Origin of the sequence: Lactiplantibacillus pingfangensis, from assembly GCF_005404945.1 — a bacterium.
GTDB classification, from domain to species: Bacteria; Bacillota; Bacilli; order Lactobacillales; family Lactobacillaceae; genus Lactiplantibacillus; species Lactiplantibacillus pingfangensis.
Window position 1 is genome coordinate 1 of the sequence record NZ_BJDG01000013.1, and the last position, 87,628, is coordinate 87,628.

Annotated in this window: 75 protein-coding genes and 2 tRNA genes; 31 read left to right on the top strand and 46 right to left on the bottom strand. The window is 44.0% G+C overall.

Annotation, left to right across the window (positions count from 1 at the left end; all coding sequences use genetic code 11):
* The first annotated feature begins 78 nt into the window (after positions 1 to 78).
* From FFM74_RS07365 to FFM74_RS07390, 6 genes are all read left to right on the top strand, one after another.
* Complete coding sequence (locus tag FFM74_RS07365) at positions 79 to 1,182, top strand: YncE family protein (protein WP_137625989.1); 1,104 nt, start codon at positions 79 to 81, stop codon at positions 1,180 to 1,182.
* A 518-nt stretch (positions 1,183 to 1,700) separates the two neighbouring features.
* Positions 1,701 to 1,961, top strand: coding sequence for a hypothetical protein (locus FFM74_RS07370; protein ID WP_137625990.1), 261 nt, complete (start codon positions 1,701 to 1,703; stop codon positions 1,959 to 1,961).
* A gap of 85 nt (positions 1,962 to 2,046) precedes the next feature.
* The gene (locus FFM74_RS07375; RefSeq protein ID WP_137625991.1) at positions 2,047 to 2,688 is read left to right on the top strand and encodes a VTT domain-containing protein; all 642 of its coding nucleotides are present in this window, start codon (positions 2,047 to 2,049) and stop codon (positions 2,686 to 2,688) included.
* Positions 2,689 to 2,720: 32 nt separating this feature from the next.
* Positions 2,721 to 3,401: a response regulator transcription factor gene (locus FFM74_RS07380; RefSeq protein WP_137625992.1), complete on the top strand. Its 681-nt coding sequence runs from the start codon at positions 2,721 to 2,723 to the stop codon at positions 3,399 to 3,401.
* Between the two features lie 418 nt (positions 3,402 to 3,819).
* The gene (locus tag FFM74_RS07385; protein WP_137625993.1) at positions 3,820 to 4,515 is read left to right on the top strand and encodes a response regulator transcription factor; all 696 of its coding nucleotides are present in this window, start codon (positions 3,820 to 3,822) and stop codon (positions 4,513 to 4,515) included.
* 211 nt (positions 4,516 to 4,726) lie between these two features.
* Positions 4,727 to 7,279, top strand: a complete 2,553-nt coding sequence (locus tag FFM74_RS07390; protein WP_137625994.1) for a YfhO family protein — start codon at positions 4,727 to 4,729, stop codon at positions 7,277 to 7,279.
* A 97-nt stretch (positions 7,280 to 7,376) separates the two neighbouring features.
* Here the strand turns inward: FFM74_RS07390 and FFM74_RS07395 are convergent, their stop codons facing one another.
* Positions 7,377 to 7,712 carry a winged helix-turn-helix transcriptional regulator gene (locus FFM74_RS07395; protein WP_137625995.1) on the bottom strand — a complete coding sequence of 112 codons (336 nt, stop codon included), beginning with the start codon at positions 7,710 to 7,712 and terminating at the stop codon, positions 7,377 to 7,379.
* Between the two features lie 121 nt (positions 7,713 to 7,833).
* Here FFM74_RS07395 and FFM74_RS07400 point away from each other — a divergent pair, with 121 nt between their 5' ends.
* Entirely contained in the window at positions 7,834 to 8,559 is a 726-nt protein-coding gene (locus tag FFM74_RS07400; protein ID WP_137625996.1) for an SDR family oxidoreductase, read from the top strand.
* A 974-nt stretch (positions 8,560 to 9,533) separates the two neighbouring features.
* Here the strand turns inward: FFM74_RS07400 and FFM74_RS07405 are convergent.
* A complete protein-coding gene (locus FFM74_RS07405; RefSeq protein ID WP_223877192.1) occupies positions 9,534 to 10,097 on the bottom strand; it encodes a Crp/Fnr family transcriptional regulator in 564 nt (187 codons plus the stop codon).
* Between the two features lie 99 nt (positions 10,098 to 10,196).
* On the opposite strand from FFM74_RS07405, the gene FFM74_RS07410 reads away from it, so the two are divergent.
* Positions 10,197 to 10,787, top strand: a complete 591-nt coding sequence (locus FFM74_RS07410; protein ID WP_137625997.1) for an NAD(P)H-dependent oxidoreductase — start codon at positions 10,197 to 10,199, stop codon at positions 10,785 to 10,787.
* Positions 10,788 to 10,886: 99 nt separating this feature from the next.
* Here FFM74_RS07410 and FFM74_RS07415 read toward each other — a convergent pair whose 3' ends face one another.
* Complete coding sequence (locus tag FFM74_RS07415) at positions 10,887 to 11,210, bottom strand: hypothetical protein (protein WP_137625998.1); 324 nt, start codon at positions 11,208 to 11,210, stop codon at positions 10,887 to 10,889.
* A gap of 121 nt (positions 11,211 to 11,331) precedes the next feature.
* Positions 11,332 to 12,639: an NCS2 family permease gene (locus FFM74_RS07420; protein WP_137625999.1), complete on the bottom strand. Its 1,308-nt coding sequence runs from the start codon at positions 12,637 to 12,639 to the stop codon at positions 11,332 to 11,334.
* A gap of 476 nt (positions 12,640 to 13,115) precedes the next feature.
* On the opposite strand from FFM74_RS07420, the gene FFM74_RS07425 reads away from it, so the two are divergent.
* Entirely contained in the window at positions 13,116 to 13,859 is a 744-nt protein-coding gene (locus tag FFM74_RS07425) for a MurR/RpiR family transcriptional regulator (RefSeq protein WP_137626000.1), read from the top strand.
* Between the two features lie 160 nt (positions 13,860 to 14,019).
* Positions 14,020 to 15,507 carry a glycoside hydrolase family 1 protein gene (locus FFM74_RS07430; RefSeq protein ID WP_137626001.1) on the top strand — a complete coding sequence of 496 codons (1,488 nt, stop codon included), beginning with the start codon at positions 14,020 to 14,022 and terminating at the stop codon, positions 15,505 to 15,507.
* Between the two features lie 679 nt (positions 15,508 to 16,186).
* Here FFM74_RS07430 and FFM74_RS07435 read toward each other — a convergent pair.
* Entirely contained in the window at positions 16,187 to 16,717 is a 531-nt protein-coding gene (locus FFM74_RS07435; protein ID WP_223877193.1) for a MarR family winged helix-turn-helix transcriptional regulator, read from the bottom strand.
* A 134-nt stretch (positions 16,718 to 16,851) separates the two neighbouring features.
* Between FFM74_RS07435 and FFM74_RS07440 the strand changes: the two genes are divergently transcribed.
* From FFM74_RS07440 to ppx, 4 genes are all read left to right on the top strand, one after another.
* Positions 16,852 to 17,661: a LicD family protein gene (locus FFM74_RS07440; RefSeq protein WP_137626002.1), complete on the top strand. Its 810-nt coding sequence runs from the start codon at positions 16,852 to 16,854 to the stop codon at positions 17,659 to 17,661.
* Between the two features lie 198 nt (positions 17,662 to 17,859).
* Positions 17,860 to 19,389, top strand: a complete 1,530-nt coding sequence (locus FFM74_RS07445; protein ID WP_137626003.1) for a Ppx/GppA phosphatase family protein — start codon at positions 17,860 to 17,862, stop codon at positions 19,387 to 19,389.
* Position 19,390: 1 nt separating this feature from the next.
* On the top strand, positions 19,391 to 21,547 hold the full coding sequence (locus FFM74_RS07450; RefSeq protein WP_137626004.1) for an RNA degradosome polyphosphate kinase: 2,157 nt from the start codon (positions 19,391 to 19,393) through the stop codon (positions 21,545 to 21,547).
* Between the two features lies 1 nt (position 21,548).
* Complete coding sequence (gene ppx / locus FFM74_RS07455; RefSeq protein WP_137626057.1) at positions 21,549 to 22,502, top strand: exopolyphosphatase; 954 nt, start codon at positions 21,549 to 21,551, stop codon at positions 22,500 to 22,502.
* Between the two features lie 1,405 nt (positions 22,503 to 23,907).
* Here the strand turns inward: ppx and FFM74_RS07460 are convergent.
* Together FFM74_RS07460 and FFM74_RS07465 are read right to left on the bottom strand one after the other, a co-directional pair.
* On the bottom strand, positions 23,908 to 24,339 hold the full coding sequence (locus FFM74_RS07460) for a universal stress protein (RefSeq protein WP_137626005.1): 432 nt from the start codon (positions 24,337 to 24,339) through the stop codon (positions 23,908 to 23,910).
* A 2-nt stretch (positions 24,340 to 24,341) separates the two neighbouring features.
* On the bottom strand, positions 24,342 to 25,928 hold the full coding sequence (locus tag FFM74_RS07465; protein WP_137626006.1) for an Nramp family divalent metal transporter: 1,587 nt from the start codon (positions 25,926 to 25,928) through the stop codon (positions 24,342 to 24,344).
* Between the two features lie 121 nt (positions 25,929 to 26,049).
* Here FFM74_RS07465 and FFM74_RS07470 point away from each other — a divergent pair, with 121 nt between their 5' ends.
* Complete coding sequence (locus tag FFM74_RS07470) at positions 26,050 to 26,715, top strand: metal-dependent transcriptional regulator (RefSeq protein WP_137626007.1); 666 nt, start codon at positions 26,050 to 26,052, stop codon at positions 26,713 to 26,715.
* A 181-nt stretch (positions 26,716 to 26,896) separates the two neighbouring features.
* Positions 26,897 to 28,294 (top strand): DHA2 family efflux MFS transporter permease subunit, encoded by a 1,398-nt coding sequence (locus FFM74_RS07475; protein WP_137626008.1) that lies wholly within the window; start codon positions 26,897 to 26,899, stop codon positions 28,292 to 28,294.
* 70 nt (positions 28,295 to 28,364) lie between these two features.
* On the opposite strand, the gene FFM74_RS07480 is transcribed toward FFM74_RS07475, so the two are convergent.
* The 4 genes from FFM74_RS07480 to FFM74_RS07495 form a co-directional block, all read right to left on the bottom strand.
* Positions 28,365 to 28,568 carry a hypothetical protein gene (locus tag FFM74_RS07480; RefSeq protein ID WP_137626009.1) on the bottom strand — a complete coding sequence of 68 codons (204 nt, stop codon included), beginning with the start codon at positions 28,566 to 28,568 and terminating at the stop codon, positions 28,365 to 28,367.
* Between the two features lie 97 nt (positions 28,569 to 28,665).
* Positions 28,666 to 29,088 (bottom strand): Spx/MgsR family RNA polymerase-binding regulatory protein, encoded by a 423-nt coding sequence (locus tag FFM74_RS07485; protein ID WP_137606199.1) that lies wholly within the window; start codon positions 29,086 to 29,088, stop codon positions 28,666 to 28,668.
* 211 nt (positions 29,089 to 29,299) lie between these two features.
* Positions 29,300 to 29,371 (bottom strand) — tRNA-Asn (locus FFM74_RS07490).
* Positions 29,372 to 29,470: 99 nt separating this feature from the next.
* Positions 29,471 to 30,253, bottom strand: coding sequence for a hypothetical protein (locus tag FFM74_RS07495; protein WP_137626010.1), 783 nt, complete (start codon positions 30,251 to 30,253; stop codon positions 29,471 to 29,473).
* Positions 30,254 to 30,572: 319 nt separating this feature from the next.
* On the opposite strand from FFM74_RS07495, the gene glpK reads away from it, so the two are divergent.
* Positions 30,573 to 32,084: a glycerol kinase GlpK gene (glpK, locus tag FFM74_RS07500; protein ID WP_137626011.1), complete on the top strand. Its 1,512-nt coding sequence runs from the start codon at positions 30,573 to 30,575 to the stop codon at positions 32,082 to 32,084.
* Between the two features lie 49 nt (positions 32,085 to 32,133).
* Here the strand turns inward: glpK and FFM74_RS07505 are convergent, their stop codons facing one another.
* From FFM74_RS07505 to FFM74_RS07515, 3 genes are all read right to left on the bottom strand, one after another.
* Complete coding sequence (locus FFM74_RS07505; protein WP_137626012.1) at positions 32,134 to 32,682, bottom strand: TMEM175 family protein; 549 nt, start codon at positions 32,680 to 32,682, stop codon at positions 32,134 to 32,136.
* Positions 32,683 to 32,686: 4 nt separating this feature from the next.
* Positions 32,687 to 33,439: a nitroreductase family protein gene (locus FFM74_RS07510; protein ID WP_137626013.1), complete on the bottom strand. Its 753-nt coding sequence runs from the start codon at positions 33,437 to 33,439 to the stop codon at positions 32,687 to 32,689.
* A gap of 127 nt (positions 33,440 to 33,566) precedes the next feature.
* Entirely contained in the window at positions 33,567 to 33,875 is a 309-nt protein-coding gene (locus tag FFM74_RS07515) for a hypothetical protein (RefSeq protein ID WP_137626014.1), read from the bottom strand.
* Positions 33,876 to 34,904: 1,029 nt separating this feature from the next.
* Between FFM74_RS07515 and FFM74_RS07520 the strand changes: the two genes are divergently transcribed.
* Positions 34,905 to 35,924 carry an aldose epimerase family protein gene (locus FFM74_RS07520; RefSeq protein ID WP_137626015.1) on the top strand — a complete coding sequence of 340 codons (1,020 nt, stop codon included), beginning with the start codon at positions 34,905 to 34,907 and terminating at the stop codon, positions 35,922 to 35,924.
* Between the two features lie 38 nt (positions 35,925 to 35,962).
* Here FFM74_RS07520 and FFM74_RS07525 read toward each other — a convergent pair whose 3' ends face one another.
* Positions 35,963 to 38,587 carry a YhgE/Pip domain-containing protein gene (locus tag FFM74_RS07525; RefSeq protein ID WP_137626016.1) on the bottom strand — a complete coding sequence of 875 codons (2,625 nt, stop codon included), beginning with the start codon at positions 38,585 to 38,587 and terminating at the stop codon, positions 35,963 to 35,965.
* 167 nt (positions 38,588 to 38,754) lie between these two features.
* Between FFM74_RS07525 and FFM74_RS07530 the strand changes: the two genes are divergently transcribed.
* On the top strand, positions 38,755 to 39,336 hold the full coding sequence (locus FFM74_RS07530) for a TetR/AcrR family transcriptional regulator (RefSeq protein WP_137626017.1): 582 nt from the start codon (positions 38,755 to 38,757) through the stop codon (positions 39,334 to 39,336).
* A gap of 171 nt (positions 39,337 to 39,507) precedes the next feature.
* Here FFM74_RS07530 and FFM74_RS07535 read toward each other — a convergent pair whose 3' ends face one another.
* From FFM74_RS07535 to cdaA, 5 genes are all read right to left on the bottom strand, one after another.
* Entirely contained in the window at positions 39,508 to 40,320 is an 813-nt protein-coding gene (locus tag FFM74_RS07535; protein WP_137626018.1) for a Cof-type HAD-IIB family hydrolase, read from the bottom strand.
* 282 nt (positions 40,321 to 40,602) lie between these two features.
* On the bottom strand, positions 40,603 to 42,426 hold the full coding sequence (glmS, locus tag FFM74_RS07540; protein ID WP_137626019.1) for a glutamine--fructose-6-phosphate transaminase (isomerizing): 1,824 nt from the start codon (positions 42,424 to 42,426) through the stop codon (positions 40,603 to 40,605).
* A 1,152-nt stretch (positions 42,427 to 43,578) separates the two neighbouring features.
* On the bottom strand, positions 43,579 to 44,937 hold the full coding sequence (glmM, locus tag FFM74_RS07545; RefSeq protein WP_137626020.1) for a phosphoglucosamine mutase: 1,359 nt from the start codon (positions 44,935 to 44,937) through the stop codon (positions 43,579 to 43,581).
* Positions 44,938 to 44,962: 25 nt separating this feature from the next.
* Entirely contained in the window at positions 44,963 to 45,943 is a 981-nt protein-coding gene (locus FFM74_RS07550; RefSeq protein WP_137626021.1) for a CdaR family protein, read from the bottom strand.
* On the bottom strand, positions 45,940 to 46,782 hold the full coding sequence (cdaA, locus tag FFM74_RS07555) for a diadenylate cyclase CdaA (RefSeq protein ID WP_137626022.1): 843 nt from the start codon (positions 46,780 to 46,782) through the stop codon (positions 45,940 to 45,942). The genes FFM74_RS07550 and cdaA overlap by 4 nt, the downstream gene beginning before the upstream one ends.
* A 183-nt stretch (positions 46,783 to 46,965) precedes the next feature.
* Here cdaA and FFM74_RS07560 point away from each other — a divergent pair, with 183 nt between their 5' ends.
* Entirely contained in the window at positions 46,966 to 47,637 is a 672-nt protein-coding gene (locus FFM74_RS07560) for a DUF1361 domain-containing protein (protein WP_137626023.1), read from the top strand.
* Between the two features lie 541 nt (positions 47,638 to 48,178).
* Here FFM74_RS07560 and FFM74_RS07565 read toward each other — a convergent pair.
* The 4 genes from FFM74_RS07565 to FFM74_RS07580 all read right to left on the bottom strand — a co-directional run bounded on the left by FFM74_RS07565 (position 48,179) and on the right by FFM74_RS07580 (position 52,932).
* Positions 48,179 to 48,688 (bottom strand): MarR family winged helix-turn-helix transcriptional regulator, encoded by a 510-nt coding sequence (locus tag FFM74_RS07565; RefSeq protein ID WP_137626024.1) that lies wholly within the window; start codon positions 48,686 to 48,688, stop codon positions 48,179 to 48,181.
* 140 nt (positions 48,689 to 48,828) lie between these two features.
* On the bottom strand, positions 48,829 to 50,964 hold the full coding sequence (locus FFM74_RS07570; protein ID WP_137626025.1) for a cation:proton antiporter: 2,136 nt from the start codon (positions 50,962 to 50,964) through the stop codon (positions 48,829 to 48,831).
* A gap of 39 nt (positions 50,965 to 51,003) precedes the next feature.
* Positions 51,004 to 51,906 carry a UDP-N-acetylmuramate dehydrogenase gene (gene murB / locus FFM74_RS07575; RefSeq protein WP_137626058.1) on the bottom strand — a complete coding sequence of 301 codons (903 nt, stop codon included), beginning with the start codon at positions 51,904 to 51,906 and terminating at the stop codon, positions 51,004 to 51,006.
* Between the two features lie 123 nt (positions 51,907 to 52,029).
* Positions 52,030 to 52,932, bottom strand: a complete 903-nt coding sequence (locus tag FFM74_RS07580; RefSeq protein ID WP_137626026.1) for a Gfo/Idh/MocA family protein — start codon at positions 52,930 to 52,932, stop codon at positions 52,030 to 52,032.
* Positions 52,933 to 53,004: 72 nt separating this feature from the next.
* Here FFM74_RS07580 and FFM74_RS07585 point away from each other — a divergent pair, with 72 nt between their 5' ends.
* Together FFM74_RS07585 and FFM74_RS07590 are read left to right on the top strand one after the other, a co-directional pair.
* The gene (locus FFM74_RS07585) at positions 53,005 to 53,760 is read left to right on the top strand and encodes an exodeoxyribonuclease III (protein ID WP_137626027.1); all 756 of its coding nucleotides are present in this window, start codon (positions 53,005 to 53,007) and stop codon (positions 53,758 to 53,760) included.
* A 66-nt stretch (positions 53,761 to 53,826) separates the two neighbouring features.
* Positions 53,827 to 54,363: a 3'-5' exonuclease gene (locus FFM74_RS07590; RefSeq protein ID WP_137626028.1), complete on the top strand. Its 537-nt coding sequence runs from the start codon at positions 53,827 to 53,829 to the stop codon at positions 54,361 to 54,363.
* Between the two features lie 641 nt (positions 54,364 to 55,004).
* Here the strand turns inward: FFM74_RS07590 and FFM74_RS07595 are convergent.
* The 4 genes from FFM74_RS07595 to FFM74_RS07610 form a co-directional block, all read right to left on the bottom strand.
* On the bottom strand, positions 55,005 to 55,520 hold the full coding sequence (locus FFM74_RS07595) for a GNAT family N-acetyltransferase (protein WP_137626029.1): 516 nt from the start codon (positions 55,518 to 55,520) through the stop codon (positions 55,005 to 55,007).
* A gap of 5 nt (positions 55,521 to 55,525) precedes the next feature.
* The gene (gene tsaE, locus FFM74_RS07600) at positions 55,526 to 55,987 is read right to left on the bottom strand and encodes a tRNA (adenosine(37)-N6)-threonylcarbamoyltransferase complex ATPase subunit type 1 TsaE (RefSeq protein WP_137626030.1); all 462 of its coding nucleotides are present in this window, start codon (positions 55,985 to 55,987) and stop codon (positions 55,526 to 55,528) included.
* Between the two features lie 155 nt (positions 55,988 to 56,142).
* On the bottom strand, positions 56,143 to 57,123 hold the full coding sequence (gene pta, locus FFM74_RS07605; RefSeq protein ID WP_137626031.1) for a phosphate acetyltransferase: 981 nt from the start codon (positions 57,121 to 57,123) through the stop codon (positions 56,143 to 56,145).
* A gap of 22 nt (positions 57,124 to 57,145) precedes the next feature.
* A complete protein-coding gene (locus tag FFM74_RS07610; RefSeq protein ID WP_137626032.1) occupies positions 57,146 to 57,838 on the bottom strand; it encodes a uracil-DNA glycosylase in 693 nt (230 codons plus the stop codon).
* Positions 57,839 to 57,953: 115 nt separating this feature from the next.
* On the opposite strand from FFM74_RS07610, the gene FFM74_RS07615 reads away from it, so the two are divergent.
* Positions 57,954 to 58,823: a Cof-type HAD-IIB family hydrolase gene (locus tag FFM74_RS07615; protein WP_137626033.1), complete on the top strand. Its 870-nt coding sequence runs from the start codon at positions 57,954 to 57,956 to the stop codon at positions 58,821 to 58,823.
* Between the two features lie 25 nt (positions 58,824 to 58,848).
* Complete coding sequence (locus FFM74_RS07620) at positions 58,849 to 59,412, top strand: LURP-one-related/scramblase family protein (protein WP_137626034.1); 564 nt, start codon at positions 58,849 to 58,851, stop codon at positions 59,410 to 59,412.
* Positions 59,413 to 59,503: 91 nt separating this feature from the next.
* Here the strand turns inward: FFM74_RS07620 and FFM74_RS07625 are convergent, their stop codons facing one another.
* Genes FFM74_RS07625 through FFM74_RS07635 form a run of 3 tightly spaced genes read right to left on the bottom strand, consistent with a single transcriptional unit; the run spans position 59,504 to position 62,162 of the window.
* Positions 59,504 to 59,989 carry a GNAT family N-acetyltransferase gene (locus tag FFM74_RS07625; RefSeq protein ID WP_137626035.1) on the bottom strand — a complete coding sequence of 162 codons (486 nt, stop codon included), beginning with the start codon at positions 59,987 to 59,989 and terminating at the stop codon, positions 59,504 to 59,506.
* On the bottom strand, positions 59,990 to 60,724 hold the full coding sequence (locus FFM74_RS07630; RefSeq protein ID WP_137626036.1) for an amino acid ABC transporter ATP-binding protein: 735 nt from the start codon (positions 60,722 to 60,724) through the stop codon (positions 59,990 to 59,992).
* A gap of 1 nt (position 60,725) precedes the next feature.
* A complete protein-coding gene (locus FFM74_RS07635) occupies positions 60,726 to 62,162 on the bottom strand; it encodes an amino acid ABC transporter substrate-binding protein/permease (protein WP_137626037.1) in 1,437 nt (478 codons plus the stop codon).
* 289 nt (positions 62,163 to 62,451) lie between these two features.
* Here FFM74_RS07635 and FFM74_RS13880 point away from each other — a divergent pair, with 289 nt between their 5' ends.
* Positions 62,452 to 62,607, top strand: a complete 156-nt coding sequence (locus FFM74_RS13880) for a helix-turn-helix domain-containing protein (RefSeq protein WP_223877194.1) — start codon at positions 62,452 to 62,454, stop codon at positions 62,605 to 62,607.
* A gap of 123 nt (positions 62,608 to 62,730) precedes the next feature.
* Complete coding sequence (locus tag FFM74_RS07645) at positions 62,731 to 63,285, top strand: cysteine hydrolase family protein (RefSeq protein WP_137626039.1); 555 nt, start codon at positions 62,731 to 62,733, stop codon at positions 63,283 to 63,285.
* Positions 63,286 to 63,898: 613 nt separating this feature from the next.
* Here FFM74_RS07645 and smpB read toward each other — a convergent pair.
* The 13 genes from smpB to rpoN all read right to left on the bottom strand — a co-directional run bounded on the left by smpB (position 63,899) and on the right by rpoN (position 80,178).
* Complete coding sequence (smpB, locus tag FFM74_RS07650; RefSeq protein ID WP_137606227.1) at positions 63,899 to 64,369, bottom strand: SsrA-binding protein SmpB; 471 nt, start codon at positions 64,367 to 64,369, stop codon at positions 63,899 to 63,901.
* A 30-nt stretch (positions 64,370 to 64,399) separates the two neighbouring features.
* Positions 64,400 to 66,802, bottom strand: a complete 2,403-nt coding sequence (gene rnr, locus FFM74_RS07655) for a ribonuclease R (RefSeq protein WP_137626040.1) — start codon at positions 66,800 to 66,802, stop codon at positions 64,400 to 64,402.
* 16 nt (positions 66,803 to 66,818) lie between these two features.
* Positions 66,819 to 67,574, bottom strand: a complete 756-nt coding sequence (locus FFM74_RS07660) for an alpha/beta hydrolase (RefSeq protein WP_137626041.1) — start codon at positions 67,572 to 67,574, stop codon at positions 66,819 to 66,821.
* Between the two features lie 49 nt (positions 67,575 to 67,623).
* Positions 67,624 to 67,860 carry a preprotein translocase subunit SecG gene (gene secG, locus FFM74_RS07665; RefSeq protein ID WP_137606230.1) on the bottom strand — a complete coding sequence of 79 codons (237 nt, stop codon included), beginning with the start codon at positions 67,858 to 67,860 and terminating at the stop codon, positions 67,624 to 67,626.
* Positions 67,861 to 67,960: 100 nt separating this feature from the next.
* Entirely contained in the window at positions 67,961 to 69,505 is a 1,545-nt protein-coding gene (locus FFM74_RS07670) for a ClC family H(+)/Cl(-) exchange transporter (protein ID WP_171000682.1), read from the bottom strand.
* 8 nt (positions 69,506 to 69,513) lie between these two features.
* Positions 69,514 to 70,416 carry a hypothetical protein gene (locus FFM74_RS07675; RefSeq protein ID WP_137626043.1) on the bottom strand — a complete coding sequence of 301 codons (903 nt, stop codon included), beginning with the start codon at positions 70,414 to 70,416 and terminating at the stop codon, positions 69,514 to 69,516.
* A 197-nt stretch (positions 70,417 to 70,613) separates the two neighbouring features.
* Entirely contained in the window at positions 70,614 to 72,356 is a 1,743-nt protein-coding gene (gene spxB / locus FFM74_RS07680; RefSeq protein WP_137626044.1) for a pyruvate oxidase, read from the bottom strand.
* A gap of 651 nt (positions 72,357 to 73,007) precedes the next feature.
* Positions 73,008 to 74,336, bottom strand: coding sequence for a phosphopyruvate hydratase (eno, locus tag FFM74_RS07685; protein ID WP_137626045.1), 1,329 nt, complete (start codon positions 74,334 to 74,336; stop codon positions 73,008 to 73,010).
* A 75-nt stretch (positions 74,337 to 74,411) separates the two neighbouring features.
* Positions 74,412 to 75,170, bottom strand: coding sequence for a triose-phosphate isomerase (gene tpiA / locus FFM74_RS07690; protein ID WP_137626046.1), 759 nt, complete (start codon positions 75,168 to 75,170; stop codon positions 74,412 to 74,414).
* A 26-nt stretch (positions 75,171 to 75,196) separates the two neighbouring features.
* Entirely contained in the window at positions 75,197 to 76,399 is a 1,203-nt protein-coding gene (locus FFM74_RS07695; protein ID WP_137606235.1) for a phosphoglycerate kinase, read from the bottom strand.
* Positions 76,400 to 76,513: 114 nt separating this feature from the next.
* Positions 76,514 to 77,536, bottom strand: a complete 1,023-nt coding sequence (gene gap, locus FFM74_RS07700) for a type I glyceraldehyde-3-phosphate dehydrogenase (RefSeq protein WP_137626047.1) — start codon at positions 77,534 to 77,536, stop codon at positions 76,514 to 76,516.
* 56 nt (positions 77,537 to 77,592) lie between these two features.
* The gene (locus FFM74_RS07705; RefSeq protein WP_137626048.1) at positions 77,593 to 78,621 is read right to left on the bottom strand and encodes a sugar-binding transcriptional regulator; all 1,029 of its coding nucleotides are present in this window, start codon (positions 78,619 to 78,621) and stop codon (positions 77,593 to 77,595) included.
* A 216-nt stretch (positions 78,622 to 78,837) separates the two neighbouring features.
* Entirely contained in the window at positions 78,838 to 80,178 is a 1,341-nt protein-coding gene (gene rpoN, locus FFM74_RS07710; protein ID WP_137626049.1) for an RNA polymerase factor sigma-54, read from the bottom strand.
* 83 nt (positions 80,179 to 80,261) lie between these two features.
* Between rpoN and FFM74_RS07715 the strand changes: the two genes are divergently transcribed.
* From FFM74_RS07715 to FFM74_RS07725, 3 genes are all read left to right on the top strand, one after another.
* A tRNA-Arg gene (locus FFM74_RS07715) sits at positions 80,262 to 80,333 on the top strand.
* A gap of 324 nt (positions 80,334 to 80,657) precedes the next feature.
* Positions 80,658 to 81,248, top strand: coding sequence for an ATP-dependent Clp endopeptidase proteolytic subunit ClpP (clpP, locus tag FFM74_RS07720; protein WP_137606239.1), 591 nt, complete (start codon positions 80,658 to 80,660; stop codon positions 81,246 to 81,248).
* 122 nt (positions 81,249 to 81,370) lie between these two features.
* Positions 81,371 to 81,862: a hypothetical protein gene (locus tag FFM74_RS07725; RefSeq protein WP_137626050.1), complete on the top strand. Its 492-nt coding sequence runs from the start codon at positions 81,371 to 81,373 to the stop codon at positions 81,860 to 81,862.
* 131 nt (positions 81,863 to 81,993) lie between these two features.
* Here the strand turns inward: FFM74_RS07725 and FFM74_RS07730 are convergent, their stop codons facing one another.
* Positions 81,994 to 83,646 carry a peptide ABC transporter substrate-binding protein gene (locus FFM74_RS07730; RefSeq protein WP_137626051.1) on the bottom strand — a complete coding sequence of 551 codons (1,653 nt, stop codon included), beginning with the start codon at positions 83,644 to 83,646 and terminating at the stop codon, positions 81,994 to 81,996.
* A gap of 409 nt (positions 83,647 to 84,055) precedes the next feature.
* Here FFM74_RS07730 and FFM74_RS07735 point away from each other — a divergent pair, with 409 nt between their 5' ends.
* On the top strand, positions 84,056 to 84,727 hold the full coding sequence (locus tag FFM74_RS07735; protein ID WP_171000681.1) for an MmcQ/YjbR family DNA-binding protein: 672 nt from the start codon (positions 84,056 to 84,058) through the stop codon (positions 84,725 to 84,727).
* Positions 84,728 to 84,808: 81 nt separating this feature from the next.
* On the opposite strand, the gene FFM74_RS07740 is transcribed toward FFM74_RS07735, so the two are convergent.
* Entirely contained in the window at positions 84,809 to 85,378 is a 570-nt protein-coding gene (locus FFM74_RS07740; RefSeq protein ID WP_137626053.1) for a TetR/AcrR family transcriptional regulator, read from the bottom strand.
* A gap of 163 nt (positions 85,379 to 85,541) precedes the next feature.
* Between FFM74_RS07740 and FFM74_RS07745 the strand changes: the two genes are divergently transcribed.
* Positions 85,542 to 87,278, top strand: coding sequence for an MFS transporter (locus tag FFM74_RS07745; RefSeq protein WP_137626054.1), 1,737 nt, complete (start codon positions 85,542 to 85,544; stop codon positions 87,276 to 87,278).
* Positions 87,279 to 87,628 lie beyond the last annotated feature (350 nt).

Here is an 87,628-nt window from a genome sequence, read left to right on the forward strand (position 1 = left end):
TGGACATACAAAAATCCCTCCATGATAATCAGATGAATTATAGTATTTCATCTGACAACCATAGAGGGATCATAACATATGTCAAAAAGAAAACTTTTTCTAATCAGTCTCATTGTCATCTTGATCGTCGCTAGTATTGGTGGCGGCTATTGGTGGACGCATCGCAGCACCGATGATCCTAGCCATCAAGTTTATGTCGATAGCACTAATATTTCACCCGCCATTTCAACCACTAAAACTTTCTATCAAAGCTTTATCGCGGCCTATCCGCAACTAAAATCAGCCATTGATCACGACTCGGAGCCTAATACTTACGCGGTTCCGGGACTTATTCAGACCAAAACATTACGCGCCGGCACCAAAACGGTTGGCAAAGCGACTGATATGGACCCACAAGGCTTGGCAATCACACCGAAATACTTGATTATTTCTGCCTATAGCCGGAGCAAAAAATACAATTCCGTGCTCTACTTTATGGATAAGAAAACAGGGCAATATGTTAAACAGATCGTCCTGCCGACAACCTCGCACGTTGGTGGCTTAGCCTATGATCCAATCAGCAAGCGGCTGTGGGTTGCAACGCAACGCGGGTTATCACAAGCCACGCTGTCCGCCTATAATCAGGCGACATTAGCCAAAGCCAGCTTTAAGTCCTCACATCAAGCCACAAAATTTGATCACGTGGTCGCGTTACCGAATATCCCGCGTTCGTCGTTTATCGCTTATCACAACAACACGCTGTATACTGGGTATTTCTCTCAAGCCAGCCAAGGCAAGTTTATTAGTTATCCCTTGTCAACAAGTGGCATGCCACGTTTAAGCAGTCGTTCCGATGTGGATTTACGTGGCAAGCATCTCTATGACAGTTCATATACGACCAACAAGCAGCTCCAAGGCGTGACCTTTTATGAAGGCCAGATTCTCTTTTCACAATCGTTTGGTAACGCGCATTCTAACTTATTAACTTTCGACAATGACGGTCAAAAGACTTGGTTAGATTTTGACCATGATGACATGCTCAAAAGTGTTGCTTTACCACCTTATATGGAACAAGTCGCTGTCGATGGCTCTGATTTGTATGTGTTATTCGAATCCGGCTCATCACATTACCGCTCACAAAAGCTAAGTATTCATGCCGATCGTATTATCAAGCTGAATTTAAAAACGCTCTTAGGGCAGTAAAGCTTTCGATCTGGATTCGGTTTGCCACTTCCGGTCGCCACTGATTACATTTTTAAAATCAAAGCGCCAAAAACAACTGATACAAACATTTAGACAATTCAAAATAGTAGCGGATCATTACTTGAATTTTTTCAAGTATAATGATCCGCTACTATTTTTAGCCTTCATGAAAAAAAAGTAACTGATGACTCTTTCACAACGCTGTGTACATTATTAGAGACGAGTTAACCAAACTTACCAGCACAACATCTTCACTTTTCTCCATTAAGCCTGGTTAACAGTCGCTTAGCTGTAGGTTGGGACTGATCGCATCGGTCGCGAGGGCCAAGACGTGCCTGGCTTGGACCGGTCCCACGACCGCATGTGATCAGTCCCAACCGGAAGCGGCAATCACCAATGAATTTTGCTATCAAGTTAATTATGAAAAAAGCTTAGATAACCTTCATTTTTCAGTACTGGCAAGCCTTGCCGTCACTCACTATACTCAAGTTACTTGAAAACGAAAGGTGGTCATACGAATGCTCATCGAAAATGAAACTCCGGCATTAACGATTATTGCTGCACAAATTGTGAAAGTTTTCTATCCGTTCATCCTAGCGCGCACGGAAACTGGTCAATACTTACACTTACAACTTTCTGATCGTGAACAACAAGACCCACTGTTTTGGGACAGCCTCCGCAGTATTTTACAGGCTCATCTGTGGGTCCCGATTGGACAACATTACCATCAACTACTTGATGATGGCTGGCTGCAGCCGACCACGGTTACCCCTGTCTGAGAAATCCTCAGGAATTTTTCACTTGTCGTAAGGGGCAAGCTTCCGCGCCAACCAGTATGCTTAATAAAAAAAACGAGGTAATCCCATGACAACAATTTTAGCCATGTTCTTCCATTTAAATACGATTTTACCCCAACTCATTGCCAGCTTCGGTAATTGGATCTATGTCGGTCTGTTCTTACTCATTTTTATTGAAACTGGACTAGTCGTCTTCCCGTTCCTGCCTGGTGACTCAATCTTATTCCTATGCGGCTCATTAGCAGCCATGGCCAGCGGGTCCCTCAACATTTGGGTTCTAGCCGCCACCCTCACACTCGCCGCCATTCTTGGTGACTTATGTAATTTTGAAATTGGCAAACGCTTTGGCGCTTATGTTTTAAATAACAATCGGCTCAAACGTTTCATTAAGCCTAAATACGTCCAAGACTCACAAGAATTTTTTGACCGTCATGGGAGCTTGGCAATCTTTCTAGGGCGCTTTGTCCCAATCATTCGGACCCTAGTGCCATTCACTGCTGGCATGAGTGCCATGCATTATCCAACTTTTGCACGCTACAACATCATTGGTGGGATCAGTTGGATTGTCGTCACGCTTGGCGCTGGCTTCCTATTCGGCAATATTAGTTTCGTCCAACAACATTTCGAACTAATCATGCTCGCAATCGTCTTCATCTCTTTGATCCCTGTCGGCATTAGCATGCTGAATCGACGCAAAACGGTTGAATAACCACAATTTTTTAAAGTAAAAGAGGTCTACGGATGGCAAAAATATTAATCGTGGCCCAACAAGATCCGCTACTAAATCAGCTCATTAGCTATTTACGGCAAAATCATTTCGGCCTCAAAACAATGACCAACAACGCTGACGCGACGCGACTCGCTGAACGTCACCCCGGGAGTTTTAGTCTCATTATTTTAAATTGGCAAGGTGCCAATTCAAAAACCTTGTCACAAATTCAGCGCCTTCGGCAGTCGCCAACCACTGCCATCATGGTCGTGACGACCATCACGGATACCGCACAAAAGATTGCCGTCTTAACGGCTGGAGCAGATGATTTTGTGACCGAGCCACTGAGCTTACTCGAGTTAATTACTCGTGTGCGGGTCCTACTCCGTCGTCAATCCGGCGTGCAAACAAGCGGCAGTCAATTTCGATATAGTGATTTACTCATTGATACTAAAACGCGCCAAGTTTGGCGCAATGGTGTCTTGATTCAATTAACCCAACGTGAATACCAATTATTATTAGTATTGGTCCAGCATGCGGAGGTTCAGTTAAGTCGTGCCGACTTACTAGCCTTAGCTTGGGGCGCCGACTTTACCGGTCAGCCCAACTTGATTGATGTCTACATTCGCTACTTACGCCAAAAATTAGCCCTGACTACCACGCACCAACTGATTAAAACGGTGCGTGGCGTGGGCTATTGCTTACAAGCTTAGCCAAAAAGGCGCGCATCTTTCGCGATGGGCGCTTTTTGACTGGCGTCAGCAACGGTCGCTCCCAAACCAAACTCGTGGTAAACGCGCCGTCAGTCAGAAACGTTGTCCCACGGCCGCATATTATCAGTGGCAACCGGAAGCGACAACTTTTAACTACAGACTAAAAAAGAGCCTGGTTTTCCTTCCCAGACCCTCAAAGAACCGGCTATTATGACTAATAATGGCTGATCACTAGCAATATTGCGAGTGACTATATTGCTAGTATAAGAAGTTGTCAGTTTGAACGCCAGTGCAACTTTCTGAAACTTTTCTGAGATTTTCTTAGACTGTAACCAAAATTTAGTAATTGGTTATAGTTGTCCCATTTCATAATTATCACTATACTAAATACAAATAACTCAATCAGAGGTCCAATCGAATGCCAAAAATTTTATTAGTAGATGATGAAGCCAGTGTCGTTGACTTTTTACAGCAAGAATTAGTTTTTGAAGACTATCAAGTCGTCACTGCAGCAGATGGGCAGGCGGCCTATGACACGTATCAACAACAAAAAGATAGCTTGGATCTGATTATTTTAGATTGGATGCTACCTAAGATGGATGGACTCGAAGTCCTACGTCGCATCCGTAAACACGATGAGATTCCGGTGATCATGATGACTGCGCGTGACTATGTCAGTGATAAAGTTGCCGGGCTTGACGGTGGTGCAGATGACTACATCACCAAACCTTTTGATACCGAAGAACTGCTAGCCCGCGTTCGCGTCATTTTGCGACATGAAGAACGCCAGCAGAATGTCAAAGAAGTTTATCAATTTTCAGATCTAGAACTTAATACTAAAGCTCGGCAAGTTAAACGAAATCAACGGCTCGTGCAATTAACCCAACGGGAATATGACCTGTTACTCGCACTGCTCAAAAATGCGCCAGAAACCTTGACGCGCGATGAGTTGTTGGACCAAGTGTGGGGTGTGGATTTTGAAGGCCAACCGAACATTGTTGATGTCTATGTCCGTTACTTACGCCATAAAATTGATACCGAAGCTGATTTTAAATTGATTCACACTGTTCGCGGCGTTGGTTACTGCTTACGCGATGATCACCATACGTCATGATTCCAGAAATTAACCCGACTTAACAGACTGACTCGCTTCAAGTTATCGCTTGTCGCGAGCCAGTTTGGCGTTAAAGTAGTAATTCCAGCTAATCGTTAGTATTATTCTGAAAAAAAATCAGAAACTTCTCGTTTTACCTGAGTGGTTACGCGTCACGATAGTTCGTATACTAGGACTATCGTAATTAAACTGTATCGGAGCTGAGCGACAAATGTCAAAATCGAATCAAACGAAACGTTGGCTCGTGCCAATTGTGGCCGGACTTGCTGCTCTTGTGATTATGTCTCTTGTTTTTGCAATCAAAGACATCACCCCATTTGGCAATCATAATTTACTTTTCAGTGACCTTGGTGGCCAATATTTATCTTTCTTTACCGCATATCGACACGCGCTTTTAACGCATAGTTTTCAATTGTATTCCTTCTCCCAATCTTTGGGCGGCAACGCCTTGCCAACAATTGCCTACTATTTATTAAGTCCGTTTAATTTGCTCATTTTACTTTTTCCAGCGGCAAATATCCCAACCGGCTTAAACGTCATTATTCTCGTAAAAATCATGGCAATTGCCATCACAATGACTAGCTTCCTACAGACGCATTTTCAAACCCGTCGCTGGTCAATCGCCATTTTTGGCGTCGCCTTTAGCTTATCCGGCTTTGTGGCCTTAAACTATTTCACGATTATGTGGTTAGACGCCCTAATCTGGTTGCCACTAGTGATCAAGGGGTTAGAACGCCTCGTTAAAACCGGTCACCGTGGGCCATTTTTCTGGTGGCTATGGGTCAGCATCGTGACCGATTACTATCTCGGATACATGACATGCCTGTTTGTCGTTTACTACTTCATCACCCAATTGATCACCATGAAACAACCCGGAGCGTCCTTTTGGCAAACGGTCAAAACTCAACATCGGTTAATCATCCGCGTTGTCACAACTGCCGTACTCAGCGGTCTCAGCACGCTATTCGTCTTAATTCCAACCGGTTTAGGTATGTTGCAAACCGCCAAATCGAGTGTTCAATTGAGTTATTACTTACCATTCCCACAGTTTGGCCTTGGTATTTTTAGTCAACTGGGTCTGGGGGCAAATAATTATATGACGCGCCTATCGCATGCCCCAACTATTTTCAGTAGTACATTGGTTATCTTGCTTGTCTTAGTCTACTTCGTCCATCCGAAAATTAGTCGTCAACATAAATGGCATAACGGCGGCTTGCTCGTTGCCCTATTGTTGACGATGGAAATCAACACGTTGAATACCATTTGGCACATGTTCCAACGGCCAGCCGGCTTTCCGTATCGCGAAGCCTTCTTTGTCAGTTTCGTCTTAGTGATGATTGCTTGTGAAGCTTGGCTCGCCCAACCGGAAAAAATCAATCGGCGTTGGCAATGGTTATTACCAACAATCTTAGGCGCCGCTTTAACGCTTGGTTGGTTGTCTCGGCACTGGTCTTCAGCACCGTTGGCGACATCCACTTGGCTGTTGAGTCTTGGCTTTGTCCTCGTCACCGCCAGCATTCTCTTTATCACCAATCGGCGTCTGCGGGTCATCCTCTTAGCTGGAACCGTGGCAACCGAATTAACCGCCAATGGGGTCTTGAACATGCAGTACTCACCACTCGGCAACCAGTCGACATTTGTCAAAGCGTACAAAGTTGAATACCGGCAAATGCACTCAGTTAATGATCCAGATGGCCAATTGTACCGGGTTGAAAATGATAACACCTTGATTAATCAAGCTTACAATTACAACACGAAGTATCGTAATTATAATGATCCAATGTTGTTTAACTTCCATGACATTACTTATTACAGCTCAACTTTTGATAATCAGACACGGGTCATGCTGAGATCACTTGGCTTATTCAGTAAAAATGTTCGGCGTGTCAGTTCAGAAGGTTTAAATCCGGTCAGTGCGCTCTTGTTAGACATCAAGTACGATGTCACTTTGAGTCAAAATGGCCAGTCAACGACCGAAACGCTGAGTCAAAACGGCTTAGGCTTTACGGCCACGGATGCGTTCGCTAACTTAAATCTGCATCCTAGTTCCGCGATTACGAATCAAGAGAACATCCTGCAAAGCTTGATTCCAAGCAATAGTCCCTACTTTGCTAAACCGACTGTCTTGAGTGACCAGGTCAAAGTTGATCCTAAGGCGACCACTTATCACGACTTGCATACCGTTAAATTACGGGTGAACACGTCTGGCGACTTGTACTATGATGATACCGCCGGTCAAACCAAGTATTCAACGATGCGCGTGAATGGCAAACTTATCCCAAGTAAGTTCAATGCTGACGGTGATGTGACGCTTCGAGATCTAGGTTCCTTCAAAAAAGGCACGGTTGTAACCTTGACCGTCAAACGCACAAGTAAGACTTTGGGCAGCAAAGTTCATCTGGGGAGCCTCGATGCCACTAAATTCATCCGGCTTACTCACAGCTTGAAAAAAGAAAGTTTCACACCGACTTATCATGTGACTGGCACCCAAACAGTTGTCAGCGGCACGGTTAATAACCAATCGAATCAACACTGGCTTTACGTTGCCATTCCGGCTGATAGCGGTTGGCAAGCGAGCGTCAATGGTCAATCCGTCACGACAAAGACCGTCCTTGGCGGCATGCTAGCCGTCCCAATCACTGCCGGTCAAAATCAAGTTAAATTGGTTTATCATGTACCAGGCTTCCGAGCCGGACTAGCAATTTCCGCGGCAAGTCTACTCATCTTTGGCGCAGTCGTCTACTTCCGTCGTCAAAACAACTAAGTTTCAACCGCGAAAAAAGGTGCCCCCGCAGCCAATTCTGGTTGCAGGGGCACCTTTTCTGATTTCTTGATCACATTCTAATCTTCAATTTGACCGGCTAATCCGTTTCATCGCATAACACCGTCGTCAAGTGATCCCGGTCAACGTGGGCGAGGCCCCAATCACAAATTGTATCCAACACTGGGATCATCGAGTGACCATTTTCAGTTAATTGATAGGCCACATGCAATGGCTGTTCGTGAAAGTCATGGCGTTGGACTAAGCCATCCGCTATTAACTGTTGCAACTGCTCGGCCAAAATTTTATGCGTGACATTCAGTGTGCGTTGCAGCTGGTTAAACCGGCCTTCACCGTCAGCCAGCTCATATAAAATCAAAATTTTCCATTTACCACGGATCATTTGCATCGTGGCATCAAATTCATTTGCGTACATCTCGACCCTCCATGACCTAGTTACTAAAAAGTGCGTACTAGGCAAATTGCCAATTCAGATTATACTTATCTCTTGTATTCGTCAAATCAGACAATTTAATTAAAAGGAAGTTTAAACTCAAATGAAATCATTAATCGTTATTACCGGTGCAAGTTCCGGGTTCGGAGCCGAAATGGCCAAAGTTTTCAACGCTGACCAACACCCCTTATTACTACTTGGCCGCAATACGGCTAAAATCGCGGCCTTAAATCTGGCTGGTGACGTCTTGATTAAGCATGCCGATGTCACTAATCAAGCGGAATTACGTGATGCCATCGCAGCCGCCGAAGCGCTTTATGGGCCAACTGACTTGTTAATCAATAACGCCGGCGTGATGTTGCTCGGCAATGTTTGGCAACAATCCCCCACCGAATGGCAAACCATGCTCGACACTAACGTCATGGGCGTCTTAAACGGGATTCAACTTGTCTTACCACAAATGACTGAACGGCAACACGGCACAATTATTAACGTCTCTTCAATTGCTGGTTTTAAAGCCTTTCAAAATCATGCGGCCTACGTTGCCAGTAAATTCGGCGTCCACGGCTTAACGGAAACAATCCGCCAAGAAGTCGCGGCTAAAAATGTGCGACTCATGCTAGTTGCACCTGGCGCAGCCGAAACGAACTTACTCACCCACGTCACCGATGACCACGCCTTGACTGAATATGAGGCTTGGAAACAAACTATGGGCGGGGTTACCCTTGATCCAAAGCACGTTGCCGAAACCGTTAAGTTTATGTACGACATGCCACAAGAAGTCAATATCCGTGAAGTCGACATCGCTGCGACCCGGCAAGACAGCTAAGGGATAATAAAGTATCTAATATTTTAATTTTTAAATAACAGCGCCACAAAACATCAGTCAGCCATTACTTGAGAAACTGTTTCAAGTAATGGCTGACTGATGTTTTTTTAGATTTCTAACTGAAGGTTGAAAGGACAAAAAAGCTCGTAAATACTGGCATATCGGCAACAGGCACTTCAGAATTAGTGGTGATCCCGCTCCGGCAGGCAGAAATCGCTGTGCTATGGTGGGACGGTCGCAGCCATAGTGCGGTCTGCGACTTCGATTTAAAGCCGATAACCCACGTCTTTAAATCGCCCTGTAAGATTAGGCGGCCAAGACCCGCCGGCCAATCTTACCGACACAGCACAACGATTTCTGCCTGCTTCCGCTAAACCTAACCTAAAAATAGCTAAATTAGCTGGAAGTCGCCACTGATAGCATCAGTCGTTAAGGTAGCATTGGCGACTGGAAGCGGCACTGTCAACTAATCTTCATGTCCTAATCATTGACATGGCAGTAGTTATTAGCAATTTTGATCTTTCAACCTTTAGATTTCTAAGAAAAAAGCTTGTCAGTATCGAACACGTTGAAACTAGACTCGTGGTGAGCGCACTGTCAGTTAGAATCGTTGTGGAATATAGAACAGTTTCAACCATCATACGATCTGAGGCTTCGGCACACCATTCCTGTCCGTCTCTGCTAAACTTAATATCTGCAGGTTGGGACTGATGCCATCGGTCGTGAGGGTGGCGTTACATCGGCCGCTTTTTGCCGACGTTACCCCACGGACGGTCCGGTACACTTGCGATATTTGCAAGGGTTCCGGGCGAGGACCAAGACGTGTCTGGCTTGGTCCGGTCCCACGACCGCATGGCATCAGTCCCAACCAGAAGCGGCAACTATTAACTCATCTGCATAATCCACTTATCGACACATCGATACCTACTAGTGAATTTCATTTTTTAACAAGGTCACTCTTAGTTTAGATTGTTTCATTTCAATCGCGCCCGAATCCGACTCAGTGATACTGGTGTAATGCCCAGATAGGACGCGACTAAATGCAGTGGTACTCGCTCCAGAATTTCCGGTTCATTTTCAACTAAATTTTGATAGCGTTCAACGGGCGATTTTTCAAGTTGTTCAAAGAAAATATTGCGATAATTGATGAACCGCTCACAAACAAATTGCGTAATTTCTGGCTCAATTTCCGGATAAGTTGCGCGTAGCCACTCAAAGTCGGCCTTACTTAAGACATATAAGTCGCTATCCTCAAAACAAGTTAGCGCAAACCCACTAGGTTGATTGAGATAGAAGCTTTCAAACGAAGCCACAATCTGATTTTCAAAGAAGAATTGTAAGGTGACGTCGCGGCCATCAGAACTGTGGGTGAGTCGGGCTGCCCCACTGACAATGAAATACAAGTTTTCCGCAACCTCCCCCTCAGCCAACAACGTTGTTTCTGACGACACATTTTGGCGGATAAAATGCGGCTGGATAGTCGCCCAATGCGCGGCCATTGCCGGAAATTGGTGTGCAAAATAATCGGTTAAAGCCATCGTCAATCCCCCTTTGTTTACGACTTAACATATGTTAATGCCGCGTTCCTGATTTGTCACTATACTACCATTATTAACTAACGAAAGAAGTTTTGACAAATGAAAACAGTGATTATTTTTGACCATCCGTACACGGCAACCGCAGGCAACAATGTCCCCCACCATCGATCCTTTCTGGCAGCATTACTCAAAGTTGTCAGCCATCAACTGGCTCAGGCCGGTGATGACATTGACTTAATTGATTTGCACGCCGATCACTTTGATCCGGTCATGTCTGCCGCGGATCTCACCAACTGGCGCCGAGGTTTGCCAATCAATCCACAAGTTGTCGATTACCAACAACGCTTGCTTGACGCGGATCATCTCATTTTTATGTTCCCCGTTTGGTGGGAAGTCATGCCCGCCATGACTAAAGGCTTTTTAGACAAAGTGTATGCCAAAGGCCAGCTCTACGATGCCAAATCCATGCAAACAAAACTGGTCAAGCAACCAAAAATTGACCTGATCACGACCATGAGCACCCCAAATTGGGCCTATCGCTTATTGTTTGGCGCACCACTCGCCAAATTACTCTTTCGGGGTACCTTTCTCAAAACCCGACTTTGGCACTTCAAATGGCATAATTTTTCACAAGTTGACAAGAAAACCATAGTACAACGACAAGCCATCCTCAGTCATTTCAAACTTTAACCTAATTACGAATAGGCTAACAAAAAAAGGATTAGCCATCAGCTAACCCCCAAACGTCCTCTCAATCAAGTCACCTGATTGAGGGCGTTTTTTGTTTTCTTATTGAACCGTTGCGAAGTAGTCCTTGATTTTCGACGCTAAGACGTTCCGACCAGTTTCAGCGTACAAATCGTAATCGTCAAACATGACAGTTGTCGTATCAACATCCTTATAGCCGGATTTCAATCTAGCCGGCACAATATTCAATGCCTCCGGATCAAAAGTCACGTTTTCACCCTTAATCGCAATCGTCTTGACCACATAATCTGAACCTAATGCTGTCTGCAGTTTTCTCCGGTTAACTGCATCCATTGTCTCTGGCGCCATGCTAACATAGCCAAACCCGAGCGTCGAAATGACGTAAATATTCACCTTTTTTGACATCTTAATCATCCCCTCGTTGGGCTCATTATACACGCTTGTGAAAACGTTTACAATATCATTTAGCGCAAAAAAATCACAGCTTAGGTTAAGTTACCCCAAGCCGTGATTTGACTGATTATCGTTAAATATTTAAGATCCAGAGATAGATGATAAAGACGAAGAATAACACATACATGAGTGGATGGATTTCCTTAGCATGCTTCGTTGCCACCATCGTGATCACATAGGTGATAAATCCAAGTGCAATCCCATCAGAAATACTATAAGTTAGTGGCATGCCAATTACCGTTAAGAAAGCTGGGACGGCAATTTCAAACCGTTCCCAGTGGATTTCCTTTAAGGATTCCGCCATTAAGACCCCGACAATAATCAACGCCGGTGCAGTGACCTGACTCGTCACCACATTCAATAGTGGTGAGAAGAAAAGTCCTAAAATAAAGAGTAATCCGGTGACGACCGCGCTAAAACCAGAACGACCACCAACCGCAATCCCCGCTGAAGATTCAACATAGGCCGACGTTGGTGAAGTTCCAAGGACAGAACCTACTAACATGGACGTCGAGTCAGCCATCAAGGCTTTACCAACACGTGGCATCTTATTGTTTTTCATAAAGCCAGCTTGTTCCGCTAACCCAACGAGCGTTCCAGCCGTGTCAAAAAACGTGACCAATAAGAAGGTTAAAACGACAATGACCAGTTGAACACTATTAATATCACCAACATGGGTCAAGGCCACGCCAAAGGTTGGTTTTAATGACGGTGCTGCTGAAACCCAATGGGCTGGCATCTTAATTAGGCCAGTCGCCAAACCTAAGATTGACGTTAAGACCATCCCAATAAAAATACCACCAGGCACTTTGCGGCTCATCAAGATCAGCGTCACAATTAGGCCAAAAATGGTTAACCAAGTCGTGCCCACCGTTAATGATCCTAAGCTCACGACCGTTGATTTGTTAGGCATGATCAAGCCACCGCCACGGAGTCCAATAAAGGCGATGAAGAACCCAATCCCAGCAGAAATGGCTAACTTCATATCGCGTGGAATCGCATCAATAATCATTTCCCGCAATTTGAACAGCGTGATAATCATGAAAATAACGGAAGCAACGAAGACGCCGGCTAAAGCCGTCTCCCACTTGACGCCCATCCCGATAACGACGGAATAGGTAAAGAAGGCGTTAACCCCTAGCCCTGGCGCAATGGCAATTGGGTACTTTGCCACTAACCCCATCAATAAACACCCTAACGCTGAAGCTAATGCCGTTGCGGTAAAGACAGCCCCTTGACTCATTCCTGATGCCCCTAAGACACTTGGGTTAACAAAGAGAATGTAAGCCATCGAGACGAAGGTGGTCAACCCGGCCAAGCTTTCGGTCCGTAGGTTGGTTTTTAATTCTGAAAAATTAAAATATGCCGCAATTTTACTCATGATTTCCTCCAGATAATTTAAATAATAGCAAATGCACAAATGTAAATGTTCGTGTTTTCTATATTTATCATAGTTATTATCATATCATCGGTCATAGTCAAAAGCAATATCCGAACACTATCAAATTAAAACTAATTTTCTGTCTATTTTTAAATCTGTCTCGCTAGCGTTAAACTGTAAGTGGTTACATGTCGATTATCATTAAATTACTTTGGGGATGATTAAAATGGCAAGTTCCAAATTTAGTGCAATTTTCTTTTTTATTTTATATTCAGTGTTACTCTTTTTGGTTTTGACGATGCACAATATGGCCGCGATGATTATCATGGGAATTGGGATGTTCCTCGAAGGTTGCGAGGGACTCTACTGCAACTTTTTTAAACATTAGCGAAGACCAACGCGCGTGAGAATGTCACCATCCTCACGCGCGTTTGTGTATAATTAATGTAATCGCTTTACTAAAGGAGTTTTTTGACATGGCATTTTTCGGTTATAACGACGCCAAAACCTTGGTCGGCGTGGATGTCGCAATCTATGACTATATTTTGACCCACGAAAGTCGCATCCCATTGATGCACGTTCGTGATCTCGCAACCGGTGCACACGTTTCTAATTCATCCGTGATGCGCTTCGTCCAAAAAATGGGGTATAGCAGCTTCCCAGAATTTAAAATTGCCTGCCATAAACAATCACTAGAAACCTCGTCGGATTTAGAAACTGGTGTGCAATTACTGACAGCTGAAACTTTTCCCAGTACCTTACAGCGCGACTTAGACCTAGTCGCCCAGACAGTTTTAGCCGCAAATAACGTGATTTTTACTGGTACCGGTTCCTCAGCTAATGTGGCCGAATATGCCAGCCGTTTGACTTCAACACTTGGTATCAACAGCTTCCCAGTAACTGATCCCTACTACCCACTCATTCCACAACTTAAACAAACCAGTAAAAATGTCTTAATCACCTTGTCCGTTTCCGGTCAGGCCGCAGAAGTGCTTGGAATGTTACGTCAATTTCAAAATGACGCTACCACGACATTGATTAGTATTACTGGTCATCGCGATAGCCCGATTGCAAAGTTAAGTACTACCGTTCTCACGTATCATACTACGGAACGCCGCATTCATGGTCACTACGATTTAACTAGTCAACTACCGGCAATGACCATTGTAGAGGCCCTTGCAAGGACGATTCGACGGCAGGCACAACTGCCACATCATTAAATACGCCCTAATCAGTGCAAAATAGCTGGTCTGTTCCAACCTGATGGTACAACTTGTCAAAAGCAGCTAAAGGCCTAGGAAACAACTTTGTTAGCGCTTATAATTAGGCCATCAACTGACATTAGATTCATCAACATTAACGCATGAAAGGCGGGCAATTATGGCATTTAAAACGAATTTTCTCTGGGGTGGCGCAACCGCAGCCAACCAATTTGAAGGCGCATACTTAACGGATGGTAAGGGGCTGAGTACGGCCGACGTCATGACAGCTGGGGCCTATGATCATCCTCGGCAAGTCACTTGGAAAAACCCAATCACTGGTGAAACCGGTGCTACGGACTTTGGCTTCTTTACGGACAAACGCCAAGTACCAGTTGGCACTATTCCCGCGGTTATCGCCGACAACTACTATCCAAGTCATACCGCTACTGATTTTTATCATCACTACGCTGAAGACATCAAGTTAATGGCCGAGATGGGGTTCAAAACTTTCCGGCTAAGCCTCAATTGGTCACGGATCTTCCCAAATGGTGATGATGCAACGCCTAATGAAGCTGGCCTCGCCTTTTACGACCGCGTCTTTGCAGAATGTCAAAAATACCACATTGAACCATTAGTCACGTTATCTCATTATGAAACACCGTTAAATCTCGCCATCAAGTACAACGGTTGGGCTGATCGGCAGTTAATCGGTTTCTTTGTCAACTATGCCAAATTAGTCATGAACCGTTACCATGATCAAGTCAAATACTGGTTGACTTTTAACGAAATCAACTTGATGGATAACGCACCCTTCTTGGCCGGTGGTGTAATTGACGGCTCACCACAAAACCGAGCTCAAGCGGCACATAATCAATTTGTTGCGAGTGCCCTAACCGTTCAAGCCGCCCACGCGATTGACACAACGATTCAAGTTGGACAGATGCTTGCCTACAGTCCGTTATACGCTTACACGGCCGATCCAGCTGACCAACTTAAGGTACAACTGCAACAACAAGCTACACTTTTCTATAGTGATGTCCAAATCGGTGGTCATTATCCAAACTATCGTCTCAATCAGTATGCTCGTGACGGTATCAAGTTAGATGACCGTCACGAAGATTATGCCTTGCTAGCCAAGTACCCAGCAGATTTCTTAAGCTTCTCTTGCTACGGTTCTAATACCGTCACGACCCATGAAGATAAAGGCAACGCGGCGGGTAACTTTATGACTGGTGTCAAGAATCCCTATTTGGAAACCAATGCTTGGGGTTGGGCAACCGACCCCGACGTGCTACGGATTGCGCTGAATACCCTCTTCGACCGTTACCATAAACCATTATGGATTGTGGAAAACGGGATTGGTTGGGCCGATGAGCTCACAGCCGATCAAAAAGTCCATGACGATTATCGCATCAAATACTTGCAAGCAAACTTAAGCTCAATGCGCGATGCCGTCACGATTGACGGTGTCGACCTCATGGGTTACACCATGTGGGGCTGCATTGACTTAGTTTCCGCTGGCACGGGTGAAATGAAGAAACGTTACGGCTTCGTTTACGTTGACCGCGATGATCGTGGTAACGGCAGTTTGAAACGCCTGCCAAAAGATTCCTTCTACTGGTACAAAAAAGTTATTGCCAACAATGGTTCAGATTTAAGCCACTAACTTGGTGTTGATTGACTAGTCCCGTTGATCCTTCTGACCTTTTGGACAATGCGCACCAGCCTGTAAGACTTAGCCAGTCAGACAAGTTGGCCTAGTAGTTAACACCATGCCTAAATAGTTAAGCAGCCCATTCAATCAAAAATGGACTGCTTTTTTAATTGGTTAAATTACCATTCCGAGTTTACTTGCCGCTACCACACTTAATTCATTGTGCCCAACTCATGGCCGCTTGTCGTTAAAATAAGGCTGACGGCACAAGCAGGTTACTGAAGATTGAAAGAACAAAAGGACTCGTAAACACTGTCATATAGGCAACAGGCACTGCCAAATCAGTGGTAATCCCACTCCGGCAGGCAGAATCGCTAAATCTAGTCTAAAAACGGTTAAATTAGCTGGAAGTCGCCGCTGATAGCATCGGTCGTGAAGGTGGCGTTGGGTCGGCATGTTTCTTGCCGGCGTTACGCAGCGGACGGTCCAGGACACTTGCGATTTGTGCAAGTGTTCTGGGCGAGGACCAAGACGTTCTTCAGGCTTGGCCCGGTCCCGCGGCCGCATGTTATCAGTGGCGACTGGAAGCGGCACTATCAAGTAATCTTCATGCCCTAATCATTGATGTGGCAGCAGTTACTAGCGATTCTGATCTTTCAACCTTTAGCAGGTTACTGAAAAGTGACCCAAATCACCGGTAATGTAAGTCATCGTCACCAGTTTGACTCAATTGCATGACTTGATTACTAATTGTTTCCATCATCGTTAAGGCTTCATTAATTTGCGATTCCCCCAACTTATCCACCCACTTGTCAAAATGCGACGTAATCGCCGAACTGACAATTATTTCAACCCGTTGGCCGGCCTCCGTCAAATGTAAATAGAGCCGCCGGCGGTCTTGTGGATCTGGGACTTGAAACACGTAATGTTGCGCTAATAGCGCCTTAATTTGGCGTGAAATTGCACTTCTGGTTACTTGTCGTTGCAACGCAATATCATTTAACGTTACTGCTTCCGTTGTCGCAATTCGCCGTAAAATCAGAAATTGCTCAAACGACAGCTTATTTTGATTCAATGGCCAAGCAACCAAATCCGCCATAATTTTGGTTGTATTTTGATAGGCCTCAAAATAGTTGTTTAATAATTTGCTCAAATCAGCATTTGTCATTGCACTCACCATCATTTCAAATTTGCCTTCATAGCATTTTTTAGAATATAACATGCCTTTAACCAATTTGCACAGAATCACCCGCACATTCCCCGGATTTGCCTATGTAAAGCATCCTGCCTAACAATTCAGGCTTACAAAGTGTATGATAGACAGTGAGGAAACGCTTACGAAAAGGAGCTGAGAAAATGTCTCTTTCACCCCTGCATCAAGTCGAATTAGACCTCATGCAAACCGTGATTAATATTTGTGACACGGAAAAAATCGACTACTTCCTAATCGGTGGTTCATTACTTGGCACCATTCGTCATCGAGGTTTTATCCCCTGGGACGATGACATTGATATTGGCATGCGTCGGAGTGAGTATCAACGCTTTATTACCGTTGCCAATCGCTACCTTGATCCAAATGAGGACTTTCTTCAAACTGGTGCCAGTGATCCCGACTACGGCCTCAGCTATATGAAGTTGCTAGACGTGAACACCTACATTGAAGAAAAAAATAACGTTAATAATGCCTTTAAAGGTGTCTTTGTCGATATTTTTCCCTTTGACAAAATTCCAGATGATGAGGCCCTCCGTCGTTCCCAACTGATGCATTATAAGTTGGAAGACGCCGCTATCTTATTACGTTTGAACTACAACTTTGTCAAAACACCGTTGCGACACATGCTGAAAAAGAAAACCGCCCAACAATTGGCGGAAGTCAATGCGTTGAAGCAAGATCGTGAAGGTTATATGCGACTTTACGAACAATCCGATTCACGCACTTACAAAAACTTGGCTTCACAATATGATTACGACAAGGAAATTTTGTCACATGCAGAATTAACTGACCTGGTGGACGCGCCTTTTGAAAACATCACCGTTAAGATCCCACGAGCCTATGACGAAATTTTGACGCGCATGTATGGTGATTACCAACAATTACCGCCAGTTGATCAACGAGTTGAAAAACATCTGAACAAACTAATTATTAATAATCACGAAATTTTGTAGACAGCACTAGTGCGGTTCAGAAACGGCTCGTTTGTTGCTGAACTGCGCTTTTTTTAGTGTTAACCAAATCTTTACAGAGATAAAAAAATTTTTACGCCTTTTTGATGGAAATATACAGCCTTTTGCGTATGGTAAACTGGAGTAGCTTGTTTTTTTACTTTTCCAATACATACCATAAGACTTGAATGGGGGATTAACATGGCAGCAAAATTATTTGGGATTATGATGATCAACGTACAGAGTATTGAGCTTTCCATCGTCAATTTGCGCACACTGCGACAGGTCGAACGGGTACGGTCAGACGTCTCATTAGGCGAAGATATTTACGATCAACATACCATTGACTACGACTCGGTTGAACAGGCAACACAGGCCTTAACAGGCTTTATTCAGATCATGCATGACTATGGCGTTAAAGATTATCATTTATGGGGATCATGGTCACTGTCATCTGCGAACAATGCTGATTATATTCAGGACCAGTTATTTGTCCGCACTGGTTTAAAAATTGATTGGCTTTCTAGCAGTCAGGAAACATACTTACGATCGGCGGCAGTCGCCGTTCATTTTCCAAAATTCAAACAAATGATTGAATCACCAACTTACTTATTAGGGATCAATTCTGGTAGCGTTGGGATTTCGCATTACGACCACGGCACCTTCGCCTTCTCACGCAGTTTACGATTGGGACCCGTTCGAATTGCCGAAGTTCTGGAAGACTTACAATCTAGTGTGCCGAATTATGTTGAAGTCTTGGACGACTATATTTCTAGTCAGATTTCCGACTTTGGCCGATTTCTACCAGCAACGCGTCAACAACCTAGTAACGTTGTGATGTTGGGCGTGGCCCCTTTCTCCAACTTATTCCAACGGCAACAGTCTAAGGCTGGCGTTGAAGAACTGAGCAAAGCCGACTTTAAGACGCTCTACGCCGACGTGATTAATGCCTCCGACCAATACTTGATGGATAAGTACGAAGTGGACGAAAACGACGTCCGCTTGATTATCCCAGAACTTTTATTAGTCAACGAATTATTGCAGCTGACCAATGCTGAAACCATTTGGCTTGGCAACGTGACCGCCTTAGATGGCCTCATTATTCAAGAAGCCGTCAAACTTGGTTATAAAAAATACAACTTTAACGATCAAATCGTGACGGCTGCTAAAAACTTAGCCGACCGTTACAATGTTGAACCCAAGCACAGAGACTTAGTCACCAAGTTTTCAATGCATTTATTTGATCAACTCAAGCCCTTGCATCACTTAGGCAAGCGTGACCGCTTACTCTTACAAGTTGCGTCAATCGTGCATGATGTTGGGAGTTATATTGATCCGCATCAACATTATATGCACTCAGATTATATTTTACGGGCGACCGAGTTAACTGGGCTGACGAACGCTGAAAAGCAAACGATTGCCACGATTGCCCGTTATCACAGCGCACAAACGCCGTCTAAAGATATTAAACATTTTGAACATATGAGTTTGGAACAGCGTCTCGTTGTCTCTAAGTTGTCGGCAATTTTACGGCTAGCGGATGCATTAGATGACGGTCGCCAGCAAAAGATTAGCAAGATTTCAGTTTCCATCAAAAATCCACAAGTCATCATCACTTGTTATGCGCATGACGATCTGTTTTTAGAGAATTGGGTTTTCTCACAAAAATCAGAGTTTTTCAAAGAGGTCTTCGGACTAACACCAGTTATTAAACGTCGGGGGGTACGTTAGGATGAACTATCAAAAAGAGAGTTATTATACCAATCGTGAATTAAGTTGGATGGACTTCAACTATCGCGTTTTGGACGAAGCCCGCGACAAAGACAATCCATTGCTTGAACGGGTGCGTTTTTTAGGCATTACCCAAAGTAATCTGGACGAATTCTTTACCGTCCGCGTGGCGTCACTACGAAAGTTAGTTTCTGTGAACTATACCAAAACCGATTCCGCGGGCTTAACACCGGCCGATCAAGTGGCGGCAATTAGTGACCAAGCGCATGAAATGGTCAAACGTCAATACAACACCTTGAACCGCTCATTATTGCCACTGCTCGAACAACACGATATTAAGTTATTAACGATGCCCGAACTGACTGAGGAACAATTTAACTTCGTCAAAAACTATTTTGATGACGAATTATACCCCGCTTTGACACCAATGGCGGACGATTCCTCACGGCCGTTTCCCTTTATCGCCAATAACACCTTAAATATTGCCCTACGTATTTATAAAAATGGCAATAAAAAGGAACGAAAATTTGCCACCGTCCAAGTTCCTGATGTCTTTCCACGCGTCGTGGTCCTGCCTGGCGCAGAAAACCGCTTCATCTTGATTGAAGATATTATTAAAGCCTTTGTGGGCTCACTTTTCATCAACTACACCGTCAAAGAAACCAGTGCCTATCGGGTCATTCGCGACCTTGATTTGGACGTGGCTGAAGAAGATACTTCCGACTTATTGAAGGAAGTTCAAAAACAATTAAAAATGCGTGAACGTGGTAAAGTGATGCGGCTTGAAGTTGAAAAAACGATGAGTAAACATCAACGCACCCGTTTGGCGAAAGCCCTTGGAACCACTGAGAGCTCACTTTATGTCGTGAATGGCCCGCTTAACTTGACGTTCTTATCCAAATTAGTCAAATCAATCACCGGTCATGAAGACTTAAATTATCAAAAGTACCAGCCTTACTATCCGGCCGTTTATCGTGAAAAATCAATTTTCGACTTGATTAAGGATCACGATATTTTAATGCAATATCCTTATGATGATTTTCAGCCAGTCGTCGACTTTATTCACGAAGCCGCCGAAGACAAAAACGTGTTAGCGATTAAGATGACCCTTTACCGTGTTTCGGCGGATTCTCCGATCATCAAATATTTGGGGCAAGCGGCTCAAAATGGCAAGCAAGTAACCGTCTTAGTCGAAGTTAAGGCTCGTTTTGATGAAGAAAACAACGTGCATTGGGCGAAGAAGCTGGAAGAAATGGGTTGCCACGTCATCTATGGGCTAATCGGCCTGAAAACCCATTGTAAGTTAGCCCTAGTCGTTCGGCGCGAAAACGAAGGCATCAAACGTTACATGCATATGGGAACTGGGAACTATAACGATGTGACCGCCCACTTCTATACCGACCTAGGCCTATTTACCGCCGATACCGATATGGGCATTGACGCCTCCAACATTTTTAACATGTTGTCAGGTTATTCGGAACCACCATATTTCCACAAATTGCACATTTCGCCAGACGGCATTCGGGAGTTTATTAACGAAAAACTCGACGCCGAAATTGCGATTGCCAAAGCTGGTCGGCCGGCGGTAGTCAAAATGAAAATGAACTCACTTTCTGACCCGCAGATTATTAGCAAACTCTATGAAGCTTCACATGCGGGCGTTAAGATTCAGTTGATTATTCGGGGTATCTGCTGCCTGCGGACTGGCATCAAGGGAATTTCCGATAACATTGAAGTACACTCAATTATTGGCCGGCTGTTGGAACATAGTCGTATTTATTACTTCAGTAATGATGGCGAGCCACAAATTTATTTATCGAGTGCCGATATGATGACCCGTAATTTGAATCGACGGGTGGAATTACTTTTCCCACTACTGCAATCAGAAATCAGCGATCGCGCCATGACCATTTTTGACACCATGTGGCATGATACGGTGAAGACTCGTATTTTACAGGCTGATAATAGCTATCAGAAGTGTGATCGGCGTGGCTTGCCATCACTGGATTCACAAGCAAGCTTCATGGCTGATGCGGAAAAACGCGTAGCGGCAGATCATCCAACGCCAACCGCAACCAGTACTGCGCATCAGTTTATTCCAATGATGAGCCCTAAGAATGAACCAAATACATTCAATGACGATGGCGGTGAACATTAATATGGAAAATTTTGCCGTAATTGATTTAGGCTCAAATTCTTGCCGGATGACCATTACCCAAGTTCAAGAAGATGGCAGTTATCAGGTTACCCATCGACTCAAGGAAATGGTTCGACTCTCTGAAAATGAGGATGAGACGGCAACCCCAACCTTGCACCCGGAAGCAATCGAACGCACGATTGCCGCATTACAATCTTTTAAAGCCGTTTACGAAAAATTACCGAATTTAACTTTAAAGGCAGTCGCAACCGCAGCAACGCGTAAAGCCAGCAATCAAAAAAAGTTTTTGAAACAGGTCAAAACCGCCGTTGGCTTAGATATTGAAGTCATTCCTGGAACCAGTGAAGCCTATTATGACTACGTCGGCGTGGTCAACACCTTACCGACCACCAACTGTGTCATGATGGATACTGGCGGTGGCAGTTGTGAACTTGTGTTGATTGTCAACGGACAGGCGAAGAACCTCATTAGCCTTCCGATTGGCGCCGTAAGTTTATCCGAAAAATTTGGACTAAATGATCAAATTTCGGCGAGTGCCCTCTTTGATGCGATGACTTTCGTTGATAAATTATTTAATAGTGTGTGGTGGCTTCGAAACGGACTCAACTTGCCGCTCGTTTGTCTTGGCGGCAGTAATCGGACCCTCGCCAAGATCAATCGTCGCAAGAGCAACTTCTTGAACTTCGAAGATATTCACGGTTATCGGTTGCGCGATGAAGCCATCTATCAAACCTTCAATGAAGTTTTGGCACAGGATGCTGCCGGACGTGCTAAGATTCCTGGCCTTGCCAAGGATCGCGCTGACATTATCGTCGGTGGTATGATTCCCGCCATCATGCTGATGCGCTTTTTAGATTCCGATCGCATTATCTTCTCACAAAATGGCTTACGTGAAGGCATTTTATTTGAACATTTGACCTCACTAGCCGAACAGAATAGCAAAGTTCCAGAATAGCCAGTCGATAACTGACTGCTGGGATTCGATGTTTTTTAAAATAGACGCTGGCACAAGCAAATTGTGCCGGCGTCTATTTAAATTATCATGATAATCGTCGGCTGTTGTCCCCTCACAGGTAATAATTAACTTTTCGATGTCAAAAACACCAAAACACTCCCATACTCGTAACGATTTCACTTGTATTCGCTATGACTATTTAGCAAAGCGCTACACTACTAGACTCGTTGTGCTATACCAATGTTAGTAAGCTTCAAGCTTTTCTCGGTTTGCTCTAAATTCATTACTTGTTTAGTCTTTTATATAAATTGATTCTCGAATAGTGCTAATTTCCGCCTACCGGGGGCTTCGTTTGGGGCTGGAACGCCATGAACCATTTTTGAGCCAAAGGGCGGTCTCAAAAGCTGGTTTTTGACTAACCGTGGACAAAATCACCACGCTAAGTCAAACGCCACGGCTGAGCCCCAAACGAAGCCCCCTCACGGCTAAAGATGTGCATTGTTTTGAATGACCAGTCATCCAAAAATTTTGACTAGGTGCCAACCGAACTAATCGAGGCTTAACCCCAGAACTAACACCAACTTAAGTCGTCACAAAGTTATTTGTCCTTTAGCTTTTCTTCAACCCTGCTAAAATTTGTGACATGGAAGACCGATTCTCTCTATTTGATGCGTGGCAACTCAATCAGAGATGCAGAGGCTTCTTTGTCAACAAATCTTCCTACCGAGAAAAATTTCATACTAACCCTATGCTAGCTGTAGGTTGCTGCTGATTACATCGGCTGAGAACCAAGACGTATCTGGCCTGGCACGGTCCTACGACCATATGACATCAGCAACAACAGGAAACCGCAACTTTGCGTCCATTAAACACCAGACTGACGGTTGAAAGGTTAATACTGGCTATCAATTCTAATTTAACAAGGTTTTATAAGTGAAATATTAATTACGGCGCTCAAAGAAAATATTCAAGATAGTTCTAAACATTCCTAACTGATGCCATTATTTTTAAGAATCAAATCAACTGTTTTTTAGTCTTTTATCTTGATAAACATTATCCTAGCTGGAGGGCGTCGCTGATTGCATCAGGCGTGAAAGTCCCGTTTGAGCGGCGTTTTTTGCCGGTCTTACAGGACGGACGGTCCGGGATAGTTGCGCCTTTCGCAACCATTCCGGGCGAAGTCCGCATGTAATCAGCGACGCCCGGAAGCGATAACGTTAACTTTTTTTCATTGCCAATGTACTAGTACGATCGCATGCTATCAGTGGCAACCGGAAGCGGCAACGTTGCTCACTCCCAATATTTTAGTCCAAAATAAAACCGCAACACCAAGCGTTTAGCCTGATGCTGCGGTTTAGTTCTTATGAAACTTAATTGGTACCTTCCCGTCCACTAACCTAACCCTTTAGCGAATAACGAGTACCGAAATTGGTGAATATTTAGCCATGTACGCGGCTTGACTACCGAAGCGTCGTGCAATGCCCTTTTTGGCAATTGATCCGATAATCAGTAAATCTGGTTGTAAATGTGGAATGACATCTTTTACGATGGTTTCACCAGGTTCGCCTTCAGCAATAATGCTCTTAACATGTTTTGCGCCGGCATCTTGGGCTTGTTTCTGGTATTTCAAAAGATGCTTTTGAAGCTCATCTCGTTCACCATGCACATAGTCCTTATTTAGAGCCTGATAAACATTCATTTCATCATTTTCCAAAATTGAGACAATAATTAATTCTGCATCGGTTTGAATCGCTTGCTGAATCGCGTATTCAAATGCCAACATGGCATCTGCTGAATCGTCAACCCCGACTAAAATCCGTTTAAAAGTTGTACTCATCTTTATTCACCATCCTTGGCTAAGGCAGCTTGTTGGGCAGCGTAACGTTTGTTGCCACGTTGTAAATCATAAACGGTCCAAGCAAGTAACGCTAAAATAGCCGCAACTAAAACATAAGCAATAATCTTTGAAAGAGTTTGTTCGCCAGCCGATGGATTATCCCCAAAGAATCCTAAAATGGCATCAGGCAAGCCAATCATGTTCAAGACCGTCAAACCGATGACTGATAACCAGCCTAAGCCTTTAATAATAAACGAGTTCTTAAAGCGATTACCCATTTCAACTTTACTGTCGGTCATCATCAATAATGGCAACATTGAGAATGGTAAGGCGAAGGCTAAGAAGACTTGCGAATTATTCATCAAATTATTCAAAGCCGTATGCTCATCAATCGCACTCTTACCACTTGTTAACATGACACAAATTAACACTGGAATAACTGAAATCAACCGGGTCACTAATCGACGTAACCAGAGTGGCATCCGCATGTGGACGAAACCTTCCATGATCACTTGACCAGTCAAGGTCCCAGTGATGGTCGAGTTTTGACCAGAAGCTAGTAAGGCAATCGCAAACAATGCTGAAAGTAAGCCAGACTTAGCAACGCCAATCAAAATACCATTACTTAACATTGACGTATTTGATAAAGCTTCATATAGACCGAAGAATGACGGGTCTTTAACCGCACCACTCTTGAAAACTGCCACACCCATGATTAAGAGTAAGGCATTGACGACAAAGGCAAATGTCAATTGAATATTTGAATCCCAAGCCGCAAACTTAACCGTCCGAGCCACATCTTCTTCATCACTGTGGTCGATCTTCCGAGTTTGTGAAATTGCGGAATGTAAATACAAGTTATGTGGCATAACCGTCGCACCAATAATCCCTAATGACCCGGATAATGGTGTCATTCCGGCTACGCTACGCGATGTCGAGAAGGTTTCAGCCGTTGGGACTAACCCTTTAATCACGCCACCCCAATCAGGGTTAGAAAGCGCAACTTGATAAACGAATACAAATAGAATGACAAGAATTAAACAAACCACAATAGCTTCAATTTTACGGAAACCAATTTTGGTCAATAATAGCAATACTAAAACATCAAAAACAGTAATGAACACCGCAACGACTAACGGAATTCCGAATAATAAATATAACGCGATTGCCGCCCCAATGACTTCCGCAATATCGGTTGCCATAATGGCAAATTCAGTCAGGATCCATAAAACAATCCCTAGTGTCTTACTGGTTCTGGCCCGAATCGCTTGCGCCAAATCCATCTGACTCACGATTCCAAGTTTAGCTGCCATGTATTGCAGCAACATCGCAATCAAACTTGAAATTAAGATGACAGACATTAACATGTACTGATAGTTTTGACCACCAGTGATTGACGTGGACCAGTTACCTGGATCCATGTAACCAACTGCGACTAACGCACCAGGACCAGAGTAGGCAAATAATGTTTTCCAGAAATTAAGGTTCTTGGGTACTTCGATTGACCCATTAATTTCTTCCAATGATGGGCCATTCGCATATTGAATTAGCTTATGCTTTTGGCCACTTGTAGCGTTTTCTTTGTTCAAGTAAAACTCCCCCTTTGTTTTGTTTGAATTAATTGAACAGTTGTTATTGTACTATAAATCATATAAAATGGAAATGTTTTTTAGGTGTGCCTAGAAAAAAGTTATCTTTGGGGGTTAATGTATGCGTGACAGTTTTAGCAATTATTTGAAAACCATTTATGAAGCAAGTTTTACAAAATCAATCACAACTAACAAGCAAGTTGCAACCTTGATGGGGGTATTACCGGGGTCTGTAACTGAAGCCGTTAGTAATCTCGTTGCCGCTGGTTTAGTTAATCGGCAAAAATATCATGGCATTTCTTTGACCGCGACCGGCTATCAAGAAGTCTGCCAGTTGATGTATCGCTATCGCCTCTGTGAAGTTTGGCTAGACCAAACCATTCACTTGCCGTTGCCGGCCATTCCAGAACAAGCCTGGTTGATGGCTGCAATTGATAACGCTGCGTTACTACAACAATTAGCGTTCAAGTTAAATCAGCCATCGCGGAGTCCCTTTGGCGGTAAACTAGTTTTACAAACCTTTGAACAAGCGTCTGAATGGCAATCTTTAGAGACCATTCTAGTTGGGCAAACAATTGTAATTGAGAGTTATTTGGAAAATCCCAGCACGATTCGCTACTGCCTACACAGCCAAATTGCGAGCCAACAAGTTTTTAAGTGTATTGGTCAAGCAACCGATATCGAAATGATGACCTTGTTAGATTCCCAACAACGTGAACTGCTGATTAGTACGGTGGTTGCCCGTCACATTTACGTGTCACTGATTGCCGATCACGACGCTTTTTAAAATTTTACTTACGTCAAAATCACCGATTGCGTTATACTTGATTAGTAATCAAAAAAATCAAGGTAATTGTTAATCAGATGCTTGTATATCTTTCAAACGGCCGCCGAGTTGTTCTCCGAGGGAAAAGTATCGTTTCAGTCATTGGAACGACCTTTGCCTTGAACAACTGGAGGTCTTTTTTATGTCAACTCGTTCAAAGTCAAGTCAATCCGCAACTAACCTTGCCATTTTTGGTGCAGCTGGACTCGCCTTTTGTGGCGTGCTTGTTGAAACTTCGATGAACGTCACTTTTCCAACCTTAATGCGTCAATTTCACGCGCCACTAGATACGGTTCAATGGGTTACTACCGCCTATTTACTGGCAGTCGCCGCAACGATGGTCATTGCGGCCTTCACTCAGCGTCGTTTTCAGTGGCGGACAATTATTAATGTGGGTGGGACTGGCTTTGTCCTTGGTGGCTTACTTTGCGCCACCGCACCAAATTTAGGGATCCTGCTCACCGGTCGCATTATCCAAGCAATTGGTACCGGCTTTTCATTGCCACTAGTTTTTGCTCAGATCATGACGCAAATTCCATTTGAGCAACAAGGCAAATATACCGGTACCGCCGGCATGTTAATTGCCTTAGCACCATCGCTTGGGCCAACCTATGGCGGTCTAGTCACGCAGCTGCTTTCCTGGCGCCTGATTTTCTGGATTACCTTACCAATTGGTCTGATTGCTTGGCTAGTCACGGCGAAACATATTCATCACCCGCACAAACCAGTAGCAATCGCTTTTCCTTGGGGACAATTTTTGTTAATCGTAGCCGCGTTAAGTTTAATGACCTTAGGCTTTAACAACGCTGGGACTAAGGGATTCTCAGCAGTGAATTGTTGGTTACCCTTGTTACTAGCAGGCATAGCACTCATTAGTTTTCTCATGAGTGCGGCTAAAAGTTCCCAGCCACTCATTAATATTTCAATTTTCAAAAATGGCGCTTTTAATCAGGCACTGGCAATCTATTTTTTAATTCAATTTATCCAAATTGGCTTAGCCTTCTTATTACCAAACTTTACCCAGTTGGCACTTGGCAAAAACGCCTTAATCTCAGGCCTGATGCTGTTAGCCGGTAGCTTAACCTCGGCCGTCTTATCGCCATTCACGGGGAAGTTTATGGATCGGGTGGGTATCGTCGTGCCATTAAGACTTGGCACTGGCTTCTTGCTATTAGCGACGTTATCGTTTGCGTTACTTGCTAAACAACTATCCATTCCAATTATCATTGGCTTATATCTCGTTTATCAAATTGGGTTCAGCCTGATGTTCAACAATACGCTGGCATATGGCCTGCAGCAATTGTCACCCGCCCGACTTGGTGACGGCAATGCGGCTTTCAATACCTTACAACAATATTCTGGTTCACTCGGAACAGCGCTCATGGCCGCGTTACTTGCAACCGGGGCAAAACTACTGCCACAGGCTGCCACGGTTACGCAGACCACTTTGGGCACGCAATTGGCACTCTGGCTATGTTTTGGTCTCATCTGCTTAGTCACACTGATTGCTTGGCTGATCAAGCCTGAAAAACAAAATTAATCAAAAAAGGTTGCTTGGTGGACTGGTTTTAACCAGTCATACCAAGCAACCTTTTTAGTTACCGCGTTATTTATTTACCGTGTTGTTCGTCTTGATCCTTTTTCCAACTATTGGGACTCCAAAGTTGGCCTTCCATCGACCCACGCAAACTTTCAATTTCAGCTTGTTGGTCTGCGATCACCTTCATAATGCCAGTGAGTATCGCGTCATTATCATCATTTTTTAACTTTTTCAGCTCAGTAATCGCCCACGCTGATTGATCTTGTTCGCTCATCATCAAAAACTCCTTTAAGTTAATCCAATCGTCTTAGTGCCTAACTTCACAGTGATAAAAAAGGACCCCAGCACTAACCGGGATCCCACGACGCGCATTAACCAACTGCTTGTTGGTCGTCATCGTATAGTTTTTGTTGAATTTGACGTAGTTCTGACTTACGCACTGAACGTGGCAAAAATGCCCGAATGTCTTCTTCATTGTACCCGATTTGTAAACGGCGACCATCATAAATGATTGGCCGTTTTAAAAGTTGTGGTTTTTCAACGAGCAAATCTAATAACTGGTTAAAACCGAGATCTGACAAGTCGATGTGCAATGCCTTGAAGGCTTTAGAACGCGTTGAAACAATGTCCTCGAAGCCATTTTCTGTTAGCCGGAGGATTTGTTTCAATTCATCGCGATCTAGAGGGTTCGCAATAATGTCGCGTTCATTGAAAGCAATGTTGTTAGCAACCAACCATGCGCGTGCACTACGGCTTGACTTGCTAGATGTTGAATAATATAAATTTACTGTCACGATGAATTCCTCCTAAGTTTGCAGTAAGCAGTTTTATTACTTACTTTTATATAGTAAGTATACGTTGTTAGTCAAGAATAGTCAAGGTTTGTCAGACAATTTTTTATGATGATTGTGTGACTTAAGTTTGAATAAATTCAAAACTAAACGACTGGCGACAAAAGCGGTATCTCAGTGACGAGATACCGCTCAAACCGCTTTGACTCACTAACTGCCCAGGCTGGGATCGAACCAGCGACCTCTTGATTAACAGTCAATTATTCTACCGCTGAACTACTGGGCAATTTTGCTACTCAATAGTTATAACACAGGCACCAAGTAGAAATCAATCATTTTTCTAATTTATTTTTAATTTGTTCACAGAGATTACTAATCTATAATCCTAGAGTGGGTATAGGCCGAAGCAAGACATCACTGTAAAATCATCTTTATTAATCACTTTCTGAATCGTGCTTCTAATGTCATACTCACTTAAGCTTGACCGTAAATCAAAGTAATAATCACCCTTGTCATTGTGGACAGAAAGCAACCATTTGCCCAATTCGTCAAACTGCTCGGTATCCGGCTCGCCCTGCTGATGGCGAAACATAACGTGAAAAGTGGGTTTCCAAGTACCCTCATCATTACCAGTCAGTTGCACCAACGCACGTACTTTTCGATGTAACCGTATCGCCGCGATAATGCTAGCAGTGACTAATAAACTAATAACCACCGTCAGGATCGCAAGACTGCTTAAAAAAATCGTGGCTGGAATCATCACGCGGGTTTGATTGGCGAGGACAATGGCCAGGCTTAACATCAACCAAAACCCAACCACCGCGCCATTGACACAATTCAAGGCATAATCTCTAGCTTGGCGAGTGACCTTTAAGCGATAATTATTGTCCGATTTCACAATCCGATCCTTGGCTGTCACTAGTGAATAGGCGACCGCAAATTTGTTGTGTTTAAACCGGTAACTCGCTAACGGGTGAAAGGACTCGGACATGGCCGTCAACGTCTCCGCTGGCAAATATTCTGATAGAACCCGGCCTGACTGGTTGCTAGCTTTGAATTGATAACGGCAACCGTCAATTTGAGTCAGCTGCAGTCCATTTTGGGCTTGCTGATTTAACCAGTGGCTTTCCGCTGCAGAACCTTTTAAAAAGAAACGTGTTTTTTGCATACACAGGGCCTCCATAACTTTTAAAGTTCACTCATTGGAAGTCCATTATAACTGGATTGGTCTATTTTTCAATTGGACACAAGTTTTTGTTAACTATCGAAACAAACCGCTAATTATTCGTAAGCCTGTTTGGTTGACAATGGTATCCCTTTCAATTTTAAAAAAATTGGTATAGTTAAAATTTATTAAAGAATTCAATTGTTAAATTAACAATTACCCTTAACCGATTATTCACAAATTTATGAAAGCATGCTACTATCAAACATAATGTTAACGATTTCAATTAACTCAAACTGCTTATAGATAGAAGGAAAACTGTATGACTGCCGAATATATCATGGCAATCGACGAAGGCACGACAAGCACTCGTGCCATTATTTTTGACCACGCTGGTCGCGAAGTCGCCGATTCGCAACGTGAATTTCCGCAATACTTCCCCCAGCCCGGCTGGGTTGAACACAATGCTAATGAAATTTGGAACGCCGTTTCCTCGACAATTGCCAACGTTTTTATCAACTCTGGCATCCATCCAAGTCAAATCAAAGGGATTGGGATTACCAACCAACGTGAAACCACCGTCGTCTGGGATAAACACACGGGACTGCCCATTTACAACGCCATCGTCTGGCAATCTCGTCAAACGGCACCGTTAGCCGATCAATTAATTGCTGATGGAGCCGGCGACTTAATTCACAAACACACTGGTCTCGTGACCGACGCCTATTTTTCTGCGACTAAAATTCGTTGGATTTTAGATCACGTTCCTGGCGCACAACAACGCGCTGAAAATGGTGACTTATTATTTGGCACAATTGATACTTGGCTAGTCTGGAAACTGACTGGTGGTGCCGCCCATGTCACCGATTATTCGAATGCGAGCCGTACGATGTTATTTAATATTCATCAACTACAGTGGGATGATGAAATTCTTAAATGCCTCAATATTCCTCGAGCAATGTTGCCAGCAGTTCGTTCAAACTCCGAAGTATACGGCATGACTAAAGACTATATTTTCTATGGTAGCGCCATTCCAATCAGCGGGATGGCTGGAGATCAACAAGCCGCATTATTTGGCCAAATGGGCTTCGAGACTGGGATGGTTAAGAACACCTACGGAACCGGTGCTTTTATTGTCATGAACATTGGCGAGCAGCCGCAACTTTCCGATAATAACTTATTGACCACGATTGCCTATGGTCTTGACGGCAAGATTACTTATGCCTTAGAAGGCTCTATTTTCGTCGCTGGTTCCGCGATTCAGTGGTTACGAGACGGCATGCAGCTCGTTGAATCTGCGCCGGATTCCGAAGCCTTGGCACGGGAATCTCATAATCACAATGAAATTTATGTCGTCCCCGCCTTTACCGGACTTGGCGCACCGTATTGGGATTCCACCACTCGCGGAGCCGTTTTTGGCTTAACCCGTGGTTCGACGCGAGCCGACTTTGTCAAAGCGACTTTACAATCACTTGCCTATCAATCCCGAGACGTCATTGACACGATGAAAAATGACGCCAATATCAATATTCCAACCTTAAAAGTTGATGGCGGCGCTGCTCGAAATGACTGGCTAATGCAATTTCAAGCGGATATTTCCAACGTTGAAATCCAACGGGCGGCCGACTTAGAAACGACTGCACTCGGCGCTGCCTTCCTAGCTGGCTTAGCGGTTGGCTACTGGTCAGACTTGGACGAGATCAAAGCCGCCCACCAAGTGGGAGATCAATTTTCACCACAGATGAGCGCCGCTGAACGCGAAAACCTTTATGCCGGTTGGCAAACCGCCGTTAAAGCGGCGCAGTTGTTTAAACACACACCGTATGAAGCCTAATAAAAACAGTAGTCAACACTTGAGCAATTTCAAGCGCTGACTACTGTTTTTATTTGGCCGGTTTTGGTGCAAACCAAACTAAAATATTGACCAACAATCCTAAAAATAAGAATGGTGGGTAGAAAAACGTCACAACTAACGTAATCGTATTGATCACAAACGATAATCGTTCCGACTGCAATAAGTTGCCCATATCCGTAATGTGATTCAATTTCACGACCTGGCGACGTAACAAAGCGGTGACGATATTATATAACACCATGTTCAGGACATATAGCACCCCAGCCACTCTTGAAAAGATGTCCGTCCCAAACCATGCAGTCGTCGCCGGCAACAATGACGCAAAGAATAATAATAAAATATTCAACCAAATCGTCTGGTTGTTAATGACTTTGACCTCACTGAACATGTAATGGTGATTAACCCACATGGTCGCAATAAAAATAAATGTTAACACATACGCACCAAATTGTGGTGCCATCGCAATGAGGGCCTGCCATGAATGGTTATCATTCGGCAAATGAATTTCTAAAACCAAGATTGTCAAAATAATAGCGATGACAGCATCCGTAAATGCCTCAAACCGTTCCTTTTTCATGCAATTAATCCCCTATTTCTGGTAAAAATCCCTGTCGGCGAGCAATCGTCAAAAAGTCCCGCCGCTTGGCAGCGGTTCCCAAGGCTTCACGGGTCATATCCGCTAAATGTTCATCGCGGGCCTGACTGCCACGTTGTTGATAGTAAGTATGCAGCCGCGCATCAAATTTAGTTAGTTCAGTTTGATAAGTAATTGGTTCAGCATAATGATCTTTAAATAGGACTGCCTCTAAGCCTAAACGTGGCTTGGACTCCGGTTGTGTGGCGGGGTAGCCAATCTGCAACCCGAACACCGGTAAGGTTAAAGCGGGTAATTTTAGCAAGTCAATCACCGCCTGAGTATCATTGTTGATTGAGCCTAAAACTACGCTACCTAAGCCTAGACTTTCAGTGACCATTACCATGGCTTCCGTCATTAAGGTAGCATCTTCCACACTGCCCATAAACCGATCCAATTCCGTTAGGGCACGTTTGGCAGTCGGGGTTGCCGCTAATTCAGCATTACGGTGCTGATCGGCCAACACAACTAGTAACCGTCCTTGGGTCGCCACCGCAGACCGCGTCGTAATCTTAGCAAGTGCCTCACGAGTTGCTGGCACGGTCACTTCAATCAAACTATACGCCTGTAAATATTGACTCGTTGGTGCATGTTGCGCCGTCGTAATGATTTTAGCTAAGATTGCGTCCGATACCGGCGCTGTCGTAAAATTTCGGTGCGTTCGGTGCGCCATTAAAATGTCACTCACTGAAGCTGTCATAACTTAATCCGTCCTATTCTTGAATAAATTAGCCACTCTTGGCATAACAATCAATCTTGATTTACCATACCACGTTCATCAAATCAGCACATAAAAAAAGCACCAGTTCTAACTGATGCCAATTGTTTTAACCAATATGGTTTTCCTTTAAAATCATGTCTACTTCTGCTTGCATGTCTTCGGTCTTAGTCCATTCTTCCCAATGATCCATCGACTCGTCTGGAATCTCAAAATTTTCATTGATATAGGCCTGATATTTTTCAACATGGGTTGAGTGCGGGATGTTCAATTGTAAAATTCGAACCTGCTTAATAAACCCACGTTCAGCAGCCAGCTCGGCACGACCGTTCATGACCATGTTGCCGATTTCCATATAAGTTGTGCCATCGTTACGCGTAATTTCCTGAATCAAATCCAAGACTTCATGATTTTTCAAAACAAATCCCTCACTTCATTTTTAGTATAGCTGGGGATACGGCGAGTGTCAAAAGTTGGTGACGGCAAGTAAGTGTCAAGTTTTTCTCGGTTTTCTCTAAACTCATTACTGATGGGCCTTTCATTCCCTTTGCTAATTGAATAGTGAATGACAGCTGATTTCCGCCTACCGGGGGCTTCGTTTGCGGCTGGAACGCCATGAACCAGTTTTGAGCCAAAAGGCGGTCTCAAAAGCTGGTTTTTGACTAACCGTGGACAAATCACCACGCTAAGTCAAACGCCACGGCTGAGCCCCAAACGAAACCCCCTCACGGCTAGAAACGTGCCTTATTTTGACTGCCTCTTTGTCACGCCCATCAGTTGTTAATAATCACATAATGTGTGGTCATTTAGGACTGCGGCAACACTAGCTATTTTTGATATCGCAGTCTCAAATACTTTGACGATGCATTTTCACAAAATTCAGCAGTGCACAAAAAACCACTATCCAAAGATAGTGGTCGGCATAAGAGAGAAAGAGAATTGATTAGAAGGTAACTAAATACCTTACAAACTAAGGATAATCGAAATTGTAAGCGTTGTCAACAGTTAGCAAAAATAAATACTTAAATTATTTGGGTTTAATGTTTAACTTGATCTTGCGACGCCCAATGTCAAATTTCATGCGACAATCATCATATTTAGTCGCCCTTTCACAACAGTTTTCAGCAGTACTGAGATTAATTAGTTCAGTTAACATTAACTAGTAGTCCCAGCTAATTACACAATCCGCCTTAATTCTTGCAAACTACATATTATAAATTAAATATACAGTTAACATTTTATTGTTAACGGCGATTTAATTGCGGTGACTTTCGACTGCCCGATAACCAGCACATATCCTTGTCCCACTGCTTCAAACGGCGTACTTGTGATAAAATTTACAAAACAATCGCTCATCAGCTATGTAATCGTTCGCATTCGCGTCAATAATGAAATATACTAATAGTATCAGCAGAATTGTCAGGCATGCATTGGAGTGAGTGAATCTATGAAGATAATTGAGCATCAGGCAAACGGGATAAATTATTACACATTAGTGAACAATCATCACATGAGTGTGACGATCATGGATTGGGGCGCCACGGTCACCGCGATTAAAACCCATGACAAAGATGGGCAGTACGCCAATGTCATCTTAGGTTTTGATGACGGTGAGGACTACATTACTTATCAATCGTTTTTTGGCGCGACGATTGCGCGAGTCGCCGGCGTCCTTAAAAATGCCCGTTGGCGTGGTCATGATCTCACCCAAAACTTTGGTGAGCACAATTTGAATGGCGGTAACATGCCCCAAATTTCCTTTGAACCTTGGTTCCTTGAACGCAAATTGCAGTCATCCGAACAAGTCGGCCTCGTCATGCAATATATCACGTTAGACGGCGAAAATGGCTTCCCGGGCACCATGACAATCACAGCCGACTTTATTCTCGACAATAACGGAAAATTTACCATCAGTTACACCGGTAAAAGTGACAAAGCGACACTCTTCAATCCGACGAACCACGCCTACTTCAATCTCAGTGGTGACGCTGAGCGTTTAATCGATCATCAAATTTTAAAAATCAACGCCGATGAATATTGCGCGCTTAACAAACACGGCATTCCAACCGGCAAATTACCTTGGGTCACCGGCTCACCGTTTGATTTCCGAGAACGCACTGAAATTGGGCCACAAATCTCCCACATTAAGGGAGGCCTGCACCACGGATTCGTCCTGAATGACACACCTTATCCACAAGTTGAATTATTGGACCGTGTTAGTGGCCGCAAAGTCACCTTACGGACTAATGCCAAGGCCATCGTTGTCTCCAGTGCGACCAACTATCGCGATGATCGTTATCGTTTAAATGGCGGGAAACCGATGCGCTCACAATTGGGGCTCTCTTTACAACCTCAGATGTTACCTGATGCCATTCATCACAAGGAATTCGGTAATATTATTATTGAACCCAATATTCCAGTGACGTATCAAACTGCCTATCAATTTTCAAATATTTATGATGTCTAACAGAAAACGGACTGGCAAAATGCCGGTCCGTTTTTGTGTTAATCCGTTGTTTCGGAGTCAAAATCGATGGCTTTAATTCGCCCATGTCGCCGCGCATAGAAGCCCATGCTGAAGACTGAAAAGGCTAAAGCGACGCCAATCAGCACAGCCAGCTGTGGCCAAGCAGTATTGCCAACCATCAGCGTATTACGTAAGCCACTCACCGCATAGCTCATTGGTAGCCAAGGATGAATAGTCTGGAAAAAGTGGTTAGACAACTGAATCGGATAGGTCCCCGCAGAACCCCCAAGCTGTAGGACGAGTAGAATCATGCTAAAGAACGCTCCGACCTTACCAAAGACAAGGTTTAACCAATACACGATGCTCATAAACGCAACGGCAATACTGAGCAACATGCCAAAGGTCGCCCACGGATGCAAAGGTGCTAGCCCATCAATTAAGATTAACAAGCTCTCAATCAAGACGGCTTCACCACACGCAAAAGCACCCAAGATTGAAACTTTTCCCGTCCACCAACGAAACCCATTTTTCGGATATTTCCGTGGCGTATACATATCAAACATCATGTTAAAGGCCAAAGCCCCGACAAATAGTGAAACCGACATCATATAAGGTGCCATCCCAGTCCCATTATTACGCGCATCATCCGTGTCATGACTCGCAGTCGTGGTCGGCTTGGCGAGCTGATTGTAGGTAAGCTGGGTCGGCTTAACTTTTGATTTTTGACCAGCCGCAGTTAACTTAGTCGCCAATTGTTGGTTTCCTGCTTGAACTTGCGTGAGTCCAGTTGCCAACTGTTGACCGCCATCAGCAAGTTTAGTCGTGCCCGTCGTCAACTGAGTGGTGCCCGCGAACAATTGACTCGCACCGTTGGTTAACGCCATCCCTTGCTGGGCCAAGGTCGTGAGGCCACTAGTTAAGCTAGCCGTCCCTTGCGTCAACGCCGTGCCATTTTGGCTCAACTTCTGCGTGCCACCAGCCAACTGCTGATTGCCACTAACTAATTGACTCGTTCCTTGCAGCAAACTCGAACTTCCGCCACTTAGTTGCGCGGTGCCATTGGCGAGGCCGGTCGCACCGGTCGCCAATTTTTGCACACCGGTTGTCAATTGTGGCGTCTGGGTCGCTAATAGTTGCACGCCTTGGTTCAGCTTCTGAAACCCTTGGGTCGCTTGTTGCAATTGCGCCGTCAGATCTTGTGAGCCTTGACTCACGGTCGCCAGTTTGGCAACTAGGGCTTGCTGAGTGGCTTCATTGCTCGTGAGGGCCTGTTTCAGCGCTTGCAGTTGCTGTGTGGCATGATTATCCTGACTAGTCGGCAATGCCGTCACAGCCTGATCTAGTTGTTGCAGGGCAGTCGTGATAGCCGTTGAACGATCATCATCTTGATTGGCGGTAACCGTCGCCAGGATTGCTGTTTTCTGGTCAGCATCCAAATGTTGCGCATCCGCCGTTGCCGCGACTTTCGTCACCAGATCGTTACGATTCTGACTAGCCGTCACCGCAGTTTTAACTTGCGCCATGGCAGTTTGAATCGCCGTTACTTGGGCACTTGACTCATTTTTACTGAGCGATTGTCCAAGTTGGGTCAACAATTGCGGAATCGTTGTCGTTTGCGTTGACGTGACACCCGCAGACTGAAGCTGGGCCAAGCTTGTCGTCAATTTCCCACTACCCGCACTTAACTGCTGCAAACCTTGCGCCAACTGTTGACTTCCCGTCGCCAAGCTTTGCGTACTCCCGGATAAGGTGGTCGTTTTTTGATTCAGCGTCGCTAAATTTTGACTCAATTGTTGCGCACCGGTATTCGCCGCATCAACGCCAGTCACATAGCGTTGTGTGCCACTCTGAACCGTCTGGGCACCGGTCGCGAGTTTTTGCGCCGCTGTGTTGGCCTGTTGTACCCCGGCCGTATAAGTTTGTACGCCACGATTTAACTGCTGACTGCCATTCAACGCTTGGTCAACACCTGTTAAATACCGATTTAAGCCGGTCGACAGCTGCTGACTGCCATCAGCCAACGTTAAACTACTCGTGGCTAACTGGTTAAGTCCAGTCGTCATTTTTTGGTCCGCCGTCACCGCAGTTTGACTACCGGTGGCTAATTTCTGATTGTTTTTGCCGGCTTTAGTGACGCCAGTGCTTAGCGTCTTAATACTGGCAAACATCGTCTTAGCATACGTTTGCGTCACTTGGTTGGCAACTTGTTGGGCCGCAGTTTTCGCGGCTGTCGCGGTCATTTTTGACGCTGTATAGTTGTGTCCTGCACTCGTGGTATAGTGTAAAACCATTTTTTTCGGTCGCGATTGCATTAAGGTCGTCGCATTCTTCGAAAAATCACTTGGAATCGTGATGACCATATAATACTTGCCATTTTTCAATCCTTGATTCGCCGCTTTGGCACCCATCAATTTGAAGGCCATGTCATTAGATTTCACAAGTTTTTTGGATAATTGCTTGCCCGCCGCCAAATGAGTGCCTTGATAAGTGGTCGCGCGATCATGATTCACCACGGCAACTGGTAAATCTTGTAACTTACCATATGGGTCCCACATTGATTTTAAAAATGTCACCGCATAAATTGATGGAATAAACCCAATCACAATTAAAACGATCAACATTAATTTGTGTCGCCATAAATACAGCCATTCGGCCTTGATCATGTTACAACCCCCTGTGTTTGTGCTATGCTTTTGCTGAGATAATCCTCAGCTGTGGTCATAGCATACCGGCATCGCCCGGTGAATACCACAACAGCACACAGAAAAATGAGGATTAAGCCTCAGTTACGCCACATCTGGGGTCTAACTAATTAAGGAGAATGAAAAATATGCCTAAAATTGATCGTCGGGTTGCCCGGACTAATCAAGCACTGCGCGAAGCTTTCCAACAGCTTGCGGTCACCCATAACTATCGAGACATCACGGTCAAACAACTCACGGAAGTTGCCAATGTGAATCGTAAAACCTTCTATTTACATTTTGATTCCATCGATGACTTAGCCGAAACGTTTGTCCACGATAGCGCCGAACAAATTTTAAAAGTCATTAACCAAACCGATATTAAAAAAAGCTTAGCGACATCAGGCATAATTTTTGACCAACTTGCTTACTTTTATAACCAAGCACGCGATTTTCATCGTGTCGTTCTGTTGAATGATGATTACAGTTTTCTGGCGCGAAAGGTACAAAACGAAGTCGCGCATGGGCTAACTGCCAACTTACAGACTGCGTATCATCTGTCTAAAGTCGATGCCCTCGTCTGTGCCAACTTTCTCATTCACAATATGATGACCTTCTTTCGGCTATTTTTCACCGGCCAACTTGATTTAACCCCGGCCGAATTCAAGCAACATTTAATTTCATTAAACTCATATGGCGTTCACCAATTTTTTTATCCAAATGAGCACTAACCGGTTGCAAGGACAAAAAGAAACATGCACCGGACTGCATCCTAAACTAAGCTCGTGATGAGCGCCGCGTCAGTCAATGAAAATATCCAAAGAAGTTCAAAATATTGCTTTAACAGCGCTAAAAAAAACACCTAACGATTTTTTCGTTAGGTGTTCGCTTATATCAGTTGCCTACGACAGCACGAGTTTTTGAATCATTTTTAAAACGCCGTCATGCTCATTGTCTAACTCAGAAACCTGATCAGCTACCGCCTGGACACTCGCAGTGGCGTTCACCATCGCGACGCCCTGCCCCGCATATTGCAATAGTGGCTTGTCATTATCACCATCACCGAACGCCAACAGTTGATCTTCGGTTAATTGCCACCGTTGCATTAGCCACTGGATTGCGGGTAATTTTCCGACTCCCGCAGTGACGAGATCAATCACACCGTAGCCACTATCATGAGCCTTGAGACGTCCCTCAAAATACGCGTTCAATTTGGCGACTTTTTGTGCCGCGTGAGCCGGCGTTGCGGATACACTTATCTTTTTAATCGTATCGGTCACCGCACTAAAATCAGTCACTTGTTGCAGGTTATCATAGAACTTTTCGGCGGCAGTAATCAATGCCTGTGGCGCGCCAATCTCAGTATATGAGCCATGTTCACCAACCATGATCAAATAAGATGACTTTAGCGGCTCTTGTTGTCGATCAACCGCCACAAACTGAGCCAATTCTGAGGCTGATAAGCTCCCATCAAAGACCTGTTCGTCATTCACATAAATAGAAGCGCCATTTTCGGCCACCATCACCAAGTTATCAGCCGTCACTTTGGCAAACAATTGTTTTAAATGCGCATATTGATTGCCAGAAGATAACACCAGCCGAATTCCTTGTTGTTTTAAAGCCATTAACGTCTGTTGCAACAAGGCTTGATTGTAAGTTTGATCACCATGTAATAGGGTGCCATTCAAGTCCGTTGCGATTAATTTGATTGCCACTCAAGCCACTTCCTCTATCTTTTTATTCTGATTCATTATACGCGCAAGTCGGCTAAAAACACCAATCGGGCTAACAAAAAAAGAGTCCAATTCAGACTCTTTTTCAGCTCCAAATATTTATTGTCGAAACGTGCAACAAAAGGCACGAATGCAACAGAGCTACGGTAACCAAACGATTTAAAGCCCAATCATCTGGTTCCCTAGGCTATGCTCGGTAGCAAACCGCCTTTTGTCCCACTCTCTCGTAACTCCCCATAAGTTACCTATCATTTACCCTAATCTTTATTCTACCGTGACACTCTTGGCCAAATTCCGTGGCTTATCAACATCTAAGCCCTTGTTCAAACTTGTGTAGTAAGCCAATAACTGACCAGGAACCACACTGAGTAAGGCGGTCATTCGTTCATCAACCGTTGGTAACACGACTGTGTCATCCGGTTTTGCTAAAGCGTCTGTGACGATGGTAATCGTCTTAGCGCCCCGAGCAGCAACTTCTTGCAAGTTTGACCGCGTTAACCCGGCCGTCTTTTGCTGGGTAATAATCCCAATAACCGGCGTATCCTTTTCAATCAAGGCAATCGTCCCATGCTTCAATTCACCCGAAGCAAAGCCTTCTGCTTGAACATAAGAGATTTCCTTAAGCTTCAAAGCCGTTTCCAACGAAACCGCATAGTCTAAACCCCGGCCAATGTAAAAGGCATTTGGCGTGTGTAATAACGCACTCTTAGCTAATTTGTCGAAAGTTGCTTTTTCATCGACAAGTGCTTGCATGCCATTCGCAACTAAGGCTAATTGTTGTTTAACATCAAAGTCTTTGGCTGCGGTCTGGTTATCCGCTTCACCTAAAGCTTTGGCCAAAATCGCTTGTAAGGCAATCTGAGCAGTATAGGCTTTAGTAGACGCAACCGCAATTTCAGGGCCAGCATGTAGCAACAGCGTATAAGTTGCTTCCCGTGATAACGTTGAGTTAGGCACATTGGTAATCGTCAAACTTGGAAATTTTTGTTCGTTGACGTTCAATAAGACTTCACGGCTATCGGCCGTTTCACCTGATTGCGTCAAGAAAATGAAGAATGGCTTCTTTGAAAGCAATGGTTGGTTATAAGCAAATTCAGATGACACATGGACTTCAGTTGGCACTCCGGCGAGTGATTCAAAGAGTTTAGCCCCCACTAAACCAGCATGATAACTCGTCCCAGCAGCCACAATGTATAAGCGGTCTGCTGATTTGATTGCCGTCAACAAGTCGGCATTAATGACCGGCGTCCCATCATCATTCAAATAAACTTGTGATAACTTTCGCATCACATTTGGTTGTTCGTCGATTTCTTTTAGCATGTAGAAAGGATAAGTCCCTTTGTCTGCTTGCGCAGCGTCAATATCCACATGGAATGTCTGACGTTGCACTGCGTCGCCAGCTTGATCCGTAATCTTGATCTCATCGGGCTTAACGACAACAATTTCACCGTCATGTAATTCCAAGAAATCTTTGGTTTGATCTAGCATCGCCAAACTATCAGAACAAACGACGTTGAATCCATCACCAACACCGATTAAGAGTGGGCTCTTATTTTTGGCAACGTATAAGGTATCAGGATCTTCTTTATCCATCAATAAGAAACCGTATGATGAATGGCCTAATAAACTTAACGTTTTCCGGAAGGCCGACAACGTGTCTAGCCCTTCCTTTGTCACAAAGCGGTCAACCAATTGAACGATAACTTCGGTGTCCGTCTGTGAAGTAAATTGAACATCACTTAAATAATCTGATTTTAAATCTTGGAAGTTTTCGATGACACCGTTGTGAACTAAGAAGAAGCGCCCATCGGCTGAAACTTGCGGATGCGCATTAGCCACACTTGGTTCACCATGAGTCGCCCAACGTGTATGTCCGATCCCAGTCGTGCCATGGACATTGGCCGTCGCACTAACTTCTTTACGCAAGTCGTCAATCCGACCCTTTTCTTTGACCAAATAGTCTTCGCCATTCTGATCATTAACATAAATACCCGCTGAATCGTACCCGCGGTATTCCAATCTTTGTAAGCCATTTAATAAAATCGATACTGCATTATCATTACCGGTAACTCCAACAATTCCACACATAAGTTAATCTTCCTTTACTTGTTTGAATTGTTTCTAGCTGCTTGGTCAATATATCTGGCACTAGTCTCACAACTAGCTTTTGTAACTGACCTGTAGAGTGCAGTCCCTGACATCACCCGTCGATTGTCGATAAATGTCATCCTCGTCAACTTTAGAATCTAAAGTCCTGGCGCTATTCCGCTTTAACCAATTAAGAATTGGTCGTTTTTCACCTCTGATTGGTATATTTCCTAGAAACAGTATTACTTTAACGTTACAATCGTAAAAAGTCAACAATATTCTGTATTGGTATAGACGTTAATTCGTATATATACCAATATAGAATGTAAGCAAAACAACCAACTGAGACATTCTGGTAGCGTCCGTAACTATTTGTTGAGATGACTAAAAGTTGCATGCACAAAATGAAATGTGAACAAGTCCATATCAGCGATGGTTGCTTCTAAACTAGACCCGTGATGAGTGAGTGCTCCGTCAGACATAATAACTGAAGGTTGAGTCGTCCAAGACGTGCCTGGCTTGGACCGATCCCACGACCGCATGTTATCAGCCTCAACCGGAAGCGACAGCTGTCAACTAGTCCGTAAGTGCCGATTAGTTGCGCAACGGATTTTATTTTTTAATTAAAGGTTGAAAGGCGGCTAGTGGCTATTAATCCCAGTGTAACAGTAGTGACATATGAAATATTACTCACAGATAGCTAATGAAAGCATTGAGAAAGTTCAAAACACCACCGACTGGCTCAATGATTTTCAAGAATCAAATCGCCTGTTTTTGATGCCGGTTACTTTATAACCATTAACCTAGCTGGCCGGTGTCGCTGATTGCATCGGACGTGAAAGTCCCGTTTGAGCGGCGGCTTTTTGCCGGTCTTACGGGACGGACGGTCCGGAATAGTTGCGATTTTTGCAACCATTCCGGGCGAAGGCCAAGACCGCTCCTCAGGCTTGGCCTGGTCCCTCGTCCGCATGTAACCAGCGACACCCGGAAGCGACAGCTTTGACTTTTCTCGTTATCAATATACTGATACGACAGCATTTATTAGTTATTATCGTCTTTCAACCTTTAGTTGCTTAATTAAAATTGCACAAAAATGGCCGAACCAGGAAAATCATCCTAGTTCGACCACTATTTGGTTAACTTTAATTGTAATTAAGCTTCGACGCCAACTTCATCGCGGACAACGTCGACAATGCGATCAACATAAGCATTGACCAATTCGTTAGTCTTAGCTTCCGCCATAACCCGGAGTAAGTCTTGCGTCCCTGAAGGGCGAACTAAGACCCGACCATCACCAGCCATTTCGGTTTCAACTTCACCGATTACGGCTTTAATTTGGTCATTGTTCAAGGCCGCTTGCTTATCTTGGACCTTCACGTTGACTAATTTTTGTGGATAAGTGGTGACTTCATCTGCTAATTCAGATAACTTCTTGCCAGTTTCTTTCATGACATGCAGTAATTGAATCCCAGTTAACATCCCATCACCAGTCGTATTGAAGTCTAAGAAGACCACGTGACCTGATTGTTCGCCACCAAGATTGAAACCGTCTTTGAGCATTTCTTCGACGACGTAACGATCCCCAACTTGGGTTTGTTCGCTGTGCAAGCCAGCAGCTTCCAAGGCTTTGTATAAGCCAAGGTTACTCATTACCGTTGTGACCACCGTATCTTTTTTGAGTTTACCGCGTTCCGCTAAGAACTTCCCACAAATATACATGATCTTGTCACCATCAATCACGTGACCCAATTCGTCAACCGCGATACAACGGTCACCATCGCCATCAAAGGCTAAACCGACTTGCGCACCCTTTTCAACGACGAATTTTGACAAGGCTTCTGGATGTGTTGACCCCACACCCTTATTGATGTTCAGACCATCAGGTGACGTTGCCATGGTGTCAAAATCAACATTTAAGTCAGCAAAAATCCGTGAAACCAAGTTACTGGTTGACCCGTTAGCCCCATCAACAGCCAAATGAATTCCGCTCAAATCATCAGGAATCGTTTGTTCCAAAAATTGAGAATACTTCAAATTACCCTCTGGAAAATCAGCCACCGTCCCTAAACCTTCAGCGGCTGGGCGTGGTAAATCATCGGTTGGTTGTTCCAATAAGGCTTCAATTTCTTCTTCCTTGGCATCGGACAACTTAAAGCCGTCACCACCAAAGAACTTAATGCCGTTATCTTCAACTGGATTATGTGAAGCAGAAATCATCACACCGGCATCAGCATCTTGAATCCGAACCAAATAAGCCACACCAGGTGTCGTAATGACGCCTAAACGGAGCACTTCAATTCCGGCAGATAATAGCCCAGCAATCAATGATTCTTCTAACATTTGACCAGAAATTCGCGTGTCACGTGCGACTAAAACTCGTGGTTGCGTGTCCTTGTCTTTGGCATGTTCCGTTAAGACATAGCCACCAGCACGACCTAAACGAAAAGCCAATTCGGGTGTTAGCCCAGAGTTCGCAATCCCACGGACACCATCAGTACCAAAATATTTCATCGTTTCTTTACCTCATTTCAGATTTTCAGTTACTCTTAACTGTAATTTTCACTTTGATTGACGTTGGATTAATCGAAGAAATGCCATCTTCGTCGGTATTTGAAAGATCAACCGTCTTCGTGGTCGTCGCGTTAACATCCGTAACATCAACGTCAACCGGCAATTTATCCAATTTAGCCAATGCGGCCTTCGTTCCCATGACGGTCACCGACTTCGTATCCGTTGAAAACGAATAACTTGTATCGGCCGACGTCTTACCGCTAGCCTTGAGATCGACCGGCACATCTTTCTTCGCCGCGGCTGCCGTAATTGGAATATAAACGGAAGTCGTCGATGGCGTCAAAACCACATTCAAGGTTTGACCATTCGCATCCAGCGCTTCAATCATCGCTTGTTGGTTCACGGATTTTTTCAAATTCTTTTCCGTATTAACCACTGCCACCACTTTGGCAACCTTGCTAACCTCACTCACAGCCCCCGTCACTTTAACCGAAGCGGTGCCTAAGCGTGCACTGCCAACTTCGTAACCAGACGCCACGTTGGCGTTATTAAAATCAGCACTGACTTTATAAGTTGCCGTTCGCCGTGGTTGAATATTAATATGAATATATTTTTGATCTAGCGTATAACTTAATTCTTTATTCAACCCGTTGACTTGAACTTTCACACTGTGACGACCAACCGATAAATCCGACAAATTCGCATAAACTTTAAAATTTTGCGTATTCGCGGTGGTCGTGACTAATGCTGCCGGGCCCTCAATCGTAATTTTAACATTTTCGGGATAGCCCGTCACAAAATACTTCGTGCTATTGACGTTCAACTCTAAGGGCGCACTAATGGTCACTTTGCGGTTGGAAGTCAGCGTTGTTTTAGACGCATTATTTGTTAAAACACTCGACGTCGTGTTATTTGTTTTCATTGAGCTAACATAAGCAAATAATGCCAGTGCACAAATCAAGGCCAATAGTCGCATTGACCAGGCGCTATCCATAAATTTTTTCACTTACGTAGCCCTCCTCCAAAGATATGTGCAAACCAATTCTGAATCGCATTTTGCTTCGTCTCATCTTCTGGTGTGAGCAAGATTTGACGGAAGTAGCGCAAGTAGTTTTCACGGGTCATGCCACGCATTAATTCGTTATCTTTGGTAATGGAAACTTCACCAGTTTCTTCGGAAATGACGATGGTTAATGCATCCGTCACTTCACTAATACCGACAGCGGCTCGATGTCTAGTGCCTAACTCCTTTGGAATCAAGTTACTTTCAGACAAAGGCAAGTATGCCGCTGCGACTTTAATTTGATTGTCTTGGATAATGACCGCACCATCATGTAAAGGTGTGTTTGGAATAAAAATATTAATCAGGAGCTCGCCAGTAATGTCCGCATCAAGGGCGATCCCAGTTTCAATATAGTCTTCCAAACCAGTATCCAGCTTAATGGACATGAGGGCGCCAATTCGCCGTTTAGCCATGTACTGAATCGCTTTGTCCAATTCATTGATCATCCGCTCTTCATCTTCATTTTGCCGCTTACCACGGACAAAAATAGAACCGCGACCGAGGTGTTCGAGTCCCCGCCGGATTTCCGGTTGAAAAATGATAACGAGCGCAATCACACCCCAATTGATAATCTGATCCATGATCCACGAAACTGTATCTAGACCAATGAACACACTCAGAATTTTGACAACGGCAATGACAACGATACCACGGAACAACTGCACCGCTTTAGTCCCTTGCAACAAGACAATCAATTCATAAATGACGAACCAGACCACTAGAATGTCAAGGAGCCGGACAAAGTTGGTCACTGTCAACAAATCGCTCCAGTTGAAGTTCATAATCCCCCTCCTTGTGAAAAATATTTACTTTCACATTATAGCACGGGGAACTCTTAGCGTTGACCCATTTTAGAATGGAAGCCGTAATTTCCTGGATTATTTGCATTAATATTAAACTTGCGATTATTTAATATAGATTGGTTAATATTTCTGTTAAAATAATGGTGAAAGTGTGGTGATCAAATGACCCGGTTACAGCGTTGGCTCGTGCGGCTCTTTTATTGGGGCTTTATTGGTTTCGTGGCGTTAACCATCCATGATTCCTTTTCATTTTTATTGCTCAATACCTTACTTGCTTATATTCCGATTGAATTAAGTTTCTGGCTGACTAAGCGGCGTTCAACATTGCTGTTTTGGATCATCGTCGTCATTTGGTTACTCTTTTATCCGAATACGCCGTACTTATTAACAGACTTGTTCCATTTAAGCTTATTAAAGCCATACGCAATCAATGGTTTACTAAAATTCAATCTGAGCATGTGGCGTGACTTCGCCTATTTAGTCGCGCCCACCGTCGTTTCAATCATTATTGGCACCTACACGGTTGACCAAATTGCCCAAGAATTGCAGCGGCGCTTACGGCTCACGAAACTGCCGGCTGGTCGAACCCTAATCAGTATCGCCCTGTTCCTGTTCGCAAGTATCGGCGTTTATGTTGGCCGCTTCATGCGACTTCATACGATTTATCTTTTAATTACGCCACAATATGTCTTGGAGCAACTCGCAGAAATGTGGTCAAACAAAATGCTCGCCTTCGTCCTACTGATGTGGTTATTACAATTAGTCATTTACGGTGCTTGGCGATTTACAACCACTCCCACTAGTGAAAAAGACAAGTCATCTGACCAGCCTTGACCGTTTAATTAACGGAGACTGTTGATTTAGGCTTGTAGTGAGCGCTCCGTCAGTCAAAATCGTTGTGCTAGGCGGGACAGTCCCAACCAGAAAACGGTCTGTGACTTCGATTTCAAGCCGATAGCCCACGTCTTGAAATCGCCCAGTGATTAGGCGGCCCAGAACGCCGACTAATCTTACCGACACAGCACAACGATTCCGCCTGTCTACGCTAAGCTTAATAGCTGAAGGTTGGGACTGATAACATCGGTCGTGATGGTCGCGTTGCATCAGCCGTTTTTGCCGACGTTACGCCACGGACGGACCGGGACACTTGCGCTTTTGGCAAGGGTTCCGGACGAGGTCCAAGACGTCCTTGGCTTGGACCGGTCCCACGACCGCATGTTATCAGTCTCAACCGGAAGTGAAATCCGTATGGACCTGATTATTGACGCAGTGGGGCTTACTCGCGAATTTCATCTTTCAACCTTTCCTTTAAAATAAATACGGCAGTGAATTGACGTTTTCGTCGACTCACTGCCGTATTTGTTGTTGAGTTGCTTTAAAGCACTTTAGGATCACTATATGTCGAATGTGCACTCCGTTTATCATGGAGACCGCTGAAACCACTAAAGCCCATTTCAGTCGCTTTCTTCTCCGCATCCGTAATATAACGTAGCGTATCATCCGCCCGCTTTTCACCATAAACTTGTAACCATTGATGGAACCGTTCATCCGATGCCGAACTAATGGCTTGCTCAACCTTTAAGCCCGCTGGTGTTAACGACAAATATTTAATCCGTCGATCACTGGCATTAGTCGTTTGATCAATATACTTTAAGTCGAGTAAGACATTAATTTGCCGCGCAATTGCACTTCGTGAAACACGTTGGGCATTGGCAATTTTAACCAGTGTCAACGGTTCCTTCGTTGTCGCAATCATCTGCATCACAATATAAGCCTCGAAAGTGATCTTATACGGCCGTGTTGGCACTGAGACAAAGTCACCAATGTATTTCAAAATATGCATATAAGTTTCAACGAATTGTTCGTGGATCTCTGCTTCTGTCATATGACGTCCCCCCGCTAGGTTTCACCTAATAATCCCGTTTATTACTTGGCAATTAATTGCCAGTTCTAATCATTCACTCTAAATACTATTCTAACCTTATTATAACCGAGAAGGCTTGCAATGCAATATAAAATAATTTATTAATCGTCGTCTGCTTCCAGATCATTCAACATCAGTAAGTTTTCAGAATAGTTAATGAACTGTCGGAGTTTCGAGGCGGTGCGTAGACTAATTTGTCCACTTTCTAATAAATGTTGTACACCGGCACGTTCTGCACCTAAACTTTTAATTCGGAGTGCTTGCAATTGTCGCTCATAATCGGCTCGTGACAAACTATGATCCGCCTTTGCGCTCTCAATCCGGTTGCGATAATGAACAATCAAGTGATATAACGCCTGACGGTCAAATTGTTGTTCGTCGACACCGGTCTGTTTTAAATATTGTGACAACGATTTAATCGCTGCTTTGGAAGCCACACGTTGAATCGCCAATTGTTCCGCACGAAATTTATCACTATCGACTGGCGTTAACCAAATTCGTAGACTCTGCATGCCGCGTGAAAGCATTAACCGTAACGAACGCAGTGTTGGTAATCCGGGTTTATGTGCCGCTTGTGACAGGCGTTGTTCGCGCCGCTCGATCCGGCGTAAATAAGCTTGTGCACCTAATTTAGACGTCTCCCCGGCAACGAGCATCTCTTTAACCGCCTGCCGCTCACCAGCTAAGGCAACTAAGCGCAACTGCATTTCATCCGTCAACATTGGTTGCAGTTCATCGGCTGTCTGTGAGGCCACTTCTAAACGCCGAATTTGAAATTGTTGATCCAAGATCAAATCATACGCAGCCCGTTGATTTTCAGGACGTCGATGCTCTTCAATATTTTGCACGGCCAGTTGTAACACATAGATCCGTGCTTGCTTATAAGTAAATTGTTGGGGCGTCGCTTCGGCAGTTACGTCAGCTGCTTCTGAATCATCAGCGACAACCACCGTGCCATCTTCATCAAGACTGGAGCCACGGGTCATGAATGGTAATGATTTAGCTGCCATCAACGGCAAGATGCCAGCGGCCGAAACCAAGCTGACAATAATCACCCCAGCGGCAATGAACAAGACTAACGACCGTTCCGGGAAGGCCGCACCAGTGGCAATCACAGTTGGAATCGTGAAGACCCCAGCCATCGTGATCGCCCCACGCACGCCAGATAACCCAGATAGCGTGGCAATTCTTAAACTTGGTTTGGATTTTTCGTGATTCCGCAACCAAGTCATTAACATATAGCCATATGTCCAGGCCACCCGAATCAATAATAAAATTCCCCAAACAATCAGCACATCAAAAATCGCATGTAACGTATTAGTATGGTTGCCTTCGATAGTTGCTTGCGTCGCAACGGGCAACTCAATCCCAAGAATCAGAAAAACAATACCGTTTAACAAATAAACAATAATATTCCAAACTTTTTCCGTGACTAACCGCAGTTCGGGGGCATCCTCCGCTTCATGTGACCCTTGCACATGTGCGAGAACCCCGGCCGCAACCACCGCGACAACCCCCGAAGCGTGAAACCATTCTTCAGCCACAAAATAAATCGCAAACGGTGTCAAGATTTGTAACACCACGTTGAACACTGTGTCGTTGATTCCTTCGCGCCGTAAAATATCGCGAATCAATTGAATAATCGTAATTAAAGCCAACCCAACCGCTAAACCAACTAAACTGATATAAAAGAAATCGCCGATTGCTTTGCCAAGGACAAAACTCCCTGTGACCGCTGCGGCCAAAGCATATTTAAAACCAATCAAGCCACTGGCATCATTGATTAAGCTTTCGCCACTAACCAAATGCAAAATTTCTTTAGGCAATTTGACTCCCTCAGAAATCGATTGTACCGCCATTGGATCAGTTGGCGAGAGAATGGCAGCTAAAGCAATACTAACTGCCAATGGAATCGTTGGAATCAGAATATGAATCAAAAATCCGCCTAAAATAGTGGTGATGAATACTAGCACGATTGCGTTGGCAAAAATTGCCCCGCGAAGTTCCCATAACTCTTGTTTTGGAAACTGTCTGCCATCGTTGTACAGCATCGGTGCAATAAAGACTAGCATGAACCAGTCCGTTTGCAACTTAACTTGTACATTTAATAATAAAGCCACTCCTAGACCCAGCCCGACTTGGATTAAACTGACCGGGATTGCGACTAGATAGTGGCTCAACACATTCGACAGCAGCACTAAACATGCCAATAAAATCACTAATTCGATGATCGGCATTAAAGTGTTGCCTCCTTTGTTCAATATAATTTGAAAGTGCTATTTGACATCCTCGCCGATGATCCGAACTTCGGTCTCAAGGTGAACGCCAAAGGTTTCATAAACAACTTTTTGCACATAATGAATCATATCCATGTAGTCGGTCGCCGTTGCATGATCGACATTAATAATAAAGCCAGCGTGTTTCTTGGAAACTTGCGCGCCGCCAATTTGATGTCCTTGTAGACCGGCATCATGGATTAGTTTACCAGTAAAGTAGCCGGTTGGTCGCTTGAAAACACTCCCACACGATGGCCACTCTAAAGGCTGCTTCGACGCCCGGAGTGTATTGAGCTCATCCATCCGAGCTTGGATCGTCTTCTGGTTACCGGGTTTAAGCTTAAAGGTGGCCGTAACCACGGTGTCATCGTAATCTTGGACCGTACTGTGACGATAACCGAATTCAAGGTCGGCATTCGATAATGTTTTTAAATGCCCTTCGCGCGTTAAAACAGTGACTTCTTCAATGACTTCACTCATTTCACCGCCGTAAGCGCCAGCATTCATAAAGACTGCACCACCGACACTGCCAGGAATACCGGCTGCAAATTCAAGCCCCGTGAGACTCGCCTGACAAGCAACCTTAGTCGTGGCAATTAACGCCGCACCGGCTTCGGCCACCACTTCAGTTTCACTGGCATGAATCTGGGCCATTTTGGTCAAAATAATCGTCAAGCCACGAATGCCACCATCCTTAACGATTAAATTGCTGGCATTCCCGATTATGGTGATTGGCATTTCGCGGGCATCGGCAAATTCAATCAAACTTTTCGTTTCACTGATTGACTTAGGAAATGCCACGTAATCTGCGGGACCTCCAGTTTTAGTATTCGTATAATGACTCAGTGATTCATCTTTTTTAATTTCAATGGCTGGAAAACTGGCCAACACATCTTGGGTCATGGGTAAAGTTCCTTTCATGGTTCAATTTTACAATTATTTTAAGGACGGTACGCTCAATCCCCACTCGTTATCGTCGAGATAAGGTCTAAAGTAACCGTTAGAGTGTTTTAATGATAGCACTTTTTAATCGCTTAATAAATGACGGCACACCGCGTGACTCGTAATGGCAGATGTGGGATCAACTGGATTAGGACCGTGCGTGGCGACTGCCGTCAAGAACGCCCGGATTAGCGGGGCAAAACCGCGCTTTTCTAACGTTTGCGTCCAATCTGGAAAAATCGTCGTTTGCGTTTGCGCAGTTTGATAGGTTGTTAAACTGCTCAAATTATTGACCACGGCACGTTGTAAACTAGCTTGCACCGTTGACGTTTCCAAGTTGATCCCACCACGCATATTGGTCACAACTTGTAACTGCTCATGGGCGGTTTGGGCTGTAAAGTAGCCTTGCGCCAATTTGCCGTCAGCAGTCGCTACAATTCTGCCGGTCGTTGTCACTAATGGTTCATCTAATAAGTATAACCCAGTATCCACACTATGAATCATCAGATCAAATACAGCGGTTTCCACGTCTTGATCACTCGTTTCACGAACCTTCTCGGCCATGATCAACCGTTTATCAGGAATCGCCTTTAATTGTTGATTAAGCGGTGCAAAGCGCCGATTAAAGCCACAAGTTAAGAGTAAGTGCCGCGCAGCCGCCAAGTCATATAAGCCCTGAACTTCCTGCAAATCCATCGAAACCGGTTTATCAACATACACATTAATATCGGCAAGCAGCAACTTTTTGATGATACTGGCATGGGTCGCAGTCGGCGTATGCACAAAGACTGCGGCCGGCTGTGTCGCCATCAGCTCATCTAAAGTCGCATGCGTGTGCGTAAACCCATATTCTGCGGCCAACTGCTGCCTTTTTTCTGGATTGCGCGTCGTCAGATGAAACTCATACTGGTCTTGCATCGCCGCCATCACGGGCAGATAAGCCTTTTGTGCGATATTTCCTAAACCAAGCACACCAATTTTTATCATGTGAAATCCTCCAATTTAATGCATCGAATGCGGTACAATTGACCTATTAACAAATAGAAAGGCGTTGACATAATGAAATTTATCTCTTGGAACGTCAATGGCCTGCGTGCCGCGGTAAAACACGGCTTCGTCGACCGTTTTAATGAACTTGATGCAGATGCGTTCTGCCTGCAAGAAACTAAGCTGCAAGCCGGTCAAATTGCACTCGACTTGCCAGGCTATCACCAATACTGGAACTACGCCGAACGAAAGGGTTACTCTGGCACCGCGATTTTTACCAAAAATGAACCGTTGCGCGTTGCTTATGGGATCGGCGTCCCCGAGCACGATACCGAGGGGCGCGTTATTACACTAGAATACGCGGATTATTACCTGATTACTTGCTACACACCTAATTCTGGCGGCGAACTCAAACGCCTGGCCTATCGCCAAACTTGGGAAGACGCCTTTTTAGCTTATATTAACGGGCTTAACGCGGACAAACCTGTGATTTTCTGTGGCGATTTAAATGTCGCTCACGAAAACATTGATCTTAAAAACTGGCAAAGTAACCACCACAGTGCCGGATTTACGGACGAGGAACGTGGTAAATTCAACCAGTTGCTCGCTAGTGGCTACACTGATACGTTCCGTCATTTTTATCCAGACCAGACCGGGATTTATTCCTGGTGGAGCTATCGGGCACATGCCAGAGAAAACAATTCTGGTTGGCGGATTGATTATTTTATCGCCTCTGAAAAATTGAACGATCGCTTGTTAAACGCCCGCATCTTAACCGATGTGATGGGTTCCGATCACTGTCCGGTTGAACTCGACATTCGAGTCTAAAACTTGAATTTTACGACTAATCCAAGTACGATTAGCCCATAATATTTAGAAATGTAGGTGAACTGGTTGAATTTTGTCGCCATGGACTTTGAAACCGCCAGTGCCAAGCGTGATAGCGCTTGTTCATTGGCGCTCACCATTGTTCGTAATAATCAAATTGCGGATGAATTTTATACCTTGATCAAACCTGAAACGGACTTTTTCTGGCGTAACGTTCAGATTCATGGTATTCATGCCGAAGATGTCGCGGATGCGCCAAAGTTTCCAGCAGTCTGGGAGCATATCCAACCGTTTTTTCAACGGGACCGCCTGGTGATTGCGCACAATGCACCCTTTGACACCGGCGTCTTACGCCAAACATTGGCCCATTATGGTATTGGTGCCCCAGAATATCTGTCGATGGACACCGTCAAAACAAGCAAAAAATTCTATCCTGAATTGCCTAATCACAAGCTTGACACCATGTGCCGCGCACTAGATATTGAGCTTCAGCACCACCACAACGCCCTCGATGATAGCTTGGCCTGCGCCAATATTCTCATCACCGAGGCCGAGCAATTCGGTGCCGAACAACTCAAACCTTTCGTTCGCGTCCAAGGTTAATCAAAAGTGAGTCAAACAGCTATTAATGGCGGTTTGACCCACTTTTTTAGTCATTAACTTGTCGCTTCCGGTTGGGACTGATACCATGCGGCCGTGGGACCGGGCCAAGCCAGGCACGTCTTGGTCCTCGTCCGCAACCCTTGCAAAAACCGCAAGTGTCCCGGCCAGTCCGTGGTGTAAAATCGGCAAAAACGGCCGATTAACGCCACCATCACGACCGATGGCATCAGTCCCAACCTTCAGCTAATTAACAGCTTTTCAATAGCTAACTAGGCGTATCAGAAGTCGTAGACCGCACTCGTACTGGGCCTGTCACAACACCACAAACGACATAATACTCATGGACAATAGTAACAAGTAATATAATTTTCACACACTGTTTAAGAATTTACTGTGTCACTCACAACTTTGAAGGCTACTACCGGCTAATGATCTTTAACTAGCTGTATGCCGTCGCAGATGACATCGGGCGTGAAGGTCTCCGTTAGTCTGGCGTCCTTTGCCAGTCTTACGGAACGGACGGTCCGGGATAGTTGCGATTTTGGCAACAATTCCGGGCGAAGGCCAAGACGTTTCTCAGGCTTGGCCTGGTCCCACGCCTGCATGTCATCTGTGACGGCTGGAAGCACACTATTGGCCTTTCAAACATCCAAAACCATGTCAATCGCGGCAACCTTTTTGCCAGTCGGATCAATAACATTATAACTTGCAGGCGTTACTTGTTTGAATCCAAGATGTTGGTAGAGCTTAGTCGCGCGCTGATTGCGGAGTTGCACCGTCAACACTAATTGACTTAGCGTACTAAAATCTTGGGCCCAGTGAATCACTTCTTCCACCAGCGCCGTGCCTAAACCTTGACCCCAGTACTTTTTTAAGACTGCGACGCCAACTTCACCTTGTTGCTTAATTAAGTCGTCCGTTGCTTGCACCGTCCCGACACCAATCAACTCATTTCCCAGCGCCGCCACAAAAATCGTATTGGTCGTCGTTCGTGTAATTTGCTCAATTTGACTGCGTTCATCGGCTTCACTTAATTCCCCTAAACCATCATCAATCGTAAACGTATTTGACTCGGCTGCTAATTGCATCAGTAAGGTTAATAATTGCGCCGCATCGGATGCTTCCGCTGGGCGGACATCGACAACTTCTGCTGTCATGCTTGTCACCCCTCTAATTTATCAACCAACTTTTGATAGTGCGTCCCGTTTGGTTCAAACTTAATCGTACGCGTCTCATCTTGATCCGTCGTCCGACTAAGCGTGATCCGCAAATAATTATCTGGTAGCAACGCCTGCATAAATTCTGACCATTCGACAACGCTAACGCCATCGCCATCAAAATACTCATCTAAACCAAGGTCTTCCGCCCCGCCATCTTCCAAGCGGTAAATATCCATGTGATACAGAGGAATCCGACCTTCTTGATACTCACGAACTAAGGTAAACGTCGGGCTTTTAATCGTCTTTTCAATGCCCAAGCTTTTGGCCAAACCTTTACTAAAGGTCGTCTTGCCCGCGCCTAAATCACCATCTAATAAAATTAAGTCACCCGGCTGCACTAATTGGCCAAGTTTGGCACCAAGCTGCATGGTTTGTTCCGGGGACGTGACTGTCACTGCTTTCATGTTAATTCAGCCATCCTCCATTCAATTTGCCTTCAGATTGTGGTGGCGTGCTTGTTGCAACCATCACAGTCTGAAATTCCTTCTATCATATTATAAAAAAAACGCGAGAAACTTCAAAGACCAAGCACTGAAGTTTCTCCCGCTTAACAAACTAATTAGGCTTCTAAGCCTTGCGCTGCGGTGATAATCGCAACTTTATAAACATCTTCTTCGCTCGCGCCACGTGATAAGTCAGAAACTGGTTTATTCAAACCTTGCAAGATTGGGCCGACAGCTTCAAAGTTCCCAAAACGTTGGGCAATCTTGTAACCAATATTTCCTGATTGTAGTTCTGGGAAGACAAAGACATTAGCATGACCGGCAACTTTGGAACCCGGCGCTTTTTGCAGCCCAACTTTTTCAACAAAAGCAGCATCAAATTGCATTTCGCCATCAATGGCCAAGTCTGGTTCAGCGGCCTGCGCTTTGGCTGTGGCTTCTTGAACCTTGGTCACCATATCGCCCTTGGCAGACCCTTTAGTGGAAAAGCTCAACATGGCAACTTTAGGATCGATGTCAAAGATTTTGGCTGTATGCGCACTTTGAGTGGCAATTTCAGCTAATGTATCAGCATCTGGGTCAATGTTAATGGCGCAATCTGCAAAGACATAACGTTCGTCACCCTTTTGCATGATGAAAGCCCCACTAATTCGATGTGAACCTGGCTTGGTTTTAATAATTTGTAATGCTGGGCGCACCGTGTCACCGGTTGGATGGACCGCACCGGAAACCATCCCATCAGCCAGTCCAAGATAAACTAACATGGTGCCAAAGTAATTTTCATCTTCAAGCATTTTAGCTGCTTGTTCAGGCGTGTTCTTACCCTTGCGCCGTTCAACTAACGCATCAAGCATCGCTTGCTTGTCGGTCGCTGGATAAGTCGCTGGATCAAGAACTTGCACACCGGTTAACGCCACGTTTAATTCCTTGGCAACAGCGGCAACTTTTGCTTCAGGGCCAAGCACGATTGGTTTCACTAACTCATCCGCAGCTAAACGCGCGGCGGCACCGACAATGCGTGGTTCAGTACCTTCTGGGAAGACAATGGTTTGATTCTTACCGGTAATTTTCTTTGCTAATGCTGTAAATAAATCCATGAAATAGCCTCCAATAAATTAATTAATCTTTAACACTAACTTCTGCTGGCAATTGCCAATTAATCGGCTGTTCACCAAACGATTCCAACGCCAAGTTGGTTTTGGAAAACGGCTTTGACCCAAAGAACCCGCGGTAAGCTGATAACGGACTCGGATGTGGTGCCTGTAAGACCACGTTGCGCTCGGTATCAATCAAGGAAATCTTTGAACGCGCCGCTTTACCCCAAAGGATAAAGACTACCGGCGTCGGCCGCTCTGAAAGACGTTGAATCGCAACATCCGTCAGGCGTTCCCAGCCTTTACCGGCATGTGAAAAGGCAACACCATTTTGGACCGTCAACACGGAGTTCAACAACAGCACCCCTTGCTTCGCCCAAGCTTCCAAATAGCCGTGGTTAACCGGCTGACAACCGACATCATCTTGCAATTCTTTATAAATATTCACCAACGATGGTGGCACTTGTACCCCTGGTAGCACAGAAAAGCTTAACCCATGGGCTTGATGCGGACCATGATAAGGATCTTGACCCAAAATAACGACCTTTGTGTCAGCAAACGGCGTCCATTCAAAGGCCTGAAAAATATTATACATATCGGGATGAATATTTTTCGTCCGATACTCGCTTTTCAAAAACTCGTGTAATTGATGGTAATAGGGTTGCTCAAATTCCGGCTCAAGCACGTCCCACCAATCAGTGTGAATAAACGCTTTCATCCTTAACACCTCTAGCATTATTGTAGCATACTCAAAACCGCTAATGATAATAATTCTGAATTCACTTTCAAACATGGTAGAATGTAACTATTAAGACAACTAAGGATGTGACAACATGATTTCGATTATCGCTTCTGACATGGATGGAACGCTTTTGAATAATGAAATGACCGTTTCTGACTTCAACGCTCAAGCCATTCTCAAAGCGCAGCAGCAAGGCGTTCATTTTATTGTCTCCACCGGCCGCCGCTACTCCGAAGCTCAGCCATTGATTGCCGCGCAAGGCATTACGGCGCCACTAATTACTTTAAATGGCGCCGAAGTGTACGATGCTTCCGGCAAAATGCTCGATATGGTCCCAATCACGAAAACCGTCGCGCGTGCCATTTTCCATACGCTCTCTTCACAAGGCTATTATTATGAAGTGGTCGGAAATGATGCCGTCTATTCTAACAGCAAAGCGAAACGGGTCGAACAAATCGCCCATTTATTAACAAATTTAAATCCTGACACTTCTTTTAAAATCGCCGTTTCATTGGCTACGGCTCGGTTGGAACTAATGGATATTAGTTACGTCGACGATTATAGTGAACTGCTTGATGATCCTAAAAACCACGTGATGAAGATTATTGCGTTTAGTCAAGCGGGACCAGAAAAATTAAAACCATTGTCCGATGACTTATTGGCAAAACATTCTTCAATCAAAATCACCTCATCATCGCGCTCTAACATTGAAATTAACAATATCAATGCGCAAAAAGGCATCGCCGTTGAGCGTTATGCCAACATGCTCAATACCCCGATGAGCAATGTGATGGCCATTGGTGATAACAATAATGACGTCTCAATGTTGAAATTAGCCGGGACGAGCTATGCCATGGGTAATGCCTCGACAGAGGTTAAGCAGTTGGCAACTCACATTACGGACACTAACGTCAACGATGGCGTCGGTAAAGCCATTTTGGCAGTGTTAGCCGAACAATAAGTTAACCGGGAAATGAGGGTTTGACATGCGTAAATTATATTTCAGTCGCAATAGTTTTGCTAAAGGGGCCCGCATCGTTCGCGACGACCATGGTCAGTCACACTATTTACTCGTCGGTCGTTGGGGCCGGCGGCAAGATGCGCTCAGCCTCTACGCCATTCAGGGCGAACTACTTGCCGAAATTAAACAAACCTCACTCGGTCTTTTGCCGAAGTTTGATTTGTACTACAACCGTCAAAACGTTGGCTCAATTAGTAAAACACTTGGCTTCTGGCACGAAATGATTTATGTTCGCAAGCTCCGTTGGATTATTATGGGGAGCTTAAGTAATGAAAATTATCGCATTTATCATGGCACGGAACTCGTGATGACGATGCGTCCAGTAGTCACGACCAATGGCGAAGCCTTCGAATTAGCAATTACCGATGAAGCTACGGAACCATTGTGCATTTGCATCGCCGCCATCCTGGATCATTGGCAGAAACCTACCAATCGTGAACAATCACGCGCACCACAAGAAGGTTACGGCATGACCTTTGGTGAAAGTAACTATACGTTGCATCCGCACCACAAATTGCCACAAACATAAACACGATCTAGCCTTCAGCGAGCGATTCGCTGGGGGCTTTTTTTGATAGTGCAAAAAAATCGACCCCCGAATAGCAGGGTCGATTCATTAACTAGCCTAGTTGATAGGCTTGTTCAGTTAAACTCATTTTTGAAGTCAATTTGACCTGATAAGGTGTTTCTACCGCGACAAAGCCTTGTGTTTCATAAAAACGTCTTGCGGCTTGATTGCTGGCAAGGACAGCCAACATGATCGGCGTCGGCTGTGCTAAGCGCGCGATGGCGGCCTGAATCAGTCGTTGACCAACGCCTTGTCGCTGAAATGCTGGCAAAACGTATAGTGAATAGATTTCCTGCCGACCAGCCCAAGTTGCTGGCCGCGCTGGTCCAAACGCACAGACGCCGACGACTTGATCGGCTTCAAACGCTAAAATGGTTTGTCGCCAGCGTTTTTGTGGTTGCCAAGTCGCCGTTGTGAGTTGGGCGAGATACGCCGCAGGAAGCTGAGTCACATACGTTGCCCGCCAAACGGTAAGATACAACTCAGCGACGGCTTCAAAGTCATCTTGAGCCGTCGCTGGTCGCAACCTGATTGTCATTTAGACGTTAATCACTTTATCTAAGAAATCTTGTAACCGCGGACTCTTTGGATGATCAAAGACGTCCTCAGGCTTGCCGCTCTCTTGAATCAGCCCGTCTGACATAAAGACGACACGATCGGCCACTTCTTTAGCGAAGCCCATTTCATGCGTCACCACAATCATCGTCATCCCATCCGCGGCCAACTTTTTCATGACATCTAAAACATCACCGACCATTTCGGGATCGAGGGCGGAAGTTGGTTCATCAAACAACATAATCTTGGGTTTCATTGCCAAGGCACGGGCAATCGCAACCCGTTGTTGTTGCCCACCAGATAAAGAATTTGGCATCGCATCTGCCTTGTCAGCGAGACCAACCGTTTTCAATAAGGCATGGGCGGTGACATCGGCAGTTTCTTTGGACTCTTTGTTCAACTGAACCGGCGCCAAAGTAATGTTTTGCATCACACTTAAATGTGGGAATAAGTTGAAATGTTGAAAAACCATCCCAATATTTTCACGAACCAAGTTGATGTTGGTTCCTTTATCGGATAAGTCGTAGCCACTAATGACGATTTGGCCTTGCGTCGGCACTTCCAAATCATTCAGGCAGCGTAAAAAGGTACTCTTACCAGACCCAGAAGGACCAATCATGCAGACAACTTCATTATCTTCAACTTCTAAGTTGAGGCCTTTTAACACTTCATTGTCGCCATAACTTTTGTGTAAATCTTTAACAATTACTTTAGCCATGCTAATTCATCCTCCTTTGAACCCAATTTGAAAGCCAAGTCAATAATGTGATAATAATCAAGTAAATAATCGCAATCATCAGCCAAATCTTGAAGCCTTCAAAGTTTCTGGCAATAATTAACGTCCCAGTTTGGGTCAATTCAACGATCCCAATGACCGACAAAATTGACGTATCCTTCAACGTAATAATAAATTGATTAATAAATGATGGAATCATAATCCGAATTCCTTGTGGCATGATCACCTTACGCATTGCGGTCCAATAAGGTAACCCCAGTGAGCGGGCCGCTTCCATTTGACCATCGTCAACCGCTTGGAACCCACCTTTAACGAATGCCCCGGTATACGCCCCTTCGTTGAGCATCAGCGTAATCATCCCGGCAACAAACGCTGGAATTTTAAAGCCATGCCCAATTAAGTCTGGGAACCCGATGTAGATGAAGAACGCCAATACCATTAATGGCATCCCCCGGAAAATATAAATAATCGTGCTAGAAATGGCTGGTCCTAATTTACCTGGCATCACACCTAAGACCCCCAAAATCATTCCTAGAATCGTGGCTAACACGATTGAAACGACTGTTAAGACTAAGGTCATCCATAACCCACTACCAATGGTGTCGAGGTTTTGTGTGAATAGCCCGATAAAAGTTCGGCTACTTGCGGTTTCACCAGTCAAAGATGATTCGCTAGAATGTAAATATTTATCAACGATCTTTTTATATTGACCATCAGCCTTAATGGCTTTTAGCCCGGCATCGAATTTCGCTAATAATTCAGCATTCTTACCTTTTTTAACGGCAAAGCCATAATCCCCGGCTTCATATTGTTTGGAAACGATCTTCAACGCAATCCCGTTTTTAATTCCGTAAGACATGACTGGATAATCTTCAAAACAAGCCGCGGAATTACCGACCTTCACATCGTTATACATGTTATTAGAATCATTGAAATACTTAATCTTAAAACCATATTTGCTTTGAATCGACTTGGCATAAGTCGCACCAGCCGTCCCAGTCTTTAACGCAACGGTTTTGCCTTTAAGATCCTTAAAGTTCTTCACGGAACTGCCTTTGGCAACTGCCATGACGACCCCAGACGTATAGTAAGCATCTGAGAAGTCAAAAGTCTGCTTACGTTCAGGCGTAATGTTCATCCCGGCGATGACCCCATCAACTTGGTTAGCACTCAACTGCTGAACGGCGGCACCGAAACTGATTGCTTTTAATTTATAATTGATATTTTCCTTTTTAGCAATCGCATTTAAAATGTCGATATCAATCCCTTTATACTTACCACCTTTTGCCTGAAATTCAAACGGGGCAAACGTGGTATCCGTCGCAATGGTGTAAGTCTTAGCTTGAGCAGTTGACGCAAATGCGAACCAGCTACCGAGTGTGGCTAACACCATGACAACAGCAACTTGCCATTTCTTCATGATGGAGACCTCCTAATTCATTCTACCTGAACGGTATGTCATAAAATATAACATAGTTTAGGATATGTCACCAACTCAAACTATCATAATATTCTAATTTTAATTTAATGTTTGCGGTATCATTTGGTCTTAACTTAACTTTCTTAAGTTAAGTGGCCTTTAGAGAAAAGATATTAAGGAATCTGACCAATTATTGCGATTATTAAGTTTTTTGATTTGAATTAACAAATTACCGATGCTAACCCGTCATTTATGAGTGTATAAGTTTGTTTATGTTGGCGGTGACTGGATGTCAACCACTGCCGATCAACTTCATTTACACCGTAATAGTCTAACTAAGCGGCTTCAACGGATTGATGATCTGATCCACATTGACTGGGATCAACCTCACAAAACATTTGGACTGCGTCTAAGTTACCGAATTTTCAACTACCTAGACCACTAGGTAAATGTACGAAGCATCACATCCAAACAGTTGACATCTCTGATTCCAGCATATACATTGGTGACTAAGGAAGCCCAATTGTGGGTTTTTGAGTCGCGTCAGACCACTTAGGAGGAAGTTTTTATGCCAACTACACAAGCCTTATTAGTTATTGATTACACCAATGATTTTGTGGCCGACCAAGGGGCACTAACTTGCGGTCAGCCCGGACAACAATTAGCACCAGCCATCGTGTCGCTCGCAGAACAAATGCGGTCAAACGGTGATTGGGTGTTGCTGCCTACGGATGTTCACACCCCGAATGACCCGTACCATCCCGAAAGTCAGCTATTCCCACCTCACAATGTTCGCGACAGTTGGGGCCGGGAACTCTACGGCCCACTAAAGGATTGGTACAACGACCATCAAACTGAAACGACCGTTTGGCAATTTGACAAGACCCGCTACAGTTCCTTTGCCGGGACCGACCTTGATCTACGTTTACGAGAACGCCACGTTGACAGCTTGCACTTAGTGGGCGTCTGCACGGACATCTGCGTTTTACATACCGCCGTCGATGCATATAACCTTGGCTACCAACTCGTCATTCACGAAAATGCCGTTGCGAGCTTTGATCCGGTGGGGCATGCGTGGGCCCTACGGCATTTTAAAAACACCCTCGGCGCGACCATCGTTTAACTTATCTTAAAATCATCCAGTGTACTAGATCTTTACTGGTCTTAATTACCAGTTAGTGTAAAATTTCTTTTGACAGGAAGATTGGTTACAAAGAAGAGCCAGTCATCTCTAATTAAGTGACCACATATCAAATAGAGAGCGGCAGTCTTCCATGAAACAAAACTTATTAGATTCCAAAGAAAAATTAAGCCAAAAAACAGTTTTAGTCGGTGCTGGTCAAGGAGTTGGGACTTCGTTTCCAGACGGTTCTACGTTAATACGGATCACCAGTTCAGCCAGTATGCATCGGGCTAAAATTTTTAGGTGACTGGTAATTTTTCTAGCCGTAAGGGGGCTTCGTTTGGGGCTCAGCCGTGGCGTTTGACTTAGCGCGGTGATTTTCCCGCGGTTAGTCAAAAACCAGCTTTTGAGACCGCACTTTGGCTCAAAAATGGTTCATGGCATTCCAGCCCCAAACGCAGCCCCCGGTAGGCGGAAATTAAGCCACTGATAATGAATTTAAAGAAAATTGAGAAAAATTTGACACTTACGGATTACCAACAACAGTTGACAAAAAAGGAGCATTCGTTAGTCATCAATTGACGACTAACGAGTGCTCCTTCTGATTAGTTTGCTAATAATGTTTCATGACGCGATCAATTTGACGCTGTTGTTCGCGCTTTTTAATATCTTGACGCTTATCGTATTCACGCTTCCCATGCGCGACTCCAATTAAGACCTTCGCAAAGCCGTGCTTGAGATACATCTTTAACGGAATAATGGTAACCCCTTTAGTGGTGGTTGCCTCCCCGAGCTTCTTAATTTCTTTTTTATGGAGCAGTAACTTACGATTACGCAATGGGTCAACGTTAAACCGATTTCCCTCGGCAAAGGGACTAATGTGCACATTCATCATAATAGCTTCACCATTACGAATCTGGACATAGCCATCCTTGATATTCACACGCCGGTCACGCACTGACTTAATTTCCGTCCCTGTTAAAGCAATTCCCGCTTCATAGGTTTCTTCGACGGCATAATCATGTCGGGCCTTCCGGTTCTGTGCGAGGGCGCTATCTTGATGTTTACCGTTTTGTTTGGCCATCAGCCTCACACCCCTAACGTCTAACTCGCCTTAGTGACGATTATTGGAACTGTTCGTCGTCCGGCGACTACTATTGTTGTTGCTATGATTATTACTACTGTGATTACGATTATTGTTATTGCCACGGTAACTACCAGTACTATTGCTACTGCGATTACCATTGCGGTTATTACTACTATTGCTATTGCGCTTATAGTTGCCATTACCACCACGACGATTATTGCCACGATAGTTATCGTGATGTTCACGTTTAGGTAACAGATCCGTCTTAGGCGCTTCTTCAGGATTCAACAGTTTGAAGTCGACTTCACGTTGGTCCTTATCAACCCGCATGAGTTGAACCTTAACTGGTTGCCCAATTCTAAACGTCCGGCGGGTCTTCCGACCAACTAAAGCCAGTTGTTTTTCAACGTATTCGTAATAGTCGTCATCCATGACACTGATGTGTACTAGGCCTTCGACGGTATTTTCCAATTCGACAAACAACCCGAACTTCATGACTGAATCAATCACGGCGTCAAATTTCTCGCCAACATGGTCTGCCATGTATTCGGCTTTCTTCATCGAATCAACATCACGTTCGGTATCAATCCCACGACGTTCATTTTCAGAAGTCGTCTGCGCAATATTTGGTAAATTGTCGCGATACTTAGCCCGTGCTTCTTCGCCGGTCCCATTTTCAGCGTAATGACGAATCAAACGGTGCACCATCATATCCGGATAACGCCGAATTGGTGACGTAAAGTGGGTGTAGTATGGTGCGGCCAAGCCAAAGTGACCTAAGGATTGGTCAGCATACCGCGCTTGCTTCATACTGCGCAGCATCATGACAGAAACCATCGCTTCTTCAGGCTTGCCGGCAACTTTCTTCAAAACGTCTTGCAACATCTTTGGTTTAACGTCTTTGGAAGTCCCAGTGACATTGACCCCAAAAGTGGTGACGAATTCGAAGAAACTGAGCATCCGATCTGCATCTGGGGTTTCATGAACCCGGTAAATAAATGGCACTTTAGCAAGACTGTAATGTTTGGCAACCGTTTCGTTAGCGGCCAACATGAAACTTTCAATCATTCGTTCAGCTAACCCACGAACCCGGAGTTGAATGTCAATTGGGTGGCCAGTTTCGTCAACAATGATTTTGGCTTCGTTATCATCAAAGTCAATCGCACCACGATGCCGACGATTCTTATACAGAATCCGATGCAACTCACCCATCGTGTCAAACATGTCGACTAAGTCCGCATATTTTTCACGAGTCTTGGGATCATGAGCTTCCAAGATTTGGTTGACCCCATCATAAGTCATCCGTGCATGCGACTTGATCACACTTTGGAAAATCTTGTGATTGATGATGTGGCCTTCTTGATCAATTTCCATTTCGCAACTCATTGCCAAACGCTCAACATCTGGATTTAAGGAACAGATACCGTTAGACAACCGGCGTGGCAACATTGGAATCACTCGGTCTGTCAAATACACAGACGTTCCACGTTTAAATGCTTCCCGGTCTAATTCTGAGTTTTCGGTAACATAATGACTGACGTCGGCGATATGAACACCTAAATGAAAATTGCCATTTGGTAATCGCCAAGCAACGACCGCGTCATCCAAGTCCTTTGATTCGGCGCCATCAATGGTAACTAAGGGCTGGTCGGTAATGTCTACGCGACCTTTTTTGTCAGCATCCGTCACGTAGTCTGGAATCCGATTAGCTTCTTCAGTGACTTCTTCTGGGAAAACAGATGGCACGTCGTGTTGGTAAACGACTTGCAAAACATCCATCCCAGGATCGTCAACGCTCCCAATCACTTGTTTCGCAATCCCGACAATCCGAGTTGGATGTTGGGCATCTGGGTAAGCAGAGACTTCGGCAATAATGACTTCGCCTTCGGTCGGATGAATCCCTTGATCAGTAATTAAAAGCTCGTATTTAGAAAGTTTCTTTTCTTTAATTTCAACTTTACCAATGAAACCAGCATTTTCCGTGCTGGGCACAAAGGCGCCAACAATCTGAGAATAGTTCCGTTGGGTGATGCTAACAACTTTACCTTCTGGACCTCGATCTGAACCGGGACGGGCTGGCCGGATGATTTCAACTTGGACATCATCACCGGTAAAGGCGAACATCGTATTGTCTGGATTGATATAAATATCTGGTAAATCTGGATCATAACGGACGAAACCAAAGCCTTTATCGTTGCCGTGAAATGACCCGTCAACGAGTTTAGTCTCTTGAACCAGTTTGAACTGGTCGTGGTCATCCGTAGTGACCAACTTTTTGCGTTCCATATTTGCGAGTTCCTTCACCAAAAATGTGAACGCGGTTGCACCTGATAGTTGCAATTCTTCACTTAACCGTTCCACACTGTAGCTTTGGTCGGGGTGAGCTTGCAAAAAAGTCAGGAGTTGTTCTTGTAAGTTAGATTCTGACATGTTTTACCTCATTTTTTTAATAGATTGTTTTTAAATATGTTAAGACAGCATGTTCTAATTCATGATGAGCTTGATTGACAGTAATGACATGACCGGCGTTAGCAAACCAGTGATAGTCAACTGCTAATCCTTGTGACTGGAGCTGATCGCGTAACCGTGAGGCCACCTTGGCATCAATTAACTCGTCTTGGCCACCTTGACCAATAAAAAATGGCCGCGTCAACTGTGACAGATGTGCCTGAACCCGTTCAGCAGTGAACTGGGTAATTGCCTTCAATTGAGCTTGTGAAGCAGGTGCGAGTGCTGTGAGTGCCTGTTGTTGGGCAGTCTCCGTCAAGCCTTGTTGCTTAAACTGATGCGCACTCAACGACATGAACATTGCTGGGACATTGCTATGATCACTTGGCAAAATCGGTGAGCTGAAAACACCGCCACCGAGCAAGTCAGGATCATTTTCCAAAGCCAACGTCGCAAAAATACCACCGAGTGACAAGCCAAAGACACTAATTTTAGTATAGCCTTTTTGGCGCACAAATGATATTGCCTGTTGCGTATCTTGCCACCATTGTTCAGGCGAGCCTTGCCGTAAAATATCCCAAGGATCACCGGTGGCATGACCACTAAACTGTGGCGCGTAAATACTATAATTTTCACGCTCTAAGGCTCGCGCTAACATGCGGACATCATTCGTGCTACCAGAATAGGCATGCAACAAAATCACCGCGTTTTCGCCGTGTTCAAAGAAAAAAGGTTCTGGTCGTTTTAACACAATTGCACCTTCTCTAAAAAAAAGCCTCCTGAAATCACAGGAGGACAGTCACTTACTTCGATGAGTACCATGCTAATGCCAGCGCTGCGACAAAGAAAACAATTCCAAGTACGACAGTTACTTTCTGCATGAATGCTTCAAAACCACGGGGCTTTTGCTTAGCGAATAAGTCGTCAGCACCACCGGTCAATGAAGACATGGCATCATTTGTTTTGGATGGTTGCATCATCACCGCAATGATAATCAGTACGGAGACGACCAATATTAACGTCATCAGTATATTATACAATTCAAGTGCCTCCTAAAGAGTCCGCTATGTCTATAATAATTTAACATATTTAGCGTCATTTTTCCAGTCACTGGTTCAATTACTTACATTCTGAAGCAAATCAACTCGGCACAACATTTAATTGCTCAATCTGGTGTCGCACCCAAGCGCGATTGCTGCGATCGGTCAAAATAATGAGTGTGTCACCGGCTCGGATCAACGTGTCCCCATGAGGAATCACTTGGCGTTCACCACGGCGAATTGCAATCAATAAGGATTCCTTGGGCCATTTAAAATCGCGAACCTGATGACCTTCAAAGGCGGCCCCTTCAAAAATTGGAATTTCCAATCGATCCTGAATACCACTGTGTTCGGGCAACTTGGGTTGCGTCAATTTTTCTAACAGGGCTTCGTAAATTGGAGCACCGCCCAACAAGTCGACCACCAAGTATGCGGTCATTGAGACCACCGCCAGTGGCATCAAATGATGTAACGTTCCGACCATCTCGGTGATTAGTAAAATTGCCGTAAATGGGGCTTTCCCAATCCCAGCAAAATATCCCGCCATGGCAAAGATGATAAAGTTAGAGACAAAGCGGGCTGGCATCCACCCAATCGCAACCATTGATTGGGCATAAATGGCGCCTAAGATCGCCCCCAAAGACAGAATTGGCAAGAAAATCCCACCGGGTAATCCCGACCCATATGACAAGGTCGAAAAGACAAAACGTAACACAAAGATACCAATCAACGGCAATAGTGCCGGTGTAATTGCAGCAATATTTAGAATGACCGCGTTACCACCGCCCAGTAATTTAGGCCATAACAACCCAATTGGGATGACCAAGAGAAATGGTATGACACCATCTAGCCAGCCTGGTAATCTTAATTTTGCATACCAACTTGGCATGGTCAGAGTCACATTTTGATATAAGTAGCCAAAAACGCCCAAAAAGATACCTAAGCCAATTAAATTACCATACTGGCTCAACGGCAAATTGGTTGCATACGGAATATGTAACACCGGAACTAAGCCAAAAAAGTTCAAGGAAACAAAGTTAGCCGCAATGGCACTCGCTAGCGCCGTCGTCCAAATAATTGGTGAAAAGTTATGGTACACCTCTTCTAACACGAATAACGTGCTAGCAATCGGAGCGTTAAACGCTGCGGATAACCCAGCAGCCGCGCCACCAGCAATGAGCGACCGACGATCGGCACCTGTCTGATGCGTTGTTTCGGCAAAGCCTTGGCCAATTGTGGCACCAAGTTGAATTGAGGGCCCTTCTCGGCCGAGAAATAGTCCCGAACCAATGCCTAAAATACCGCCGACAAACTTCCGCCAGAGTACCGGCCACCAAGCATAATCTAATTCACCGGCCAATTGACCTTCGACTTGGGGAATCCCTGAGCCCTTAATATCCGGCACTTTTTTAACTAATAAACCGACAAAAACCGCCACTGCCAGACTAATCGCCAACCACGGCACAATTAGCCAAGGTGCCATAGTGATTTGCCCATAGACCCACTGAACCAATTTCAACCCACGTTCAATACAGAACCTGAAAATACTAACAACCACACCAGAAAGTAGCCCAACTAACAATCCCCGGCCGATTGCACCAAAGCGCGTAAAATCAAAATGGTGCTGTTTTGATTGATGTTGGATTTTCACGGTTAGTCCTCACTTTCAGTTGTGACTAGTTGTGACAAACAGGCAGTCAATGTGGCGATTGTGACTTGCCCAGTCGTGATGAGTTGTCTGATCTGGGCTGGACCATCCGCACGCCAGAGTAACCCAATTAACAACGAGGTAACTAAATCTGGCAGCTTCAGTGTTTCCTGCAAACCAGCTAAACAATCTGGTGCGCCCTTGAATGCTTGAAGCAGCAATGGCACTAATTCAGTTTCAGCGGGGGCAGCGACGGCCGTTTGAAATTGTTGAAAACCAACTTTACCAGCGGTCACAATAATGTTTTCACCGGTCAACTGACCATGAACGAAATGCGTCATTTCGACTGGATGTGCCAATAAATAAGCCTGCCGTTCAGTCGCAAAAGCTGCCCCTAAATCAGACCAATCTGCTTGATCGGCCAACACCGCCGCATCGACCTGATTGAAATTAGCAACTTCAGTGTTTAACTGTTTTAAGGCCGTCCCAATCTGGCGACCCACAGTTGATTTTGCTAAGGGTTCTGCCGTGTTGATAAATTCCGCTAACGAAAGTCCAATCAATGGCCGATAAATCACATAATAAAATTGATATTGATCAAAAATAAATCCAGCGTGCAAAAGAATTGGTGCCGTCACTTGTAACCGGGCTAAACGCCCCAAACTAAACTTTTCAGTTTGATAACGATTGCGTGTTTGATCAGTCACCGACATCGGTGGAAAAATTGCAATTTGCGTTGACCCCACTGAAAAGACCGCTGCAAAGTCGTCTGCCACGGCTTCCGGCGTCTTAAACGGTTCATTTTCACTTCGATAAATCTGTTGAATTAATGCCTCAAATACGGTTGGTGATGTAATTGCTGCCTGCCAGTCAGCCCATTGATCAAGTTGATTTTTGAAATAGTCCATTCTTTTCCATGACCCCTTTAAGATTCTCGTATGCTTATTTTACCACGAGAAGCCACCCACTAGCGGAATTAACCTGAGTCGGCACCAAAATGGCAAAAAAGAACCGCTAAAATTTTGATCAGTCAACTTTTTAGTTATTAAAAAAACGAGTCTGAGATTTTACGCTCAGACCCGTTCATTAATTTTACATCAGCTAATTATTTAGTCACTTCGTTCAAGAAGTAGCTGTATGGGTGTAACCCCTTAGTTTGATACTTCTTAGTAAAGGCATCAACATCCGCTTGTGTGGTCCACTTATTGGTTTCCAATGCCATATGTTCCGTTGTAAATGGCATTGCGTGCGTCAACTTAACGTCGATTAAGACTGGCTTATCGGCTGCCTTCGCTGTCGCAACCGCTGCTTTTAATTCCGCTAACGTCCGCACGGTAATGCCTAACGCACCCATGCCTTCGCCAACTTTAGCCCAATCAGTGTCAATCAAATCAACACCAGATAATGGTTGTTTGCTGTCATCAGTTTGTTCTGCTTCAATGAACCCTAAAGTCTCATTACTGAAGACGAAGTTAATAATATTCAAATGATACTTAACTTCAGTTAAGAGTTCTTCACAAAGCATTGCAAACCCGCCATCACCACTTAAACTATAAACATCACGGTCAGGATAGGCTGACTTAGCGGCAATTGCTGCTGGCATGCCATAACCCATCGTTGCGTATTGACCAGAAGTCGTCCACTTTTGATCACCATGCAAGTTAATCAAGCGCATAAAGTTAATGTTAACATTCCCAACATCGACGCCAAAGATCGCCCGTTTGCTGGCCATCTTGTTGATTTGATCAAAGACTGGTTCCGGACGTAGCGGCTGACTATCGTCGTTAACAAAGCTAGCTTGCCAGTCGCGCCAATTTTGACGGTTCAATAATGAGGCTTTATAGAAGTCTGTTTCAGGTAATTCAGTCCCCTTGTCAGCCAACGCTTGCAAGGCCTTTTTAGCATCAGCTAAGATGGCAACATCAACGTGATGCCGCTTGCCTAATTTTTCGCTATCAATGTCAATTTGAATCACTTTAGCCCGTGGGTTAATTAGGAAAATACTGAATGGGACATCATTACCAACCCAAAGGATTAAGTCATTGGCAAAACCCGCTTCAACCCCTGGCTTAGGCGCAACCCGACCAGTTGAGCCCAAATAATTTTCATACTCATCTTCCACAATACCCTTAGCTAAAACGGAAGAAATCATTGGCATATGGAACTTCTCAGAGACGGCTTTTAATTCTTTACTAGCATGTTTAGCACCAATCCCAAAATAGATTAACGGTGCTTTGGCATTTTTAATTAAGTCCCAAGCCGCATCAATTCGTTTTGGATCCGGTTCTGGCATGATTGGTTGTTGATACAAATCAGCGGTTGGTTCGAAATTAACTTCAATTTCAGTCCAGCCAAAATCTTTCGGTACGGTGACAACCGCCACACCAGAATGCTTGTAAGCTTGACGAATGGCTTCATCATACATTTGCGGTATTGATTCTGCCGTCATCGCCGTCCGATTCCAAACAGACACATCATCAAAAATGGGTTCTTCGTCAATTGCTTGGAAGAAATCAACATTCATCCGCTTAGTTGGCACTTGCGCAATAATCGCAACCACTGGGGTATGGTCCTGCTTGGCGTCATATAGCCCATTTAACAAATGAACCGCACCAGGACCAGCTGAACCAAAGGTAACCCCGACTTTTCCAGTTAACTTAGCTTCAGCTGAAGCGGCAATGGCGCCAGCTTCTTCATGGCGAACTTGAACATAATGTAAGGTATCTCTGCGTTCGTAAATGGCCTGCATCCCGGAGTCAAATGACCCACCTGGTAATCCATAGATGTTTTTAACACCCCATGCTTCTAAAACTTTTAAACCGGCTGTAGCTGCTTTAATTTTACTCATGACAACGTCGCACTCCTTAGATTTGTGTTGTCAAATCGGATGCCTCAATTAGTAAGCGCTTCCAATTAGTTGAAAACACCGCCCAGACTTCTCTGACTCAACGAATGCCATATAAATTTACGATATTTTGACATTTGTCAGTTGGGCGATTCGTTATCTCCCTCGTTGACAAACACATCATACAACCTAGCCAAAAGATAAGTCAAACGATAGTCACAAGCTCGTCCAAACCGCGTCGTAAGTGCATTAATGAGCAAAACAGGCTAAGCCCGTCAATAGGTCATTCTTTGTTCATAAATTAAGTTAAAACTTTTTTTATGTGTTTTTAAATGCCAAAAAGCACTCGTTTTTCCAAATGAATTCATCAAAAAAGATAATTCAATCGTGCCAAAGCCATGTCCAATCAGCTTAGCCAGCGCTTGTGTAGCCGCTCACTAATTGTAAGCGTTGACATTGCGATTAGAACGGCCTAGACTGGATATGAACTTACGAGATGCTTCTTGTTCCCTTGATGTTTAAATCGCCTGTACATAGTCACTAAGTTATCAGTCAGCTGGTAGCTTTTTTATTTGCCATTTTAGTTCAGAAAGCTGAATTTTAAGGTTATAAAAAGAGCCCCTCCTAAGAGGAACTCTTTCCAACAATTACCTATTACTTGTTAGCAATGGTGTTACGAGCGTCTTCGCTTAAGTTATAGAAACCAGCAAGACCCTTGTATTCTGAAGTGCTTTCAAGTTGGTCTTCGATCCGCATTAATTGATTGTATTTAGCAATCCGTTCAGTACGGCTCATTGAACCAGTCTTGATTTGGCCAGCGTTCATTGCGACAACTAAGTCAGCAATGGTAGTGTCTTCAGTTTCACCAGAACGATGTGAAACGATGGCAGTGTAGCCAGCTTGCTTAGCCATTTCGATAGCTTCAACAGTTTCAGTCAAAGTACCAATTTGGTTAACCTTGATTAAGATAGCGTTAGCAACGCCCATCTTGATCCCCTTAGCAAGGTAGTCAGTGTTAGTAACGAACAAGTCATCACCAACGATTTGAACTTTCTTGCCAAGCTTTTCAGTAGCCATTTGCCAGTCTTCCCAGTTGTTTTCATCCAAAGGATCTTCGATGGAAATAATTGGGTACTTGTCAACGATGCTGTCAAGTAAGTCAACGAATTCTTCAGCAGTAAATGATTTCCCATTTTCGCCTTCACCCTTTAAGTCATACTTGCCAGTTTCTTCGTTGTAGAATTCAGAAGCAGCACAGTCGAAGGCAATTGAGATATCCTTGCCTGGCTTGTAGCCGGCACGTTCGATAGCTTCAATTAAGATTTCGAATGGTTCTTCGTTATTCTTCAAGTCAGGAGCAAAACCACCTTCATCACCAACGGCAGTTGAGTAACCGCGTTCGTTTAAGATAGCTTTCAAATTATGGAAAGTTTCTGAACCCATCCGAATAGCTTCTTTAACTGATGAAGCACCAACAGGCATGATCATGAATTCTTGGAAGTCAACGTCGTTGTTGGCGTGGGCCCCACCATTGATAACGTTCATCATTGGTGCTGGTAAGACATGAGCATTGAAGCCGCCAAGATAGTTGTATAAAGGCATTTCAAGTTCGTCAGCAGCAGCACGTGCAGCAGCAATAGAAACACCTAAGATAGCGTTAGCGCCTAACTTAGCTTTGTTTGGAGTACCGTCTAATTTGATCATAGCTTGGTCAATGGCACGTTGGTCAGTAACATCATAGCCAACGATTTCTTTGGCGATTAATTTGTTAACGTTGTCAACGGCCTTAGTAACACCTTTGCCCATGAAACGGCTCTTGTCACCATCACGTAATTCAACGGCTTCATGTTCACCAGTTGAAGCACCTGAAGGAACGATACCGCGACCAAAAGCGCCGCTTTCAGTATATAATTCAACTTCGACAGTTGGGTTGCCACGTGAGTCTAAGACTTCGCGAGCGTAAATATCTGTAATAATAGACATTAAATTCTCTCCTTAATTTTGCTGTAATAGGTTCATCCCTATTATAGAAAGTTGTGACTGAACTTGCAATAATAATTAGTTATTTTGGTAGTTAACTAATTCCAAGAATGAGTCAGGTTGCATTGAAGCACCACCGACTAATCCACCATCGATGTCAGCTTTGCTCATTAAATCAACAACGTTAGCAGGTTTTACACTACCACCGTATTGAATACGAACTTTGTCAGCAACAGTTTGTGAATAGAGATCAGCAACCGTCTTACGAACAACGGCACAGATTTCTTCAGCTTGGTCACTAGTAGCAGTCTTACCAGTACCGATGGCCCAGATTGGTTCATAAGCAAGAACTAATGAACTAACTTGGTCAGCAGATAAGCCCTTCAAAGCAGCTTTGATTTGGCCTGAAACCCATGATTCGGCTTCGCCGGCTTCACGTTGTGCTAAAGTTTCGCCACAGCAAATGATTGGTAACATGTTGTTTTTGAAAATGGCATGAGCTTTCTTGTTAATATCTTCATCAGTTTCGTGGAAATAGCCACGACGTTCTGAATGACCGATAACAACATAGTCAACGCCTAAATCAGCTAAAGCGGCTGGTGAAATTTCACCAGTAAAGGCCCCAGCATCTTCAAAGTAAGCATTTTCAGCAGCAATCTTCAAATCAGAACCTTTAGCAGCTTCAATCATTTCTTGTAAGAAAAGGGCTGGAGCAGCAACGACTGATTCAACTTTGTTAGGATCTGGTAATTGATCCTTAACTGCATTAACGAAAGCTAAAGCTTCGCTAGCAGTTTTGTTCATTTTCCAGTTACCGGCAATAATAGGTGTACGCACGATAGACCTTCCTTTCGGAGAACAGATTATTTATCAGAAATAGCAGCGATACCAGGTAAAGTCTTACCTTCAAGGTATTCAAGTGAAGCGCCACCACCAGTTGAGATATGGGTTAACTTGTCGCCAACACCAAGTTGCTTAACTGCGGCAGTTGAGTCACCACCACCAACGATGGTCGTTGCGTCAGATAAAGTTCCTAAGAACTTACCAACTTCAAGCGTACCCTTGGCATAGTTGCTCATTTCGAAGACACCCATTGGTCCGTTCCATACAACGGTCTTAGCGTCGCGTAAAACGTCTTTGAATTCTTCAATCGACTTAGGACCGATATCCAAAGCCATGTAACCATCAGGAATAGACCCATCAACAATCTTGCTAGGAACATCGTTGTCAAACTTTTCAGCAACAACAGAGTCACTAGGTAAGACTAACTTGTCGCCAGCCTTTTCGATGATTGATTTTGCTAAATCGATCTTGTCTTTTTCAACAAGTGAGTTACCAATACCCATGCCTTTAGCAGCATAGAAAGTATAAGTCATCCCACCGCCGATGATGATCTTGTCAGCTTTGTCGATCAAGTGATCGATCACACCGATCTTGTCAGAAACCTTAGCACCACCCAAAATAGCAACGAATGGGTGCTTTGGATTATCAACAGCATTACCTAAGAACTTGATTTCCTTTTCCATTAAGAAACCAGCGGCAACCTTGTCCATGTTTGAGGCAATCCCAACGTTTGAAGCATGTTGACGATGCGCAGTCCCAAAGGCGTCGTTGACATAAACATCGCCAAGTGAGGCCCAGTACTTGCCCAATTCAGGATCATTACCTGATTCGCGCTTAACTTGTTCACCGTTAACAACATCTTCGAAACGTGTGTTTTCAACAACTAAGACATCACCGTCGTTCATGTTGTTGATAGCAGTTTCAAGTTGTTCGCCTTCAGTAACAGGAACGAAGGTTACAGGCTTGTTTAATAAGTTTGAAAGACGTTCAGCAACTGGACGTAAGCTCAAACCTTTTTTATCGTCTTCACTCTTAATCCGACCTAAGTGAGAGAACAAGATTGCTTTACCATCATGTTCGCTAACATATTTGATCGTTGGTAAGGCAGCAACGATACGATTATCGTCACCAATCTTGCCGTCTTTAATAGGAACATTAAAGTCGACACGAATTAAAACTTTTTTATCTTTAACATCTAAATCTGAAACAATTAATTTAGCCAATGTTAAAATCCTCCTAGAATTCGTGACTCGTATAAAAAAACGGCAGAGAGAGTTTGCCTCCCCCCGCCGTTTTAAACCGTATGCGGTTTTAAAGTTCTAACAAACTAATTTATATTAGAGAGTAGCGAACTTCAATAAAGTACGTACCATTTGGCAAGTGAAGCCGTATTCGTTATCGTACCAAGCAACAGTCTTAACCAATTGGTTTTCGCCATCTGAAGTAACTTCAGTTTGGGTAGGATCGAAGATTGAGCCGAAAGTCGTACCGATAACGTCAGATGAAACGATTTCGTCTGCGTTGTAACCGAATGATTCGTTACCTTCAGTATGCTTCTTGATAGCAGCATTAACTTCGTCAGCAGTAACTTTCTTGTCTAAGATAGCAACTAATTCAGTTAATGAACCGTCAACAACACCAACACGTTGTGCATGGCCTTGTAACTTGCCTTGTAATTCAGGGATTACTAAGCCAAGCGCTTTAGCAGCACCAGTTGAATGAGGAATAGTGTTTACACCTGCAGCACGTGCAGCACGGAAGTTACCGCCACGTACAGGGCCGTCTAATAACATTTGAGTTGAAGTGTAAGCATGGATAGTCGTCATAGTACCAACCTTGATACCGAATTCTTTGTTTTCAAAGAATGCAAGTGGTGCAAGGCAGTTAGTAGTACATGAACCAGCAGAAACGATACGGTCATCTGAAGTTAAGATGTCATCGTTAACGTTGTAAACGATAGTCTTCAAGTCTGAACCAGCTGGTGCAGAAATTAAGACACGTTTTGCGCCGGCGTCCAAATGAGCTTGTGACTTTTCTTTTGATGTGTAGAAACCAGTACATTCGAGAACGAAGTCAACACCATCGTTCTTAACCCAAGGAATATTTTGTGCTTTAGGTTCAGCATAAACACGGTAAGTCTTACCGTTAACAACGATTGAATCGTCGGTTGCTGAAACGTCAGCGTCCAAAGTACCATGAGTTGAGTCATACTTCAAAAGATGAGCCAACAATGCAGGTGAAGTTAAATCGTTAATAGCAACAACTTCGATATCACTTGATTTTGCACCAAGTTCTAAGATACGACGGAATGCTAAACGACCGATACGTCCGAAACCATTAATACCAATTTTTACAGACATACTAGAATTTCCTCCTTGTGGAAATAAAAATATTTTTTATTTTAAAAAGTAGAAAACTACTTTTTTAAAATCAGATTAGCGGCACCTTCGTCCGTGATTAAACACGTCCGACTTGGTGCGATTTTCATATACGCCTCAATTGCGGTAGCCTTAGAAGCACCACCCGCAACTGCGAGTATAATCTCCATATTAGCCAGTTCTCCGATTTGCAACCCAATTCGTGGAATTCGATAAACGACGTTGCCATCTTTATCGAAGAAATAACCGAAAGCCTCGCCAACAGCTTCACGCTGTCGCAAAACTTTGATTTGATCCTCAGACATGTTACGACGATGTGCCATTGAAACAGCATCACCGACACTGTGAATCACCACGTTAGCTTGTCGAATAATCCCCAATACCTCTTGGATACTTGGTTCCTTGAGGAGCGGTTCATAAGTTCGTTCACTGACCTGTTCTGGCACGAACAACGAGCGGAATTTACCACCAGTGTGTTCGGCCATTTGTGACGCGATCGTATTGGCTTGAATCGCAACGGATTCGCCAACACCACCTCGCGCCGGAACAAATAGCAAGTCACGTTTACTAGCAAGTTTGTTAGTAAGGTTATTTGCCACATGTTCCATGGTATGCCCACCCATTACAGCAATGATGCTCTCACCCTCAGGCAATAAGCGCTGTAAGAGTTGGTTCACTTCTTCACCCATGGACCCGATAACTTTCAACTGTCGGTCAGAATCACCAGAAACAATGATACAACGTTTGATATTGAAACGTTGCGCCAATTGTCGTTCTTTCTGACGAATTCCCATTAACTCATCCATGAATTGACTCAACCCGAGTAAAACATCTTTCCCTTGTTGTGTCACTTGCATGCCTGACTTGTTAGCGCTAATCAAGTCCAACTTCCGTAACGTATCTGTCTCGGTACGTAACGTCCGTTCGCTAACATCCAGCGTTTGAGCTAATAACCGACGTCCAACTGGGGCCATCCAATTAATGGTTCGCAATACTAAGTAACGACGACTTAGCATTTCAACCATGTCTGGGGCAATTGCCTCAATCCATTGAATATCTGAATGCATGGCATTCAACCTGCTCTCTAGTGGGACGGATTCAGTCCAGCTATGTCGAATAACGACCCAAAGACTTCAAAAAACAAAGCACACAACCATAATTTACTACGAAATCGACGTTGCATACCTCTCTTACCACAACATGAATTATAACAGGTTCATGGGGTCGTTGCAAATCAGAACAACGTCCCCCTTATAACCGACTGCTTAAAGTTATCTCAATTGTTACTGTTCGGGTTTTAAATATTGTTTTCGCTTAGAAGAAGACGGAATGTTAAGATTTTCACGGTATTTAGCCACCGTCCGCCGAGAAAGTTCGACATTTTCGGACTTAAGAATCTGAACTATTTTTTGGTCTGAAAGCGGTTTTTCTTTATTTTCGCGATCAATCAGTGCCACAATTCGATGTTGCACCGTATCAGTGGAGATTAATTTGCCTGATTCGGTGGGACGTTTACTGACCGCCTTGGTAAAGAAGCGTTTTAATTCAAACATCCCAAAGTCAGTTTGAATATACTTCCCGTTGATACTTCGACTAATCGTTGATTCATGGACTTTCAACTGTTGTGCCACATCTCTAAGCAGTAATGGCTGTAATTCAGTTGATTTTTCCAAAAAGAAATCAGCTTGTCGCTCAATAATTACGGTGCCAACCCGGAAAATAGTTGCTTCGCGTTGTTGCAAACTGCTAGCAATCCAATCATATTCCGATTTCTTTTCTTTAAGATACTCGGTGACCTCTTGATCATCGTGACGACTCATTTGTTGATAATAATTGCCTTTAAATTTCACAACCGGTTGTGCCATTGAGGCCGTCTTTAGCGCAAGTTGCCCAGCGACAGTCGTCACAACCAAGTCTGGAAAAATATAGCCCGTCGTTTCTTGACCAATCGCCGCACCCGGTGTGGGACTCAGCGTGCGGACATAGTCATAGACACTTGAAATATCCGCCAAACCGACTTGATATTGTTTTGCCAACATTGCCCATTGCCGATTGACGAAAGCGTTGAAGTTTTCTTCTAATATAATGTAGGCTAAATTTGGCGCACTCTCATCATTCTCAGTTTGTAACATTAAAGCTTGTTGTAAACTACGTGCACCGACACCAGGTGGATCAAGTTGTTGTAACAAAGTGATCGCATCCAATAATTCAACCGGTGTGGCGTTAGTCTCCGCCATAATCTGTTGATCGTCCACCTTCAAATACCCATTCACATCGACAAAGGCAATCAGTGCCAAGACGATTTTGCGAAGTTTAGTATCGCGCATCGTTAAATGAATCTGATCTAATAAATATTCAAACAATGAATGTTGATTCGTCGTTGAGACGCGTTCAATAAAGTCTTCATGCGTGGCGACATTTTTGGCCGCGCTTAAACTGGCATGATTGGCATTCCAATTTGTATCGACATCAATCAGTGGATTTTCGAGGGCTTTTTGGGTCAAAAAGTCCCGTAGTTCCTCGACATTAAATTGCAACATCTGAATCGACTGTTGTAATCGTTGTGTCATGGCTAGTTTTTGACTCTGGCGTTGTTGCTGACGAAAGCCTTGTCCTAATGCCATCGCTCATTCCTCCCAAAAAACATTTTTATTAATAACCCTTGTGTTTTTAGCCTTAATCCGCTAAACTATAATATGTTGTTTAGGCGCTCGTAGTGTAATGGATCGCACGTAAGATTCCGGTTCTTGAAATGGGGGTTCGATTCCCTCCGGGCGCATCAGTTGCTGAGATTGTTCTCAGCTTTTTTTATACCGTTTTTCGTTTGTTCTTCACAAATGTACCGCTTTCATCATACCATATTCTGGCGATAGACCGACAACGTGACTGACCGATTTATTAATCAATTTTGACAAAAAAAGAGATTGGGATCTCCCAATCTCAAGCCGTATATGATAGAAGCCTAAGTATACCATGAAACAACCGAAAACGGAATTTTGTTTTTGAGGTTTTTCTTTTGACCTTTACTGACCTTAGCGGTAAACTACATTTATATTAGCAAGCAGCTAATTAATCTATTGAAACCTTAGGAGGCTAACAAGTTATGTATCCAGTGCCTACAGTTATCGAACAGTCATCACGTGGTGAACGTGCTTATGACATTTATTCTCGACTTTTAAAGGACCGTATCATCATGTTATCTGGTCCCATTGAAGACAATATGGCCAATGCAATCATTGCCCAATTACTCTTCTTGGATGCCCAAGATTCTGATAAAGACATCTACCTTTATATCAACTCACCAGGTGGGGTCGTTACCGCTGGTTTAGCCATCTATGACACGATGAACTTCATCAAATCTGATGTTCAAACAATTGTCATGGGAATGGCAGCCTCAATGGCCAGTGTTTTGGCATCATCCGGGACTAAGGGCAAGCGGTTTGCTTTACCTAACTCAGAAATCTTGATTCACCAACCATCTGGCGGTGCTCAAGGTCAACAAACTGAAATCGAAATTGTTGCCGAAGAAATTTTGAAGACTCGTAAGAAGATCAACCAAATTTTGGCAGACAACGCCGGTCAATCAGTTGAAAAGTTGAACCACGATACTGAGCGTGATAACTACTTAACTGCACAAGAAGCTAAGGATTATGGTTTGATCGATGATATCATGGAAAACAACAGTTTGAAATAATGTCTTGAATTGAGCTGACTTTGGTCGGCTCTTTTTTTGCTCAAAACGATCGCCACTAAGCGCTCACCTGAAACTCATGACGACTAATGGCATATAAAACTAATGACTCACGAGGCCTTTAAATGTTTACTCAAATCTGGACGTCACCTTTAGTGTTAGGCATTGCATTGGCATATGCCGTCTTTGAAGCTGGTCAATTGATTATCCGACAGCCGTATACCTTGAAACAGTCTAATTTGACTTGGACTCAGCGCGTCAGTCTGTTTAAACGCTACTATCACGCTGCCAAAATGCCAACATCTTTGAGACGTACCGCCACTGCCATGATTTTTGTCTTTGGTTACACTATCCTGACCCCCTGGCTCAGTGACCTCGGACTACCACTCATCACACTGAGTTTAACCGGCTTAATTTGGCTACTTTGGATCTGGCTAATGTGGTCACAAGGCCATCAACAAATGCACCATCGTCGTGACTACTGGCAACGTCAACAAGCGACATCGCCATTTGAGCTAATTGACGCTGAAGCGGCTCACAGCCGGCAATTGACTTACAATCGGTTAATCATGGCAATCGCCATTGCCGCAATTGATTATGTCTATTTAGCACAATAACAGTATTTATAACTATTTTTGGTCTTTCAGGCTCATCTTTAAACAATAATCAGCTGCAAGCGTTGTGCTCAGCAAAAAAACAGCGTCGTGAAACCAAATTGGTTTCACGACGCCGTTTTTAACTTCAACACTTATTTTGCAATATAGGTGTATTTGTAACTCCATTGCGTACCAGCGGTATTATGAATGATTCCTTTAACCTTTGGATTGACTAAGAACGAGTAGACCGTTTGATAGACCGGCGCAATTGCTTGGTCTTTCATCAACACTTGTTCCGCTTCAATCATATCCTGCCAACGCGCATCCGCATTGTTGGCATCCTGATTAGACGCTTTATCAACCAAGGCATCGTATTGCGTGCTACTGTACTTACCAAAGTTATAGCCGCTATCCTTCTTGAAAATCTGTAAATAGGAAATCGGATCATTGAAGTCCGCGCCCCACATCCCGAGATAGATATCAAAGTCACCAGATTCGCGACGTTGACTCATGACGGAAGCGGGAATATTGGACAAATCAACGGTTAATCCGCTAAGTTCCTTTTCTAACTGCCCTTTGTAATATTGAGAAACCGGTTTGTTCGGTTCTTCATTCGATGAGACCATCCGTAACGTTAACTTCTTAATGCCAGTCTCTTTCAACCCTTTAGCCCACAATTTTTTAGCCAAAGTTGGATTATAAGTTACCGTATTTTTCAAGTAAGCCTGGTCGGCAAAATCTTTACCAGTCTTAGGATCACTTGCCAAGTCTTTGGCAACTACCCCTTTGGCAGTACTTGAATCATCGCCAATCACCTTTGTCACTAACTGTTTCCGGTTAATTGCCAAGGAGATTGCTTGCCGAATGTCCTTATTATTTAATGCTTTCTTCACCGTGCTGTCGGAAGCATTAAAATTGTAAGACAAGAATTGCGTAATCGAGTACGGATAAGTTTTGTAATCCGCATTATGCTTCAAATTCTTGACTTGTTCACTAGAAAGCTGTGTTAAATCTAACTTTTTATCTTGGAACAAATTGAGTGTCGTTGTTGTGCTTTCATTAACGGTGTAATTGATTTTAGTTAAATGAACGGCTTGCTTATCCCAATACTGATCGTTCTTAACAAATTGCCAGCTATTGTTCGTGCCAGTCCAACCGACTAACTTGAAGGGCCCACTATAGAGCATGTATTGCGCCTTGGTTGCGTACTTGCTCCCCCACTTATTAACGGCAGCTTCACTCACTGGTCCAAATAATGGATAAGTCATCAACTTCTTGAAATACTTGATTGGCGTAGAAAGGGTGACGATAAATGTCCGCTTGCCTTCCGCCTTGACCCCTAATGTTTTCGGATCTTTTTTACCAGCAACAATTTCATCCGCATTTTTGACGCCCGAGAACAAGTACGCATACTGTGACTTCGTTTTTGGGGTCACTGCTCGTTGCCATGAATAGACAAAATCTTGAGCAGTGATCGCGGAACCATCGCTCCATTTAGCATTACGAATCGTAAATTTATACGTTAGACCGTCTTTCGAAACAGTTGTCTTGCTGGCCAGACCAGGTGTAATACTGCCATTTTTGCCTAACCGATACAAACTTTCAAAAATATTTCCCGTCGTCCCAAAACCGGAAGATTTAGAAATATCAATCGAATCTAGCGTACTTGGATAAGATAAATTCAATTCCTGCTTGGCCGCATATTTTCCATGACCACTCGTTGCGGAGCTCTGCTTGCCACAAGCTGCCAACACCGTCACTAATAATAAACTAAAAATAACTGCTAACACTGATCGCTTTTTCAAACCTTTTCGCCCCTTTAATTTCATTTTTTGACTAACTTACCCCGATCGGAAACAAAAAAACGCCTGCCTAGAATCTCGTCAGATTCCAAGCAGGCGTTTCAAAAATAACGATTTTGAGCTCGTTCTCGTTAGATTTGATGCACTAGAGACGCTTGTAATTCAACGCAAATAGCCATGTTGTTAGGTTCACAACATGGACAGCACATCATCATTTGCATTTTAGTTGAATTAAGTTGCATGTAAACGTCTCTCCGATTTCATAAGATGGTTTCAGTATAGAGATTGCCACTTACTTTTGTCAAGTAAATATTTTAGACACAATTAAATTTATCTCGTCAAAGTTGATTGAAAATTGCCCCTCATAACGACTAAACTAGACCTAAAGCGTTATTTTAGGAGGAATGAAAATTTGGATAATATTGCCGAATTGATTTTTAAAAATCAGCGTGCTCAGGCTGAAAAATTATTAAAAGCTGGCTTTCAAAAACGAGGGCAACAGTTTGTTCAGCAGCAACCATTATTGGCAGCAGCCTTCACGCTGACAGTGACTGTCACCCTTCCCAATACTGTGATCACGGAACTAATTGACAATGAGACACAACAACCTTATACCTTACATCTGACCGCCAGTAATACGGGAAACTTTGTCGCCCAAGTTCGTCAGGCTTATACCGAAGCACTGCAAGCCATCGCGACACACTGTTTTGAAACCGATGTTTTTCAAACTGATCAGGCGCACCTCTTGATTCAGACGATTCGGAAAAACTACGGTGATGAACTCGAATTTCTTTGGAAAAAGTTTCCTGACAATGCCATCTGGCGTCGCTCTGACACGAAAAAATGGTATGCGCTCTTAATGAAAATCTCAAAACGAAAGCTCGGCTTAGATTCCGACGAAATTGTCACCATTACGGACTTTCGCTTAACGGATAAGCAACGGGAACAGCTTATCGACAATCAGACTTATTTTCCTGGCTACCACATGAACAAACAACACTGGTTCACGATTATTTTGGATGGCAGTGTTGCCGATCAAGACTTGTTGCAATATTTACAAACAAGCTATGAACTCGCACATTAACGTCGCGCGATAACTGAAAAAATATCGACAGATGATAAAATGTTACAGGCGTCCAACTGGATTCTTGTAACATTTTTTAGGTTAATCAACGCTATCGCGAAGTGATCTATTCTTCAAAGTCAATAACAGATTATTGGCCATTTCTTCTGGTGGCGCTGGCTGTTCTTGTGCCAGCCAACCGTTGATCACTCCCCAGTAGCCGCCAAGCATAAATGTCATCAAAAGTTCAACTTGATCAACACTACGCGCATGATGCCATGGTGCTTCAAATTTTTGGTAGAGTTTAGGTGCCTTCGTAATCGCCTTTGGTAGTTGGCGCATGAAAAGATTCTGCTGAATTAATAGTCGTAATTGCAATCGACGATCCCACATAAAACGGAAAAAAAGCACCACAATTTCGTCAAATGTCACTGTCTCTGGATTAAGTCCTTGCAACTTTTTAGCGTAGTCTGCTAAAAATTGTTGGCCTAAGTAATCCAAAATTGCTGCCTTGTCTTCAAAAAAACGATAAAATGTACGCCGCGAAAGCTGTGCCCGGTCCGCAATCGCTTTAACTGTGAGTGCCTCATAGCTTTGTTCACTCAATAGTTCAAAAAATGCGTCAATAATCCAAGTTCGTGATTGTTGCGCAATCTTAGCATGTCCTTCCATATTTTCCCCCCCTGTCACAGATTAAACGATATGTAGCACTTATCGAAAAGCACTCGACTTTCTTTCAATGCTTAGTATACTAAGCATTGAAAGAAATGTCACAGCTGTGACAATCATGATTTGCGCAAACCATCAACTTTCAATTTCACTTGGGGGCATTGTAATGAACAAACTAAAGACTGTTTTACCTGTCTTATTAATTGGTAACTTACTCTGTATGATGGATGTTTCAATTATGACGATTGTTTTGCCCAAAATTCAAAACGCTTTTAATGTGAATTTGACTGACCTATCTTGGGCACTAAATATCTATACGATTTTATTTGCAACACTGATTATTCCATTAGGCCGACTCGCAGTGCGATTTGGACGTAATCGAATGGTGTTTCTAGGCTTAATTGTTTTTGGTTTGGGGTCACTATTAACCGGTAATGCCACCAATTTGGCTTGGATGCTGGTTGGTCGGGCAATTCAAAGTATCGGTGCAGCCAGTATTATTCCAACTAGTATGGTCATTGGGTTGGAATTAAGCACTCCAGCGAGTCGCAACAAAGTTGTTGCAGTGCTGGCTGGTGTCCAAGGACTAGCGGTTGCACTTGGTCCAAGTCTCGGTGGCTTTGTTGCGCAATACTTTGGTTGGCGTTGGGTTTTCTTAATGAATGTGCCATTGGTCATTTTGGATATTATTATCTTTATGCTAGTTTTACCACTCAAACATGAGGCCACACAGTCAATTAAAACTGACATGCTCGGGGCTGGCTTAATTATGACAACGCTATTCTGTCTCTCATTAGCTTTGATCAAGGGCTACACTTGGGGCTGGAACTCATTACCAATTTTGGCTTTAGCGATTGGCACAGTCGTCGCTTTTGCTGGCTTTATTAGTCGTGAACGCCATACGGCAACCCCGATGATTGATCTTTCACTATTTAAAAGTCGTAACTTTGATGGCTCAGGTTTAGCATTAGTCTTATGCAACTTCTTCTTGGGAGCCTTTGCAGCTTTGATGCCTACCTTATTAACTAAAGTACATGGTGAAGATGAGTTGAGTGCCGCACTCAACATAACCCCTTATTCCATCGCAGTCATGTTATCAGTGATTTTTGCCTCACTTTTAGTCAAGCGCGTCAATAACAAACTATTAGTGGGTGGCGGTTTTACCCTAATTGCGGGAAGTTATTGGTTAATCACACAACTACCAGTAAATAACCAGTATACAAACTTATATCTTGGTGAAATTTGCTTGGGTGTGGGCTATGGCCTAGTCGCCGCAACAGCGAACATTCTAGTCGTTGCCGACTTTCACGGTATTAAACTAACTGATTCACAAAGTGTTGCAAATGTTTTACGCCAAGTCGGAATGATCCTAGCTATCGCTGTCTTTATGTCGTTACTAAGTAATAATATTCAAACTGCTAAAAATCAGACTTTAACCTTTAGCCATCAAACAGTCAATCGTTTGGCTGTGACTAAAGCCGTTAAAAAACAAGCTAACCAAAAGCTTACTCGAAAATTCAAACAAACAACTACTAGTAACAGTCAGGTTAACCAACACATTGCCTTTAAGGGCGTCACAGTTTCAAATAATCAGCGGCAACAAGTGATTCGGAAAAATACGCAGACTACCTTAGTCAAAGTGGCAATGCGGCATCAAATTCCTATCTCCGCAATTCCTGCGACGCAGCAACGACAAATTCAGACAACTGTGGCTAACACTGTTAATCACACGATTGATCAACAGGTACAATCGACTAATCAACAACTACGGACTGGTATTAGTCGCATCCAGCAACGATTAACTGCCAACTTAAATCAAGCGTTTTTAAAAACCTTGCAACTTATTGTCCCCTTATCCTTAATGTCTGTCTTAGTTATTGGAATCTTCAAATTCCGCCAATAACCTTGAATACGATAGCTTAAGGCTTCATCCCCTAAATATCATACGATTACAAGAATCGACAATAAAACAGTGTTCCAGTCAGCCATATTCGCTAACTAGGACACCGTTTTATTTGGCTCTATAATATCTGTTGTTGGTAATCAAGACCAATCTTGATTACTGGCAACGGATTTTTTATGTGCTTTTTATACCGTATAGTATAAATAAATATGTATGGTAAACTAATAATTGCGTAAAAAAATAGACATAGTCACTAGGCTTTGTCTATCCACAACCACATTTCAAGAAGAAAGAAAGCGACTATATCCATGGATAATGATACTAGAACTTTACTCGGAATAGAAGACCAA

Coding starts and splice junctions, on each gene's coding strand:
- FFM74_RS07365 (WP_137625989.1), top strand. CDS start 79: ATGTCAAAAAGAAAACTTTTTCTAATCAGTCTCATTGTCATCTTGATC.
- FFM74_RS07370 (WP_137625990.1), top strand. CDS start 1,701: ATGCTCATCGAAAATGAAACTCCGGCATTAACGATTATTGCTGCACAA.
- FFM74_RS07375 (WP_137625991.1), top strand. CDS start 2,047: ATGACAACAATTTTAGCCATGTTCTTCCATTTAAATACGATTTTACCC.
- FFM74_RS07380 (WP_137625992.1), top strand. CDS start 2,721: ATGGCAAAAATATTAATCGTGGCCCAACAAGATCCGCTACTAAATCAG.
- FFM74_RS07385 (WP_137625993.1), top strand. CDS start 3,820: ATGCCAAAAATTTTATTAGTAGATGATGAAGCCAGTGTCGTTGACTTT.
- FFM74_RS07390 (WP_137625994.1), top strand. CDS start 4,727: ATGTCAAAATCGAATCAAACGAAACGTTGGCTCGTGCCAATTGTGGCC.
- FFM74_RS07395 (WP_137625995.1), bottom strand. CDS start 7,712: ATGTACGCAAATGAATTTGATGCCACGATGCAAATGATCCGTGGTAAA.
- FFM74_RS07400 (WP_137625996.1), top strand. CDS start 7,834: ATGAAATCATTAATCGTTATTACCGGTGCAAGTTCCGGGTTCGGAGCC.
- FFM74_RS07405 (WP_223877192.1), bottom strand. CDS start 10,097: ATGGCTTTAACCGATTATTTTGCACACCAATTTCCGGCAATGGCCGCG.
- FFM74_RS07410 (WP_137625997.1), top strand. CDS start 10,197: ATGAAAACAGTGATTATTTTTGACCATCCGTACACGGCAACCGCAGGC.
- FFM74_RS07415 (WP_137625998.1), bottom strand. CDS start 11,210: ATGTCAAAAAAGGTGAATATTTACGTCATTTCGACGCTCGGGTTTGGC.
- FFM74_RS07420 (WP_137625999.1), bottom strand. CDS start 12,639: ATGAGTAAAATTGCGGCATATTTTAATTTTTCAGAATTAAAAACCAAC.
- FFM74_RS07425 (WP_137626000.1), top strand. CDS start 13,116: ATGGCATTTTTCGGTTATAACGACGCCAAAACCTTGGTCGGCGTGGAT.
- FFM74_RS07430 (WP_137626001.1), top strand. CDS start 14,020: ATGGCATTTAAAACGAATTTTCTCTGGGGTGGCGCAACCGCAGCCAAC.
- FFM74_RS07435 (WP_223877193.1), bottom strand. CDS start 16,717: ATGTTATATTCTAAAAAATGCTATGAAGGCAAATTTGAAATGATGGTG.
- FFM74_RS07440 (WP_137626002.1), top strand. CDS start 16,852: ATGTCTCTTTCACCCCTGCATCAAGTCGAATTAGACCTCATGCAAACC.
- FFM74_RS07445 (WP_137626003.1), top strand. CDS start 17,860: ATGGCAGCAAAATTATTTGGGATTATGATGATCAACGTACAGAGTATT.
- FFM74_RS07450 (WP_137626004.1), top strand. CDS start 19,391: ATGAACTATCAAAAAGAGAGTTATTATACCAATCGTGAATTAAGTTGG.
- ppx (WP_137626057.1), top strand. CDS start 21,549: ATGGAAAATTTTGCCGTAATTGATTTAGGCTCAAATTCTTGCCGGATG.
- FFM74_RS07460 (WP_137626005.1), bottom strand. CDS start 24,339: ATGAGTACAACTTTTAAACGGATTTTAGTCGGGGTTGACGATTCAGCA.
- FFM74_RS07470 (WP_137626007.1), top strand. CDS start 26,050: ATGCGTGACAGTTTTAGCAATTATTTGAAAACCATTTATGAAGCAAGT.
- FFM74_RS07475 (WP_137626008.1), top strand. CDS start 26,897: ATGTCAACTCGTTCAAAGTCAAGTCAATCCGCAACTAACCTTGCCATT.
- FFM74_RS07480 (WP_137626009.1), bottom strand. CDS start 28,568: ATGAGCGAACAAGATCAATCAGCGTGGGCGATTACTGAGCTGAAAAAG.
- FFM74_RS07495 (WP_137626010.1), bottom strand. CDS start 30,253: ATGCAAAAAACACGTTTCTTTTTAAAAGGTTCTGCAGCGGAAAGCCAC.
- glpK (WP_137626011.1), top strand. CDS start 30,573: ATGACTGCCGAATATATCATGGCAATCGACGAAGGCACGACAAGCACT.
- FFM74_RS07505 (WP_137626012.1), bottom strand. CDS start 32,682: ATGAAAAAGGAACGGTTTGAGGCATTTACGGATGCTGTCATCGCTATT.
- FFM74_RS07510 (WP_137626013.1), bottom strand. CDS start 33,439: ATGACAGCTTCAGTGAGTGACATTTTAATGGCGCACCGAACGCACCGA.
- FFM74_RS07520 (WP_137626015.1), top strand. CDS start 34,905: ATGAAGATAATTGAGCATCAGGCAAACGGGATAAATTATTACACATTA.
- FFM74_RS07525 (WP_137626016.1), bottom strand. CDS start 38,587: ATGATCAAGGCCGAATGGCTGTATTTATGGCGACACAAATTAATGTTG.
- FFM74_RS07530 (WP_137626017.1), top strand. CDS start 38,755: ATGCCTAAAATTGATCGTCGGGTTGCCCGGACTAATCAAGCACTGCGC.
- glmS (WP_137626019.1), bottom strand. CDS start 42,426: ATGTGTGGAATTGTTGGAGTTACCGGTAATGATAATGCAGTATCGATT.
- glmM (WP_137626020.1), bottom strand. CDS start 44,937: ATGAAATATTTTGGTACTGATGGTGTCCGTGGGATTGCGAACTCTGGG.
- cdaA (WP_137626022.1), bottom strand. CDS start 46,782: ATGAACTTCAACTGGAGCGATTTGTTGACAGTGACCAACTTTGTCCGG.
- FFM74_RS07560 (WP_137626023.1), top strand. CDS start 46,966: ATGACCCGGTTACAGCGTTGGCTCGTGCGGCTCTTTTATTGGGGCTTT.
- FFM74_RS07565 (WP_137626024.1), bottom strand. CDS start 48,688: ATGACAGAAGCAGAGATCCACGAACAATTCGTTGAAACTTATATGCAT.
- FFM74_RS07570 (WP_137626025.1), bottom strand. CDS start 50,964: ATGCCGATCATCGAATTAGTGATTTTATTGGCATGTTTAGTGCTGCTG.
- murB (WP_137626058.1), bottom strand. CDS start 51,906: ATGACCCAAGATGTGTTGGCCAGTTTTCCAGCCATTGAAATTAAAAAA.
- FFM74_RS07580 (WP_137626026.1), bottom strand. CDS start 52,932: ATGATAAAAATTGGTGTGCTTGGTTTAGGAAATATCGCACAAAAGGCT.
- FFM74_RS07585 (WP_137626027.1), top strand. CDS start 53,005: ATGAAATTTATCTCTTGGAACGTCAATGGCCTGCGTGCCGCGGTAAAA.
- FFM74_RS07595 (WP_137626029.1), bottom strand. CDS start 55,520: ATGACAGCAGAAGTTGTCGATGTCCGCCCAGCGGAAGCATCCGATGCG.
- tsaE (WP_137626030.1), bottom strand. CDS start 55,987: ATGAAAGCAGTGACAGTCACGTCCCCGGAACAAACCATGCAGCTTGGT.
- pta (WP_137626031.1), bottom strand. CDS start 57,123: ATGGATTTATTTACAGCATTAGCAAAGAAAATTACCGGTAAGAATCAA.
- FFM74_RS07610 (WP_137626032.1), bottom strand. CDS start 57,838: ATGAAAGCGTTTATTCACACTGATTGGTGGGACGTGCTTGAGCCGGAA.
- FFM74_RS07615 (WP_137626033.1), top strand. CDS start 57,954: ATGATTTCGATTATCGCTTCTGACATGGATGGAACGCTTTTGAATAAT.
- FFM74_RS07620 (WP_137626034.1), top strand. CDS start 58,849: ATGCGTAAATTATATTTCAGTCGCAATAGTTTTGCTAAAGGGGCCCGC.
- FFM74_RS07625 (WP_137626035.1), bottom strand. CDS start 59,989: ATGACAATCAGGTTGCGACCAGCGACGGCTCAAGATGACTTTGAAGCC.
- FFM74_RS07630 (WP_137626036.1), bottom strand. CDS start 60,724: ATGGCTAAAGTAATTGTTAAAGATTTACACAAAAGTTATGGCGACAAT.
- FFM74_RS07635 (WP_137626037.1), bottom strand. CDS start 62,162: ATGAAGAAATGGCAAGTTGCTGTTGTCATGGTGTTAGCCACACTCGGT.
- FFM74_RS13880 (WP_223877194.1), top strand. CDS start 62,452: ATGTCAACCACTGCCGATCAACTTCATTTACACCGTAATAGTCTAACT.
- FFM74_RS07645 (WP_137626039.1), top strand. CDS start 62,731: ATGCCAACTACACAAGCCTTATTAGTTATTGATTACACCAATGATTTT.
- smpB (WP_137606227.1), bottom strand. CDS start 64,369: ATGGCCAAACAAAACGGTAAACATCAAGATAGCGCCCTCGCACAGAAC.
- rnr (WP_137626040.1), bottom strand. CDS start 66,802: ATGTCAGAATCTAACTTACAAGAACAACTCCTGACTTTTTTGCAAGCT.
- FFM74_RS07675 (WP_137626043.1), bottom strand. CDS start 70,416: ATGGACTATTTCAAAAATCAACTTGATCAATGGGCTGACTGGCAGGCA.
- spxB (WP_137626044.1), bottom strand. CDS start 72,356: ATGAGTAAAATTAAAGCAGCTACAGCCGGTTTAAAAGTTTTAGAAGCA.
- eno (WP_137626045.1), bottom strand. CDS start 74,336: ATGTCTATTATTACAGATATTTACGCTCGCGAAGTCTTAGACTCACGT.
- gap (WP_137626047.1), bottom strand. CDS start 77,536: ATGTCTGTAAAAATTGGTATTAATGGTTTCGGACGTATCGGTCGTTTA.
- FFM74_RS07705 (WP_137626048.1), bottom strand. CDS start 78,621: ATGCATTCAGATATTCAATGGATTGAGGCAATTGCCCCAGACATGGTT.
- rpoN (WP_137626049.1), bottom strand. CDS start 80,178: ATGGCATTAGGACAAGGCTTTCGTCAGCAACAACGCCAGAGTCAAAAA.
- clpP (WP_137606239.1), top strand. CDS start 80,658: ATGTATCCAGTGCCTACAGTTATCGAACAGTCATCACGTGGTGAACGT.
- FFM74_RS07725 (WP_137626050.1), top strand. CDS start 81,371: ATGTTTACTCAAATCTGGACGTCACCTTTAGTGTTAGGCATTGCATTG.
- FFM74_RS07740 (WP_137626053.1), bottom strand. CDS start 85,378: ATGGAAGGACATGCTAAGATTGCGCAACAATCACGAACTTGGATTATT.
- FFM74_RS07745 (WP_137626054.1), top strand. CDS start 85,542: ATGAACAAACTAAAGACTGTTTTACCTGTCTTATTAATTGGTAACTTA.